The organism is Streptodolium elevatio (assembly GCF_040649515.1).
Lineage (GTDB): Bacteria > Actinomycetota > Actinomycetes > Streptomycetales > Streptomycetaceae > Yinghuangia > Yinghuangia elevatio.
Genome location: NZ_JBEZFP010000001.1, coordinates 1 through 112704 on the forward strand (window position 1 = coordinate 1; position 112704 = coordinate 112704).

Here is a 112704-nt window from a genome sequence, read left to right on the forward strand (position 1 = left end):
GTAGACGGTGCGGATCCAGGGGGCGTACATGTCGATCGACCGCAGCGAATACCGCAACTCGTCACGGTTGCGGTAGCGGGCGGAGCCGTTCGCCTCGGCCGCGGGCGTGAGGCCGTTCGCGACGAACATCTTGTTGCGACGTTCGTTCCATGCGGGGTCGTTGCCGTCCACCCACGTGTACACCGCGTCGATCGGGAAATCGATCGAGCTCACCAGGGTCCGTGTGAACGGCTCGGCAGTGGATACGTCGCGGCCCGCCACCTCGAGGAGCGCGGGAGTCAGGGACTCCTTGGGCAGGATGCGGCCCAGTGTCGTCGCGGCAGGGTTCTCAAGATCCCGGCCGTCCTCCGAGTCGCTCCAGAAGGAGACGGTGGTCCCGTACACCCCGGCGAACCGCACGGTGCCGTTGTCGGTCATGACCGGCTGGAAGACCCGGATGCCTGATGGCGCCTTCAGCAGGTTCCACGCCCCCAGGGTCCCGGCCATGGCGGTCTTCATGACGCCGCCACCCGCGTTCAGCGCCGCGACATAGACCGCCTCGTCGGCATATCGCTCGGCAACCGCGTCCAGCACCTGCTGGCGGTACTCCTCCGCAACGCCGACCTGGTGCCGCAGGTTGCCGTCGTTGAAATAGATGTACGGGATCCCGGACTTCTCCAAGACGTCCAGAACCAAATGCAGGTTGCGGTCGATGACATCGGCGGCCGACAGGTGATCGGCGACCAAGCACACCTGCCCGCCATGGCGGCGCAGGTTCGGGTGGAGTGCCTCGATGCGGACCTGGTGCGCCTTGTAGCTGAAGCTGGCGATTCGGCGCGTGCCGTGGGAGGGCACGGCCGCGAGCACGGCGTTTCCTCCCGAGGTGCCTGCCAGGTGCCGCGCGAACCGGTCGGCTTTGGCGTCCGCGCTGCCGGGCAAGGCGGCCTGGGCGGCCACCTCGCCGAAAAGCGATTCCCAAGCCGCCCCTACACGGTCGGGAGAGAGCTCGTCCAACGTCTCCAACGCGGCGGTTCCGAACTGGTTCCGGAGTGCCTCGTCGCCCATCAGGCGGGCGAGCGCGGCGGCGAGCCCGTCAACGTCGTCGAGCGCGACGAGGAAACCGTCGACCCCGTCGCGGATCAGCTCGGCCGGGCCGTTGGGACAGTCGTACGCAACACACGGGAGACCTGCGGCTTTTGCTTCCGTCAACACAAGCGGGAACGCCTCGACCCTGGAGGTCAGCAGGCAGATCGACGCCCTCGCCCACTCCTCGTCCATGCGCGGCGCGTTGCCGAGCAGGTGGACGTTGTCGTTGAGCTCCAACTCGTCGACCAGGTTGCGCAGTTCCGACAGTTTGGGGCCTTCCCCGTAGACGCGCAGAGTCCACTCGGGAAAGGTGTCCGTGAGCTGCCCAAAGGCGCGGATCGCGTGATGGATCTGCTTCTCCGGCACCATTCGTCCGGCCATCGCCACGACCGGGTTGACCCGGGTCGAGCCCGGGCGGAAGCCACCGGGAACCGCGTTGGGGATGGTCGCCAGGTGGGGTGCCAACTCCCCGAACGTCTCGGCAAACCAGGTTCTCGTGGGCTCGGTGAGCGCCACCAGGGCGTCGAGTGCCGGGGCATAGCGCAGCAGCGGTTCCCCGCTGATTCCCCGCAGTTCCGAGACCCGGTGTTCCTGATGCACCGTCTTGACGCGCGAAGGGACCAGTTGCACGGCCAATGCCATGAGCGCGGGCGTGGGCGTCACCACAATGTCGGCGTCGGTTTCCCTGAGCAGACGCTCGAGTTCGAGGTCGGACAGGCGGTTGAAAACCGCCTCCCACGCGGGTTCGACGTAGCGGCTGGGCAAGGCGGCAAGCGAAACACAGTCGTCCGCACCGAGGGAGCGGGCGGCGACAGGTCGGGGCGCCGCCGCGTTCGTGGCGTCGATCAGGTGGCGCAACCGCACGCCGTCGGGTATCGCGAAGAACTGACGGGCGCGCGTCCGGAAGACGCTGACAACCTCGACCTCGTGCCGTGCTGCCATCAGCGCGGCTTGGGTCAGCACGGCGCGCTCCGTGCCACCCATCGTGTCGGCGCTGGTCAGCAGGTACTGAATCTTCACGAGGGAGCTCCGGGGCGGGCGGCGGCGACGAGGGTGCAGCCGATGCGGAATTGGTGGCGGGAACTGTAGTGCGGTCGGACGCGGACCAGAGCCCCGCCCTTGGTGGCGACCAGAAGCTTCCTCATGCGGAAGATGCGCCTGGGCATGCGAACGATGTCGAGTTCCCGGGTCAGAAGCACGCGTTTGCCGTCGCGCAGCCGGGCATGCAATTGCCAGACCCGCTCGCCCGCCCCGGCACCGCTGATCAATGCGTCGAACGGCACCTCGATGGTGACGAGGTGCGATGTGCCGGGTTCGGGCGTGGCTGTGCGGGTGACGCCGTCATGCGTGAACTCCACGGCAGTCGGCCGTGCCCGCGTCAGGCCGACAGCCCGGAATGTCAGAAGTGCCCCGCCGTGCCGAAGCTCGAACCGCACCATCTCGGCCCGAGGCTCCGGGTCGGCGACCGCGATGCGGAGCAGACCGAGAGGACTCAGCCGGATCTGGTTGCGCCGACCGGTCAGACCACTCGCCAGGGGCGTCTGGGTGGGTCCGCCGGCGACCGTCGGGCCGAGCGGCCCCTCGAGGTCGAAGGCGCGCAGGCGCTGCCCTTTCGCGGTGACCAGGACCAGTGCCCGCCATCGGCCGGCGGACAGGTCGACGCCGTCCGCTTGCGGGCCGAGCAGCGTCGTCGCCGCCACCTGGACCTCGTCGGGACTGATCTGCTTCAGGCGCAGCGGTACCCGGTGGTGGCTGCTTCCACGCACCAGGAACAGGGAGGCGGCATCCGCCGCCATCTCTTCCCGGAGCGGAAGAACGGCCTGCAGGTTGAGCGAGTGGCCGTCGAGCACCGACGCGTGCAGTACACGGCCGCGACCCTCCCCCGCGACCGGGTGCACGACCTTGTGGACGACCGCCGATCGCGCTTTGGCCACCTGGGGCCGCACCCGCTTGTCCAACATCTGCTGGGTCTTGACCGGCAGTACATCCAAGGCGATACGAGCCGAGTCTCGTGTCACACGCAGCGCGTGCCGGGGTCTCACCGTGGCCGTCCTCAGGAGGTCGTGCCGCTTCCGAGTGCTCGGCACCCGAAAACGACGGCATGAGGCACCCCGCAATGCGGCGGCGCGCCTGGAGTGCCGCGAAGTTAAATCGCATGGCGCCGACACCGTTTCCCGGCATCAGGCCTGGCCGACCCGCCCAGGTTAACCGGTTCCTTGGCGGCAGCCGGTTCTACGGCCATCAGAGATGGTAAACAACACTGCCCGCGAATCGAAAGTCACGGTGATCGGGTGCGGTCTGCCGGGTAAACGGTCGCCGAGAACAGGAACCACAGGCATGCATGCAAATACGGAGTGTTATTGCACTCCGTTGTTTTGTTGCCATAAGGAGCGAAACGGCGACTCTGAAGACTTTGGTCGCTTTGCGCCCTTGCCTGAGGCCGCCCCCGCCGACCGGCCCTTCGTCCTGGTCGCCACAAGCCCGATTTGTTCGGTGTTGCAGAAACCCTGGCGGTCAGCCGGGGGCCGCCTGGCGTTAACCTGGTCTGATGAGTTGGCTGGTTACCGGTGGCGCCGGGTATATCGGCGCGCATGTCGTGCGCTCGCTGCAGTCCGCGGGGTTCGGCGTGGTTGTGCTGGACGATCTGTCGACCGGGTCGGCGGACCGGGTGCCCGGGGGCGTGCCGCTCGTCGTGGGCTCGGTGCTCGACCGCGCGCTGCTCGACACCGTGTTGGCGACCCACGGCGTCGACGGGGTCGTGCACGTGGCCGGCAAGAAGCGCGTCGACGAGTCGGTGGCCCGCCCGCTCTTCTACTACGAGGAGAACGTCGAGGGCCTGCGCACGCTGCTCGACGCGGTGGTCGCCGCGGGTGTACGCCGCTTCGTGTTCTCCTCGAGCGCGGCCGTCTACGGCATGCCGGACGTCGACTTGGTCGACGAGGACGTCACTTGCCGGCCGATCAACCCGTACGGCGAGAGCAAGCTCGTCGGCGAGTGGCTGATCCGGGCCGCCGCCACCGCACACGGCATCGCGTACGCCTCGCTGCGCTACTTCAACGTGGCCGGCGCGGGCGCCCCCGAGCTGGCCGACACCGGCGTCTTCAACCTGATCCCGATGGTCTTCGAGCGTCTGCGCGGCGGCGCGGCGCCGGTCATTTTCGGCGACGACTACCCGACGCCCGACGGTACGTGCGTCCGCGACTTCATCCACGTGCAGGACCTCGCCGAGGCGCACGCCGCCGCCGCCCGCCGCCTGCTCGCCGACCCGGAGGCGGCCCTGACGCTCAACGTCGGTCGCGGCGAAGGGACATCGGTCCGTGCGATGGTCGACCTGATCCGCGCTGAGACCGGCCACGAGGACGTGGTCGCCGTCGTCCGGCCGCGCCGCCCCGGCGACCCCGCGCGCGTGGTGGCCGCCGCCGACCGCATCCGGCGCGAGCTGGGCTTCGAGGCGAGGTACGGCCTGCACGACATGGTGGCCTCGGCGTGGCACGGTTGGGCACCCCAGCCTGTCACCTGACCCAGCCCCGCATGTGACCCGGCCCGGCGTGTGCCCCGGCCCGGCCCGGCGCGGCGCCCGGTCGCCGAGCCGTGTGCCGCCTCCGGGCCGGTCAGGCGGATGCTGCGATGGCTACCACCACGGCGATGACCGCGATCAGGGCGATCAGCACCAGTACCAGTGTGCGTGAGACCGGTGCCTCCTCGGGAACGTCCGGCGTGCCCACCGGAACCGGGGGCGGCATCGGCCGTGGCGGCGGCATGTTGAACGCGTCCTGACCCGTCACCGCGGCGCGGGCGCACCAGGGGCACGTGGTGAGGTGGAAGCCGTACGTGTGCCGCGGCCGTTCCCCGCAGGTCTCCACGCGCGACCGTTCGCGGTCCAGCGCGCGCAGCCAGTCCTCCGCCGACGGCCGCGATTCGGGCCGGTGCACGCCGGGTCCGAAGGCCTGCCGCGCGAGCGCCAGCAGCGAGGGCGGCAGGACGGTCGGCTCGACCATGTTGCGCGGCGTCGTCACCGCCTCGGGGTGGACGACGTACGAGCAACTCGCCGCGATGTTGTCCTTGATGGTGCTGTCGCTGCTGCTCCCGTGCGGTACGCCCCCGAAGGGGTGGTTGCCGACCGTCAGCAACTGGTAGATCAGCACGGCCAGCGCGAAGTTGTCGGTGTGCGGCGACGCCGGGCCGCCCGCCTGGCGTTCCGGCGCCGAGTAGTCGGCGGTCTGCATGAGTGCCGGGAAGTGCTCGCCGCTCGCCGGGTCGGTGAACGCGATCGAGTCGCAGTCCAGCAGCGTAACGAAGCCGTTGCCGTCGACGACGATGTTGTTGCTGGAGAAGTCGCCGATGACCAGGCCCTCGTGGTGCATGCGTGCGGTCATGAAGGCGAGGTTCCAGCAGACGCCGAGCAGGAACCGCCAGTCGGTCTGCGGCGGGAAGCAGCGCAGCCGCTGCGCGCGGGTGAACAGGCCGATGAGCGGTACGTGTTCGGGTTCGCCGAAGCGCCGCATCGCGTAGCCGAGGAATTCGCCGTCCACGCCGCGCACCACGGCGGTGGGCCAGGCCAGTTCGGGGGGCTGCGAGGTGTTGGTCGGGCGGCCGCCGAGCGGCGTCAGGTTGAGCATCCGCTCGACGCGGCGCTCCTGGTCCGGCCCTTGCGGTTCGCGGTAGAGCTTCACGACGGTGCCGGGGTTGTCGTCGAGGGGGTACACGGCAGCCTGGCCGCCGCCTTTCGGCGCGTCCCGGCTGCTGAGAACCACTTCGTCGTCGCCCACGCGCAGGCGCCGCTCGGTCATGTGCGCACCGCCCGCAGGAGTGTCTTGTCGTCGGCGTTGAGGGCGGTCAGCCGGTCCGAGCGCAGGAGCGCCGCGAGCGCCTCCTCGTCGGCACGGGGGTCGGGCCCGGGGTTGTCGAGGGAGCGGAAGACCGCCGTGGCGAACGACTTGTTCGGGTCGACGGCCCGCCCGCCGAACCACGAGATCGCGGCCTGCGCCAGGCCGTCCGTGGACAGCAGGACCCCGTCCGCGTCCGGGTCGAGCACGCACTCGGTGCGGATCCAGCGGGGTGCCTCACGTGACGTCAGGAACACCGTCTCGTTGCTGTATTCGCTTGCCGACTCGGGCTGCGGCAGCAGGTGGTAGAGCGGGGTGCCGCCGTCCGCGCCGGCGCGCAGGATGGCGAATCCGTCGCCCACGCTGGCGTACCCGATCCAGGTGGGCGCCAGGACGACGACGGTGAGCGTGGTGGCGAAGTCGTCCGGCCGCCCGCCGTTCTCGCCGGTCCGGCGCAGGAACTCGTCGCGCACTTCCAGGAAGGTGTCGCCCAGCAGCGCGTGCGCGGCCTCGCCGTCTGTCGCCGCGCCGCCGGAGCCGTTCGCGAACAACCGTGTGGCGCCTATGCGTTCGGCGAAGTACGCGGTGGCCAGGCGGACCGCGAGGGCGGAGCCGACCTCGGACTGCGGGCGGCTGCCGGCCCCGTCCGCCACCGCGAGCACCACCACGCGGGCGTGCTCGGGTCCGGTCGCGGCCTCGGCCCACGCGTCCTGGCACGGCACGCCCTCGCGGCGGTGCCGGTATCCCTCGACGCTGATGCCGTGCGTACGCCACGAACCGCGCGGCCCCGACCCCAAGCCCGACCCCGGCCCGGGCCCCGGCCCCATCAGGGCTCCCACGCGGAGCGCTGGGTGCGGAACTGGTGGAAGATCTTCTCGAACACCTCGTCGCCCGCGCCCTTTTGCTCGGCGTTCGCACTCGCCGACATCATCGCCAGCAGTTCGCGGAACGGGAACCCCTGCAACTGCGCGTGGAACGCCGGTGCGAGCGCCCGCAGCACGTCGAGGCCCTGCGGGGTGATCCCGCCGACGCCTATCGCGTACAGCCGGAAGTGCCGCTTCTCCTGCTCGGAGGCCAGCACGGGTACCAACCGCTGCCAGGTGTCGGTCAGTTGCCCCTGGGTGTCGGTCGGCAAGCCGTCGGTCATGAGGCAGATCTGCGGCCGGTAGTACTGGAGTCCGGCCTGCCGCAGTTCCTGCTTGCGCGCCGCGACGATCTGCATGGCCAGTTCGACGGCCTCGGTCAGCAGCGTGACGCCGGACGCGACCAGGCTCGGCGCCTGGAACTGGTGGGCGGGGACGAAGGGCGTGCCCGGCTGCCCGGGCGGGATCACATGCGGTCCGCGCCACGCGGCCACCCCGGTGCCGCCGAACGTGATGACCGCGACCTCGACGCTCGCGCTGAGGCTGACGTCGTCGTGCAGTTCCCTCGCCCACTGTCCGAGCGCCTCGTTCAGTGTCGCGATGGGCGTGCCGCCCATGGAACTCGACGTGTCCAGGCACAGCACGAGCGGCAGGCGCTGCGCGTTGTTCTCGAAGTCGATGTCGGCGTACGCGTCTTGCGGCGCCGCCTGCGGTACCTGTCGGAGCACGGTGGCGTCCTGCGGCACCGAGCGTCCCCAGCGGTTGCCGGGCAAAGTACGACCCCCTCAGTTCTTTCCACGTCGCGTCGGCCGGACGGCCAGCAGGGCCCCGGACTCGGCGGCGACGGTGTCGACGGATTCCCCGACGGCCGGCGGCTCTCCGGCGTCCGCCCAGGTGGCTCGGACGAGGCAGCGGTCGAGTTCGACGTACCCCTGCGGGTGGAGGCTCGTCCGCACGGTGGCGGCACGCGTCGGACCAACACCTCTGGCCCCGCCCCGCGACGGCCGCCGTCCGCCCGTCGCCGCGGCGGCGGGACGCGGCGGCGCCGAGGTCCGAGGCGGGGGCGGCGCGGTCGCCGTTGCCGTAACGGTCGCCGCACCCCCCGGGTACGCGTTCACCTCGCCGCCGTAGGCGCGTTGCGCCGCAAGCCGCCGTCGGAAGGGCACCGCCAGGGCGAGTACCACCGCCAGCACGAGGACGGGCAGGGCCAGCGTCCAGGACGGCACTCCTTCGTCACCGCCGTCGGTGCCGCGCGTGGGCAGCATCAGCAGCCCGCCGTTCTCCTGCGCGAGCCGTTCGGCGACCAGGCGTTCGCCCGACACTCCCTCGGCCGGGGCCTTCTCCAGCAGTTCGCACACCGCCTCGCAGCCGCCCGCCGACTTCAGCAACGCGACGGTGCCCGGGTCGAGACGGGCCACCGCGCTGTCGCGGGCGACCACCCGGCCGGCCGGATCGGCGGCCAGGGTGAACAGCAGGCTCCCCCCGACACCGCTGTCCCCGCTCGGCAGCACGACGGCGAACCGGCCTTCGGCGAACGCCTCGCGGGCGTCGCGGACGTCGCCGGCGTCCACACCGACCAGGCCCAGCGGGCGGGTCAGCGTGACCACGACCGCACCCGAGCGCGAGGACCGCGCGGTCTCGGCAAGGCAGCGCAGTGCGGGCTTGTCGAGCTGTGCCGGAGCCCCCGCCGAGCATCCGTCGGGAAGCAGAATCCCCGGCGCACCGGCGGCGTCCCCGGCCGCGGAGGCATGTGAAGCACGTTGACCATACGAGGCGTTCGGGGCGTTCGCGGCGTTCGGGGCGTCCCAGGCGCTCGCGCCCGCCACGCCGGAAAGTGGCAGGGCGAGAAGCAGCGCCGCACTCGCGACCGCGGCGGAACCCCGCCCCCGCGTCCAGGTCATGCGCGCCCCCACCCCATGAGGAATGCCGCATTCTATCGGCGGCCGGTTCACAGCCGGAACAGTTCTTGACAGCGCGTGAACATCACGCGCCCGTGCTCCACCCACCGCGTCGCCAGCGCGTCGAAGTCCGGTTGGGTGAGGCGGCAGGTCAGCGGCATTGTGCAGGTCCCGGCGATGCACGGGTGCGGTCCGCGTACGTCCCACACCGACAACATCGGCACCAACTGCTCGGTGTTCCAGGCGTTCGCCGCCGCGGCCGCGGTGGCCAACTGGTCGCGGCGCAGCGTACGCCCGTTGGTCATGAACGCGACCAGCAGGCTCGACGTCGTCATGAACCGCACCGTCAGCAGCCGTTCGGTCGACGGGATGTCGAACTCCAGGGTCACCGAGACCGTGTCGGCGGTCGTGCGCAGTTGGTGCCGGACCGCCCAACGGTCCAGCAGCACACGCCAGTCCGAACCGAGCATGTGGACCTGCGGTCGGCTGTGCTCAACGTCCGGCACGGGTCATCGCCTCGACGATCATTTCACCGGTCAGCCCGGCGTCCAGCAGGGTTTGCGCGTGCAGGGTGAGACATGAGGCGGTGGGGCCCGGCGTGCCCGCGTTGCCGGACGGCGGCGGCAGTTCGTGCACCCGCAACGTCTCGGCGACGGCGGGGAACGGCCATCCCCCGGCCTGCAGGGCGTGTTCGGCGCTCGACGCCGGGTCCGCGGGCTCGGCGGCCCCCGGCTCGGCGAGGAGTTCCGCGAGCAGGTCGTCCAGGTTCGGCCGGTCGCCGGGTTCCTTGGCCAGGCAGCGCCGGATCAGCTCGCGCAATCCGTCGGGAGCGCCGTCGAGTTCGGGTTCCCCGTGGACGAGCCGGTACAAGTGGCCTTCGCCTCCCGGGAAGGGCTGCTCGCCCGTGGCGGCGAACAGCAGGACGCCGCCGAGGGAGAACAGGTCGCTCGACGGTCCCACCATCATGCCGGTGATCTGTTCCGGTGACATGAACGCCGGGGTACCGAGCACGATCCCGCTGCGCGTGAGCCCGGCGGCCCCGAGCATGCGCGAGATCCCGAAGTCGATGACGCGGGGGCCGTCCGGGGCGAGCAGCACGTTCGAGGGCTTGAGGTCGCGGTGCACGACGCCCGCCGCGTGGATCGCCCGCAGCGCCTCCGCGAGCCCCGCCCCGAGCAGGCGCACCTGCGGCTCGGCGAGCGGGCCGTTCCGGGCGACCTCCTCGGCGAGGGACGGGCCCGGCACGTACACCGTGGCGAGCCACGGCGGGTCCCCGTGGGTGTCCGCGTCGACGACGGCCGCGGTGAAGAGGCTGCCGACCGCCCGCGCGGCGTCGACCTCCCGCTCGAAGCGGTCGCGGAACTCCGGCTCCATGGCCAGCTCCGGCCGCACGACCTTGACGGCCACCATGCGGCCGGTCGGCGAACGGCCCAGGTACACCCACCCCATGCCGCCCGAGCCCAGCCGCCCGACGATCTGGTACGGCCCCACCCGCTGCGGATCGCTCAACGGCGTCCTCACGCTGTCCTCCCCTGCGGCCCGCCGACGCCGTACCGCTTCCGGTGCACCGGTTGCCGGCGTCGGACGGCCGCAAGGGGATTGTCCCGGGAAACGGCTCCTCCCGGTATGCGAACCACGAGACCGTGACCTGGGTCGTGTCCGGGGGCCTTCGGCGTCAGCCCTTCCAGGGCGGGGTGAGCCCCCAGTCCCAGCGCGGCATCGGCGTCTGCGGCAGCGGCGGCGGGTTCGGGCCGGAGTAGATGATCGCCATGCGCGTCCCCCACTCCAGGTAGTACGCCAGGACGCCGCGGAACTCCGGGTCGTCCGGCAGCCCGACCTCGTCGGCGGTGTCGGCGAGCAGCGCGACCCAGCGACGCCGCTGGGTCTCGGTGATGCCCTTGCCGAGGTGCTTGGAAGCCATGTGCGGGTGGCCGCCCAGATCGGTGCTGTAGACCGCGGGGCCGCCGAACACCTCGCCGAGCCACGCCGCGACGTGCTGCGCGTGGTGGGCGTCCATGCCGGCGAACACGGGGGCCAGCACCTCGTCCTCGGCGACCCGCTCGTAGAAGCGGGTGAACAGGCGGTCGAAGGCCTCGGCGCCGCCTGCCCACTCGAACAGCGTGGGATTAGAGCCGCCGGTGCCGACGACGTCCGTCACCTCGTAGTGCCGCATCTCCTGGATGGCCGAGAAGTAGGGCTTGATCTCGGCGAAGAACGCCGGGAAGTGCTCGCCCTTGCGGAAGCCCTCGAGGTGGTCGGGGGCGGAGGTCCAGCGGATGCGCAGTACATAGGAGCCGGGCTCCTCGGTACAGCGCGCCAGTTCGTAGTCCACGCACTGCGGGGCGGCCCGCAGCGATGCGGCGGCCCGGGCGTACGCGGCCTCGAATGCGGCGGCGTCCGGCTCCGGGATGGTGTAGCGGATGTATTCGACGATCATGGTCGCGCCCCTGGGGTCGGGAACCGGATTTCCCGCCCCAACGACACGGCGCCGCCGGATGATTCCCGCCCGCGCGTAGCGGACAGCCGGCGTGCGGCGGCCACCGCGGCCCTACCTGGCGAGACGTCCGTCACAACCGGCGGGAATTCACCCTCCCGACGACTTTCGGACAACAAAGCAGGCGTACGAGGGCTCCGGTCGGCCCACCACACGCCGGCGTACGCCTCCCGCCCCGCCCGCGTCTGTGCAGCTCACGACGCCGCCAACACGTTGGGGCGAAAATCCGGTCGGCGGCCGGACCGACGCCGTGCGCGCCGGTGGTGTGATGACGGCGCATGTCCGAGGTGCCTGATAAATCGTCACTTCACGGACTGTTTCCGGCCTCTGACTGCACGTCATCGATCTGACTAGGATGTTGGCGCCCTGCTGTCCCCGCCCACTCCACGTGGCCGTTCCCGAGGATCCGATGACAGACAGCGTCCCGTCCGCGGTGTTCTGGAGCCTGGTCGCGGTGGCCCTGATCCTGGCGGGAGCGGTGGTCCGGCTCCTGTGGACCGCGGCCGCGCACAGACGCCGAATAGCGGAACTGGCGGGCGGCGTCGAGGCGCGCGACACCTCGTTGCGCACACTCGTCGAGGACCGTCTGCCGCTGCTGGAGAAGAACCACCGGCCGTTCGGCCCCGTGGTCCCCGACCCCCGGCTCGAAGGCACGTCGCACGCGCTGAGCGTGCACCTCATAGAGGAGATGTTCGGCGGCGCCGTGCGCCGTGCGCAGATCCGCGCCGACCAGTCCGCCAAGGCCGCCCTCAAGGGCGCCATGCGGGCGCTGCAGGGCCTCGCCAACGAACAGCAGCTCGCCATCTCGGACATGCAGGACGAGTACGACCACCCCGACATCCTCGGCAGCCTGCTGGAGATCGACCACACCAACGCGCAGTTCGGCCGCCGCGCCCAGGCCATCGCCGTCCTGTGCGGGTCGTGGCCCGGCCGCCAGCGCGAGGCGTCCTCGCTGATGGATGTCGCCCGCGGCGCCAAGTCGCGCATCCGCGACTACCGCCGGGTGCAGGTCCACGAGCAGATCGAGGTGGCGGTCGTCAGCCGCGCGGTCGAGCCCGTGGTGCTCGCGATCGCCGAACTCCTCGACAACGCGACCCGGCACTCGCAGCCGAACACCACCGTCGAGGTCAACATCCAGCCCGCGCACAACGGCGCGTGCGTCGTCGTCGACGACGCGGGCGTGGGCATGAACGACAAGGAAATCGAGGCCGCCGTCCGCTTCATCGGCGGTGACGAGTACATCGACATAACGCGGCTCGGCGACCCGCCGCAGTTCGGGTTCGCGGTCGTGGGCGTGCTGGCGCAGCGGTACGGCTTCAGCGTCTCGGTCGACACCCGCTCGCCCTACGGCGGCGTCCGCGCCGTGCTGTTCCTGCCCAGCGAACTGCTGACCCACCTCGAACCGGAAGACGTGCCGGGGCTGGTACGCGAACTCCGCCCGCCCGTACCGGCACAGGCCCTCCCCGCCGCCCCGCGGCCGACCGCCCCGGAACCCCGCGAGGCCCACGAGGCCCGCCCGGCACACGTGGCCGAGCCGGTCCACGCGGCCGACCCGGTCCACACCGGCCACCCGGTCCACCCGACCGACGCAGCCCGCCGGACCGACGCGGCCCGGTCGGCCGACGCAGCCGGCCCGACCGACGAAGTCCGCCCGGTCCGCGAAGACCGGCAGGCCCACGGGCACGCCGGTCAGCCCGAAGAGCCCATGCCCGTCGACGTCGTCGGCTCGACGGCGGCCGGACTGCCCAAGCGCAGGCGCCGCGACGCCGCCGCACCGGCGGCACGGGCCGCGCGTCCCACCGCCGCCACCGAGGCGGCCGCCGCCGCGGACGCCGTCGCGACGGACACCGCGCGGGGCCGCTCCGTGCACGAAACGGCCGCCCGCATGGGCGCGTTCGCCCGGGGCACCCGCTCCGGCCGGGCCGCGGTGCGCGACGGCGACGAGGGACACGGCGACGATCAGGACAAGGGGATCGCACACTCATGAACGACCACGGTCACAACGACCTGGGCTGGATGCTCGACGAGGCCCTGCGGGTCCCGGAGGCGCGGCACGCGATCCTGCTGTCCGCCGACGGGATGCTGCGCGCCCACTCGCGCGGCATCGACCGCGACGAGGCGGACCGCCAGGCCGCCGCGCTCTCCGGCCTCCAGTCGATCAGCCGCAGCACCTCCGCGTTCGCCGACCCCCGGGAGACCCGGTGGCGGCAGACCCTCGTCGAGTTCGACGGCGGCTATGTGTTCCTGGTCGCCGCCGGAACCGGCGCGTACCTCGCGGTCTCGGCGTCCGAGCATGTCGACATGGAGTCCGTGACGTACGCGATGCAGAAACTGGTCGACCGTCTCGGCAAGGAACTGACCAGTCCGCCCAGGCAAGGCCTCGGAGGCCGCCCATGAGGCGCCGCCGCCCGGGGCCGGCCGGGGACCCGCAGGCGCCGGGACCCGACGGCGGCGCCCCGGGCGGCCGCGGCAAAGGACTGGTCCGGCCGTACGTCGTGACGGACGGGCGCGCGCACCCGAGCCGCAACACGTTCGACCTGGTCACCCTGGTGATCGCGACGGCCGACCGGCCGCTGTCCGGACTCACCCCGGAGAAGCGCCGCCTGGTCGAACTGTGCCGTCCCGGCTCGCTCTCGGTCGCCGAGGTCGCCGGACACCTCGGCCTGCCGGTGAGCGTCACCAAGGTGCTCCTGGCCGACCTGGTCGACGCCGGCCACATCCTCACACGCGCCCCCATCCCCGCGGCCGAGCTTCCCGAGGCCCAGTTGCTTCAGGAGGTGCTTGATGGACTCCGTGCTCGCCTCTGAGCGCGACGCACAGTCCGGCCCCGGAAACGGTGCCGTCTACCTGCGCCCGACCGTCCGAACGTCGGTGAAGCTGCTCGTGGTCGGGCATTTCGCGGTCGGCAAGACGACGTTCGTCGGCACGCTCTCGGAAATCCGGCCGCTGCACACCGAAGAGCGCATGACGCAGGCCGGCGCGCTGGTCGACGACCTGAGCGGGGTGCCCGACAAGACCACCACGACGGTGGCCATGGACTTCGGCCGCCTGACCCTCAACGACCGGCTGGTGCTCTACCTGTTCGGGGCACCCGGGCAGCACCGCTTCACCCGGCTGTGGCAGGACATGGCGACGGGTGCCCTCGGGGCGCTGGTCCTCGCCGACACGCGCCGCCTGGAGCAGTCGTTCGAGGTGATGGGCCTGCTGGAGGACCACGGGCTGCCGTACGCCGTCGCCCTCAACCAGTTCCCCGACTCGCCCCGCTACGCCGACCACGAGATCCGCGAGGCGCTCGACCTGCTGCCCGAGACCCCGTTGGTCACCTGCGACGCCCGCGACCCGCGCTCGTCCACCGAGGCGTTGATCGCCCTTGTCCGCCACCTCCTCACCCTTTCCGGCCAGGAGCCCTTGTCTTGACCACGAACCCCGACAGCGGCACCGCGGAGACCGAATCCGCCGGCCCGCCGCCCGGTTGCCCTGCCCACGGTCTGACCGGAGTCCCGCTCTACGGCGCCGACTTCGCCGACGACCCGGCCTCCGTGTACGCCCGCCTGCGCCGCGACCACGGCCCCGTCGCACCCGTGCTGCTCGACGAGCAGGTGGAGGCGTCGCTGGTGACGTCGTACGACGCCGCGCTGCAACTGCTGCGCAGCCCCGAGACGTTCTCCAAGGACCCGCGCCGCTGGAAGGCCGTCCAGGACGGCCGCATCGCCCCGGACAACCCGGTGCTGCCGATGATGGGCCACCGCCCCAACGCGCTGTTCACGGACGGCGCCGAGCACGCCCGCTACCGGTCGGCGATCACCGACAGCCTCGGCCGCGTCGACCCGGTCGAGTTGCGCGAGTACGTCGAGCGCAGCTCGGACTCGCTGATCGACAGCTTCGGCCCGGAAGGCAAGGCGGACCTGCGCCGCGAGTACGCGCTCGTGGTGCCACTGCTGGTCTTCATGGAGATGTTCGGCTGCCCGCCCGGGACCGCGGAGAAGCTGGTCCGCGGCATGTCCGGCATCTTCGAGATGGTGGACGCGGAGAACGCCAACGCCCTGCTCTTCGAGGGCATGGTCGAACTCGTGGCGCTCAAGCGGGCCGAGCCGGGGCCGGACGTGACCTCGTGGCTCATGGCGCACCCCTCGGGGCTCACCGACGAGGAGCTGATCCACCAGCTGACGCTGCTGATGGGGGCGGGCACCGAACCGCAGCAGAACCTCATCTCGAACAGCCTGCGGCTGCTGCTCTCCGACGACCGCTTCGCGGGCAGCCTGTCCGGCGGCACCATGCCGGTCGACGACGCGCTCGACGAAGTCCTGTGGAGCGACCCGCCGATGGCGAACTACGGCGTGCACTTCCCGGTCCGCGACGTCGACCTGGCGGGCGTACGCCTGCGCGAGGGCGAGCCGGTAGTGGTGAGTTTCGCCGCGGCCAACACCGACCCGGCCCTGGCGTCGCACCGGCGCGGCGGCAACCGCGCGCACCTCGCGTGGAGTGCGGGACCGCACGCGTGCCCCGCCAAGGAGAGCGCCCGGCTGATCGCGGCGGTCGCCATCGAACGCCTGCTGGACCGGGTCCCCGACATCAGGCTGACCGTCCCCGCCGAACAACTGCGCTGGCGCCCCGGTCCGTTCCACCGGGCGCTCGCGGAACTCCCGGTGGTGTTCCCGCCGGTGCACCCGAAGGACGCGACGGCATCCGGCGCCGCGTACCCGGCGCCGGGCGCGACCCCCGCCTCCCCCCGACCGCTTCCTCCGCATCCCGCTTCATCCGAACCACAGCCTGGAGGCAAAGAGTGGCCGAGCAGTCCGGCGCCTACGTCATCGACCCCTTCGGCAGCGACATCCACGGCGAGAACGACGAGCTCCGCGCCCGCGGCCCGGCGACGCTGGTGGCACTCCCTGGCGGTGTGGAGGCGTGGTCGGTGAACAGCCAGGCCCTCATCAGGGACCTGCTGACCGACCCGCGCGTTTCCAAGGACACGCGGCAGCACTGGCCGGCGTGGATCAACGGCGAGATCCCGGCCGACTGGCCGCTGCAGATCTGGGTCTCGGTGCAGAACATGTTCACCGCGTACGGCGGCGACCACAAGCGGCTGCGCACGCTGGTGTCCAAGGCCTTCACGGCCCGGCGCACCGCGGCGATGCAGCCGCGCATCGAGGAGCTGACGCGCGGCCTGCTCGACCGGATCGCGGCCACCCCGGAGGGGGAGACGGCGGATCTGCGGCGGGACTTCGCGTACCCGCTGCCGATCAACGTGATCTGCGAGTTGTTCGGCGTGCCGGAGAGCTCGCAGCCCGAGCTGCACGCCGCGGTGGACACCATCTTCCGGACCACGGCGACGCCGGAGGAGATGCAGGCGTGCCAGGTCAGCATCTACGGCATCCTCACCGCACTCGTCGCGGAGAAGCGCGAGAACCCCGGCGACGACATGACGTCCGGGCTGATCGCGGCGCGTGACGACGACGGCAACGGCGAAGCGGCGGTGCTCAGCGAGGGCGAGCTGATCGACACGCTGCTGCTGGTGCTGTCGGCCGGGCACGAGACCACGGTCAACCTGCTCGACAACGCGATCCACGCGCTGCTGACGCGGCCGGACCAGCTCGCGCTGGTGCGGTCCGGCAAGGCCTCGTGGGACGACGTGATCGAGGAGACGCTGCGGGCCGAGGCGCCGGTGGCGAACCTGCCGCTGCGGTACGCCGTGGAGGACATCGAGATCGGCGGCGGCGTCACGATCCGCAAGGGCGAGGCGATCCTGGTGGCGTACGGCGCGGCGGGCCGCGACCCCGAGGTGCACGGCGACGACGCGGCCGAGTTCGACGTCACGCGCGCGGTCAAGGACCACCTGGCCTTCGGCTTCGGCGCGCACTTCTGCCTGGGCGCGCCGCTGGCCCGCATGGAGGCGCGGATCGCGCTGCCGGCGTTGTTCGAGCGCTTCCCGGACCTGGCCCTCGCGGTCAAGGAGGAGGAGCTGGAGCCGATGGAGTCGTTCATCTCCAACGGCCACAAGGCGCTGCCGGTACACCTGGGCAAGTAGGCTTACCGAGGCGGTTGGGAGCACGGCGAAGCGCCTCGGATTCCCGAGGCGCTTCGCGTTTTTGCCGCGACAGCCGTCCGTCGTGGCGGCGCGCCGGCCCAGCACGCCGCCACGACGTACCGCATGCCAAGGCGCCCGCCTGCCTGCGGGCACCCGGGCAATCACACGGCGCGCCGCCGTGGGGGGCGGGCACGCGCCGTTCCACCGCCGACCCGGCCCGCGCGTCCGACCGGCCCTGTTCCGTCTGCCAACGGCGGGGAGGAGGGACGCGGGGTGCCGGTCGGAGGCCTGCCCGGCGGCCGCACGGTCGGGCCGGGGGCATGGCCGCCGCCCATGGCTGGGGTCGGCGGAGCTGCGCTCGAGCGGGGCATGGGACTCCTCAAAGCGGGGGGCGCTCTGATGCCGCACGGCAGCCGGCCGACCGTCGACCCGCTGTCCAGGATGGGGCCGACGGCCGACCGGCGGCCGATCGGTGGTGACGCGTGCAGTCTCGGATCCGGACCCCGGCAACGCACACCCCCGGGTCGGGGGTTGCATCAGGGTTGCAATGGACCCCCATCCGCGTGCACGATCGCCAGATGTCGAATCCGGAAGCCGGGCCTACCTGCCCCGAGGTGCGCGATCGGACCTAGTCGGGGCACCGGTTCCCTTCCTAGTCTGCCGAGCATGCGATCACGTGTGCTCGGAGCCGTGCGGTACGCCGGCGTGCCCGCCGCCGGGGCGCTGGCGGCCGGCGTCCTCACGGCGTGGGCGGCCGCGCCCGCCCACGCGATCGACAACCGGGCGGTGGCTCCGTACGCCGCGAGCGGCGCACCGGCCAAGGGCTCGACGGCCGGGTGCGCCGACGCACCGCTGCTCGAACCGGGCCGGTACACCGACTCGCTCGCCACCGACCGCGATCTCTTCTACCGCGTCGGCAAACGCGGCGACCAGGTGCTGGAGGTCTCCGCCACGGCCGTACTGGCGCAGAAGGTGTTCGCCGGTTCCGAGCTCTCGGTCGGCGCCGGCTGGGGCGAAGGCGACAAACCCGAGTCGTGGCTCGCGAAGACCGACAACGCATCCGACGGTCTGAACGTCATCAGCGTGGGCGCGCGTTCGAACAGCAAGGCTGTGGGCGGTACTTCGGCCTGCATACGGATCGGCAACGGCATCAGGCCGATGGAGGGCTCGACCGGTCCGTTCAAGGTCGAGGTGGTCGTCGGCCTCGTCGCCCCGGACGCCGTCCCGGGCACAGGCGCGGGTGCCCCCGCCAACGCCGACGACGGGTTCTCCTTCGCCGGGGCCAAGCGCCTCCCGGACTCCGGCGCCACTCGCGGGACCGTCGCGATAGGCGAGTTCCCGTTCTGGCGGGTGGATCTGAGGGCGGGCCAGACGCTGACCGTACGCACGACCCTGGAGGTTCCCGCCGACCTCGCGGCCGGTCCCCAGGCAGGGTGGGCAGCGCACATCTACAACCCGCTGCGACGCGCCGCCAACTGCCCGGCGGAGGCGGGCGGCCCGCGCCGGGCCTCGCTCGCCGCGGGCGCCAACCGCGCCGAACTCCGGTGCGGTCCTTGGACGGTGGAGGCGGACAAGCCCGACTACGAGACGACCTACAACCTGCCGGGGACGTACTACATCGCCGTCGGCGTGACGGACCCGAAGGACACCGCACGCGGGCAGGTCGTGCCGTACGAACTCCGGGCCACCGTCGACGGCGTCGGCTCCGGCCCCGGCCCGCGCGCCAACACCGCCTTCGGTGCGTCGCTCGACGACGACGCGAACGGCACGGACTCGGCGGCCTCGGACGACGGGCGCGACGGCACCGACACGGTGCTGATGGCGACGGCCGCCGGATCGGCGCTCGTGTCGGTGGCGTCCCTCGGCATGCACGTGCGCGCCCGCCGTTCCCTGAACGCGCGGTCCCACAGTCCCGGGCACCCCCTGCCCTCCGGCGCCCCGGGGAAGCCGCGCAAGCCCAGGAAACCCAGGAAGTCCCGGTCCCGGCCGATGCGGCTGCCCGCGGACCTGCTGCCCGGGCAACCGCCCGCGCCCGCGGCCCCGCCCGAAACCGCGCCGCCGCCCGGTCCGCCCGCGACGCCCGGCCCGAAGAAGCGACCGGCTCCGCCTCCGCTCTCCATCCCGCCGAACCACAACGCGCTGGACTCGGTGTGGTCCATCAGCGTCGTGCTGGGCGAGGACCCTGACGACGGCTCCGAGGTGCCGGACACCTCCGGAAGCCACCCGGCGGTCTCCGCCGAACCGCCGCACTGGGACGGGACGTCGCCGGACCCGCGGAACCTGCCTTCGTGGCGCCCGGGACACGACGCCTGACCCCTCGCCGACGCCGAGGGAACCCCCTCTCAGGCCCCTCTGTCCCAAAGCCGCGTGCCCGTGCGCGTGCGCCGGATAGCACCATGGCCCGCCACGGGCCAAGCATGAACTTCACGACCGGTCGAGTGTGTTCGTACGGGCCGGAGGAGAAGGAGGCGGTCAGCTGATGCTCCGCATACGCCCTGTGGTGTTCGCCGGACGGGTCCGGGACGCGTTGAAGCCCGGGCGCGGGCGGACCACGACCGCCGTGGCGCTCGGCGCCGCGGGTTCGCTGATCGCGGGGATGGTCGTCGCGGGCATGGGTGCCGCGGGAGCGAATCCTGACCTGTCCGACATCGGCGCCTGGCTCGCCAGCGACAAGAAGGGCAACGTCGCCCACGTCAACGGCCTCACCGGCCAGGTCGACGGCCGTGTGAAGCTGCCGCGCAACGACGACACCCGGCTCCAGGTGAGCGAGGACGGCAACACGGTCCTGGTGCTCGACGAGAGCACCGGCACGGTGAGCCGCATCGACCCCTCCCAGCTGACCGTGCCGCAGACGTTCGACCACGAGACGCCCGGCCTCAAGCTCGCCTCGGGCGGCGGCAAGGCGTGGCTGGTGGACGCCGCCAACGGCCAGGTCCGGCCCATCGACCCGGTGTCCCTCGCCCCGCTCGGCGCGCCGCTGGACGTCGGCGGCAAGCCGCTCGGCGAGGCGCAGGCCGACCCGGCCGGCACCCTGTGGGTCCCGGTCCCCTCCACCGGACAGCTGGTGCCGGTCACCGGCGACAAGCTCGGTTCGCCGATCAAGGTCGCCGAGCCGAACGGCGCGCTGCTGCTGACCATGGCCTCCGGCCGGCCCGTCGTCACCGACGTCAAGGGCGGCCAGATGCTGATCGTCTCCGGCAACGGCGTCGAGCGCACCGTCAAGCTGCCCGAGGACATGGCGAAGGGAAATCCCGAGAAGCTGCTCGCGCCCGGCCTCAGCGAGGGGCCCGTGGTACCCGTCCTGGCCGCCGACACCGGAACGCTCACGCTGGTCGACATCGACAGCGGTTCGGTCACCGCGGTGCCGCTGACCGTGCCGGCGCACGACTTCGCGCCGCCGCAGGTTCTGGGGGCGAAGGTCTACATCCCGGACCGTTCGGCCGGCTCGCTGTTCGTCTACAACATCGTGCAGGCGAAGTTCGAGGACCAGCTCAAGGTCACCGGCGTCCCCGGCAAGCTCGAGGCGTACGTGCGGGACGGCCTGCTCTGGGTCAACGACCAGGACAGCGCGACCGCCGCCGTCGTCAACGTGCAGGGCCAGCTCCAGCTGATCGGCAAGTACGAGAACACCCCCGGGCCGGGACAGGGTTCGGCCACCGGCTCGACCCCGCCCACCCCGGCCAAGAGCGTGCCCGAAGGCGGCGCCACGTCCTCTCCGGAGGAATCGGCGGCATCGTCGTCCGCGCCGCCCTCCGGGAGCCCGGACGACGAGTCCACGGGCGGGGCGGAAGACCCCTCCGGCGACGGTTCGGGCCTACCGCCGGTGGTGCCGCCCGACGTGCCCCCGGTCGAGCCGCCCGTCGTGCCGCCGGGTCCCGGTGACGACGACGGGGGCGACGACCCGCCCCCGAGCAAGTCCACGCGGCCGGATCCGCCGAAGACCTCCGAGGCACCCAAGCCCTCCAATACGCACAGGCCGCCGGACCCGGATCCCGAGCCGTCCACGACACCTCCCGTGGATCCCCCCAAGCCGCCGGACCCCCCGACGGATCCCCCCAAGCCGCCGGACCCGCCGACGGATTCGCCGAAGCCGCCGGACCCGCCCGCTCCGCCGACCACGCAGGTGCCGACGACCCCGGCCACGAGCGACAAGCCGACCGAGACGCCCAGCAGCAAGCCGCCGACCACCTCGTCGAACCCGAAGCCGCCGACGACCGCCACGAAGCCGCCCACGACCACGACGAAGCCTCCGACGGGCACGACGAAGCCGCCGGCCATGAAGAAGCCCGGCACGCCGGTGGCCACGTCGGGCGCCGGCAAGATCACGCTGATGTTCCAGCCCGCGTCCGGCGCGACACCGTTGCGCTACACCGTCGGTGGGACCAGTGCCGGAATGGGTGTGACCCCCGCGTCCGTCGGTCCCAAGGGCCCGTTCATGTTCACCGTGACCGGCGGGTCGTGCGAGAAGGAGTACCGCTTCTACATCACCGCCGAGTACCCGGGCGGCATCATGAACTCCGGCTGGTCCACGGCCGTGCGCCCGTGCCTGCCGCCCGGCAAGCCGACCAACCTCACCGCGACGAAGTCCGGTGACAAGGCCAAGGTCACGTGGGGCGCGCCGACCAACACGGCGGGCGAGACCATCACGTACACCGGTTCGTGGTCGGTGAAGCCCAGCGCGAAGACCACCCCGAAGGCCGCCGTCCAGGGCGGCGGTTCGGACCAGCTCACGCCCGCGCTGTACGGCGGCCTCGTCGCCGACCCGCCCGCCGTCAACCACCCGACGGTGGCCGACGGCACGGACGTGGCCGCCGCAGCGGCGCCCACAAAGGGCAGTTGGACGACGACGGACCGATCTGTCACGTTGTCCGTCGGCGGCGTCAGCGGCTCGTACACGTTCAAGGTCACCGCCAAGAGCAAGGGTGGTTCCACGGCGTCGGCTCCGGCCACGCTGACCATCACCCTCAACTACGGCAAGGTCAGCAACGTCACGCTCGACGCGCCTCCGGAGCTCCCCGGATCCGCGCCCTACCCCCCGACTCCGTCTCCCTCCGGCCCGGGGGACGGTGACGGCGCGGTGGCTCTCGCCGCTGCCATCGCGCCCAGCCGCCGTCCGGACCACGACACGGCCATGTGATCGCCCGGGCGCGCGGACCGGGTCCCGCGCGGGCGGTGCTTCCTGCCTGACACCGCCCCTGCGGGACCCGGATCCCGGCCACCACTCATCCGACGACCGACCCCGGGCGGGCCCTCGACCAGGTCCACGGACCGGCCCCCCGAAGACCGTTCGCAATCTCGACTCCCACCTCAGGAGTGCCGTGAGCACCATCCCCCACCCGGCGGCCGGGTCCCCGACGGCGCCCCTCGGCCCGCCCTCGTCGTCCCCCGGCCCGTCGCCTGCCGTGCACTTCCACGCGCCGGACGCCCTGCGCCTGTTCCGCGAGTGCTTCCACGCGCTCGCCGACAACGTCGAGCGCGTCGTCATGGGCAAGCGCGATGTCGTCGAACTCGCGCTCACCTGCCTCTTCGCCGAGGGCCACCTGCTCGTCGAGGACGTGCCCGGCACCGGCAAGACGACCCTTGCCCGGGCGCTCGCGGCGTCGCTCGACGCGCAGTGGCAGCGCGTGCAGTTCACTCCGGACCTGCTGCCGTCCGACATCACCGGTGTGTCGATGTTCCGGCAGACCACCAACACCTTCGAGTTCCTGCCGGGGCCGGTGTTCGCCAACATCGTCATCGGCGACGAGATCAACCGGGCGTCGCCCAAGACGCAGTCGGCGCTGCTGGAGGTCATGGAGGAGGGCCGCGTCACCGTCGACGGTGTCGCGCACCCGGTCCCGCGGCCGTTCATGGTGGTCGCGACCCAGAACCCGGTGGACATGTCGGGCACGTACCCGCTTCCCGAGGCGCAGTTGGACCGCTTCCTGATGCGCGTCACCGTCGGCTACCCGGACCACCGCTCCGAAGTGGCGGTGGCTTCGGGAACGGCCGGCGCACCCGCCGTCGAGTCGCTGCCGGCCATCGCCGCGGCGCACCACATCGGCGAGTTCATCGAGGTCGCCCGGCAGCGGGTGATGGCGTCGGAGCCCGTCGTCGACTACGCGGTACGCATCGCGCAGGCCACCCGCACGTCCCCGCACACGCGGCTGGGTGCCGGCCCGCGCGGCAGCGTGTCGCTGATCCGCGCGGCCCGCGTGCGCGCCGCGTCGCAGGAGCGCGCGCACCTGCTCCCCGAGGACATCAAGGCGCTCGCCGCCCCGGTCCTGACCCACCGTCTGCTTCTGTCCCCGGACGCCGAGTTGGCGGGTTGGACGGCCGAGTCGGTGCTCGCCGACGTGCTCTCCGCCGTCCCCGCACCCGCACTCGGGGGCATGGCGAAGGCACGCGCATGACCTCGGTGCGGGAGTCCGCGCGGCCGCGGACTCCGGCGGACGACGAGAACGCGGAAGCCGGTGCCCGCCTGAGGTCGGTACGACCCGCCGCCGTCGGCCTGAGCAGCTCCCGTCTGACCCCCTCCGGCCGCGCGGTACTCGGCACCGGGGTCGCGGCGTGCGCCGTGGGCTGGGGCCTTGGCTACGCCGAGGCCCTGGCCCTGGGCGTCGCCGCCCTGGCCGCGGTCGCCTTCGCCCTCGTGTGGACGCATCCCACGCCGTCGGTGCGGGCGCGCCGGGAGATCGTGCCGATCCGCGTGGCCCGTGACGAAACCGCCCAGGGCGTCGTGGTGTTGCACAACACCGGTACGCGCACGCTGCGCGGGATGCGGGCCGAGGACCGCGTCGCCGGCGTCCCCGTCTTCCCCGTCGACCTGCCTCCGGTGCCGCCCGGCGCCGAGGTCCGGGCCCGCTACCGGCTGCCCACCGACCAGCGCGGCAGCGTCGAGGTGGGACCGATGCTGCTGGTCCGCGGCGACCCGCTCGGCCTGGCCCGCCGGGTCCGCGAATGCGGCTCCGCCGAGACGCTGCTCGTGCGGCCGCGTACCGTGCCTCTTCCGGTGCTGCCCGCGGGGCGGACGCACCACCTCGAAGGCCCCACCTCGGACACCGCCGAGGACGGCACGCTGACCTTCCACTCGCTGCGCGAGTACGTGCTCGGCGACGACATGCGGCGCGTGCACTGGCGTTCGTCGGCACGTACCGGCCGCCTGATGGTGCGGCGCATGATCGACGTCAGCCTGCCGACCACGACCGTGGTACTGGACACCGGCCAAGACGCCTACCGGGACGGCGCGTTCGAGACCGCGGTCGACGTCGCCGCGTCCGTCGCGGAGGCCGCGGCGCGGAGCCACTTCCCGGTGCGGCTGCTCACCGGCGGCGGCCTGCTGCCGCTGGGCGACGGCCACGACCCCGGCGCGGACCACGTGCTCGACCGGCTCTCGCTGGTGAGCGCGGAGAGCCGACACACACTTTCGGACGCCCTCGACGTCCTGGAACGCCTTCGCGAGGGCGACACTCTCGTCGTCGTGACCGGCGGCGAACTCCCGCTTCCCGGGGAGAGGTTGGGGCGCATGCGCGGGCGATTCGACCGCATGCTGGTGGTACGCGTCGGGGTCTCCGCCGCCGCGACGACGGCGCTCGGCGTGCCCCAGCTCACCGTCGACCTGCTGGACGACCTGGTCCCGGCCTGGCGCAGGGAGGCGATGCGATGAGCACCACGGCACCACCTCCCACCACCGCGCCCGCCGGCGGTGGCGGCCGCGGGACCGCGCCGGCCCCCTCCTCCGCCGACGCGCAGACTGCCGCGGGCAACCGGGCCGGGAAGCGCACCGGTTCGCCCGGCGGTGCCAAGAAGCGCTCTAAGTCCCGCAAGCCCACGGTGTCCTCGTCGTCCGCACGGGCCGCCCGGGCGCGCCGGCTCTGGTCGCTGGTGCCCGTCGCCGCACTCGCGGCGGTGTCCGGCCTGGCGTACCACCGCGTGTTCGGCATGCGCGAAGTGCTGCCCGTCGTCGGTCTGGCCGCGACCGTCCCGGTCCTGCTGGTGCTGCTGTGGTCGCGCCCGACGGACAAGCACAAGCCGCGTCCGCTGGTCGGCTCCCTCGCGGTCTCGGCGCTCGCGTGGAGCGTGGCGGTGTCCGCCACGCTCTACCGCGACGACGCCCTCGCGCACGCCCTGCCGACACCGGACCTGCTGCGCCGGGCCGGCTCGGACGTTCTGGACGCGCCGCGCGGCATCCTGACCACCGTGCTGCCGGCCCCCGGCGACGCCGCGCTGCTCGTGCTGGTGTCCGCCGGGGTCTGGATCGCCGCCTTCGTCGGCGCCGAACTCGCGCTGCGGGGCACCTCGTCCGCACTGCCCGCGGTTCCCGGCCTGCTGATGCTCGCCGTGCCCGTCGTGCTGTCGACAGGTGCGCCCGGCTCCAACACGGCGGTCCTCGCCGGCGCCGTCGGTGCGGCCGGCCTGCTGCTGGTGTGCCGTGCGCCGGGCCGGCGGTCGCCGGGCCGGATGCTCGCGGTGGGCGTGCCCTGGGTCGCGGTGCTCGCGGTGCTCGCCGGGGTCGTGGCGCCGCAGATGCCCGGTGTGGGTGCCCCGCCGGACCTGCGGGACAAAGTGAGCCCGCCGCCGCCGGTACGCCTGGCCTCGGTCAACCCGCTCGACCGCATCTCGGCCTGGCTCCTGACGCCGGATCAGCCGCTGTTCCGGGTCCTCGGGCCCGCCGAGCCGGACCGCTACTGGCGGCTCACGGTCCTGGACCGCTACGACGGTGTCACGTGGTACCCGGTCAACGGCCTGCGTCCGACCGGCGGCCGGGTGCCCGAGGCGTCCGACGAGGACGCCAAGGCCGCGCATTCCGTGCAACAGATCACGCTCGACAAGCTGGACGGCGTGTGGCTGCCCGCCGCGGACCGGCCCACCCGGGTCGACGTGCCGGGCGACGTGGACCTCGCGGTGGACCCGGACAGCGGGGCCCTGGCGACCGACGCGCAACTGACTCCCGGAATGCACTACAAGGTGGAGTCGAGCGTCCCGGAGTACGACCCGGACCGCATCCAGGAACTGCCCACCGTCTACGACACGGCGAACACCGCGCTGCCGGAGGTGGACGCCGCCGCCGAGCCCATCGAGTCGATCCAGGAGTTCCGCAGGCTCGCGATCGAGGCGACGGCAGGCGCCACCTTCCCGTACCAGCAGGCGCTGCGCCTGGCGAACTGGCTGCGCGAGAAGCACCGTTACGACGTCACGGCGGTGCCCGGCCATTCGTACCGCAACCTCCGGTTCTTCCTGGAGTCGAGCAAGGAGGGCACGTCCGAGCAGTTCGCGGCGGCCTTCGCGGTGCTGGCCCGCTCGATCGGGCTGCCGACCCGTGTGGTCGTGGGCTTCTCGCGGGGCACCGCCGAGCCGGACGGCTCGTGGCGGGTGGACAGCGGGGACGTCGTGGCCTGGCCCGAGGTCGAGTTCGCGGAGGTCGGCTGGGTGCCGTTCTTCCCGACACCGGGTGAGGCCGGCCGGACCGGAGCACCGAAGAACGATCCGGCGGACGCGACGCCGGGCGGCCAGGTGCCTCCCCCCGCGGTGAACCCGCCCGCACCGGCCGAGCCGTCGCGGACCGAGAAGGACGCGGACATCGCCGACCAGGTGCGCCCGGGCGCGTCGGGGCCGGTGCCGTCCACGGGCGGCTCGGGAACACCTTTGTGGTGGTGGGCCGTACCGCTGGCGGTGCTGCTCGCCGCAGCGGGCGGCCAACTCGGCCTCGCGGCGGTGGCCCCCGGGATCGTCCGGCGCCGCCGTCGGCACGGGCCGCCGGACATGCGGTTGTTCGGTGCCTGGCGGCAGATCGGGGACCGGCTTGCCGAGATCGGCATGCCGGCCGGCGGGGCGCTGACGGTACGCGAGGTCGCGGAGTACGGCGAGGCCAAGTTGCCCGCCGAAGTCGGCGAACGCCTGTGGCCGTTGGCCAAGCTGGTCAACGACACTGCCTACGCGGGCCGCGCACCCCTGGCCGAGGAGGCCGACGAGGCCTGGCGTACCTGCACCGAGGTCGAACAGGCGGTCAGCCGCTCGGCCGAACGCCCGCGTCTGCGCACGCGGATGCGGAACCGGCTCGCGCCGCGGCAACTCGTGGCGTCCTTGCGGCGGGAGACAAGGGGATGACTGTGGACACGGGGCGAGAATCAGGGCCCGGTGCGACCTGGCGGCCGCCGGCCGGCATCGGTGCCGGGGTGGCGCTGGGGGTCGGCGAGCAGGGCATCGAGCCGCCCGCGGACTTCGTGCGGCCTGCGCTCAGCCTGCCGGTGTGGTGGGACGACGACGCGGGCGTTTCCGCGCCTGCGATGTCGTTCGAGAAGCCCGCGGCGCCTCCGCCCGTACCGTCCGCCCCGCCCATGGCGCGCGCGGCGTCCGCGGCGCCGGCGGCGGCCCTCGTGGCGGCTCCTTCGGTGCTGCCGCCGGTGGCGCCGACGGATGCGGACCTCGGCCCTCCGGTGCCTTCGGCCGTGCGGCCGGCGGCCGTGCCGGTCCCGGCCGATCCGCTGCCGGGCCCCTTCGAGGAGCGCCACGGAACCGGCGGCATCGGCGGTTTGGACGGCGTCGACGGGGCCGACGGGGATCCCGACTTCGGCTGGAGCTTCGAGCCCGACCCCGAGTTCGGTTGGGAGGAGCCGACCAAGCCGTCGCCGCCGTGGTGGCGGCACCCGATCGCGCTGTTGAGCGCGGCCGTGGTCTTCGTCGGCGTCGCGGGAACGTACGTCATGCTCGGTAGCGAGGAGGAGGAGCCACCGCCACCGCCGCCCAGCGCGGCACCGCAGCCGGCCACCCCCATCTCTCCCGAGGAACTCGCCGCCCACCAGGCCCGGTCGGTGGCCGTCAAGACCGCCGAGGGCCGCCTTCAGGTGACCTGGAAGGTGCCCGACCTGCCCGAGGACGTGGTGGGTTACGCCGTCGTCGCCCAGACACCGACGGGCGAGTTGTTGGACCGCAAGCTCGTCGACCCCGACGAATTGGTGGCGGTGTTCACCGACCGCGCCGCGCTGCCGGGGACCTGCGCCGTGGTCACCACGCTGGTACGCGCGGCACCGAGCCTGATGCTCGCCAAGGGCAACGCGGTGTGCCTGCCGACCGCTTCGGGGTCGCCCGGCGCGGGCGCCGGGACCTCGTCGCCGGGCAGCACCGGCACGCCGCCGCCGGCGGCGCCGGACGCCGGTGCCGACGCGCAGGACGAACCGGCACCGGTGGCCCCCGACGAGGAGTGACCGGCTCGTCGCCACACGAAACGAAGGCGCCGCCCACCCGCAAGGGGCGGGCGGCGCCTTCGTCGTGGGCTCGTGGCCTGGACCGACGGCTCGCGCATCCGGGTATGTCGGACTTCGGAGCCGGGATCAGAGGCCGGGATCAGAAGGCCCGCATCACAGGCCAGGATCACAGGCCGGGATCAGAGGCCAGGGGCCGGACTCGGCTCGGGGAATCAGGGGTTCGGGCTCGGACTCGCCCCGGCCGCCGGTGACGCCGAAGCCGGTGCCGTCCCCGCCGGGCACACCACCAGGAACGGGCCCTCCGAGCTGTCGACGAGGTCCTCGACGGCGAAGATGCCCGTGCCGTTGCCGGTCACCGCGCTCGGCGCGAGCACCTTCTCGGGAAGCGCGTCCACCTTGCCGGTCGCCGTGTGGACGACGGCGAAATCCTTGGTCTCGTTGTCGTCGTCGAGCAGGCGCCCGTACGCGGTGCCCTTGTCGTCCACGGCCGTGAGGTAGACGCCGCGGGCATCGGCGTTCCCCGCGACGCAGACCGCTTTGCGACCGGACAGGTCGACGGCGAACGGACCGCTCACGAGGTAGCGGCCTTGGGGCGACACATGGGTCTCGGCGCTCAGGTCCAATTCGTCGGTCAGCATGCTCGTCGCCTCGGTGCCCGCCGCGCATTCGGCGGAGGCGAGCACCGCGCCGGTGGCGAGGTCGTGGGCGGCGTACAGCGGCGGGGAGTTCTCGTCGGTGCGCCACATCGCGACGACCACGGTCCGGGACAAGCCGACCACCGTGCCCTGCCCGCGGTTCGGGGGTGCGACCTGCGGGCTGCGCCACCGTCCCATGACGCCGAACGCGAATCCCCCGGAGCTCGAGGCCTGTTCGACGAACAGCGGTCCGACCGCCGTGGCGGCCCGGGGCGTGTCGCGCACCATGCAGGTCCAGCTGTCGGCGGGGCAGCCGGCGGCCGGGTGCTCCGCGCTGTACGGCACGTCGGCCGTGGCGCCGGTCATCGGGTCCCACGTCGTGGTGGGCGGCGGCTCCTCGGTCCGCGGCCTCGGCGGCGTGATGAGCACGCCGCCGTCGCCCACCGCGATGCCCACGTCGGCCGCGTCCTCCACGACGTGCTCCAGGTGCTGCGCCGGAGCCTTGTCGGGCCCGTCGCCGACCAGCCTGAACGAGTCGGCGACGACGAGTTGCCGGGCCCTGGAGACCCCGTCGGCGGGCAGCGTGCCCACCCGCACGACCACCGCGTACAGTCCCTGGCCGCCGTCGACGATGCGCACCGTCGGCAGGTCGTCGGTGTCGAGGACCTTGAGCGGCGTGGACGTCCAGGCCACCGTGCCGTCGGTGATCCGCCGGGCGATCACCACGGGGAGGTTGCCGTCCTCCAGGTCGGCGGCGTACAGGTCGACGGTCACGCCCGCGGCCGGCGACACCGCGAACACGCGGTCGGTCTGGTTGGCCGACCATCCGCGCGACGCGTCGAACCCCGCGGGTGCGACGAGTTCGGTCTCCTGTGCGGGCGCCGGGGTGCCGGTGGGGTTGTGGGGCCCGACGACGCCCGGTGCCGGCGAGGCGGAGGGCTCCCCGGTGTCGTCGACGTCGGGACCGGCCGAGGCCATGCACCCGGTGAGCAGGAGGAGAGCGGCGCCGGCCGACCCCAGCCTGACGGCGCGACGCGTCGACCGCCGGCGTCCCCACCGCTCGCGTACCGCGGGTCCTGCGGACATGTCGGCGCTTTCCTTCCTCTGGTGCCTGGTTCGAGTCGGCATGTCGGCGCGAGTCCCGGCAGATCAGCTGTACTCGATGTCGGAGACGAGCCACGGCTTGCCCGGCATCGCCCGCTTCATCGTGACGAACAGCACGTCCTCCTCGGGCACGCCCTTGTAGCCGTCGGCACCGACGGGCCGAGTGGTCACCGACCAAGCGTGGTAGGCCTCCACCTCGGTGTTCGGCGGCTTGCCCATGTCGTCCGCCAACTCCGCCTCCACGACCATCCGGACCTGGTGCTCCTTCCACCGCGGCCACTGCGGGTCCTCACGTACGCCGGGCATGACGCCGCGCATGTCCGCGAGGAACTCCGGGGTGAAGTACACGCCGGCGCGCAGGACCGCGTCGGCCGCCGAGGAGTCGGTCGTGGTGTCCGAGCTGAGCATGGTGATCACGGCGGCCTTGGACACCGCCAGCGGGTCGTTGCCGTCGACCTGTGCGGCGACCGGCACGGATGGGGTGGGCAGCGGTGCCGGGGTCTCACCGCCGTGGTCGTGGTCGTCGTGCATCTCGGTGTAGGTCGGGGTGGCCTCCGTGGACGGCCAGACACTCGGATGGGTGGCCGTGACGCCGGGGGCCGGAAGGCCGGGAGCCGGCGGAGCCGCCCCGGTGCCGTAGGGCCCCACCGGTTCGGGTGCGCCCGAGGACGTCGTGGTCGAGGCCGCGCGTTCCGTCCCTGGCAGTTGTCCGCTGCACGCGACTGCCAGCGCGGCCGTGCATGCCAACACCACTGCCACGGAACGGGTTCGACGTGGGAGGGACCGGTCACCCATAGCTCAGCCCGTTCTGCTTCAGCCATTCCGAGGGACTGATGTCGTCGCCGTAGTTCGGTCCGGTGCGTATCTCAAAGTGCAGGTGTGCGCCGTGGCTGTTGCCGCTGTCTCCGACATACCCGATGATCTGCCCGGCCTTGACCTTTTGGCCCTTCTTGACAATGAATCTCAGCATGTGCGCGTACTGCGAGTACAGTTTCGCCCCGTGCTTCAGGATCACCTGGTTCCCGTAGGAGCCGTTGGTGGTCGCGCTGTAGACCTCACCGTCGGCCACGGCCCTGATCTGGGCGCCGACCGTGGAGCCGTTCTTCATGACCAGGTCGATCCCCGTGTGCCACCCATTGGGGTTGGCGTAGCCCCCGGGTGCGTGATACCCGTTCGTGAGCTTGGCCCCCGTCAGCGGCGCCACCTTCGCGCCGCTTGCACCGTCGCCGCCACCGGGACCGGTGTACCGCACGTAGAACTTGGTCTTGCCCGCGTACCAGCTGATGGGCGCGATCCGCACGTTCAGGCCGGGCTTCGGGGCCTCGATGATCTGCTCGCTGTTGAGCACGATGCCGATGTGGTCGATGCCCTTCATGCTGCCGTCGGGTGAGATGCCGACCAGGTCGCCGGGCATGGCGTCCTTGGCGTCGATCCGGCGCGGGGTTTCGCTCATGATCTGCGCGTTCGCCACGCGCGGCAGCTTCACCCCCAGCTTGCCGAATACGTACTTCACCAGTCCCGAACAGTCGAACCCACCCGGTGAGTTTTTGGTCTTCGGGCTCTCCCCACCCCAGCGGTACGGCACGCCAAGGTGCTTCCTCGCCTCCGCCACGACCCGCGCACCGAAGTCGCCCGCGGGGCCTCCTTGGACGGCAACGCGCAACAGTTCCATGTTCTTCTTGATCGTCTTGACGTACTTCTGGGTCTCCGGGTACGGGGGTATGCCCCGGTAGTACTCCACCGCTCCGGGACCCGAGTTGTACGCGGCGAGAATCAGCGACTGGATGTCCGCACTGCCGTAGTCTTTGACGTACTGGACGATCTCGCAGTCGTAGACCGCCATCGACAAGATTCCGTCGAACGGGTTCCAGATGTCCGCCTTGTTGTCACCACTCCCGTCGGTGCCGTACGCGGCCCACGTGCTGTCGATGAACTGCGCGATGCCCTTCGCCCCTGCCGGGCTCGTCAAGTTCGTCGGCCACTCTTTGGCATCCAGATTTCCGCCGGCGACCTCCTGGTAGATCTGGGCGGCGATCATCTCCGGCGAGATCTCCGGGCACAGTTTGCCGGCGCGCATCACGATGTCGAGATACTGCTCCGGGATCAACGACGTGTTGAGTCCCACCGGCTCCATGTTCACGGTTTCGCCGTCGTCGCCCTTGAAGAGGATCGAACAGCCGGTCGTCATCACCAGGACCATGAGCAGCGCCATTGCGCGCAGGATGCGGACCACGGTCACCCCCGCGAAGCTTCGCGGCCGGCTCCGAGCTCGCTGGCGATCTCAGCGGCGAGCTGCGGAGCGTTCACCACCACCACCGGCGCGGCGGCCGGGGCCTGGCTCTTGGCCGCCGCGGACTTCATGCCTGCGGACGGCGAGTCGAATGCCTTGGTCACCGCCGCGGCCATCTTGTCCAAATGCTTCATCCCGAAGGAGGCCAACGCCGCGGCGTCTTTCCCGAGCAGTCCCGCCTGGGCGTTCACGGGACCCAGGAGGTCGCTCATGCCGCCCCCGCTGCCGACTCGTCAGAGCGCGCCTCCCCGCGACGGCGGACGCTGTAGACCGGGTCGTCCCACATCGCCGGCGGCGAGGCCTCGATCGGCAGCGGCTCCGGCGGACGGTCCGAGTGGCCCTCACGCGGGTCGCACAGGACGAAGGGCCCCCGGTCCGGGTCCATGAGTGCGCGCAGGTGCGGATCGGCGTGGTGCAGCCACCACGTGGACAGGCCCAACGCGGGGTCCTGCTTGAGGTGTTCGAAGGCCCGCCACATCACCGAGAACCTGGCTACCGCCTCGGGGTGCTTCCACCAAGCGGGGCACCACATCGCGACCGACCTGCCGAGGCGGCGGCGCACGATCTGGGCCACATACCTGGTGACGAACTCGTCCAGCGAGGCGAACACCATGTCGGCCTCGGCGTATTCGTCCTCGGCCACCGCGGCCGCTGTGTCGCTCATGTCGTCTTCCCAAGGGGGACCGGGGGCGGGGCGGCCGGCGCCGGGGCAGCCGGCACGGGTGCGGCCGGGGCCGGGTGGCCGGGCTCGTAGCGGGCGATGGACTTCCGGATCGTCGCCGCGTGCGGGCCCTCCCACCACGGGACGGTCTTGACGAGCACCGGCGGGGTTCCGCTGAACTGCACGAACGCGCGACCGCGCGGCATGGAGGCGAGGTCGGCCTCGTTGAGCACCGCCTCGGGCCGGGACGAGCGCGAAATGCCGCGTGGATCGCCCCACTTGTAGGTGATGCTGGTGGTGCCCGGCTCGAATACGCCGGATGCCTTGGACAGGTCGCCGAGGAACTTCATGTCGGCCACACCGCCCCCGTACACGCGTACGTTGGCCGCGCCCCACAGCTTGGACATGCCGTTCTCGCCCCACGCCGCGGCGCCCTGCGCCCAGGACTGGAGGATCGTCATCATGACGATCCCGCGCGATCCGAAGTGCGAGTACTTGTCGGGCAATGCCTTCCACGGGCACACGTTTGCGGCCTCGTCGAGGACGAAGAGCATGGGCAGCGGCAGCCGTCCGCCGGGCGAGCGGATCCCGGTGTTCTCCGCCTCCTCCGCGAGCGCCGCGGTGAGCGCCAGCACGAGAGGGGCCGCGGCCTTGTTCGTCTCCTCGGAGAGCAGGTAGATCGTGTCCGTGGTCTCCGCGAACGTCTTGTAGTCGAACGTGGGCCGGTCCGGGTTGGCGCCCGGCGTCACCCACTCGGTGATGTTCGGTGCCGTCAGGAAGGACATGATCTGCGTCGCGGTGCCGTAGACACCCGCGCGCTGCCGGTCCGGACTGGCCATGTTCGCCTCGACCGCGTCCGCCGAGATGTCGTGTCCGGCTTCCCGCAGGATGCGCGCCGGGGCGTCGTCGTTCGGCCTGGTCAGCCAGGTGTAGACCTGGGTGATCGGCTTGCCGTCCTCGGACGCGGCGAGCAGGAGGTGCGCGATGAGGTCCTCGGCGGCCGGTTCGAAGTACGCGTCGCTACGTGCGTGCGCGGGGCGGTTGATGGAAGAGAACCGACCGGTGATCTTCATGGCGCGGACGATGCTGTTGCCCACGTACGTCATCGGGTCCCAGTACCAGGTCGGCTTCTCCCCGGCCTGCGACTGCGGGTCGAATACCCAGACCTTGCCGCGCTGTTGCCGGGAGATCCGGGTCGCGTCCACGACGTCGCGCTTGTTGGAGGTGACCACCACGGGACCGGGCGCGGCGACGATGTTCGGGATGGCCCGGGTCGCGGTCTTGCCGGTACGCGGACCCCAGATGTCGACGTGCATGTCCTCCCACGACCCCCACAGGTCGCGGTCGTTGCGCACCGCCTTACCGAGGTACACCCCGGGCGGGGCGTCCTCGGGCACGTTGAGCCGCTGGGCGATCCCCGACACGCCCTCCGTGGTGAATCCGCGCAGGTCCCGGTCCTTGGCGAGGAACCTGATGGCACGGTCCACCAGGACCTCGTCGCGGGTGAGGATGCGATAGACGACGTAGGCGACCAGGCCGAACACCACGACCAGAATCAGCGCCAGCGCGATGTAGGCCCCGGTACCCGGCCACTTGTACGTGCCGCGCATCAGGCCCTCGACCATGTGCCAAGGGGACTCGGGCGGAGCCGGCTTGTCCTCGACGACCGAGGTGATCGCGGCGGCGCCCCAGGCGGCGAAGGCCACCACCACGAGGATCACGACGCAGGCGAGGCCGAGCAGCCACTCGTAGAACGGGTTGGGGCCGCGGCGGCGGCGCGTGGCACTCATGCGACGGCCGCCCAGATCGCCCAGGTGACGAAGGGGGCGCCGGCCAGGGCCACCAGGCTCCAGGTCATCGACCCGATGACCTCGCCGAGGGCGTCACCGTGGTTGTACCTCGAGATCCCCACGAACAGGTGCCGCAACAGGCCGAAAAGGCAGAACACCGCGACCAGGGCGACGGCGTAGCCGAGGACGGTCTTCATGGGGCCCACGACACCCGCGGGGGCCTTGTACGCGCCCGACCCGACGATCTGTTTGTCGGCGCACTTTTCGGAGACGGGTCCCTCGACGTACGGGCACTCCGCCTTGGGGGGCGGCGGCTTCTTGCCCGAGTAGCTGAACCACGGATGCTCCCTGTTGCACCGCTCGACGGTCTCCTTGGTCTCCTTCTCGTCGTCGAATTTGATGTGGCTGCAGGGGTTGGCGTTCGGCTCCGTGGGGTCGGGGCACCTCGGGAACAGGTCTGCCGCACCGTCCTTGAGGGTCAGGCACGGGTTGTCCATGTCGACGAGCCGGTGGCTGTTCCCGTTCACGAGACCGGGCGCGCCCTGTCCCCGCAGCCACTCGCCGATGCCGGTCCAGTCGTGCGGACCGAGGCAGTCGAGGTCGGGCTTCCAACGGCGGTCGTCCTCGTCACAGGGCTGGCCGAGGCCGTGCTTGGACCCCGGGGGCCCCGGCTTCTTGTAGTTGTCCGAGTCCTCGTCCCAGTTGACGTAGTAGTCGTTCTCCGAGTGGAGGAATTCGCCGACGTCGGGGCCAGGGCAGTAGTAGGTGAAGGCGAACCCGTTGATGTCCTCGGCGACGTACACGCATTTGGGGTTCTTGTTGTTGCCCTGCGGCAGCAATGCCGGCGCCGCCTGGACGGACTGGGCCGCCGGTGCCGCCTGGACGGTCTGTGCCGCCGCCGCGACCAGGAAGAGCGCGAAGAGCACCGCGACGAGCCGGCGGACCGCGGTCATGTCGCCCACCGGCGGTTGGTGTCGTTGACCTCCCGCTCCGCCGCGGTGAGGTCCACGTGCACGGGGATTCCGGGACGGCCACCCACCTTGACCATGAAGTTGCCGAGGCCGGGCGGCGGCGACTCGTCGCCCTCGCTGCCGTCCCACGCGGGCGGGGTGGACCAGTCGACGATCATCTGCTGTTCGGACGCGGTCATCCCGACCACCTGGGTGAGCAGGGGCATCTCGGCGTTCGGCAGACCGCCGCAGATGACCATGCCGGCGCGTTCGACGAAGCCTTTTGCCTTCATCCGGTCCTCTTCGGTGGGCAGCGCCAGGAGGTCGGACATCGTGTGGGTGATCATGGCGACGCCGACACCGCGCTGGCGGTTGAGTCGTGTCAGCGCGTCGACGCGGTCCACGAGGCCCCGTCCGGCGCGCAGTACGCGCCACAACTCGTCAAGGATCACGAAGTAGTGGCGCTGCGGCTCCAGTCCGGCGTCCGCCAGCGCCTGCGCGGCGGCGACTGCGCCGAACCCGTAGCTCCAACACGCCAGCAGCGCCGCGGCCTGCAACTGCGTCTCGGCGTCGTCGATGCTGCTCACGTCGAAGCAGACCGGCCGGTCACGCTTCATCGGCTCGGTCGTCGGCTTGGAGAACATGTCGCCGAGACGGCCGTCGCCCAGCAGGCTGACGAGCGAGGATTCGAGGTTCTCGGTGACGTCCCGGTAGCGGTTGATGTCTCCGCGGTCGAGCGCGACCGCGCGCAGCGGCTCCGGTGCCTCGCGGAGCATCGCCAACAGGTCGCCGAGTACCGGGACGCCGTCGTACTTGTCGTCGAGCAGCCGCAGCGCGGTGCTCAGCAATGTCTCCTCGCGGTCGGTGACCGGGCTGCCGCGCACGATCGTGATGAGCGACCCGACCGCATTGAGGCGGCGGCCGTGCATGTCGCCGATCAGCGCCCTGCGCGCCTCGCCGGTGAGCCGGTTGACGGCGTCGATGGACTCCCCCGGGTCCAGGACGTTGAGCGAGCCGCGTCCTCGGCCGAGGGTGATGACCTGGCCGTCCAGGGCGTGGATGAGGTCGACGTAGTCGGGCTTGAGGTCGCCGAACACCAGCGGGTGCACCCCGTAGCCGGCGAGCCCGAGGGCCTGGCGGCGCACGATGGTCGACTTGCCCAGGCCCGGCTTGCCGAGCACGAACTCGCTAGGGTTGAGCAGGAGTTTGGCGCGCTGGAACCAGCTGATGGGGTCGCAGCACAGGGTGGCGCCGCTGGTGAGCGTCCGGCCGAGCGGTACGCCGGTGACCGGCGTACCGGACCCCGCGCCGAACGGCCACATGCCGCAGACCTGCACGGTGGTGCCGCGCCATTCCGGCACTGCCTCGACGTAGGAGGCGGCGCCCGCCCCGCGGCCGAGCCAACCCCGGGGCCCCGGTCGGCCGCCGCCGCCGCGGGGTACGCGCTCACGCCGCTCGACCGGTTGCCTGCGCTGCCTGCTCACATCGCCTCCCGCAGTTGCTGGGGCACCTTGAGGTGATTGGGGAGGACAAGCCCCAGGGGCAGCGCGGCGGCGAACGCGGACGCCTGCGAGCCGTAGACGCGCCGCAGTTGGAGTCGCGCGGTGGCCGACAGGTTGTCGATGGCGGCGTTGGCGACTTCGAGGTCCTCGTAGTTGGAGACGGTCGCGGTGACCAGCATCCCGAAGCGCACGAGGCCGGCGCCGGTGGCCTCTTCGCGGGCCGACTGGTCGGCGGCGCTGACCGCGGCCGAGTCGCGGGCCTGGATCATCTTGCCCTGCTGGGCGCGGAACAGGGCGTCCTTGCGGTCGCGTTCGACCAGGCGCGCGGCGGTACCGGCGTCGTGCGGGCGGTAGAGCAGCGTGATGCGCTTGCGGGTGATGTCGGCGTGCGGGGCGACCAGGCGCGTGAGGACGTTGGCGTACACCTCGCCGCGCGGTGCCTCGGACATCGACCAGGTGATCGAGAAGGCGCCGTCGTGCCGGTAGTGGTCCCACGACTCCTGGGAGGCGATGGGCCCCGCCTCGTTCCAGGTGAGCTGGGATCCGCCGGTGGCGCGGGCCTGTTCGATGAGGCCGGCGACGCTCGGGTCGTACGCGACGCGGACCGCCTCGGCCAGTTCCTCGGCACCCATCGGCCGGGCGGGGCCGGCCCCGGTCATTTGCAGGCCGTTCGCCAAGCCCGGTACCCGGGTGCCGAGTTCGAGGGCCATGTCGGCCGCGGTCTTGCGACCGCCCGCGTGGACGCCCGCACCCGAGTAGGTCAGGGCCACGCGCGTCGCCAACTGGGCCGAGCCAACGGGGTACGTCTCGACCACTTCGCGGAGCACGTACTTGGAGAGCTCCGGCGCGTCTCCGGCGATGTTGCCCTCGACCTCGCGGCGCAGGCGCTCACCGGTGTCCGGGGCCGCCTCCACCGTGACGGACGCCGCCACCAGCCGCGGCTCGTGGGCGAGCTGCGACAGCCAGTGGCCCCAGTAGGCCACCCAGGTGTCGATCTGGTCGCTGTCGACCAGGGACGCACCGTCGGCGCTGCACGTCAGCACGACGGTGTGGTGGTTGGTGGCGGGCACGGAGAGGATCGCGAACGGGCGGCCGTAGGCGTCGTGCGCCTCGTGCAGGGTGGACGCCGCGGCCAGCCCGGGAAGCCGGCAGGTGCCGACCGGGATTCGGCCGAGCGGACCGGACCGGTACAGGTGCTGGCCCTTGGACTTGCCGCTGGACCAGGCGGTCCGTGCGGTCATCCACTGCAGTCCGTTGCGGCCGTGGCGGTCGGTCACCAGCATCGGCACCATGCCGATGCCGAGCACCACGGCCAAGCCCACGGCAAGCATCCACGACAGGTACATCACGAGGGCGATCACCAAGAGACCGCCGAACATCACCGCAGTTCCCGCCAGGCCGAGTCGGCCGAGTCCCGGCGAAGTCGGCTGACGCCAGTTCCCGTAAGTACGCGGAGCGCTCTGTGACATACGTGCCTTCTCATCCGTCCGTGAGGACCGTCATTCGTGGGGGTCGAGTGGTGGGACTACGGAGTGCGGAGATCAGTCGTCGGGGAGTTGCGACCCCGCCGGTCCCGAGGGGCCGGGCGCAGGGCCGGACGCGGGACCGGGCGCGGCGCTGGGCTCGGCTTGGGGTTTTGGTCGGGGGACGATCCTGCTGGAGCTCTCCGAACCGGGCGTCCCGTCGCCGTGGTAGGTGACGGAGCCGTCGCCGGAGGTGCTGAACGTGTACGGGGGCGGCTGCGGAACGGTGTCCTGGGACCCGCCCCCGGCACCGGAGGCACCGGAGGCACCCTGACGGTCTGGATAGTCGGGGCGAGGGTTCTGGTCGCTGCCGCCGTTGGTGTCGTTGCTCGTGTCACGGCTGCTGCCGTCGCTGTAGATCACCCGGCTGGCGTTGACCGGCTCGGTGTAGACGTTGCCGCCGCCGATCGAACTGCCGTCAGGGCCCAGGGCCTCCGCGCCCCCACCGTCGTTGAGTGCGGCGAGGTCCGACGCTGCCTGGGCCGCCGCGGCGGTCTGTTCAGGGGTTGGACCGGACTTGCTGCCGCTCGCGCCGCTGTCGGTGCTGTCACCGCTGCCGCTGCCGTTGCCTGATCCCGAGCTGTTGTTATTGGGCTTGTTCTGCTTTCCGCCACCGCTCAGGGGGGAGAGCGGGGTACCACCGCCGCCGCCACCGCCGCCACCGCCACCGCCACCACCGCCACCACCGCCACCACCGCCACCACGGCCGTTGTGGCCGACCGACCCCATGGCATTCGACGCGTTGGCGCGGGCGGGACGCGGGTTTCCGGACCCACGAGCCAGCCCCGTGGCCGGGGAGATGGCGGCCTGGGCGACGTTGAATGCGGTACCGACCGCACGGGCACCGATCGGCCCCACCAGGCTTGCGAGGCTCCGGGCCGACGAACCGCTGCCCGCCAATCCCTCGGCCATGGGAATGGCCAGGCCCATCATCGCAAACGGCAGGAATACCACCAGAATGAGCATGAATATGACGAAGAAGCCGTTCTGTGCCGCCGATTCGGCGGTGTCCTTGTTCGCGTTCAGCAGCTTCATCGGCACCACGAGTCCTATGCCCTGGAACGCGTCCAGGAGTCCGAGGACGACCATCGTGGTGACGCCTCGCCGGAGCATCTCCCGGCCGTAGGCCGAACCCGAGAACGCCGCGATGAACGGCATGGTGCCGACCAAGGCGATGACAACAACGAACTGGAAGAGGTTCTCGAAGTAGAGGACCAGGCTGAGGACGATGATGCAGATGAGGAACGTCGCGTAGATGAAGAAGTTCTCGTCGTCGAAGTTCTGGGCGTAGTCGCGGATCGCGGACTCCATGCTGCGCGCCGCGTCGGGCTGGGTTTCCCCCGGCATTCCCTGGTTGATGGTCCAGTCACGCAATGAGACGCCCATCCGGACCACCGCGTTGTTGAACGTTATGGTCAGGAACAACGTGCCGATGAAGATGATCCCGCCCCACATGCCTTTCGCGGGCGCACTCGCGTCGCCGGACCGCGCGGTCTGCCACAGATGGGTGAGGATGACGAGTGCCAAGACGAAGAGCGCGGGGATTGCCAGCGTCTTCTTCGTGAAGTCGACGGTCTCCTCGGTTCCGGGCACCTCCTTCCCCACGATCGGGTTCGGCGCCGTCATCCACCAGGTGAAGACCGTCTCCGCCGCCCGGTTGAGCTTGTAGGTCGTCCATTCGATGGGCTGCGTGAGGATGTTCGGTTCGTCACCCCGTGCGGTGTACCACTTGTCGCAGTACTCCTGAGCGGGGTCGATGTCCGATCCGAAGATCCCCGGGTGGAAGTTGAGGTCGTCGCACTGCTTGGCCATGGGTGCGACGAAGGCCGGCGCCACGGCGGGTGGGGTGCTGTGGCTCGGGGCGGCGGTGGCGCTGCCGGCAGCGACAGTGAGCCCCAGGACGGCGAGACACGCGGCAAGCAGCACGAGGACCAGCGCACGCGGCTGGACGAGGACCCGAGGGGCACGTGGACGCCAGTCCCCGAACTTCCGGTTGGTACGCGGCGCGACCGGCATGGTCACCATCCCTTCGATTCGGGGCCCCACGGGGTGAACCCGGCAAGGGACTTGAGCGGCTGGACGGCCGACGAACCGGCCCCGTTGGGCTGGATCCGCAGACGCCAGTCACCGTCGATCCATTCGACCGAGTAGATGGTGGCGACCGCCGTACCGCGGTCCACGGACCCACGGGCCACCCGGATCGCCGCGGCATCGGCGGAGAAACTGATCACCTGGTAGCCGGCCACCTGCATGAAGTCGCCAGGGTCCGCGTCCTCGACCTCTTCCGCGCCCTTGGCGGCCGCTCGCTCCGCCAGCCTCTGCATCGCGGCGTCGCGCTCGTGCCCGGGCGCCACCTGGAACTCCAGGACGGGGCGCCAGTCGTCGGCCAGCGAGTAGCGCGCGCTGATCTGCAAAGAGGCGACGATGGCGCCCGCGGGGGTGCGGGCGAAACACCGGGCCACGTCGCCCTCCGCGGCATGCGGCCCGGCTGTGGAGGAGAACGGGATGGCCAAGCCGTGGTACGTGGACCAGGACTGCTCGACCGGCGCGGTGCGGGGCTCGGTCCCGTCCGGCTCGGGCTGCTCGGGGCACGACTCGAGCGGCGGCAGAGGGGGCGGCGGTGCGGGCGCGGCGCCGGTCTGCTGCGGCTGCGCGACGGGCTCGTCGTCGCCGAGGGCGATGGTCATGAGTCCGGTCAGGAGCAGCACGACGAGAAGCGCGGCAGAGGCGATCCTGCGCTTCTGCGCGAAAAAGCCCTCGTCGCGTCCGCCGACGCGCATGCCGGCCCCGCCGGCCGATGCGCCTTCTCGCCCGCCTCGTCTGAACATGCCGTCGCCTCCCCGCCGTTCGTTGGTCGGATCAGGCGACCGCGAACACGATGAACGAAATTCCGCCGGTGGCCAGCGCCAGACACACGAGAATCACGATGATTCCCGCGAACGGCACGGCACTTCCGTCGCGATAGGCGCCGATGGCGTCCGCGAGCGCCCGGAACAACATGAACAGGGCGTAGACGACAAGCAACGCGACCACGAAACCGGCAACCGTGCCGAGTGCCGAGTTCATCTCTTTCGGCAGTTCGGTCTTCTTCGGCGTGATCGGGTCCTTGCCCGCCGGCGCGAGCATGACGTGGATTTGCTGCGCGGCACTCACAAGACGCCCTGTCATGACGACCTCTCCGAATTTCTGCGAGCTGGTTGGGATATCTGCGCCACGAGCTTGACAACCGCCTTGGGCGTGTTGCCCGGATCGGGCGGATGGCCGAGGCGCCAGGGTTCGACCCAGGGGACCGACCACAGCAGGGGTACGCCGCCCGCCACGAGCGTCGTCAGGTCACGAAGAGGCTTGGGCAGCCGGCCTGGGGCATCCGCGACGACCACGAGGCCGAGCACCGCGACATTCGGGACGACCCCCGCGGCCCACTGCCGCACGGCCGACTGTGCGGCGCGCAGGCCCCCGAAGTTCGACCGGCAGACCAGCACCACCCTTGCCGTGCCCTGGCCTTCGGGAACCGGCCAGGCCCGGTCGCCGTCCGCGCTCTGCGGTGCGCAGGCCTGCAGCGAGCCGACACCCGCGCCGCCGTGCACGCCGACCCACCACCACGGTGCGAGGTGCGCGTCGGGGCGGCGGCGCAGCGGCAGTCCGCCGCGCGTCGGCGGCGGCACCGCGCCGCTCGGCGGCGGCTGGGTCCGCAGCGGGCGCGGAGTGTGTTCGACGACCGGCTTCCGCTCGGTGACCGCCGAATCGTCCGCGGGAATCCATGGATTGCCCAAGGCCGGTGTCACCTCGCTTTCCCGATCACACCCGCAACGCCCGGTCCGAAGTCCGAGAACCGGAACGCGCCAAACGTATCCCCGGCCTATTTCGCGTGCTATCCACGGCGCGTGGGACCGGCAATCCCGATTGCGCGAGCGAACGGTTTTCCCAGGCACGGCGAAACCGCTGCCGGGTTCCACAGTGCACAGTCGATTCCGGCATTTCCCCCTGCAAAGCGCCCGGCGGGCCCGGTCCGGTCGATTTGCCCCGGGTGCGTTGCGGCCGATCGCTCCTATGCTCCAAAGGACTTCGTAGGACGCTCTCCTGCGGCGCGCCCGGACGGATTCCGACGCCGCGCCATCCCCCGAGGAGCCAACGCGTGACCGAAACCATGGAAGTACCCGGCTGGCCCGTCGTGACCATCGAGATGTCCGACGCGGACTCCGTCGTCGTCGACGGAGTGCGGATTCCGGTGCCGACCGGTACCGACCCGCGCGTCGTCGCGGTCGAACAGGTCACGAAGACGGCCCAGTTGCTGGGGCGGCCGGTGCGCTGCGAGGCCATCGAGGCGGACGGCACGATCTACCCGCTGATGGTGGCCCCGGACTCGACGGTCACCGAGGCGGGGCCGCGGATCTCTCCGAAGGCGCGCAAGTCGTTCGGCCGCAGGCGCGGTTCGTCGGCGGCGCCGCCCGCTCCCCCGGCGCCGGGGCGCCGGGTTCCGACCGGCGCCGCCCCGCTGCCCCAGCCGGAGCCTCGGCCCGAACCCCGGTCGGATCCTCGTTCGGACCCCCCGATGGCCCCACGGTCGGAGCCCGTGCCGGAGCAGCGGCCGCAGTGGCAGTACGAGGGTGAACCGGAGTCCGTCGCCCCGCCGTTCCACCCGGTGGCACCGCAGGTACAGGCTCCGGCTCAGGCTCCGGTTACGCCGCAGGTGCAGGCCCCGGTGCCACCGCCGGTGCGGGCCGAGCCGCCGGCCCCGATGCCGGTGTCCGAGTCAGCCGCGCCGCCGGCCGCGCCGTCGGCGGCTTCGGCCCCCGCTCCCGCTCCCGCTTCGCCGGCCCCGCCGGTGTCCCAGCCGGCTCCGGTCCCGCCGCTTGCTGCTGCGGTCCCGCCGCCTGCTCCGGTCGCGCCGCCGGCCGCGGTACCGCGGCCGGTTCCGGAGCCGGTGTCCGCCGTACCCGAACCGGTGTCCGCCATACCCGAACCGGCGCCCGCCGCACCGGAACCGCGCCCCGTGCCCGCGGTGCGGCGTGCGACCCCACCGCCCCCGCCCGGCGCGCCGCGTGCGCTGCCGGTCCCCACCCCCGAACAGTCGCAGGTGTTGCGCGGCATCCGGGCCGCTGTCGCGTCGGGGGACATCGACAGCGCCCTGCAGCGTGCACTTGCCTTGGAGGATGCCGTGCGCCAGACCGCCGAAGATCCCGAGCGCCTCATCGCCGCCCGCGAGGTCAGCGCCTACGTGACCATGCTGGCCGGGGAAACCGACCGCGCTGTGGGCCTGTTCGCACGGGCAGCGGTGGACCGGGTCGGCATGGACGGGCTTTCCGACCCGTGGGCGACGCGTCTCGCGAAGAACGCGCACTACTGCTGGCTTCAGGTCGACGACGTCGAACGCGCCTTCGAGGTCGGGCCATTGGTGCTGCGTGCGTACGCCGCGGTGGCCCCGGACGCGGAACCGGAGGCGTCCGCGGCCCGCCACCACCTCGATGCGCTGCGTGCACACGTTGCGGCGAGCTGACGCGGACGCCCGGCGGGGCGCGGTCGTCGCGGCCGACCCGGGTTCAGGACCCGGGCGCCGCGAAGTCCGCACGCCAGGCGCGGCAGGCGGCGACGTACTCGGTCAACTGCCGTTCGGCGAAAGCCTCGGCGGACCAGTTCTCGTCCAGGACGGCGGCTTGCGGTGCCACGTAGGTCCAGGCGTGGCCGCCCCCGACGAGCGGCAGTCGGACCAGGTCGTACAGGTCGTCCTCGTACGCGTCCAGAATGTGCCAGTCCCGCACCGATATTCCGCTCAGCAGTACGCCGTCCGCGCGCGAGTCGGCGGTCGCAAGCGCGGGGTACACCTGGCCCGGCAGGGCCGCCGCGCGCCAACCGTCGACTGCGGCGGGAGCCAGTGCGGGCACGCGGTCAAGCAGGGTCCGCAGCACCTCGGGGAACATCAGGCTCCCGTAGGCGAACAGGCGGTCCGGGTCCACCGACAGGCGGTCCGTCCGGCCAGAGCCTCCGGAGCCCCTCGGGTGTGAGGGGGTCCCGATAAGCGGCATGCAGCACCTCCGTGATCACCGTGCCGTCCGCTTCGGCGAGGCGGACGAACCAGTCGAAGCCGGCCGGGTAGGCCCACAGATAGGAACGCAGCCGGGGATCGGCCCCTCGGTCGGCGAGGAGGTCCGCGATATGGCGCTCGGTCCAGTACGGCACGCGGGCGCGGGCATGTGCCGCGCACGCCGCCACGGACGCGCCGGAGTTGATCGCGATGTGCAGTTCGGAGCGTACGAGTTGCAGGTAGTGGTCGAGCCGCACACGCGCGGCCAGCACGTCGTCCTCGGGCACGATGAACAGCGGGAGTGCCTGCGCGAGGCCTTCGAGCAGCACCTGTGTGGGGCCGTGGACCGACAGCAGGCGCACCCACGGCACGTCCTCCGCGGCACAGCGGTGCGCGAACGCGGCGCACTGCATGCCGTGGCCGAGCACCTCGTGCAGCGCGAACTGCCGTACGCCGACCCGGGTGAAACGGGCGTTGCGCGGATTGAGCCGCAACCGCACCCGGCTCCCGGCCCCGTCCAGCCAGTACGCCCAGTACTCGTCGACGTCGACGCTCTGGACGGTGAGTTCGTACGGGGCCTCGGTGCCGACCGCCTTGCGGACGCGCGGCTCCAGTTCGACGGCCGCGGCGCGGATCAGCTGCGACGCGGCGGCGGCGTCGAGCGGTCCCTCGAGCGCGCGCAGCGCGTCGTCGGTCCCGGTGTCCCAGCCGATGCCCAGGCGGTCCAGTTCAGCGCGCGCCAACTCGCCGCGTGCGGTGACGTATTCGGCGGGCCAGCCGGTGGCCGGGCAACCCTGCGTGGCGCGCACGTAGTCGTCCAAAGCAGGGCGTTCGCCCAGACGGTGGCCGAGGAAGGCGAGGTCGGCATGCAGACGGGCGGTGAGGTAGGGCTCGTCGGCCGCCTCGACCCGGGGAGCGAGGGCGGCGAGGCGCCGGTACACCTCCAGCCGGTCGGCGGCCGCCGGGACCGGCGGGAGGCCGGGCGGCGGTGGGGCGCAGTCGAACTCGACCACCCCGGGTCCGCCGCGCTCGACCTCGAGCCGGTGCCAGGAGCGGATGACCGACTCGAGCGCGTCACGCGCCTTCACGGACGACCTCCCAGTGCAGGGTGACGAATTGATTGGGCCGCAACTCCTCGCGCGCCAGGCTGATGTGCGCTTCGGAGCCCTCGTGGGAGAAACGCACGTGTTCGTCGATCACCTGCTTCGCCCCGTCGGGATGTTCCTCGATGGCGCTGCAGTCCACAAGACGTGCGACGCCGTTCTGGCGGACTCCGATGTGCAGTCGCAGCGTGTAGCGCGTGATGGCCTGGCGCCAGTAGTGCGCCTCGGTGAAACGGCCGCCGCGGCACCGGTAGGCGATCTTGGCGGTGCCCATCGGGGGCACCGGGGGCGAGACGCAGCAGGCGAACTTCGCCAGTGTCCCGGCGTCGTGGATGCGTTCGACGGTGACGTGCTGGCGGCTGCCGGGCAGCGTGATGATCTCCAGCGGGCCTTCGCCGTGCTCGAACCACAGTTCGCGGGAGAACCGGGTGAGCGGGCGCTCCGTGAGATTGAGCACATGGTGGTGGTAGGTGAGGTAGACCCAGCCCTCCTTGTCGACCTCGATGTCGATGCCCAGGTCGAGTTCGACGACGCTGTCGGCGAGGCGGGCGCGCAGGCCCGGGGCGACCGGGAGGCCGTCGGCTCCGGGTTCCGTCGCGGCGTCGGCGTCCGCCTCCCAGGGGCGCGGCGCGAGGCCGAGCATTTCGCCGGGTATGCGCAGTCCGTCGGCGACGCGCTCGACGACGTGTTGCTGGCGAACTCGGGCCCGCCCCTTGATGTATTCGCCGACGCGGCTGGGGGTCATCTCGCACAGCCGGGCGAGTCGGCTGAGGCTCATGCCCGCCCGGTCGCGGGCGAGCGCGAATATCGCGCCGACGTCGCGCTCGGCACACGCCTCGCGCATCTGCGGACTGGTCATGAGTGCGTCCGGCAGGGGGCTGTCCCGGCCCGTTCGCGGCATCTGTGCAAAACCCCCAAGCGCCGTCCTCCGCACCACGTCGGGTACGAAGTTACCGGGGAGTTTACCCGGCTCGGATAACCGTCTCGACCTTATAAGCCGCCGTCCGGCTTCGGATACTGCTCAACCGTACGAGGACTGCCCGCTGTTCCCCAGCTTGCGGGACCCTCAGCAACTCCATCACGCGTCTCACGGATTTCCCCTCAGGATCTGCGGTCCTTTCCTGTAGGCGCGCGGCAACGACAGGAGAGACGGTGATCACCGGCAGCACCGACGGCGCGAAGAAGCGCCGGCCACGGCGCTCGGACCGGCCGACGGGAGAAGACATGGGACACGCTCAGCGTCTCGACACTGTGCTGGCACAGGCGTCGACGGTGTTCCTCGGTTCCGCCGCGGAACCGGGCGGCGACGCCGTCTCACCCGTGGCACTCGCCGACTGGGCCGCCCACCGGTATGCCGAGGCGGTCCGCATCGTGAAGGACGCCGAACAGCGCCAGCGGCGCGCGGTATGGGGGCTGCTCTGCGGCGAACAGCCCCTGGCCGCGGCGACGATGGCCGAGGCACTCGACTGCCCCCTCCCCCCGATCACGCGCGTCATGGCCGTCGCGTGCGATCCGGACCGGAGGGACGCCGTGGCGGAACTGCTGCGGCGTACGGCGCCCGAGGGCACCTGGATCGTGCGCGACACAGGCGAAGGGTCGCCGCTCGCGGTCCTGCTTCCGGCCGGGGAGCGGGACTCCGACGACGACGTCGCACGACGTGTCACGCGCGAGTTGGTGCGGACGTACCCGCAGTGCCGGGTCGGGGCCTCACCGCCCGTCGACCTGGCATCCGTACCGACCGCCTTCGGGCAGGCCCGGTACGCGCTCACCGCCGCACGCATAGCGGTCGGCGGTTACGCCCGGTTCCACGCATGGCTCGCCCCGGAGCTCCTCTTGGCCGGTCAGGCCGACGCGTGGGCACGGGAGCAACTCGCGCCGCTCGCGGCACACCGGGCCCGCCGACGCGGCGACCCGGAGGCCGACGAGCTGCTCGAGACCCTGGGTGCCTGGCTGGTGGACCGGCGCGGCGCCGGAACGCGGCTCGGCATCCACCGCAACACCCTCAGCGGTCGGCTGCGCCTCATCGAGGCGCTGCTGGACCGGGACCTGCACCGGATCGGCGACCGTGCGCGGCTCTCGCTCGCGCTTCGGATCGCGGCACTGCCCCGGGACACCCCTCCCGGGACGGGCCCCGTCGGACCGGCGCCCACGGGGGTACGCCTCTCGCTCGACCACCCGGCTCTGGACGGCTGGGCGTTCGCCGGACTGCACCCGCTGGCCGGCGGGTTGTCCGGGCCCGACGCGGGCACGTTGCGCGTCTGGCTGGCGCACGACGCACGGCTGTCGGCGACGGCCGCCGCGTTGGGCCTCACCGTGCCGGGCGCCCGCAAGCGCCTGACCAGGATCGGGAATGTACTCGGCCTCGATCTGTTGCACGGGCCGCACGCCGAGGCGGACCTGTGGCTCGCGCTGCAGGTGGCCGACCGCTCTCGGGACACGCACATGCTCACCGACCGCCTCAAGGCGTCGTGAGCCGCACCACCCAGGCGCGACCGGCGCAGCCGGCGCGAACGGCACCGACCACGCACCACAGCACCGAAGTCACCACATAGACCCACCTTTTGGGCCCGCCCCCGACCTGCGCCCAAACCCCCAGGAACCAGTACGACGTGACCTCCAGGCAGGAGTCCCTCATGCCCGCCACGGCTTACCCCCGCCCCATGCTCGTCGCCGCCACCTCCGGGGCGTCCCCATCAGCGCCGGGCCGACGCGCCGGCATCGCCGGCGAGCGCCCCGCTCCGGTCGCCGACAACGCGCCGCGAGCCGGCGCCCGCGCCACCGCCGTCCCCCCGGGTGCGCGCCCCGGCGCCGTACCCCCGGGCGCCCTCGGCGCGCGCCGGCCGGCCGCGCCGGTACCCGCGCCGCGCGGTTCGGCTCCGGTCCCCGGCCGCCGCGTCCCGCAGCCCGCCGCGCCCGCCGCCGGCCTGCCGCCGCGCGGCCGGGTGCTCTACCAGGGCACCGAGCCGCGCCTCATGCACCACGCGGTCGGCTCGCACGTCATCCCGCACCGCCTGCGCGTTCCCGGCACCGGCGCGGTGCGGGCGAAGCTGCGCGTGCTGCACCGCGGCGAGATCGCCCTCTACCAGATCGGCTACGGCGCGCACGCCGAACTGCGCTTCGACGCCCAGGCCCCGGTCTACCTCGTGCACCTGCTGCACTGCGGCGGCGGCCAGTTGATCGTGGACGGCCGCGAAATGCCGCTCTCCCCGGTCGTCACCGGCCCGGGTCAGGAGGTCGTCGCACGCTGGGCGCCGGACACCACGGCGCTGGTCCTGCGGATACCGCGCCGTGTCGTGGACGCCGCGATCCGGCCGTACGCCGACGACCCGGCGGAGAACACGCCGTTGCGCTTCGACCCGCTGCTGGACAGCGCGAACGACGAGGTGCGGCAGTGGCTTTCGCTGGCGCACAGCTTCGGGTCGATGGTCGACTCCGGTCTGCTGACCCGCTCCCCCGACGCCGCCGCGCACTTCGAGCAGATGCTCGTGCACGGGCTGCTGGCCTGCCAGCCGCACACGCTCAGCGGCGGTACGCTGCGCGGCGGTCCGGTCGGGGCCCCGGTGGCGCTGCGCCGCGCGCTGGCGTTCTGCGAGGAGCACGCGTCCGAGCCGATCTCGGTGGCGGACATCGCGGCGGCGTCGCACATGAGCGTGCGCACGCTCCAGGAGAAGTTCCGCACCCACCTCGGTGTCACACCGCTCGCGCACCTGCGGCACGTGCGCCTCGCCGGGGCGCACGCGGACCTGCTCGCGGTGGCCGAGGGCCGCAGCGACGACACGGTGACCGGCATCGCGCTGCGCTGGGGATTCAGCCACCTGGGCCGCTTCGGCTCGTTGTACCGCGCTGCGTACGGACGCCTCCCGTCGCAGACGACCCGCTCGGGGGACGCGGACGTCTACGCCTTCCAGCCGCGCGCGGCGGGATGAGCCGTGGTCGAGCCGTGCGTCGGCCCGTCCGGCGCGTGGCTCGACCGGTAGGGCACCTGGCGGCCTTCTGCTGACGCAATCGGGTGGTCCGCTTCGTTGACACGGCATGTCAGCGACGGCGGGCCGCCCGTCTGCGTCAGCCTCGTCGCCATGCGCCCGACCAGCCGCAAGACCGGCCGCCGCGTCCGCCGTCGTCGTTCCGCGTCCGCTGTCGCGGCGTGCGCGGCGCTGCTGCTCCTGCTGCCGCAGGCGGCGGCCGAGGCGCGCGCAGAACGGGGTACGCCGGGTTCCGCGGGCCTGGGCGATCCGCTCTTCCCGCTGAGCGGCAACGGCGGCTACACGGTTCTGCACACCACCCTGGACCTGCGGTGGCAGGCACCGCGGACCGCGTTCCCGGCAGTCGCGACGATCGACATGTCCGCCGACCAGGCGCTGTCGCGCTTCAACCTCGACTTCGCCGGCAACACCCTCGGCCGTGTGCTCGTCGACGGCCGACCGGTCACCGCGGTGCGCGACGGCGACGAGCTGGTGGTCACACCGTCCGGCACGCTGCGCCGCGGCCGGGTGTTCCGGGTCCGCGTCGAGTACACCGCGGACCCGACGCTCATGCGGCACCGCGACGACGCGATCGAGGACTACGGCTGGATCCCCACCCCCGACGGGACCGTGGTCTACCCGCAGCCCAACGGCACGCAACTGCTGTTTCCCGCCAACGACCACCCCAGTGTGCGCAGTCCGATGACGGTCAGGATCAGTGCGCCGGACGACGTGCGGGCGGTCGCCGCGGGCACGTTGGCCGAGCGGGTGCCGGACGGGCCGGGCCGCACAAGGTGGACGTACCACTCCCCGACCCCGGTCGCGGGCCAGCTCGTGCAGTTCGCGGTGGGCCGCTATGACGTCCTGGAGTCGGACGGGCCCGGCGGGGTCAGGTTGCGCGACGCGGTGCCGCCCGGCCTCGTCGCCGCGACAGCGGCGAACCGGGCGCTGACGGCCGGGCACCTGGACTGGCTGACCGCGCGGCTGGGCGCGTACCCGTTCGACACCTACGGCCTGCTGGTGGCGGACACCGACCTCGCGGTGGCGCTGGAGACGCAGACGCTGTCGCTGGTGCCGGGCGCCGAACTGACCGGCGACCGGGTGGCGGCCGAGCGGACCATGGTGCACGAACTGGCGCACCACTGGTTCGGAAACGACGTGGGCATCGCCACGTGGTCTGACCTTTGGCTGAGTGAGGGCCACGCGCGGTTCTACGAGCGGCTGTACTCCGAGGAGCACGGCGGCGACCGGTTCGAGGACCGGATGCGCGACGCGTACCGCCAACACGACGTCTGGCGCCGGGACTTCGGCGCCCCCGCCGCGCCGACGGAGCCCGCGCTGTTCAAGCGCATGCGCTACGACGGCTCGGCGCTGGTGCTGTACGCGCTGCGCGAGGAAGTCGGCGAGGCTGTGTTCGCCGACATCGAGCGCAGGTTCTTGTCGTGCTTCCGGGGCCGCGGCGCGAGCACCCGGGACTACGTCGGCGTCGCCTCGACCGCCGCGGGCCGCGATCTGGCCCCGTTCCTGGACGCGTGGCTGTACGGGACGACCACACCTCCGATGCCCGGCCACCCGGACTGGACCACCGATCCGCTACCCCCGGCCGGCACGGCGGCCGCGCGCGTCGCGGGAGACCCGGCGGGAGCCTGACGGCTTGTAGACGGACAGGAACGTGGCGACCACGAGCGCGGTGATCTGCACACCCACGGCGCCGAGTTGCAGCCACTGGAAGGTGGCGATGCCGGACGCGTCGGCACCCGGCGCGCTCTTGTCCTCCAGCGTGCGGACCCACTGCGAGACGGCGCCCGCGCCGATCCCGATGACCAGGAACAGCAGCACGATCTTCACCTGGATCCACAGGTGCTTCCACAGCCCCCACGGGGTCCGCAGGCACAGGACCACCCCGGACACGAGGGCGAGGACGGCGAGTGGGATCCCGGCGGCGTAGACGAGGCTGCGCATCGTCTCGTACGTCATGTGCCGCACCGCGTCGTCGCCGGTGTTCCGGGCCATCAGCCCCAGCATGACCATGACCAGTTCGACGCCGACCAGCCCGACCGCGGTGACGACGTGCGCGGAGTTGACCGCGCGCCGCACGCCCCGCGAGAAGTGCCGCGGATTGCGCCGGGGGGCGGCCTTCGCCGCGGTCCCGGCGGCCGAGGGTGTCACGACGGTGCTCACGATGCCTCCTGGGGACGTCTCCTGCCGACGTCCTCAAGGCTTCCGCGCCGGGGCCGCCGAAACGTCCGGCACCGGAAGGCACTCGTCCTGCTCTCACCGCAGGCGGGGGCGGTCGTCGCGGTACGGGTGCCTACTCCCCCGGGAGTAGGCACGCCCGCGCCGCCTGCGGACCGCCGGGCCGCGGGCCCGGCCCGCGGTTCACCGCGCCGCGGCCGGACGCCACCCGGGGTCGCGGCCGGACAAGGCCAGCGCGCGGTCGAACGCGGAGGCCCCGGCGGGCAGCTCCACGGGGTCGGCGAAGCCCTTGTACTCGCGGTAGGTCTCGGCGTGCTCCTCGACCACGGCAAGGACGATCTCCGCGGTCTCCGGGGCGCACACGATCTCCTGGCCGGACGCCTTGGCGACGTCCCAGCCGTGCACCACGAGTTCCTTGACGATCATCTTGGCGATCTCCGGTGCGGGCATCGCGAAGCCGTCGCCGAGCGAGATCTCGCCCTCCCAGACGGACGGGTCGGCCCACGCGGCGACCGCGCGGTCCAGCTGCGCCGCGTATGCCTCGGCCCAGTCGGGCTCGGCGGTGAAGTCGCGTTCGAGCCACTGCGCCGGAAGGGGCTCGCGTCGCGCACGCTTCTCCAGGCCGTACGCCGTGTAGAGGATCCAGTGGTTCAGCAGGGCACGGGTGTCCATCTCCGTGCAGGGGGTGGGGCCGTCGAGTCGGCCGGGGATGACGCCGCGGGCGATCCGGGCCGCCTCTGCGGCACTTGCGGAAAGGTGTTTGTGCAGGTCCATGGCCTCAGCGTAGGAAATGCGCGGGAGCCGGATCTAGAAGAAACGCGACAGCTACCCTGTCCGCATGACCGAGGGGACGAAGCCGGAGGATATGGGGCGCGGAGTCCTGTACCCCGAACTCATGGCGACCAAGATCCGGCTGGACCGGCACGAGCCGAGCGCGGCCGTCGCCCGCTTCGTCGAGTACTACTGGGTGGTCGCGTGGGACCTGCGCGGCAAGTCCTCACACGAGTCCAAGACGCTCTCCCACCCCAACGTGCACCTGGTGTTCGAGGAGCCGCACCCGTCGGTCTACGGCATCGTGCGCGGGCCGTTCGTGCGCCGCATCAGCGGGCGCGGCCACGTGCTCGGCGCGCGGTTCCGCCCGGGCGCCTTCCGCGCGCTGCTCGACCGGCCCGTAGCCGATCTCGTGGACCGCGTCGTCCCCGCGACCGGGTTGTTCGACGGCGGTGTCCTCGACACCCAGCGGGCGGTGCTGTCCACCGACGACGACGCCGAAATGGTGGCCGCCGCCGAGGACTTCCTGCTCGCCCGGCTCCCCGAGCCGGATCCGGTCGCGGACACCGTGGCCGACATGGTCGCGCGCATCACCGCCGAACCGTCGCTGGTCCGGGTGGACGAGGTGGCCGACCTCCTCGGCGTGCCGGTACGCCGGCTCCAGCGCCTCTTCGCGGAGTACGTCGGCGCCTCCCCCAAGTGGGTGCTGCGCCGGGCCCGGTTGCACGAGGCCGCCGAACGCGCCAAGCAGGGCACCCGTATCGACTGGGCGGCCCTGGCCCTGGACCTCGGCTACTCCGACCAGTCCCACCTGACCCGCGACTTCACCGCGGCCGTCGGCGAGCCCCCGGCCGCGTACGCGAAGTCCTGACGAGGCTCCGGGCCGGCGGTTCAGCCCCGGTGGCCGCGGGCGTGCGGCGGGCGCGAGTCGGCGGTGCCCGGGACGGGGCCGGAGCCGACGGCGGGATCGGGTTCGGCGTCGGGCAGCACGGTCTTGGCGCCCCACGTGTGCAGCCAGTCGGTGAGCGCCGCCTCGAACTCCGGGTCCATGTGGGCGCGAGCGGCCAGGGCCTGGGAGAGCGACTCGGCCCTCACGGGGTCGCGCGGCGACTGCGCCAGGGCGGTCAGGGCCGCGTCCCCGGCGGTTCCGGAGCGGCGGGAAGCCTGGCGTACCAGCGCCCGCAGGGCGACCCACGCGTCGGGGACGTCGCCGCCCCCGGCGCCCGTGGCAACGGCGCCGAGCAAGACCGCCGGTATCGGTTCCACCTCGTACCCCCTGCACTCGTGGGTCGCACCCCTGGTCGACAGGTCCCACGCTACGGTGCGCCCGCCCCCGGCGGGGGAGTGTTCCGGCCACTTGCCGACCTTGCCGACCTTGCCGACAGGGAGGGAGGTCGGGCCGGGGCGGCCCCGGGCGGTCCGGTGCGGCGCCGCCGCCGGGCCGGTCAGGCCGAGCCGGCCGCGTCCTGGTCCGCCGCCGGGACCCCGGTCTCGGCCTCCGGCGCGGCCCACAACGACCGGATATGACCCAGGTGTTCGCGCATCGCGGACTCGACGCGCTCGGTGTCGCCCGCGATGATCAGCTCGAGGATGCCCTCGTGCTCCCGCGCCGACGCGACCAGCGCCCCGCGGGCGGCGAGGTCGTCGAGGCCGTGGAGGCGGGAGCGCTTGCGCAGGTCGCCCACGACGTCGACGAGGCGCCGGTTGCCCGCCAGGCTCAGCAGACCGAGGTGGAACTGCCGGTCGGCCTCCAGGTAGCCGATGAGGTCGTGGGCCTCGGCGGCCCGGACGATCTCGGCGGCGACGGGGCGCAGCGCCTCCAGCGCTTCCCGGTCGGCCGTACCGGCCAGCCGGACCGCCACCGGGACCTCGATCAGCGCCCGGATCTCGGTGTACTCGTCCAGGTCGCGCGCGGACAGCGCGGTGACCCGGAACCCCTTGTTGCGCACGACCTCGATCAGGCCCTCTTTGGCCAGATCGAGCATGGCCTCGCGCACCGGCGTCGCCGAGACGCGGAACTGCGCCGCGAGCGTCGGTGCCGAGTAGATGGTGTCGGGGCGCAGCTCACCCGCGACGAGCGCGGCACGCAGCGCATGGGTCACCTGATCGCGGAGGCTGCGGTGCTCCTGGACCGTGGGCAGGTTCAGCGACCCGCTTCCGGCGGTGGGGGCGAATCCGCCGATGCGGTCGACACTCACGGGCTGTTCCTCCATCCGGGCAGGCTACTGCCACGCGCCTCCGCCCCGTCGGAACGCACGTCGGGCCCGGCCCCCGCCCGGTGGTCGCCGCCGAACCCGGTCGGCACTCGACGTGTCGAGCCAGGCCCAGGTCGTCAACCTGCTCCTGCGGCGGGACCTGGGCACCGCGTTCGTCTTCATCGCCCACGACCTGGCGGTGGTACGGCACTTCTGCGAACGTGTCGCGGTCATGTACCCGGGCCGGATCGTGGAGGTCGCGGACCCGGCGCCACCGCCGCCCAGCAGGTGGCCTGCCACTTCCCGACCCCGTTCGGCGAGGCGGTAGCGTGACGGCTACCGCCTGATTGTCCGGGAATATGCCGCGCCCCGCAGCCGCCGTGCCCCCGCCGCAGACCCGGCGGAGCGCCGCCACCACCGACTGGAGGAACCTGTGACCCAGGACCCGTCCCGGCCCGCCGACTCCGCACCGGCCGACCGCTTCCACACCGGCAGCCACGACCTGCCGGTCTCGGACGCGCTCGCGGCGTTCATGAGCGGCGGTTGGGCGCCCAGTCCGCTGCCCGACCTCACCCTGGCCGAGATCGCGCCGTGGACCGCCAAGCGGCGGGCCCGGCTGTCCGCGCGGTTCCCGGGCGAGCGGCTGGTGGTCCCGTCCGGCGTGCTCAAAGTGCGCAGCAACGACGACGACCACCGCTTCCGCCCGCACACCGCGTACGCGTACCTCACCGGTGAGCAGGAACCCGGCGGCGTGCTGGTGATGGAGCCCGTCGGCGGCACCCACGAGGCCCGGCTCTACCTGCGTCCGCGCTCGCCGCGCGACTCCGGGGAGTTCTTCCGGGACCGTCGGTACGGCGAGTTCTGGGTCGGCCGCCGTCCCACCCTCGACGAGGCGTCCGCGCTGCTCGGCATCGAGACCGTGCACCTGGACCGGCTCCCCGACCTGTTCCGCGGCCCCAACGTGGCCACGCGCGTGCTGTCCGGCGAGGACCCCGCGGTGGACGCGCTCGTGCCGGTGCGCGGGGACACCGAGCAGAACCTCGAACTGGCTTCGTACCTCTCGGAGATGCGTCTCATCAAGGACGAATGGGAGGTCACGCAGCTCCAGTTGGCCGTCGACCACACCGCGTCCGGATTCGAGGACGTCGTGCGCGCACTGCCGCAGGCGCTGCGCCACCCGCGCGGCGAGCGTTGGATCGAGGGGGTCTTCCGGCTGCGCGCCCGCGCCGAGGGCAACGGCACCGGCTACGAGACGATCGCCGCGTCCGGCGCCCACGCGTGCGTGCTGCACTGGATCCGCAACGACGGTGCCCTGGACCGCGACAAGCTCCTGCTGCTGGACGCGGGCGTGGAGACCGACTCGCTCTACACCGCCGACATCACCCGCACGCTGCCGCTGTCCGGGCGGTTCAGCAGCTCGCAACGGGACGTCTACCAGCTGGTGTTGGACGCCCAGCAGGCCGGCATCGACGCGCTGCGGCCGGGGGCCAGCTTCCGGGACTTCCACCAGGCGGCGATGCGGGTGATCGCGACCGGGCTGCACGAGTGGGGCGTCCTGCCGGTGGGCGTCGAGGAGTCGCTGCGCCCGGAGAGCGGGCTGCACCGCCGCTACACGCTGTGCAGCAGCGGCCACATGCTCGGCATGGACGTGCACGACTGCGCCAAGGCGCGCGCCGAGACGTACCTCGACGGCAAGTTGGAGGTGGGGCACGTGCTGACCGTCGAGCCCGGCCTGTACCTCCAGCCCGACGACGAGACACTGCCGCCCGAGCTGCGCGGCATCGGCATCCGGATCGAGGACGACCTGGTGGTCACCGAGGACGGCGCCCGCCTGATGTCCGCCGCGCTGCCGCGCGACCCGGACGCGATCGAGGAATGGATGGGCGGCCTGATGGGCTGAACCCGCTGTCGTCACGCGTGCGCCGGCGGACCCGTGCGTCCGCCGGTGCACGCTGCTTTGTGCCGGTCGCCGCCAATGCACACAGTTGTGGGCATCGATACGGGGTTGTACGTCATCCGCATAGCGCGGCCAAATCCGCGCGGGCGAGACGATGGAATATGCAATCTGGCTCCTCAGCTATGTTCCGTCTCAACCCCGCGGGCTTGAATTGAGTCAGGCAAGAACGCGGACCACCGCGCGGAACACCACACGGACCACAAGCTGAGGAGCCTGAAATGACGGACACCATCCTGGTTCTGGGCGGCAACGGCAAGACCGGCCGCCGCGTCGCCGAGCGCCTCGCGGCCCGCGGCACCGACATCCGGATCGGCTCGCGCAGCGCCGCGATCCCGTTCGACTGGAACGACCCGTCGACATGGAAGGCGGCGGTCGCCGACGTCTCGGCCGTCTACATCACGTACGTGCCGGACCTCGCCGTCCCGGGCGCCCCGGACGCGGTGGCCGCCTTCACCGAGACCGCGGTCGGCGCCGGGGTCCGCCGCCTGGTGCTGCTGTCCGGGCGCGGCGAGGTAGAGGCGCAGAACGCCGAGGAGCGCCTGCGGGTGGTGGCCGAGGGGGCCGGCGCCGAGTGGACGGTCGTGCGGGCCTCGTGGTTCGCCCAGAACTTCAACGAGAACTTCCTGATCGAGCCGATCCTCGCCGGTGAGGTCGCGCTGCCGGTCGGCGACGTGAAGGAGCCCTTCATCGACGTCGAGGACATCGCGGACGTCGCGGTGGCCGCGCTCACCGAGGACGGCCACAGCGGCGAGGTCTACGAGGTCACCGGGCCGCGGCTGATCAGCTTCGCCGAGGCGGTGGCGGAGATCGGGACGGCGACCGGGCGCGAGATCGCGTACGTGACGGTCCCGATGGAGGCCTACGCGACGGTGCTCACCGAGGAGGCCGGCCTTGACGGGGAGACGGTCGGGTTCCTGACCTACCTGTTCACCGAGGTCCTGGACGGCCGCAACGCACACCTGTCGGACGGCGTGCAGCGTGCGCTCGGCCGCGAGCCGCGCGACTTCTCCGACTTCGCCCGGGACGCCGCGGCCACCGGCGTCTGGACCGCCTGACCGCCGAACGATAAGCGACAAGCGACAACCGACGACGACCGACGACCGCGACCGACGACCGCGACCGACGACCGCGACCGATTGCCCGGAGGGCAGCACTATGGACGGAACCCTGTTCGCACTGACGCTGGCCACCGCGCTCGGCAGCATCGCCATGGGCGGCGTGTTCTACGGATTCTCGGTACTGGTGATGCCTGGCCTGGCCCAGGTCCCGGCCAAGGACGCCACGGGCGTGATGCAGGGCATCAACCGCTCGGCGATCACCTTCCGCTTCCTGTCCGTGTTCATGGGCACCACCGTGGCGTCGCTGGGACTCGGGATCTGGGCGCTGGTCGACTGGCACGGCGACTACTCCGGCTTCCTGGTCGCGGGGGCGGCGACGTACCTGGTCGCGGGCTTCATGCTCACCGTCGGTTACCACGTGCCGCGCAACGAGGCACTGGACAAGGTGACCGCCGGCACCCCCGAGGCGGACCGCATGTGGGCGGCGTACCTGGTCGACTGGACGCGCATGAACCACGTGCGCGGCCTGGCCGGCATCGTCGCGGGCGGCCTGCTGATCGCCGGGATCGCGGCCGGCTGACCGAATCGACCCGGGTTAACCTGATCCGGCACGTCGTTCACGAGGGCCCGGACGCCAGTGGCGTCCGGGCCCTCACGGCGCCCTGCGACCGTCCGCCGGAAATTCCTCCGACTTTCTCCGCGCCGCCGGGCAACCCGTATCGCCCCGGCCGTACTCGTGCTGCATGAAGGAGGTGCCGATTGAGCCCGGACGAGGCGGCACAGTTCCACGAGTTCGTCCAGGCACGCTGGGCGCGGCTCGTGCGCACGGCGTACCTGCTGACCGGCGACCACGGCGAGGCCGAGGACCTGGCGCAGAACACCCTGGTGAGGGTGTACGGCGCCTGGCACCGCGTGCAGTCCGCCGACAGCCCCGACGCGTACCTGCGCCGCATGCTCGTCAACGCGAACGCCGCGAGGTTCCGCAAGAAACGCATCACCCAGCTCCTGGGGGCGGAGGCCCCGGAGCGGGGCGAGGCGGACTCCGCGGACCGCATCGGGCAGCGTGACGCGCTCATGCGGGCGCTGGCACAACTGCCGCCGAAGCAGCGCGCCGCCGTGGTCCTGCGCTACTGGGACGACCTGCCGGAGACGGAGGTGGCCGAGATCCTCGGCTGCTCGGTCGGCACGGTCAAGAGCCAGGCGTCGAAGGGCCTCGCGAAGCTGCGCGCGGACCCCGGACTCGACGGGCCGCAATGGCACTCCAGCCCGCACGAGAACTCGGAGGAGCTGGTCCATGACCGGTCGTGACGAAGGACAGTGGATGCGCGAGCGGTTCGAGCTCGGCATCGGGGAACTGCCGGACATCCCGGTACCGCACGAGGCGATCGTGCGCCGCGGACGGGCCCGGCGGCGTACCCGCAACGCCGTGGCGGGCTCGGTCGCCTCGGTGCTGGTGGTCGCCGGGCTCGTGGCCGGCTTCACGCTGCCGGGCGGCGGCGGGAAGCAGACCACCGCCACCGATCCGATCCCACCGTCGACCCCGGCGAGTACGGCACCACCGCAGACGACCCCCGCGCCGCCGAACCCGCTGGGGCTGGGCCGCGTGGCCCTGGCGTCCGGCCCGATGGACGGGCACACCTGGGAACTGACCCGGGTGCGGACGCAGGGCGAGTACGAGGAGGACACCTACGTCCTGCCCGGGGAGCCGACGCGCGCACCGAAGAAGCAGCAGGGCTACTGCGAGACGTTCGAAATCGCGGTCGACGGCCGGACGGTCGGCGATACCGGGCGCCAATGCGGCGACGCCCCGGACTGGGCCGGTGCCGACCGTGTGCCGGGCCAGATCAACTTCCTGACCGTGGAGGTCGACGACAAGCCGGACCACACGGACCTCGGCTTCGGCACGTTGGGCGCCGTCACGTGGGGTTTCGTGTCCCCGGACGTCGACAACGTCCGCGTGACCTTCAAGGACACCGGCGAGACCAAGACGCTGGCGCCGCAGTCGGCCGCCGGCGTGTCCGAGCGGTTCTACTTGCTCACCGTGGAACACAAGACCGGTTACGGGCGGAACGCGGACCTGGTGGCGTACGACGCCGCGGGCAACATCGTCGCCCAGGAACTCAACCGCCAGGTCAGCGCGGACTAGAAGCGCCTTTGTCGGGTGCTCCGGCGGGCCGTCCTCGACGCCCCCGCCGTGGACGGGCCCGCCCACCCGTCGCCGCTCGTCGGACCGACGCCCCTGGCCCCACGAGGAACTGCCGCCCCGGGCCGTCCGTTCGGCGGATATGGGGACCAACACGCGAACAGGACGCAAGGGAACGGGACCCGGCGCGATCACCCCGGACGGCTGCGCGGTCGAGCTCTACACGCGCCTGCCCGCCGGGGCCGAGCCGGACATCATTGCCGCGGCGGTGCCGGCGGGTGCGCGCATCCTCGAACTGGGCTGCGGCGTCGGCCGGATGACGCATCCGCTGGTGGCCCACGGCTTCACCGTGACGGCCGTCGACGAGTCCCGGGAGATGCTCGACCACGTCCGCGGGGCTCGGACCGTCCACAGTTCCATTGAACTCCTGGACCTGGGCCAGCAGTTCGACGCGGTCGTCCTCGCGTCGTTCCTGGTGAACACCGGGGATGCCGACGAGCGGCAGGCCCTGCTGCGCACCTGCGCACGACACCTCGCGCCGGGCGGCCGCGTGCTGCTCCAGCGCGAGGGGCAAGGGTGGCACACGAACCTGCCGAGCGAGCGCGTCGACCCGGCCGGCTTCACCGTGCGCATGGTGTCGTCCGACCCGGTCGGCGACGGGGTGAACTCGATATACGCGGAGTACGAATTCCCCGACGCCACCTGGACCCAGACATTCCTTTCCCGACCGCTGACGGACGATCAGCTGGACGCGGCACTCGCGCAGGAGGGCCTTGCGGTGGACGCGTACCTCACCGACGACCGCACGTGGGTCTGCGCGCGCCGAGCCGCTTAGCCTGCCGCGCTGCGCTCGGCCGCGCCGCGCGGCCGTGGTCCCGGGGCCACCGCCGCGCGGCGCGTACGGGAACCGGCTCGGGGGGAACCGCTCGGGGGAACCGGCTCGGCCTCCGCTCCGTCACATCGGCGCGGGTCGCGGTTTCGGGTTCCTGTCGAAGGAGTGGGCGTGTTGCGCTGGGCCACAGGGCTTTCCATGCGATCGGGCATGTTGGCGGTGGGACTCGCCTTCGCGGTGGGATGCGGGTCGTCCTCGTCGTCCGGCGACGGGCGGCAGTGCACGATGATCGGGTCGCGCGTCGGCGTCGGGCTGGAGATAGCGGCGCAATACGCGGAGCGGACCGCCGCCGCGCACATGCGCGCCTGTGCCGGGGACGTGTGCCGCGAGGGCGACCTGCAGTTGTCTCCGTCCAGTTCCGCCGTCCCGCTCCCGTGCACCGGCGAGGTGTGCGGGGCGCAGGCGACACCCACCGGCGCGAAGAACGGATTCCTCGGCGTCCCGGAGCTGACCGGCGCACCGCTACGGGTGTCGCTGACGCTGAGCGACGCGGCGGGGGCCGAGGTGCTGGTCCGGGAGATCGAGGTGACGCCATCCCAGACGTATCCGAACGGACCCGACTGCGGTCCCGGCGGATTCCAGGCGTCTCTTGCGGTGGGAGCGGACGGGGTGCTCGCGGCGCGCTGAGGCCGTCCGCGCACAATTCGCTTGACTTCAACCGAACTTCAAGTTGCATCGTGAGGGTGAGCGCGGTGCGTACGGCGACCGCGCCCGAACCGACGGGATGTGGCCCATGCACGCTGTGTTGCTCACCGAATTCGGCACGCCCGACGTGCTGCGGCTCACGGAGGTGCCCACCCCGGAGCCCGGCCCGGGCAGCATCCGGGTTCTGGTACGCGCCGCGGGCGTGCAGCCGGCCGACACGATGCTGCGCCGCGGGTTCGGGCCGCCGTCGATGGCGGTCGACCTCCCTCTCGTGCCGGGCAACGAGTTCGCGGGCGTGGTCGACGCGGTCGGCGACGGGGTCACCGAATTCTCCGCCGGGGACGAGGTATTGGGCTGGTCGATGCTGGGGTCGTACGCGGAGGCCGTGGTCGTGCCCGTCGACCAGGTGGTCCGCAAGCCCGCGTCGATGCCCTGGGAGGTCGCGGGCGTGATGTCGGCTTCCGGCCAGACCGCGCACCGTGCGCTGCGCGAACTGCGGGTGGGCCCCGGCGACACCGTGCTGGTGCACGCCGCCGCGGGCGGGGTCGGTACGGCGGCGGTCCAACTGGCCGTCGCCTGGGGCGCCGTGGCCGTGGGCACCGCGAGCGAGGCCAACCACGACTACGTGCGGGCGCTGGGCGCGACCCCGGTGGTGTACGGGGACGGTCTCGCCGCCCGGGTGCGAGCCGCGGCCCCGCAAGGCGTGGACGCGGTGCTGGACGCCGCCGGGCGCGGGGCGCTGGACGCGTCCGTCGAACTGGTCGCCGACCGTTCGCGCATCGGCACGATCATCGACTTCGAGGGCGCGGAGCGCCTCGGTGCCGTGGGCCTGCGCGGCGGCCCCGGGGCCCGCACGACCGCTCGGCTGGGCGAGTTGGTCGACTTGTACGAGAAGGGTGCGCTCGCGGTCCACGTACGGCAGCGGCTGCCGCTCGCCGAGGCGGCGGAGGCGCATCGGATCGTCGAAGCGGGGCACGGTCGCGGGAAGGTCGTGCTCGTCCCCTGAGTCCGGCCGTCGGCGCCGTCCCGACCGCGGCAGCGGCAGCGGACTTCGACGACTTCGCTTGTCGCTTGTCGCTTGTCGCCACTGTCATTGCCATCACAGTCGTCGACGGCGTCACTGAGACCGTCGGCCGTGTGCCGTGCCCGTTTTCCGTCTTCCCACGGGCACGGCGCACGGCCGACTTGCGTTCTCGTGCGCCCACTTCGTCCCACGGTGGCTCGCACGCCCGACAGCAGGTACGTCAGCGGAGGCGCGGCCCGAGCGTCACAGGAACGGCGAGAACGGTTCACCCCCGAGACGCAGGTCGCCGACCGCCTCCAGCATGCGGTCCTGGACGGCGATGTGCTGCGACGCCGTGACGATGTCCCGCAACTGGCGGTCCAGTGGCGTGCGGTCGGTGTAGACGGCGCTCGCCCCGGCCAGGTCGTACAGCGTCTGGACGGCCTCGCGGCAGGCACGGAAGGCGTACCGGCGGGCGAGCGCGCCCGGTCCGCGGTCGGGCGTGCCGCCCGCGGCGAGCGTCGCCCAACTGTCCTCCAGCGTGGTGCGCACGTACGCCCGGGCCGCGCCGACCAGGGTCTCGGCGTGCGCGAAGCCGGCCTGCACGCGCGGGTTGCGGCCCACCTTCTGACGAGTCATCGAGTCGGTCTTGTCGAGCAGCAGATCGCGGGTGGCGTCGAGCGCCGCCCGTCCGATGCCGAGCGCGACCCCCGCCATCTTGGCGACGAGGTGGTCCGCCGTCGCGTACAACGGGTCGGTGCGGAGCGGCGGATCGGTGAACACGAAGGTGTTCCCGCGGGCCACGAAGGCGTCGTGCACCTCGAAGTCGTGTGACCCGGTGCCGCGGAGGCCGGTGGTGTTCCAGGTCTCCACGACCCGCACCGCCGACGTGTCGAGCAGTGCGACACGCCACGAGGGCGTGTCGTCCTCGGCGAGGATGCCGCACAGGACGTGGTCGGCGGCCTGGATGCCGCTCGCCATCGCCCAGCGGCCCGACACGCGGTATCCGCCGGCGACCCGGCGGCCCCGGCCGAGCGGTGGCAGCACGGCGGCGAGCAGCCGGTCGGGCGAGGGGAAGACCGCCCGTACCTGCTCGTCGTCCCAGTGCATCGCGCACAGCCCGGCGTCGATACCGATCGCGGCGCACCAGGCGACCGAGGCGTCGGCGTACGCCAACTCCTCGATCGCGCTCACGATCTGATACGGCGTCATTCCGGGGCCGCCGAGGTGGGTGGGGAACAGCGCGCCGAGGAGCCCGGTGGCGCGCAGGCCGGCGACGACATCGTCGGGTACCCGGCCGGCGGTTTCGATCTCGGATGCGCGCGGTGCCAGCGTCGCGGCGAACTCATGTACCGCTAGCAGAACTTGGTCCGCCGCCCGGGGCGATTCCCGGACCGCGACGGGCGACTCGGCGGCGGCCGCTTCCGCCCTGTTCCGCCGCGCCACCGCGGGCGTCGGTTCCGCCTCGCGGGCCGCTTCCGCCGGTGATCTGGGAGTCGTCGCCACGGTGCCGGGGTCGTCGAGGCCGACCGCACGCCACACCAGCGCCGCGACGTCCTTGTGGTCGCCCGCGACGAGCACGGTGGCGAAGCCGAGTTCGGCGGCGGCCGCGATGTTGGCGGGCGAGTCGTCGACGAAGAGCGTCTCCGCGGCCGAGGTCCCGAGGCCTTCGAGGACGGCGTGGTACATCCGCGGATCGGGCTTGCGGGCGCCGAGTTCGTAGGAGCGCACGATGACCGGGAACAGCTCCGCCCACGGGTGGAGGTCCCACCACAGCGGTTCCAGTTCGCGTACCGCGTTGGTGCACAGGGCGAGCGGCACACCTGCCGCGGCCAGGTCGCGGGCGAGGCCGAGGTACGCGTCGTCGAGCGTGAACGGCGGCGGCAACGGCATGCCCGGTGGCAGAGGTGCCCCGGGCGGCGGCAACGGCGGCATGCCGGCGGGTCCGCCCCCGGGGAAGCCGCCTGGGAATCCGGCCGGTCCACCCGGTCCGCCCGGTCCACCGGCGCCCGGCGGGGGCATCGGCGGCATGGGCATGCCGGGCGGCATCGGAGGCAGCGGCATCCCGCCCGGCACCTCACCGGACATCGCCGCCCGGAACAGGTCGGTGAGGGTGATCTCGCCGCGTTCCAGACGGTGCCACGGGTGGTCGCCGTCGGCGCCGGACGGACCGAAGAAATCCTTGGGCGGCGCCATCGGTCCGCCGGGCGGGTGCGCGAGCACTCCACCGACATCGAAGACGACGGCCTTCACCGCACCGGGCGTCGGGTCCTCTGCCATCAGGCGACCTCGGGGTAGTCGCGCAGCCGCCGCGAGTCGAGCATGCGGTGGTAGCGGATGAAAATGGACGTGGCGATGCCCTCGATGGCGGCGCGCGCCGCGTCGACGGTCTCCGGCGCCGCCGCCCAGGTGTCGAACCGCACGGCGTCGGCCTGCGGGTCGGGTTCCATGGCCGGCTCGTGCGGGCTGCGCTTGAGCGTCAGGTAGGGCAGCGGAAGACCGGTCTTCTCCTCGACGCGCCGGGCGAGCGAGCCGACCGCGTCCGCGTACGTCGCGGTCATCTTCTTCAGGGCGACGACCGTCCAGTAGCGCAGCAGGGGGTCGGTGGTGACGTCGATGTGGTGGGTGACGACGGCGCGCAGGTCGCGGTGCGTCTCGGTGGCGCGGTCGAGGTAGATGAACTCGAGCGTGCGGCTCACCGGCCAGTTGAGCCGGTCGTCGAGGCCGAGCGAGTGCCAGTCGACGTACAGCATCTTCGAGCGCGAACCGAAGCGCGCGGCAAGGCGGTTGACGGCGCGTTCGGCGGGAGTGGCCGGGAACGCGTACGGGACCATGTGCCGGTACACGGTCGGGGTGCCCGTGGTGTCGGTGGCCATGAACAGCAGCGCGAGCCGCAGGCGGGCCGCGCCCTCGTCGAGGTCGTCGACGCGGAAGAAGTCGAGGACGCCGGAGTCCGCGACCTTGTCGGTCTCGTGGCGCAGCGCGGCGACCAGCGGTTGCTGCGTGGGATGCGGGTCGGTGGGCCAGAAGTTGAACGTGTAGCCCTCCGGCCACAGGGCGTCGCCCTGGTAGTCGCCTTCGCGTTCGATGGCCTCGACGTCTGTGGGCGGACTGGCCTGCGTACGGCGGCGGAACGCGAATCCGCCCTGCGACAGGGTCTCCTGGGCGAGTTGCAGCATGTGGCTGTTCTGCTCGTCGATGAGCTCGAAGGCACGTACCGCGAGGCGGATCGCGTCGTCGCGCTGCTCCTGGGTGAGCTCCATGTCGGCGAACACGGCCTCGTGCTCGTCCTCGACGGCGTGGCCGGTCTCGCGTTCGAGGTGGTACTGCCCCCAGTAGATGAGTTCGCGGCCGGTCCTGGCCGTGTAGCGGTCGGCGAGTTGCGAGGTGTGCCGGAACAGGGCGTTGCCGCAGGCTTCGATCGCCTCGACGACGGCGTAGCGTACGGCCGGGTCCTGCGCCTCGATGTAGAGCTTGGTGATCGCGGTGGTGCGGCGGCGCAGTTGCTCGTTGACCTCGCTGCTGAACAGCCAGTGGAAGACCTCCGACGGCTTCCACTCCAGCAGGTCGTCCCAGCCCAGGGTCTTGAAGTCCGCCATGAACAGCCGGGAGTGGGTCATGTCCTCGTCGGCGTGGCCGGTCAGTGCGGCACGCGGGGCGTCGAGCGCGGGCGGCGGCGCACCGCTGCCGCCTGCCGGGCTGCCCCCGGGGCTGCCCGCCGGGCCGGCCCCGGTCGTTGTGCCGGTCGCGCCCGTCCCGCCGATCGTCGTCGAGTCGTAGGCGATGTGGTAGATGTTCAGTTCGCGGAAATACATGATGAAGTTCGTGAAGTACAGCGAGAACCAGAGTTTCTTTTCCGGCTCCGTGTCGTCTTCCTCGACCAGCCACTGGTGCAGTGGATGGTCCTCGATCCGGTTACGCCAGTCATCGATGATCTTCCTTACCTGCTCCATGGCGGGCTTTCTAACAGCGCCCGCCACGCACCAAGAAGAGAAAGTTTGACTCGCACACACAATCTCGACAAACGGCGTCCGAACTTCCGTTTGTTTACGGCGATTTAAACGGCGGACTGGCCTCCGTCGACTGCGAGAACCTGCCCGGTGATGTATGAGGCGGCGGGCGAGGCGAGGAACACCGCGACGGCGGCGACCTCCTCGGGCTGCCCCCAGCGGCGCATCGGCACGATGGCGGCGGTCTGCTCGCGGGCGGCCGGGTGCTCCCAGAAGGGGCGGTTGAGGTCGGTGCAGACCGGGCCCGGACAGATCGCGTTGACGCGTACGCCGACCGCCGCCCACTCGGCGGCCAGGCTCCGGGTGAGCGCGACGATGCCGCCCTTGGCGGTTCCGTACGCGGCCAGGAACGGCACGCCGAGCATGCCCGCAACCGAGGTCATGTTGATCACCGAGGCGCCGTTCCGGGACAGCAACTCCGTTGCCAGGGAACGGCATACGTTCACCGCGGAGTCGACGTTCAGGCGCCAGGTGGCCTCCCAGGCGGCCGGGTCGAGGCCGACCGCCGGACCTGCGGCCGGAACGCCGCCCGCGTTGTTCACGACGGTGTCGACGTGCCCGAGCCCGTCGACCGCGGCCCGGACCGCGGCGGCCACCGCCTCGGCGTCGGTGACGTCGCACGGCAGCACGAGCGCGCGTCGGCCGAGCGCTTTGACCTCGTCGGCGACGACGTCGAGGGCGTCGGCCGAGCGGGCCACGAGCGCGACGTCGGCCCCGGCGGCGGCCAGCGCGAGCGCGGTCGCCTTGCCGATGCCGCGCGACGCACCGGTGACAAACGCCGAACGCCCGTCAAGATCGAACATTCCCATGGCTGTTCCCCCTGCTCCAGGTTTTCGGCCATGATTCCGTGCGGTACGGCACCGGGATGCGGAATCCACCGATACGGATCCGCGGTCCACCATATTTCGGCCATCCGGAGGGGCGATGAAATTCGGACTCACGATGTTCGCGACCGACCTGACAATTAACGTCACCGAGATCGCGGTCGCGGCCGAGGAACGCGGCTTCGCCTCGCTTTTCGTTTCCGAGCACACGCATCTGCCGACGAGCAGGCGCAGCAATCTGCCGATGTTCGACGAACTTCCGGTCGAATACGGACACACGCTTGACCCGCTGATCGCCCTCACCGCGGCCGCGGGCGCGACACGCGGCCTGCGGCTGGGCACCGGCGTGTGCCTGCTCGCGCAGCGCGAACCGATCGTGACCGCGAAGGCCGTGGCGTCGCTCGACCTGCTGTCGGGCGGGCGGTTCGAGTTCGGGGTGGGGTTCGGATGGAACGAGGAAGAGGCGGAGGACCACGGCGTGGTCTGGTCGCACCGACGCGGCGCGGTCCGCGAACGGGTCCTCGCCATGCGGGAGTTGTGGCGAGAGGAGGTGGCTTCGTACGACGGCCGGCACGTCCGGTTCTCGCCCAGCTGGTGTTGGCCGAAACCCCTCCAGGCAGGCGGACCACCGGTGCTGCTCGGCGGCTTCGGCGGGCCGGTCCTTGCGGAGCACGTGGCCGAATACGGGGACGGGTGGCTGCCGGTTGGCAGTTTGAGCGTCGAATACGGTCTGCCGCAGATACGCGCGGCGTGCGAGCGCATCGGGCGGGATCCGGCGGACCTGCGCATCATCCCGTGCGGCGGCTTCCCGCCCACCCCGGCCGAACTCGAGCGCTACCGCGAACTGGGCGTGATCGAGCAAGTCGTCCTGACAGTCCCCCACGCCCCGAGAGACGAGGTCCTGGCCACCCTCGACCACTACGCAAAGACGTTCCTCCCCGACTAGGGAGTGTCTTCAAATTCGCGTCGGATAGCCCGCGGGCCGTGGTGCGTGCGCTCGCAAGGCGCGGGCCGCAGCTCGGCCTGGGTTTGGCCGGGCAAGGTCCGCAACGCGGCGAGCGTGCGTGCCACGGTTCGCGGGCCCGGCGAGAATTTGAAGACACGACCTCGGGTTCACACGGCAGGTGTCGGGCGTGGACCCGCCCGTGCCGCGCCGACCGCGGCAGGGACGGGTCACGGTTCGATGAGGCCTGCGCGAATCGCGTAGCGGGTGAGTTCGAGGCGGTCCTTGAGGCCGAGTTTCTGGAGCATGTTGGCGCGGTGCCTTTCGACGGTCTTGGCACTGATGACGAGCAGGTCGGCGATCTCCTTGGACGTGTGGCCCTCGGCGACGAGCTTGAGGACCTCCTCCTCGCGGTCGGTGATGGCTCGCGGAGGCAACGGGTCGCCGAGCCGCACGCGTTCGAGGTAGTCGCGGACGAGGGTGGTGACCGCACCGGGGTAGATGAAGGGTTCGTCGCGTATCGCGGCGTGGCAGGCGTCGACGAGATCGCGGTCGGCGACCGACTTGAGGACGTAGCCGCTCGCGCCGACTCTGAGCGCCTCGAAGAAGTACTGCTCGTTGTCGTACATCGTCAGGAAGAGGATCCGCAGGTCGGGCCGGAGCCGGGAGAGTTCGCGGGCGGCCTGCAGCCCGGTGGTGCGGGGCATGGCGATGTCGAGGACGGCCAGGTCGATGTCGCCGGCGCGGGCGCGGGCGACCGCCTCGGCGCCGTTGTCGGCCTCGGCGACGACGTGCAGGTCGGGTTCGCTGTCGAGGATGAGCCGGACTCCGCGGCGTACCAGCGCATGGTCGTCCGCGAGCAGGATGCGGGTGGGATCCGGGCGGGCGGGATCCGGGCGGGCGGGATCCGGGCCTGCGGAGGTCATGCCGGTGCGGGTCATGTGGTGCTCCTGGTGTGGACGGGTACCCGCAGGTGCACTTCTGTGCCGCCCGCGGCCCCGGGGCCCACCGCGAGTTCGGCCCCGATCAGCAGCGCGCGTTCGCGCATGCCGCTGATGCCGGTGCCCGCGGCGGCGGAGCCGATGCCCCGGCCGTTGTCGACGACCACGAGTTCGACGGCACCGGCGCCGACGGGCCGCAGGCTGATGACCGCGCGGTCCGCTTCGGCGTGCCGGGCGACGTTGGTGAGGGCTTCCTGCGCGACGCGGTAGACGACGAGCTCGGTCTGCGGATCCAGTGGCGGCAGGTGCGGGGCCAGTTCGCGCCGGACGGTCAGGCCGGGCGTACCGATCTCGGTGGTCAGCGCACGCAGGGCGCTGGCCAGGCCGAGTTCCTCCAGGACGCCGGGGCGCAGGCGGCGGGCGATGCGGCGGATCTCGTCGAGGCCGGTCCGGGTGGTCTCCTGGGCGAGCCGCAGGTCGTCGCGCAGCGGCGGCTCGGCCCGGTCCGCGGTGTGCTTGAGCTGCAGCAGTACGGCGGTGAGGGTCTGCCCGACCTCGTCGTGGAGTTCCTGGGCGACCCGGCGGCGCTCGCCTTCCTGGGCGGAGAGGGCGTTCGCCCTGCTGGCCGCGCGTTCGGTTTCGAGCCGGTCGACCATGGTGTTGAAGGTGCCGATCAGGTGCGCGACTTCACCCGGTCCCGTCACCCGCATGCGGGCTCCGGGGTGCATCGGGTCGACGCCGGTCATCGCGGCGGCCAGCCGCTCCAGCGGGGCCAGGGACATCCGCAGGACGACCGCGTTGGCGCCCAGCATCACCGCGGCGCCGGCGCCGATCACGACGGCCTCGCCGAGGTTCACGGGCGTCGACACCGTCACCGGGCCGAGCAGCAGGAGCGCGGCGAGGGCCAGGACCGTGGCGTTGGGAAGGAAGATCCGCCAGAACAACGACACGACGTTCCCTCGCGCTCCCTGGTGCGGCCGCCGTACGCCGACCGCACTCCGGCCGACTGAGCCGTCCGGACGGCTCAGTCGGTTCCCACCCGCCACAGTCTTGCGAGGTGCCGCGTCGTGCGTCCATCCGGAGTGACACCCATCTGTGTACGTTTCCGCGCACGGCCCGCGCGTGCGCCCTGGGGAGGCGACGAACCCGGGTGGGCTGGTCTCACGGTTTGCCCGCGAGGAACACCAGGAGGCCGGGCGGCGGCCCGCCCCGGTGCACCGGCTCGTTCGGGTGGGGCCGCGCGGGGGCCGGGGTCAGGGCTGGACCGCGAAGACGTGGACCGCCCTGTCGACGATCGTGTAGGCGTGCCGGGTGCCGACCGGGGTGGGCACCGACTCCTCGGCGGTGAGGGCCAGCTCCGGTTCCTTGGCGACCACGTTGCCGGTGCGGGCGTCGAGGGCGACGGGGTTGCCGGAATTGGCCCACAGGATGCCGCCGACGATGCTCACCGGTACGAGGGGGTCGTCGCCTCGGGTCTGCTGCCACAACGTCTGCCCCGAGGCCGTCTCCCAGGCCGTGGACCGGGACTTGTCGCGGTCGGTGGCGAGGACGGCGATCTTGCCTTCCGGGTCCGCGACCGCGAAGAGGGCGCCGGCGGGGCTGGTCGGGCCGGTGCCGGCGGGCTTGCCGGTGACGGGGTCGTACAGCCCGACGACGCGGCCGTCTTCGGAGCCGGCCGCGGCCCAGGAGATGACGATCTTCCCGGCCAGGCTGCCGAGCACCTCCGGGCCGTCCGCGGACGTGTTGCCCGCCGGCTCGGCCCCCGCGGGCCGCACGAGCGTGTCACTGGCCCAGCGGCGTGCGCCGGTGGCGGGGTCGAGGGCGACGAGCGTGCGGCCGTTCGTCTGCGAAGTGTCGCCTGCGCGCTCGTACTTGAACATCGTTCCGGCGGCCATGGCCTTCGATTCGGCACCACCGCCGCCTACGACATAGACCTCGCCTCGTGCGATGGCATAGGAACAGGCGTCGGTGACCGAGCAGTTCATGCGCTGTCCCGCGCCGGTGTCGCCGACGCGCCGGACGCTCAGCGCCTCCTTGCTCCCGCCCTCGGGCGCCAGGATCCAGCCGTCCTGGAGGATCGAGTCGTGCATGCTCAGGCGCTCTTCGCCGCCGCCCAGGCGTTCGCCCCGCTCGTCGTACGCCTCGATCAGCCACGGCTTCTCGGCGGTCGGATCGTCGGCCTTGGTACGGGGCTGCTGCCCGCGCACGATGACGGCGGGCTTGCCGAGCCACGTCTCGCCGCTGACCTCGCCGTACACGTTCAGCGTCTTGCGCACCGTGCCGGTGGCCACGTCGCGCAGCTCCACCGTCTGCTGCCGGAGGCTGTCCGAGGAAGTGCCGTACGCAGGTGTGGCGGACGGCTCGGGGCCGACGACGTTCGCGATGGCGACCGTTCCCTCCCCGAGGGCGAACACCGTCGTGCTGGTGTCCGTCGTGCTCTTGCGCTCGACGGACCACAGGGGCTTGGCCGCCAGCCCGGGCAAATCCGGCCCCTCGTACGCGGGCCCGTCCGCCGCCGCACCGTCCGCCGCACCGGTCCGACCGCTCGCCCCCGGCTCGGGGGTGCCGGGGCCGGCTGACGAATCGCCCGAGGAACTGCACGCCGACAGCGTCAGGAGGGCAGTGACCGCGGCTATTCGGACAAGGTGGCGGCGCACGTGTTCTCCAGGCGTCGGTGATCTTGAGGGCGACTGACAATAGAGGGCACCTCGCCAATACCGCCATCCACTCCGCGCGGACCGCCAAACGCTCTCAGAACGTTGCGCGAGACCTCACCCCGTGGTGCCGCCTGCTCTCCCCGCGGTCCGCGCCCAGGTCGGCTTCCAGGCTTCTCCCTCGACGAGTTGGGGCCGGGTGGCGGTCAGGTGGGCGCGCAGCGCGGCCAGCCCGGGATGGCGGTTGGCGGTGTGCCACAGGAGGAAGTGCGGGTACACGGGGCTCGGGTCGCGGAGCGGGATGCGGCGGAGGTCGTATCCGGCCGGCCAGACGAGCGGGGTGCGATCGCTGAGGAGGGTGGCCACGACCGGGGAGTCCGCGACGGTGTCCAGCAGGCTCTCGACGCCGAAGTCCGGGCCGATGGCGTCGATGGACAGCTCGAAGGTGTCGGCGAGTTCGTCGTAATAGGCGGCCCATTCGGTGCCCGGCACCGCGCCGGGGATCCAGATGCGGTGGCCGACGAGCTGCGCGGGTGCGACGACGCGGGCGCCGGCGAACTCGTGCGCCGGGCCGGTGACGAGTTGCAGGGGCTCGTCGAGGACCGGCGTGGCTTCGACGTCGTCGGGAAGACGGCGTCCCGGGGCGGCGACGGCGCGGAAGGTCGCGTCGATGGCACCGGAGCGCAGGGCGTCGACGGCCTCGTCGACATGGAAGAGCGTCACGACGTCGAGTTCGACGGCGGGGTGGGTGCGGTGGAAGTCGCGCAGCAGGCCCGCGGCCGCCGTCCGGCGGCCGATCACGTCGACACGCAGCGGGCGGCTGCCCGGGCGTACCGATGCGGCGGCGCGTTCCTCGGCCAGCAGCAGGGCGCGGGCGTGCGGGAGGAAGGCCTGTCCGTCGACGGTGAGCCGGGCACCGCGCGGGGTGCGGGTGAACAGGCGTACCCCGAGGCCGTCTTCGAGCGCGGCGATGCGCTTGGAGACGGCCTGCTGGGTGATCGCGAGAGCAACGGCGGCTTCCTGGAACTGCCCCGCGTCTGCGGCGACGACAAAGGTGCGCACTGCTGAGAGATCCACGCCGCTCATCATAGAGACACAACCATTGGTTGTTTCACGGCGGGCTTTTGGTTGTTTGATTCCGGAATTCAGCCTGGTTTTGATGGTCCGGGTCAACGCTTGGTTGAGCTGTCGCCTCCCGGAGATGACGCCGTGCCCGATTCGTTCGTCCACCTGCACAACCACACCGAGTACTCGATGCTGGACGGTGCCCAGCGCCTGGCGCCGATGTTCGCCGAAGTGGCCCGGCAGGGCATGCCCGCGATCGCCATGAGCGACCACGGCAACATGTTCGGCGCGTACGAGTTCGCCCGCGTCGCACGGGACTTCCCGGACGTCAAGCCGGTCATCGGGATCGAGGCGTACGTCGCCCCGTCGTCGCGCTTCTCCCGCACCAGGGAGTTCTGGGGCCCGGGTGGCCGGCGCGCGACGGGCGACGACGGCGAGGGGTCGAAGGACGTCTCGGGCGGCGGACGCTTCACCCACATGACCATGTGGGCGTACGACGCGCGCGGCCTGCGCAACCTGTTCCGGCTCGCCACGCGCGCCAGCTACGAAGGCCAGTTCCCGGCCGGCAAGCCGCGCATGGACCGCGAGCTGATCGCCGAGCGGCAGGACGGCGTCATCGCCACGACCGGCTGCCCGTCCGGCGAGGTCCAGACCCGGCTGCGGCTGGGCCAGTACGCCGAGGCGAGGGCGGCCGCGGCGGCGTACCAGGACATCTTCGGCCGGGAGAACTACTTCCTCGAACTCATGGACCACGGCCTGGACATCGAGCGCGACGTCCGCGACGGCCTGCTGCGCCTGGCCCGTGACCTGGGCATCCCGCTCCTGGCCACCAACGACGCGCACTACGTCACCGAGGACCAGGCCGACGCCCACGACAACCTGCTGTGCATCGGGGTGGGCAAGAACAAGGACGATCCGAAGCGCTTCCGCTTCGCCGGGTCGGGCTACTACCTCAAGACCGCCGCCCAGATGCGCGAGCTGTTCGCCGACCTGCCGCAGGCGTGCGACAACACGCTGCTGGTCGCCGAGCGCGTCGGGGCGTACGACGAAGTCTTCGACCACGTCGACGAGATGCCGCTGTTCCCGGACGTGCCCGAGGGCGTGACGCAGGAGTCGTGGCTCCGCTCCGAGACCGTCAAGGGCCTGGTGATGCGGTACGGCGACCCGCTCCCCCGGCACGTCCTGGACCGCTTCGAGACCGAGATGGCGGTCATCGGCCCGATGGGCTTCAGCGCGTACTTCCTCGTCGTCGCGGACATCTGCCGGTACGCCCGCGAGAACGGCATCCCCCTCGGACCCGGCCGCGGCTCGGCCACCGGCTCCATCGTCGCCTACGCCACGCGCATCACCGAACTGTGCCCGCTGGAACACGGCCTGCTGTTCGAGCGCTTCCTCAATCCCGAGCGCATCAACCCGCCGGACGTCGACCTCGACTTCGACGACCGCAAGCGCGACCGGATGGTCCGCTACGTCACCGAGAAGTACGGCGACGAGTACACCGCCCTCGTGAACACCTTCGGCAGGATCAAGGCGAAGAACGCGATCAAGGACTCGGCGCGCGTGCTGGGCTACCCGTACGCGCACGGCGAGCGGATCACCAAGGCACTCCCGCCCGACCAGAACGGCAAGTCCGCTCCGCTGGCCGCCATCTTCGACGCCGGCCATCCGCGCCACGCCGAAGCCGGCGAGATCCGGCGGCTGTACGAGGCCGACCCGGACGTGCGCAGGGTTGTGGACACGGCCCGCGGCGTGGAGGGCCTCACCCGCGGCACCGGCGTGCACGCGGCCGCGGTCATCCTGTCCAAGACCCGGCTCACCGACCGCATCCCGCTGCACATGCGGGCCTCGGACGGTGCGCGCATCACCGGCTTCGACTACCCCTCGTGCGAGGCGATGGGGCTGGTCAAGATGGACTTCCTGGGGCTGCGCAACCTCGGCGTCATCGACCAGGCCATCGGGAACATCCGGGAGAACCGGGGCGTGCGCCTGGCGACGGTGGCACCGCCGGTGCCGGACCCGGCCACCCTGGTGATCCCGTTGGACGACGCCCGGACGTACCGGCTGCTGGCGGACGGCAACACGCTCGGCGTCTTCCAGCTCGACAGCGGCGGCATGCGCGCCCTGCTCAAGCTGATGGAACCCACCCGGTTCGAGGACATCGCCGCCGCGAACGCCCTGTACCGCCCCGGCCCGATGGCCGCGAACGCGCACACCAACTACGCGCTGCGCCAGAACGGCAAGCAGGAACCGGCGCCCATCCACCCGGAGTTGAAGGATGCGCTCGAACCGATCCTCGGCTCCACCCACCACTTGCTCGTGTACCAGGAGCAGATCATGGCGATCGCACGGCAGTTGGCCGGCTACACGCTCGGCGGTGCCGACATGCTGCGTCGCGCGATGGGCAAGAAGAAGCCGGAGGTGCTGGCCGCGGAGTGGGAGAAGTTCAGCGGCGGCATGCGCGCCAACGGCTACTCCGACGCGGCGGTGCGGGCCGTGTGGGACGTCATGCTGCCGTTCTCCGGGTACGCGTTCAACAAGTCCCACACGGCCGGCTACGGCCTGGTCTCGTACTGGACGGCGTACCTCAAGGCCAACTACCCGGCCGAGTACATGGCCGCGCTGCTCACCTCGGTCGGTGACGACAAGGACAAGATGGGCGTCTACCTGGCCGACGCGCGGCGCCTGGGCGTCAAGGTCCTGTCGCCGGACGTCAACGCGTCCGACGTCGAGTTCACCGCGGTCGGCGACGACGTGCGGTTCGGTCTCACGGCGATCCGCAACGTCGGCGTGCCGGTGGCCGAAGCGGTCATCCGGGGCCGGCGGAAGCGCGGGGCGTACGCCTCCTTCGCCGACTTCCTCGGCAAGGTCGAAGCCGTCGTGTGCAACAAGCGCGCCGTCGACTCACTCGTCAAAGCCGGGGCGTTCGACTCACTCGGGCACACCCGCAAGGCGCTCCACGCCGTGCACGAGGCCGCCGTCGACGCCGTCATCGGCGTCAAACGCCAGGAGGAACACGGGCAGTTCGACCTGTTCGGCGACGGCGGATCCGCGGATCCCGGGGGAAGCGGCGGCGAGCCCCGGGCCGCCGACCGCCCCGCCGCCGTCGGACTCGGTTTCACACTCGGCGACGACGAATGGCCGCGCAGGCAACTCCTCGCCACCGAACGGGAGATGCTCGGCCTGTACGTGTCCGGCCATCCGCTCGACGGGGCCGAGCACATCCTCGCCCGCAACCGCGACACGACCGTCGCGGACCTGCTCGGCTCCGGCCGGTCCGAGGGCTTCGTGCAGCTCGCCGGTCTGGTCACGGCGGTCGACCGCCGCGTCAACAAGGCCGGGAACCCCTGGGCGATCCTCACGCTGGCCGACCACGACGCGTCCGTGGAAGTGCTCTTCTTCCCGAAGACCTACGCGCTCCACGCGCCGGAGTTCGTCGAGGACAACGCGGTCGCCGTCCGTGGCCGGATCAACGAACGGGACGGCACCGTCTCGGTCTTCGGCGAGAGCCTCACACCGCTGGACATCTCCGCCGCGGCACACGGCGGCCGTCCGCCGGTCGTGCTCGCGCTGCACGAACGCCGCATCACGCCCGACCTGGTGGCCCGCCTCAAGTCCGTCCTGCTCGGCCACCCCGGCGACACCGAGGTACGCCTGCGCATGACAAACCGCGACGGCGGCACCACGCTGATGCGCCTGGGCCCGGCGGTCGCCGACACGACGGCGTTCGCCTCGGAGATCAAGGCGCTGCTGGGCGCGGACGCCTGGAGTGTCTGACATTCCGACCGCGCGGACCGCGTGGACCCTGCGAACCGCGCCAACCATGCCAACTGCGTGGACCACGCGCACTGCGCAGACCACGCGAACCATGCAGACCATGCGGATCACGCCGCCCGGGAGGCGCTTCATCCCGCGGTGCCCTCGGTCCCCGCGGCGGCCAGGCCCCGCTGGTGGGAGGCGAGCAGCACCTTCTGGAACTCGCGGGCCGCGCGGGAAGGGGCGACGTCGGCGCGGTGCGCCAGCGCGATGGTGCGCTGCATGCGGCTTTGCGGGGCGAAGGGCGTGACCCTCAGGTCCCGTGCGCGCGAGGCCACCATGCTCGGGACGACGGCGACGCCCAGGCCCGCACGTACGAACCCGAGCACCGCGTCCATCTCGCCGCCCTCGACGGCGAAGGACGGCTCGAAGCCGTCCGCGCGGCATGCCGCGACCGTGAGTTCGCGCAGGTCGTAGCCGTGCCGGAACATCACCAGCGGTTCGTCGCGCAGATCGGCGACGGCGACCGTACGCCCGTCGCCGGGTGCCGGCCCGGCGGCCGACGAGACCACGACCAGGTCCTCGCGCAGCAGCTCCACTGTCGTCAGCACCGGCGAGGGACGCGGCAGCGGAAGGACCACCAAGGCCAAGTCCAGTGCGCCGCGGGCCAGTTCCCGAACGAGGCCGTGCGATCCGCTCTCCTCGATGAGCAGTCGGATGCCCGGGTGCATGTCGTGGAAGGTCCGCAGGATGTCCGGCAGCAGACCGGTGCACAGGCTCGGCGTGGCGCCGAGCCGCACGCGCCCGCGGCGCAGCTGGGCCAGCTCCTGCACCTCCAGGCGGGCGGTGTCGGCGTCCGCGAGGATCCGCTGCGCGAGCGGCAGCAGCGCCTCGCCGGCCTCGGTGAGCGCGATGTTGCCGCGGGCCCGGCTGAACAATTCCGTGCCCAGCTCGGTCTCCAGCGCCCGGATCTGCTGCGAGAGCGAGGGCTGCGACACGTGCACCCGCTCCGCGGCCCGGGTGAAATGCCGCGTCTCGGCCACCGCGACGAAGTACGCCAACTGCTGGAACTGCATGCGGACAGTCTAGCTCCACGATAGGAAGCAGCTATCAAGACGAGCAGGATCATGTCTTGGACCTCTGGTGGATACCGGCCTACCGTCGGCTTCATGGCTCTCGCAACCAGGGACCGACGGCCCCCCACCGCCCGCACGCTGTGGGACTCCTCTGTCGGCAAGAAGACGGTCATGGCCGTGACCGGGCTGATCATGCTCGGGTACCTGGTCGCGCACATGGCGGGCAACCTCAAGATCTTCTTCGGCCCCGACGAGTTCAACGGCTACGGCCACTGGCTGCGGCACATGGGCGAGCCGGTCCTGCACAGCCACTGGGGCCTGTGGATCGTGCGGATCGGGCTGCTCGCGTCGGTGATCCTGCACGCCGTGTGCGCGTACCAGCTCAGCCGCCGCGACCTCAAGGCGCGCCCGGTGCGGTACGCCCACCCGTGCCCCCGCGCGAGCTACGCCACCCGGACCATGCGCTGGGGCGGCGTCATCGTGGCGCTGTTCATCGTCTGGCACATCCTCGACCTGACGACGCTGACCGTGAACGAGAACGCGCAGGCGGGCCATCCGTACGAGAACGTCGTCGCGACCTTCTCCACCTGGTACGGCAACACCGTCTACATCGTCGCCATGCTCGCCGTCGGCCTGCACATCCGGCACGGATTCTGGAGCGCCGCCCAGACGCTCGGCGTCGGCAGCGCCAAGCGCGACCGCGTGCTGAAGGCGACCGCCAACCTCCTCGCGGCGACGCTGACCATCGGCTTCATCTCCGTACCCGTCGCCGTCATGACCGGACTGGTGGACTGACATGAGCACCCACGACGCCCACGACTCCCGCGACCACCACGACGACGCCGGCTACGCCGACTACGCGATCGGGGCACCGATCGCGGACGACAAGGCCCCCGACGGCCCCGTCGCCGACCGCTGGAACCGCCGCCGCTTCGAGGCGAAGCTCGTCAACCCGGCCAACCGGCGCAAGCACACCGTCATCGTCGTCGGCACCGGCCTCGCCGGTGCGTCCGCCGGCGCCACACTCGCCGAACAGGGCTACCGCGTCCTGCAGTTCTGCTTCCAGGACTCGCCGCGGCGGGCGCACTCGATCGCCGCGCAGGGCGGCATCAACGCCGCGAAGAACTACCGCAACGACGGCGACTCCGTGCACCGGCTGTTCTACGACACCGTCAAGGGCGGCGACTTCCGCGCGCGCGAGTCGAACGTCCACCGCCTCGCCGAGATCTCCGTCGAGATCATCGACCAGTGCGTCGCCCAGGGCGTGCCGTTCGCACGCGAGTACGGCGGCCTCCTCGACACCCGCTCCTTCGGCGGCGTCCAGGTCTCCCGGACCTTCTACGCCCGCGGCCAGACCGGGCAGCAACTCCTGCTCGGCGCCTACCAGGCACTCTCCCGGCAGATCGCGGCCGGCACCGTCGAGATGCACCCGCGTACCGAGATGCTCGACCTGGTCGTCATCGACGGCCGGGCGCGCGGCATCGTCGCGCGGGACCTGGTGACCGGCGAGATCGCGACGTACCTGGCGGACGCCGTCGTGCTGGCGTCCGGCGGCTACGGCAACGTCTTCTACCTCTCGACCAACGCGGTGAACTCGAACGCGACGGCGGTGTGGCGGGCGCACCGGCGCGGCGCGTACTTCGCGAACCCCTGCTTCACGCAGATCCACCCCACCTGCATCCCGCGTACCGGCGAGCACCAGTCGAAGCTGACGCTGATGAGCGAGTCGCTGCGCAACGACGGCCGCATCTGGGTGCCCGCCCAACCCGGCGACCGGCGACCGCCCGCGGAGATCCCCGAGGCCGAACGCGACTACTACCTCGAGCGCATGTACCCGTCCTTCGGCAACCTCGTGCCCCGCGACATCGCCTCGCGTGCCGCGAAGAACGTCTGCGACGAAGGACGCGGGGTCGGGCCGGGCGGGCAGGGCGTGTACCTCGATTTCGCCGACGCGATCGCGCGCCTGGGCCGCGACAAGGTCGCGGAGCAGTACGGGAACCTCTTCGAGATGTACGAGCGGATCACCGCCGAGGACCCGTACGAAGTCCCCATGCGCATCTACCCCGCCGTGCACTACACGATGGGCGGCCTGTGGGTCGACTACGACCTCCAGACCACCGTGCCCGGCCTGTTCGCGATCGGCGAGGCCAACTTCTCCGACCACGGCGCCAACCGGCTCGGCGCCTCCGCGCTGATGCAGGGGCTCGCGGACGGCTACTTCGTGCTGCCCGCCTCCGTGAACGACTACCTCGCGCGCACCCCGCACACCGCCCGGCCCGCGGCCGCCGGGCAGGCCGACGCGAACCACCCGGCCGCCGTCGCCGCCCGGCGCGAGACCGAGGACCGGCTGGCCCGGCTCCTCGCCGTCGACGGCGACCGCACGCCCGACTCCTTCCACCGGGAGATCGGCGAACTGATGTGGGAGCACGCCGGCATGGCACGCACCGAGGCCGGGCTGCGCAAGGCGCTCGACCGCATCCCGCAGATCCGCGAGGACTTCTGGCGGCGCGTCAAGGTCCCGGGCACCGGCGCGGAGTTCAACCAGTCGCTGGAGAAGGCGAACCGCGTCGTCGACTACCTCGAACTCGCCGAGCTGATGTGCCTGGACGCCCTGCACCGCAGCGAGTCCTGCGGCGGGCACTTCCGCGAGGAGTCGCAGACCCCCGACGGTGAGGCGGCGCGCAAGGACGACGAGTTCGCGTACGCCGCAGCCTGGGAGTTCACCGGCGCCGGCCGGGCGCCGACCCTGCACAAGGAAGACCTGGTCTTCGAGTACGTCCACCCCACCCAGCGGAGCTACGCATGAAGCTCACCCTGCGCGTCTGGCGGCAGAAGAACGCCGACGCCCCCGGCGCGATGAAGACCTACGAGGTCGACGGCGTCTCCCCGGACATGTCGTTCCTCGAAATGCTCGACACCCTCAATGAGGACCTGATCCTGCGCGGCGACGAGCCGGTGGCCTTCGACCACGACTGCCGCGAAGGCATCTGCGGCGCGTGCAGCCTGGTCATCAACGGCGACGCGCACGGCCCCGAACGCACCACCTCCTGCCAGTTGCACATGCGGTCCTTCCGCGACGGCGACACCATCGACGTCGAACCCTGGCGGGCCGCGGCCTTCCCGGTGGTCCGGGACCTGGTGGTGGACCGCTCGGCGTTCGACCGGATCATCCAGGCCGGCGGCTTCGTCACCGCCCCCACCGGATCGGCGCCCGAGGCCCACGCGACCCCGGTCCCGAAGGCCGACGCCGACCACGCCTTCGAGCACGCGGAGTGCATCGGCTGCGGCGCGTGCGTGGCGGCCTGCCCGAACGGCTCGGCGTCGCTGTTCACTTCGGCGAAGGTCAACCACCTCAACGTCCTGCCGCAGGGCGCGCCCGAACGCGAGACCCGGGTGCTCGACATGGTCGCCCAGATGGACACCGAGGGCTTCGGCGGCTGCACGCTCACCGGAGAGTGCGCGACCGCGTGCCCCAAGGGCATTCCGCTGCCGTCCATCACCGCGATGAACAAGGAGTGGCTGCGCGCGACCCGCAAGGTCAAGCGGTAGACCGCCGTCCCCGCGTAGTCGGTGGTGGCTCGTCCGCCGGCGCGTCGCTTGCGCCCGCGGGGTGCCGGGGTCAGCCGCGCCGCGTGTAGTACGCGGCCGCGGCCATGTAGGACACACCGCCCGCGGCGGCGAGCCAGGTGAACGGGCCGCCGACGTCGCCGCGCGCGAGTTCGACGAGGCAGCCGGCCAGGGTCGCAATGATCATCACGGCTCCCGAGGCCGAAGTCGCCTTGAGGTTGATCAGCCTGCGGCGCTCGTCGTCCTCGCGCCCGCCGAGTTGCGCGGCGATGTCGCTGCGCCGGCCGAGGAAAGTGACGGCCAGGGCGTAGCCGATCACGATGACCGGCATCGCGACGGCCAGGAACACCTTGCCGTTCACCGCCGCGATCACCGCCATGGCGGTGCCGATGAGGCAGGCCGTCGCCAGGACGGACCACCGGCTGTGGGCAGGACTACGTGTCGTCGTCGACATGGAAGATCTCCTCCACCGTTGTCCCGAAGTACCGGGCGATACGGATCGCCAGCGGCAGCGACGGGTCGTAGCGGCCTTGCTCGATCGCGTTCACGGTCTGCCGGGAGACCCCCAACACGGCACCGAGCGCCTGTTGGGAGAGCTCCTGGGCGGTCCGCAGCCGCCGGACGTCATTCCGCACACATGGAAAGTACGCTTTACATCATCGGCATGTCAAGGACGCTTTACATCGGCACGACGGCCGCTAAGGGGAGCCGAATCGCCGGGATGGCGACGTCGTCCTCGGCGTGGTCGCAGCACGGCGATCGGGCCTTCGCCCTCGACGAGTGCGTAGCTGCGCAGCCCGGTGCGGAGCCGGCCCGGTGCTCGCGTTCGTACAGCCGGTTGTTCCCGGCGATCTGGCCCGAGGTGGCGGCGCTGTCGTTGCGCCCCCGTTGCCTCGCAATGGCCCTTTACTTCGTGCGCGGCAGGCCCCAGGATCCAGATGTTCCCAATGGGAACTTCCCGAGATCCACCCGGCTCACCTCGGGTTCGAACGCTCCGGAGGCCTCCGTGACGACCGTTTATCCCCGCACCGGCGCCGCCGACCTGCCTCTGCCGGGGTACGACGCCGCCGCCGCGCGGGCCGCCCTCGCCGGGGCCGATCCTCGCGCGATGCTGATGTCGCTGGTGCACGTCACCCACGACGCCGGGGCGCTGGGCGAGTTCGCGGCCGTGTGCGACCCCCGCGCCGACACCGGGGACCTGGTCGAAGCGCTGACGGCACGGCTCGCGGACGTACTGACCGGGGGCGCCGCCACGGTGGACAAGCCGCTGCCCGACGAGCTGTTCCACGCGATGGTGTCGACGTTCGCGCGTGAGGACGTGGGCCCGGAGTTCCTGCCGGTGCTGCGCGACCAGTGCGGCTTCGACGCGCTGGAGGCGCCGGCGCGCGCCGCGCCGCCGGCGCCGACCGGGCGGCACGTCGTGGTGATCGGCGCCGGGCTGACCGGGATCGCGGCGGCCGTACGGCTGGCCGAGGCCGGGCACACGTACCGCGTGTACGAGCGCAACGCCGACGTGGGCGGGGTCTGGCTGGTCAACCGCTATCCGGGCGTCGGCGTCGACACCCCCAGCCACTTCTACTCGTACTCGTTCGCCGTCAACCCCGGCTGGCCCGCCTTCTACTCGTCCGGGCCGATCGTGCTCGACTACCTGCGCAAATGCGCGGACGCGTACGGGGTGCGCGAGCACATCGAGTTCGACACCCAGGTGGTCTCCTGCGCCTGGGACGAGGACGCGCGCAAGTGGACCGTGACGACCCGCCACGCGGACGGCACCGCCGCCGTCGAGACGGCCGACGCGGTGATCGGCGCCATCGGGTTCTTCCAGGACCCGATGTACCCGGACATCCCCGGCCTCGGCGACTTCGCCGGAACCGTGGTGCACACGGCGGCCTGGGATCCCGAGCTGGACCTCACCGGCCGCCGCGTCGCGCTGGTCGGGACCGGCGCCAGCGCCATGCAGACCGCCCCGACGATCGTCGACGACGTGGCCGAACTGACCGTGTTCCAGCGGCAGCCGTCGTGGATCCAGCCGCGCCGCGCCGCCGACCTGGCGGTGCCCGAGGGGACGCTCTGGGCGATGCGCCATGTGCCGGCCTACGCGGAGTGGTTCCGCGCGATGACGTACTGGATGGCTTCGGACGGCAACTTCGCCCACGTCGCCGTCGATCCGGCGTGGACCTCGCCCGAGGTGTCCGTGTCGGCGGCGAACGAGCGGCTGCGGCAGGTGATGATCGCCTACGCCCGCGAGGAACTGGGCGACCGTCCCGACCTGTTGGCGAAGGTCGTGCCGGCGTACCCGCCCTTCGGCAAGCGCATTCTGCGGGACGTCGACTGGTACCGCATGCTGCGGCGCGACCATGTGGAGCTGTGCACGGACCCGATCGAGCGGATCGTGCCGGAGGGCGTCAGGACCGCGGACGGCAACACCGTCGAGGCCGATGTCCTGGTGCTGGCCACGGGGTTCCACCTGCTGCCGATGCTGCGCTCGGTCGCGGTCACCGGCCGCGACGGCGTCGCCCTCGCCGAGGTGTGGGGGGACGAGGACCCGCGTGCGCACCTCGGCGTCACCGTGCCCGGCTTCCCGAACTTCTTCGTGCTCTCCGGCCCCAACTCCAGCCCGGGCCACGGCGCCGGCAACAACTTCATCTCCGAGGTGCAGCTCCACCACGTGCTCGCCTGCCTCGACCTGGTGCGCGAGCGCGGCGCCCGGGCGATCGAACCGACGGCCGAGGCGCACGAGGCGTACAGCCGCGCCGTCGACGCCGCGATGGACAACCTGGTGTGGAGCCACCCGACGGTACGCGGCTACTACCGCAACAGCAGTGGCCGCGTCGTGGTCACGTGCCCGTGGCGGCTGGTCGACTACTGGCACATGCTGCGTACGCCCGACCCCGAGGCCCACCGGCTCCTGACCTGACCGCCGCGCGGGCGGTCAGGCGGCGACGACGACCGACGTACGCGGCAGGTCTGCGGCGGCGACCACCACCGCCTCGCGCAGCGCCGACCCGTGCGGCGCCAGGCTGTAGGGCGCCGACCCGTGCGGCGCCGGCTCGGCCTGCTTGCGGCTCGCGAACACCAGGACGCGCAGCACGACGAACCGCCCGATGCCGGTGAGCCCGCAGGCGGACAGGTACACGGCCTGCTCGACCAGCACACCGGGGTCGGCGAACAGCGCGTGGAGGACCGCCATCGCGGCGGTGGTGACCAGGAGGCCGACCGCGACGGTCCCGGCCGACTTCAGGTGCACACCCCAGCCGCGCTCGGCGCTGCGGAAGGTGACGCGGGCGTGGAGTTCGGTGGTGACGATCGTCGACACGACGGTCACGATCGCGTTGGCGGCGAAGAACGGCATGAGGCCGGTCAGCAGGACCAGAAGGCCACTTGCCGCGAGGGTGACGCCCCCGCCGCAGACGACGAAGCGAATGAAGGCGGCGACGGGGCCGCGGGTGGGGGCGGCGGCCTTGGCGGCGGCGGGTGCGTTCGTCATGGGAAGACGTTCTCGGACCGCGCTGACGGGCCGCGTACGGTGCGCTGACACCCCGCTGTCAGCACCCGGGCCACGCTGACAGCGTGCTGACAGGCGCTGTCCGTGGTGCTGCGGGTGACTCTGTCGGCCAGGGTTGGTGAGGGTTGTCGGTGGGTCGGTGGGTCGGTGGGTCGGTGGGGTCGGCGGGCGTTCCCCCGGAACCTGCCGACAGGCCCGCGAAATCCGTTCGCGGCGGGGCGGCCTGGCCCGGGACACTTTGTCCTCAGAATGAGAACAACACCGTCGAGCGACCGGAGTTCGCGATGGACCGCCCCACCACCACGCTGTGGCGCCCGACCGGCCCCGACGAACTCGCGCTCGTGGCCGCGTCCGACTGGCGTGCCTGGCCGCCCCGCCTGCCCGAGCAGCCGATCTTCTACCCGGTGCCTAACTAGAGTGACTAAGCGGACCACCTAGGGAGCCCTCCTAGTGTCCGCAACGCCGCAGGTCAGCGCACCGACGCAATCGCTGGTCCCTACCTTTGGTATGGAGAACTACGCACTTCGGGGCGTCGCAGCCATCCGCCTGTCCGTCCTCACCGACGAGACCACCAGCCCCGCCCGACAGCTCGAAGCCTGCCAACGCGCCGCCGCAGTACTCGGCATCGACATAGCCAACCGGGTCGTCAGCGACCTTGACGTCAGCGCATCGAAGATCGGTCCCTTCGAGCGTCCTGAGCTCGGTCAATGGCTTCGGAAGGCAGACCAGTTCGAAGCCCTGATCTTCTGGCGTTTCGACCGGGCCATCCGCAGCATGAGCGACATGCGGGACCTGGCCGCATGGGCCAAAACGAACCGCATCATGTTGGTTTTCGCCGAGGGCATCGGCGGGACCGGCATGTTGACCTTCGATTTCCGCAACCCGCTCGACCCCGTCGCCGAACTGATGATGACGCTCTTTGCGTTCGCGGCTCAGGTCGAAGCCACGTCGACCGCCGAGCGCGTCGCCAGCGCACAAGCCGCGATGAGAGCCATGCCGCTGCGATGGGCCGGCGGGCGCATCCCGTTCGGCTACATGGCCGTGCCCTTGGAAGGTGGCACCGGGAAGACGCTCGTACCGGACCCTGATGTCTTCTGGCTTCTCACTCGAATCATCAAAGAGGTGATGTCGGGCGACTCAACATCGGCCATCGCTACCCGGCTGACCGTGGCGGACGTGCTCACGTGGCGCGACTACCTCTCTCACAAGGCGGGACGCCCACCGGCGGCAAGACCGGAACATCCGTCAGGGGCGACAAAGGCCGTGTCGTTGAGCGCTACTCGTGGACGGGCGCCACGATCACCGGGATTCTCCGGTCGCCCGCTTTGCTGGGTTGGAAGACCCACAAGGGACAGGTCGTGCGCGATGCACTGGGTGCACCCGTCATGTTCACAGACACCCCGCTGTTGACCCGCGAAGAGTTCGACGCGATTAACGCCCTACTAGACGAACGCGCGATCCCGGAACGGCGCACCATCCGCCGTGACTCAACGGCGCAGTTGCGGCGCGTGATCGAGTGCGAGGGCTGTGGTCACCGGATGTACCTCACTCGCGCGAACGGACGCCGCACGACAAACCTGTATTACTGCAACCCGAGTGCGCGCGGCGGCTTCTGCCCGAGCGTGGCCAGCGTGCGCGCCGAGTGGGCCGAGGAGTACGTAGAGCGCGAATTCCTGCGACTGGTCGGGCACATCCCCTACCACCGCGTCACGGTCATTCCCGGGTACGACCCGGCGGCGGAGATCGCCGCAACGCTCGCCGAGTACGAGGAACACCAGAACCAGAGGGGGCGGCAGAAGTCGCAGACAGCGCGGGACGCGTGGCAGCGACAGGCTGACGCGCTGGACAACCGGCTCGCCGAGCTTGAATCCACCCTCTCGCGACCCGAGCGACGCGACGTCATCCCGACCGGACGCACCTACGCGGATGACTGGTATGCCGCGGACTCCGATGGGAAGCGGGAGATGCTGATCGAAGCTGGCGCACGGCTCATCGTTCGCAAGGGGCCCAGCAAGCCCACAGAGCTTGACGAGTCGTTGGTTACCTTCATCTTGAACGGCGAGCTGCACCCGATCCTTGACGAAGCAGGTGCCCTCACCCATGCCGAGACGAACGCAGCCGCACCAACAGTGCCCGGTACGCGCCTGCGCCTGGACACGGCAGGCAACCGCACCACCTCTGTAGGGGTATCAGTCGCGGCGTGACCAGCCCGTAGACCCCGGCGAGCCCCGGCATCCGCACGACGGCTGCCGGGGCTTTGCCATGCGAGCACAGCGGCGCGATGACGCAATGACGTTCAGAACGTCATTTCTGGGATGTCTTTAGAGATCTCTTAAAGCAAGCCAGAAACAGGGTTCTGAACGTCATTGCGTCATCGCGCCGGGTCAGGCCATCCCTGGTCGCTACCTCCAGTACGGGGAACGGACACCGTCCGTCAGGCCATCCCTGGTCCCGACCGTATGTAGACCCGGACGTCGTGAATGCGCCGGGCCATGACTGCCGCGACCGACCCAATCGGAGAATACGCATGCTCGAACCACAGCACTTCACAGGCCACGGCGATCAGCGCCGTATCAAGCAGGAACGCCGCGCGGCGGCATGGCGCTACAACCCGGAGATGGAACGCCTTGCCGCGCTCCGGGACAAGGACCCGGCCGCGTACGAGCGGCTGAGCCCGACCGTTCACATGTCGCTCGGCTACTACGACCAGGACAAGGCCGTTGCCCAGCAGTTCGGGCGCGACGTGTCCGCCACCGGCAACCAGGAGGGCTGACCATGACCGACGACATCACCCGCGCCGCCGACAAACTCGCCAAGCTGCGCGCCCAAGCCGACAAGCTCGCTGCGCCCCTCGCGGACGCCGAAGCCGCGCTACTCGCCGCCGAGGTAGCCGAAGCCGCACGCCGAGCGGAGCACACCGCCGAGTACAGCCGCAACGTTGTGCGGACGTACCGGCAGCGCGCTGACGACACTGTCGAATCCGGCGACAAGGCGTTGGGGCGATTCCGCGAACTCCTGGCCGCTGAACCGTGGTTCGCCGCATTCGTGGAGTACCGTGCCGCCCGCTACAAGAAGGGCGTCATCCACACGGCAGCGCAGTCCGCACAGCGGGTACTCGGCGAAGAGGTGACCGTGTCCGACGTGCGTTGGTACGAACCCCCGCTTCTGGACATGGTCGTCCGTCTCGCGGAAGACCAGGCGTCCGCCATCGCCGCCGACTACGCCGAACACCTCGACGCCGAACGCAACGCCTACGTAGAGGGGACCGTCTGACCATGGCCGTTGACGCGCTCGACCCCGGGCCGAACGGCGACTACCCGCACTTCCCCCGTGACGCGTCCGGCCGCCCCGTATGGAGTGACGCCCCTGCCGGGCAGCCGGTCGTGAACGGCGGGGCGCCGATGCCGCGCGGCCGGCGAATGCAGCGGACCGAGAGCGGCGACGTGGTCGAGATCGACGTGACCCCGACCGGCCCCGATGCTGCGCCGATCGACCCGCCGGTCATCCCGCCCCGGAACGCTGGTGATTGAGCCCGGCAACCGGCATGTCAGCCCGTTCTGTTCGGTCTGCGGAGTCGGCGCGGACGTCTCGGCGTACTGGCCACTGACACGGCGCGAGCTGGTCGCCCGGAGCGTATCCCGACCCGATGCCCCGGGCTACCGGCGGTCGTTCTGCACACCGTGTTACACGGTCGCTGCCGAAGCCCGCAGCACCAGACGTACGTAGCAGCCCGCACCGGGCGAGCCTGACCCGCTCGCACCGTGGCGGCAGGGACTCAGTGTGTGGCGCGCACCCTGCCCGAGTACGCCGAGCTGGTCGCCCGGCCGAAACCGGCGGTAGAGGCGGTTCGAGTCCGTCAGTCCCGCGATCTATGACGTTGTCTCCGGTGGGTCGACTAGCCCTTGGTAGGTGAAGACCCGGAGCGGCTTCCCGTCAACGTCTTCGACGGCTCCCGACGCCACATAGCAACACACCCGGTTGTCTCTGGGGTCACCCGCGGATGGTCTCGGGATGGTCAATTCCGCGAAGTCGAGCTGAATCGGGTGGATGTACCCGTCCCGTGGTCCATCACGGAGGATCGCACCGACCTTCGGTCCCTCTCTGACGAAGTCGAAGACCCGCACTGACTCGCCGTCCATCTCCCGCACCTCGTTCGTGGGCGCGTAGTGACAGAACGTGTCACTGTCATCGTTCGCCCCGGGCTCTTTCGGATACGAGAACGCCATGTGCTGAGTCATGTTGAGGCGCATCCCGTCTTTGGGACCACCGCGGCAGAGCACATTGCCGCTGCTCATCGCGACACCTCCTTGCCCCCGTGATCTCAGTATCCGTCCGGTGGGCGGCATGTGCCGCTGGAAGCCCGCGAGAGGTGATGCCCCCTGCCGCGTAGACCCCGCCCCCCGGTGCCCGATCCCGGGCTGTCCCGAGACGACGACGGGCGGGCAGTGCGCGAAGCACCGCAAGGAAGCCGAGCAACGACGCGCACCGACGTCCGATGACCGGTACGCGTCCGCCCGGTGGAAGCGTCGCCGGCGGGCGTTCCTGTACGCGAACCCGTGGTGCGTGCTGTGCGCCCACCCGGCCACGGTCGCGGACCACTTCCCTTCGAGCCGACGGCAGTTGATCGCCGCTGGTGTGGCGGACCCCGACGCGCCCGAGCGGCTGCGGGCGTTGTGCTCGCCGTGCCACAACCGCGAGACCGCGAAGCGTCAGCCCGGCGGATGGGCAGCGGAACGCCGCTCGGCGCGCGAGTCCGGCCAGAGCTGACCAGCTTGACCAGGCGGTGACCCCCTCCCGCCCCAGAGATCAGGCGGCAGGGAGGGGAATTTTCCGCATGGCTCATTGCGCCGTTCTTGCGGACGTCACGTGCATGCCATGTCAGCGAGCTCAGCGCACCACCGCCCCGCCCGGAACCACGTCGTTCCGAGCGGGGCTTTTCGTCGTCTTTGGCTGGATCAGTCGAGAGAGGCCAGCGCCGTCGCGATCAGCGATCGTGCCGCAGCCCCGCGCATCGCGCTCCTGGACTGCCGTTCAAACGCCCGGGCGTACAGCTCAACCTGGCTCGGCTGGGTGAGAGTGGAAGCGGCATCCAAGGTGTCCGCGTGCACCCTGGCGTCATCGAAGATGGTGAAGGTCGGCATCGGCCACACGTTGCGCTGCGCTGAGAACGGGATGATGCCCACGGCGACGTTTTGAAGGTCCATCACTGCCAGCAGGTGGCCCAGTTGCGCGGCCATGGTCTCTACGCTGCACAGCCGGTAGCGCAACACCGACTCTTCTAGGACGAACGAGAATCGACGCGCGCCGTTGCTCAGCACTGTGTTACGCCTCATTCGGGCTGCCACGGCGTCGCGCACATCATCCGGGGTTCCCCGGAAGTTCGCGATAGTCGACAACAGTGCCGTGGCGTAGCCGGGCGTCTGGAGGAAACCGGGGATCACATCGGATACGTAGACTCTGAACACGCCAGTTTGCTGATAGACATCCCCCGCGGACTCTTGCAGACGGCGCAGGCCCGTGCGCTGGAGTTGCCTCCACTGGACATGAGCATCCGCGGATTGTCGGTTTGCTGCTATCAAGTCGGGGACCTGATCGTCAGCCCCACAGGCTCGGCACCACGCCTTGATGTCCGCGTCGGACGGCGGGGTTTTCGCGTTCTCGATCCGCGATGACTTCGACTCCGACCATCGGCATCGGATGGCCAGCTCTCTCCCGGTGATCCCTGCATCCTTCCGGATCTCGCGCAGACGTCCGGCAAGATCTTCGCGAGCCTTTTGGACGCGTGAAGACGGATGCAGGGGCATCGACCGAGCCCGTCAGATCTCGTACAAGCGGTGCGGAATTGCGCGCTCCCAGACCGATTCAAACGCAGCGGCACACAGCTTCACCGTTTCCGGATCTGCCGTGATCTCATCTTCGACCACTGCGCCATCACCCGAGAAGTGATGCACCCGAAGCAGCGCCCCATCAAACAGCCAAAAGTCATTGCCCGGGAGAGCAATACTCGTAGCCTGCCGACGCGGCAGCCATCGGACGTCCTCACCCGCCGTGATGTTGGCGTGAGTCACGTAGTGCTCCCAGCGGACATACTCCGACACGGGCTCGGAGACCACGCGCGCCCTGCGAATGACCACACCCCGAGCCACGGCGTCGGCGATCGTCTGGTCATACGGGTGCCACCACGATGCCCGGTTCTGCCAATCGATCCGATCGCCGCGCTTCCATGCTTCGAACCGATCCGTAGGGGCGTATGAGTCGCGCAACTCCAGATGGACAGCGCTGCGTTCACACCGGCCAAGCAACTCAGCGAAGCTGGGCACGCTCGACGGCATCACACGCCTCCCTGATCTTCGGGATCATCCGAGCCGGAAGCCTAATGATCGCCTCGTCATCAGGCACGGGACCATTCGCGGGGCTGGTCGCCTCGCACTCCGCCTGAGTCTCGGGGCTGGGCTTCCACCCTTGGAACAAGATCTCTTGAGCTTCCGTGTCTGCCCACACGGTGGGGCAGTGGTCCCGGTCAGTGTTGGGGTCGATTCCTACGAACTCTACGGCCATGGCCGGCACCCCCATCTAGGCGCTTGCTCAGACTTGCATGAGCCTTGCTGAACAGCACAGATGACGTCAACAGTGCTATCAGCCATCCCAATTGGCGTGCAAACACATGCAAGTTCGTAGAGCAGTGACTCGACCCCTCCCTACGGTCATTCCAATGACCAGGTCCCGATCCGGGAGGGGCGCATCGTGATCGACCCGGCATCCACACGACTTCCGATCGGGACGCGTGCGCGCCGAGTGCTGGTGATTCGCGCTGTCCGCGCTCCGCATCGGCGGCGAGATGCGTGCAGCTCGCATGCGCTTCGGGATGCGTCATGACTGCTCGTTTCGTAGCCGGCCCCGATGGCGTCTCCGACGAAGCCCCGCGCGCCCTGCCGCGCCCCGTGCAACCGGAGCCAGCCGCGACAGGCCCAATCCGCGTAGGTCAATGGGTTGTCCCTCTGCCCGGGAAGGGCCCTGACGTCCCGGCCGGGCTCGTTGACGAGATCTACGCCTATGCCGAGCTGCGCGGCGAGTCCGTGCTGAAGATCCGCGTAGGCGGCAACGGAGTTCCGTACGTCGCGTTCGCATCCGAGGTCCGCCGAGTCCCGGCGCCGAGCTAACCCACAATCCCCCGTCCGGGCGTTGGGGCAGTGCGAACGGACGGGGTTCCACTCGCAGCACTTCTAGTGAAAGGTGGCCCGATCCATGACCAATCTCATGGTGGACGCCCGACCAGCAGTGCACGTATCCGCCGCTCTCCGTGCGCGGCTGTCTGCACGCATCCAGTCCGAACGCCCGGAGATCGGCGCCGAACTCGCCGACCGCATTGTGTCCGGTACCGCAGTGTTCCTGGCGGTCAGCGCCGCCAACCCCGTGCAACGCATGACGCCGTCCGCGCTGATCGACGTTGGTTGGCACGCATGGGTGCTTCACACCCGCGACTACGCCGAGTTCTGCGCCACGCTCGGGCGTTTCGTTCACCACGTACCCACCGACGAAGCGCGCCCGGCGACAGAAGGTCGTGCGGAGGTCACCCGCACGGCAGACCTGATCAAGTCGGCCGGGTATCCGGTCGATGCGGAATTGTGGGCGGTCGCCGGCGCGGACTGCTCGCAATGTCACGCGGGGTGCAGCGACAGCCCGTGATCCTGCCTCGGCGCCCCGGCTGACACACCCTGCCGACCGGGGCGCCGAGCGCTTTCACCTATCGAAGGAGTGCGAAGCATGCCCCGCCGTGAGCCGTGGGAGGCCCTGCCGGAAGGCGTGCGCCGGGCCGTCGAGCGCCACACTGGACGCGTCCGATCCGCGACCGCCCCGGAGCACGGTCGATTGTCCGAGTTCTCCGCGCGGCTTGAGACCGAGCATGGCCCGGTGTTCTGCAAGGGCGTCCGAACCGATCGGCCGTATGCGTCAGGACACCGCAACGAAGTCGAGCTAGCAGGCTTCCTGCCCGCGGCAGTTGCCCCGCTGATGTTGTGGACGATCGAGCGGGACGGGTGGCTATTACTCGGCTCCGAACTAGCCGCAGGACAGCCGGCGAGCCTCGCCCCCGGATCGCCCGATCTCGCAGCCGTCCGCGGCCTGGTCGTCACCATGGCGCAGGAACTCACCCCCTGTCCGGCCGTCGCACGCGACCTAACCGAGCGGTGGGCGAACGCGCCGAGTTGGTCGGTCCTCTACGTCAACCCGCCCGGCGACCTTGACCCATGGGCGTACGAGAACATCGGCACGTTGGCCACGCTCGAACGTCGTCTTTCGCTGGCTGGCAACACGTTGGCGCACGTCGACTTGAACCCCGGGAACGTGTTGGTGAACGGTGCACACGCGCTCGCGGTCGATTGGGCGTGGGCATCCCGCGGTCCCGTGTGGCTCGATCCGGCGTACCTGGTGACAAGGCTCATCGCACACGGTCACACGCCCAAGGAGGCGGAAGCGTGGGCGAGCACCATCCCCGCGTTTGCCGGCGCGTCCGATGACGACCTGACGCGCTTCGCCGCGCGGCTGTCGGGCATGTGGGAGTTCGTGACACGTACGCCGAAGGCGGGTCCGATGGCGCGGCAGCTTGCCAGCGTGGCACTGAATTGGGCGCGCTACCGGATTGAGGGAGCTGGCTAGGCGCCGACGTCGGCGTCAGGCGGACTCGTTCGCGCCCGCTTTGTCTGTGCTGCTCGCACGATCAAGAACGTAACTGCCGCGCCCAACGACCGTTTCGACGTATCCGGCGTCGCGCAGCCAGCGCACCGCATTGCGCACGGTGTTCCGGGCGACCCCGTACGCCTCGCACAGCTCCTTTTCCGAGGGAATCGGAGCGCCGACGGCAAACACGCCCGCAGTGATGTCCGCGACCAGGTAAGCCGCGATCTGGCGATACGGCGGTGACGGTGAACGGTGGTCAATCTCGCGCGCCATGCCAGAACTCTAGACGTCGAGCCATCCCGCTTGTCCCTATACGTACCTATACAGGACTGAGCAGACATAGACAGACCTATACAGGTTGGCTTACCGTCGAAAACGAAAGGCCCCGGCGACCGCTGGAACGGCCCCGGGGTGTGGCCATCAGCTTTAGGGAGCTGACGACGTGAGCAATCGTATTGCCCGACTCTTCGTATGGATGCTCGACCTCATAGCCCCGCAGAAGTCGACGCGAAAGCATGCGCGACCCGGTGGGCAGACCCATCCGCAGCCGCCCCGCCCCTCAGGTGCCCCGCGTCCTCCGAAGCACCACGCGCCGACGCCCGCCGGACAACACGAACCCACCGTGCCCCCGGCGGACCTCACCCCACTGAACGGCTTTGCCGTCGCCATGGTGCGCCCCTATCTCGTCAGGGCGTGGGAGCGCCGCGAGCTGGCAGAGCAGCAGAAGCGACGCGACGAACTCGAACAGGCAGTGTCCTCGGGTCCGGTTGTCGACTACAGGGTGAGCGGTCGCGCAGCGGGGGTGTTCGCATGAGGCGCCCACCGCTCCGGACATGTCACCTCTGCCGCCGTCAGACCCGCGCTGTGCGCAGGGTTCGGGGCATCGACACCCGCGCCCTGTCCGGCGCCATCTGGGCGCTGTACGTGTGCCGTGATGGCTGCCCCGCCGGCGAGCCCGCCGAGGTCGAGCCCACGTCCCGCCAGACCATCGCCAGCTAACCCCGTCCACCCACGCTTAGTCACTCTTGTTCGTCGTGCTCGACGAGGCGTACGCCATCCGCATCGCGCGCGACTGGAACGTGCCGGCGAGCGGCTCCGGCTACGTCACGCGGTTCGAGGTCGACTCGGAGTTCCTGGGCAGGTACCCGGTCCGGCAGGTCGGCGGCCGGACGATCCTCGAGCTGTGGGTGCCCGCCGAGGAGTTGGCGGAGTTCAACACGCACATCGTCGGCGTCATCGAGGTGGTGCACGAGTTCCACGGCGGCGACGCCGGCAACGGGGAACGCCAGGCCGCGGGCCCCGGGACGGGCGCCGGGGTCAGCGCAGACTGACGAGCGCCTGCACCGGCCAGTGGTCGGACGGGTGCAGGCCGTCCTCGGTGAAGGTGTTGACGCCGGCCCGTGCGATGTCCCAGTGCCGGTCCGCGAGGATCCAGTCGATGCGGCGGCCCGGCACGGGGTCGGTGTAGCCGTTCCACGTGCGCACGTCCTCGCTCAGCCGCTCCTTGGCCGTCGTCCACGCGTCGCGGAAGAGGCCGTCGTCGGTGAGCACCCGGTAGGGCCGTGCCTCGGGGGCGGCGGCGTTGAAGTCGCCGGTCACGAGCACGGGCCGCCGGGCGCGGTGCAGTTTGCGCGTGGTGAGTCTGCGTACGAAGTGCGCGCTGCGCAGCCGGGCGAGCGCAGAGAAGTGGTCGAAGTGCGTGTTGACCACTGCGAACTCGCGGTCCGAGGTGCGGTCGCGGAAGGCCGCCCAGGTGAGCATGCGCGGATGCTGGACGTTGCCCCACGTCCGGGAACCGATCAGCTTCGGGACGGTGGAGAGCCAGAGGTGGTCGTACTCGATCACATCCAGGCGCGTGAAGTCGTAGAAGATCGCGGTGTACTCGGACTTGCTGCCGCCCGAACGGCCGAGACCGATCCAGTCGTACGTCGGCCGCAGCGTCTCCGCGAGATCCCTGATGTGGTGCCACTTGCCCTCTTGGGTGCCGAGCACCGTCGGCTGCTCGTCGCGCAGCAACTGCTCGACGACCGGCCGCCGGTCCGCCCACCGGTGCGGCGGCAGGTCCTCGGGGCCTCGGAGGTTGAGCGACATGATGTGCACGCTGCCCGGCACGGCGGGACCGATGAACGGCATGTCGGGAGTCCTCTCGGCGGTCGCCCACTGATCCTCACACCGATCGGCGCCGCACGCCTGCCGGACGCGCCGCGGTCGCATAGGGTCCGGGAATGCCGATCATCCGAGGAAAATACGAGCTCGACGACGCCCCCACCCGGATCGACAGGGACGCCGTATGGGCGTTTCTGTCCACCTCCGCCTATTGGGGCAAGTGGCGCGAACGCCCACATCTTGAACGCCAGTTGGACGTGTCGTGGCGCGTCGTGGGCGCGTACCGGACCGAGGACGGAGCCATGGTCGGGTTCGCGCGCGCGGTCTCCGACGGCGTGTCGTTCGCGTACCTCGCGGACGTCTACGTGCTGCCGGAGGCGCGCGGGCACGGGCTCGGACAGGAACTGGTGCGCGTGATGGTCGAGGAGGGCGACGGCCGCGACTTCCGCTGGATGCTGCACACCGACGACGCACACGGACTCTACGCGCGGTTCGGCTTCGCCCCGCCGGACCACATGTACCTGGAGCGGCCCGGAAGCCAGGCCGCCCGCGGCCGTTCCGTCAGCTGATCACCGGTGCGCGCACGTGCTCAGCGGAAGACGTCGGTGACGGCGTTGACCCCCGCGTTGACCACGGACTCCACAAGCTGCGACAGCGAGCCCGCCGCCGCGGTGCCGGACAGCATCACGCCGGCCACGAAGGCGAGGATGAGCCCGCCCATCTTGTAACCCTTGTGGGTGACCAGGTAGAAGAGGATGAAGATGATGATGATCGGTACGCCGATCGTCACCCCTTGACCCACCGGCGTGGTGTCCTCGGGTGCGGCGACGACGGCGGCGAGTGGCGTGAACATGGTTCCCCTCCGGTCCAGCGCTGTGGATCCCTGTGTGCGGTGACCTACCCCGGCAGATGGGGCGGCGTACTTGGTGGGACGGTGAAATCTGCGATCGCGATATCCCTTGGCTCACCCGGGAGTCCAGACCGCGCCGAGGACGCCCGCCAGGACCCAGGACCACCGCAGGACGCGGAACGTCGGCCACTTGGCGGTCGCCAGGGTGATCCAGAACCCGATCATCAGCCACAGGAAGAACGCCGCCCTGCCGCTCGCCTCGACGGCGCATTCCTGCACCAGTTGGCCACCGTAGTAGGCGACCGCGAAGCCCGGGATCAGCATGAAGTAATCGACAGCTGTATATCCGGCCGGATTCCAGCCGCCACCGCGCACGGCGGGGATGTCCGGCCTGGTGCCGCCGGCGTTCGGGCCGTCTTCCGCACCGTCCCCGCGGGCCGCGCCGCCCGGCAGGAACTGCCGGGGAAGCCGCCTGCGTTCGCCGGATTTCGCGCCCTGCTTGCCGTCGGTGCCGTCCTGGCGCGCGCCGTTCGACCCCTGGCCGGGCCGACGCGATGTGGTGCGCGCACCGCCGCCGCGCGACGGCGGGGTCCGGCGCTCCGGCGCCGGCCTGCCGCCTCCGGAACCGCCGGACCCTCCCGAACCACCGGTCTGCGGAGCGCCCTTGGGCTTCCAACCGGTACGCGGCGGGGTGGGGGCCGGCGGGGGTTTGGGACGGCCGCGGCCGAGTCGGCCCAGGCGCGTGGACCGGGGCTTCGGGGACCCGGACCCCGGGGAACTCATGACCCTCCGCCCTTCACACCGTGCGGGCAGGGCCGGCAGATCCGGCGGTGCCGTACGGCGGCGAGCACCCACGGCAGCGCGATGGCGATGCCGACCCACTCGCCCTTGGACGCGTTGCCGCGCAGGTGCAGGATCACGGCGGCCACACACGCGGCGCCGAGAATCAGGGCGGTGAGCAACTCCGAGTGGATGATGCTCTTCGCGGCCCAGTTGACCGTGCTCACACGGTTTTTGACGGTGCTCTCGCGGATCGTCTTCCGCCACGGCGAGTCGGCCATTCAGCCACCGCCTCCCGCCCGGTGTCGCGACGCGTCCCTCACCTGAGACATCTTCCGCCCCCGGGTGGTCGTCGCGGTAGGTAGTACGGCACTCGCTCCCATCCCCCCGTGGAATGGGACGCATATTGCACACAAACCGGTATGTTCCAGTTGACCTTGCTCAGTGTGGCCAGCCCGCCAGGCAGCGTCAAGGGGTGCACACACCGGCGCATTCCGTGACCTGCCTGTGCGCCGCAGCGCACCACCCGGACAGCCTAAGGCACCTGACGGGTCGTCAGATGCATGAGTCGACCAAACGACATGCGACACACCTTCTTCCGGACACGCGAACGGGGCCGCGGGCGAGTTGCCCGCGGCCCCGTTGCTTGCGGCTGCCGTGTCGGCGGCTCCCCCGGAGCCGGGCCCGACCAATCAGGTCAGACCCTCTCCGCCGGGATGTTTCCCATCCTGCCCGACCTGAAATCGTCGAACGCCTGGGCGAGTTCGGCGTGGGTGTTCATCACGAACGGGCCGTACCAGGCGATTTCCTCCCGGATCGGCAGGCCGCCGAGGATCACGACCTCCAGGTTGGGCGTATTGCCGTCCTGCTTCGCGTCGGCGCGCAGCTCGATGCTGTCGCCGTCCCCGAACACGGCCGTCTGGCCGCGCCGCAGCGGCCGCTGCTCGGCACCGGCGGTGCCGTTGCCCGCAAGGCTGTAGACGAGGGCGTTGTAGTCCGGCTGCCAGGGCAGTTCGAGCTTGGCGCCCGGGGTGACGGAGGCGTGGATGAGGGTGATGGGCGTGTGCGTGATGCCGGGGCCGTCGAAGCCCGCCACCGAACCCGCGATGAGGCGTACCAGCGCGCCGCCGTCCTCGGTCGTCAGCAGCTTCACCTGGCCGGCCCGGATGTCCTGATAACGCGGGTCGCTCATCTTCTTGCCGGACGGCAGGTTGACCCACAGCTGGATGCCGTGGAACAGGCCGCCGCTCACCACCAGTTCCTCCGGCGGAGCCTCGATGTGCAGCAGGCCCGAGCCGGCGGTCATCCACTGGGTGTCGCCGTCGGTGATCAGACCGCCGCCACCCGCGGAGTCCTGGTGCTGGAACGTTCCGTCGATCAGATAGGTCACGGTCTCGAAGCCCCGGTGCGGGTGCCACGGGGTGCCCTTCGGCTCGCCCGGCGCGTACTCCACCTCGCCCATCTGGTCCATCATGATGAACGGGTCGAGGCGCGCGTGGTCGACGCCCGCGAAGGCGCGGCGGACCGGGAAACCCTCCCCTTCGAGGCCGCTCGGCGCGCTCGCCACCTGGACGACCTTGCGCGGACGGCTGTCGGCGGCGGGCTTGCGCAGGCGCGGCAGGGTCAGCGGGTTCTCCACCGTCACGGCGGGCATGGCGACCTCCTCGGTCTCGGTCTCCGTCCGGGCCGGAACCGGCATCGGACGGCGCTGCGGCCCGGTCTGTCCGGGTCTGCCACGCACAACGTTAGTTGAAGACTCAACATTCCGCTAGTTGATCCTTCAACTTTCTGCCTCCGCGTCGCGGCACGCCGCAGGGCGCAGGGGGCAGGGGGCAGGGCGCACGACAGTCGCCGAAGTCCCGCCGTCGCCGTAGTCGGGGAAGAGTGCGCCCGGCGACGCCGGCGGACGCCCGGGAACATGCGCATTTCCCGCCGCTGTCGCGGGGTAGGGCGTGGCCGGCCGTCGCCTCGGGGGCGCGCGGCCCTTCGGCTCTCGCGGCTCTCGCCAGAGGTCAGACGGCGACGGCGTCGTCGACGGCGCGCTGGGCGGCGTAGCGGGCCAGCGTGGCGTCCACGGACTCGGGGGCGAGGATCCGGTCGAGGGCCATGAAGCCGCAGCCGGCGAGGCCGGCCTGTTCACCGAGCCGGCTCGCGACGATCTTGAGCTCGCGGGTCGCGACCGCGGTGGAGCGGCGGTAGACGACCTCGCGTACGCCCGCCAGCAGCGGGTCGCCCGCGTCGGCGAGGTCGCCGCCGAGCACGACCACCGCGGGATTGAGCACGTTGACGACGCTGGCCAGGACCTCGCCGAGCAGGCGGCCCGACTCGCGGACCAGGCGTACCGCCTCGGGGTGGCCGGCACCCGCGAGGGCGACGACGTCGCGCACCCCGGACACCGAGGCGCCGTGTGCGGCCAGGGTCTCGACGAGGTGCCGCCCGCTCGCCAGCACTTCGAGGCAGTCGACGTTGCCGCACCAGCAGCGCACGCCGTTGCCGCCGGCGACGGGGATGTGGCCGATCTCGCCTGCCGCGCCGAGCGCGCCGCGGTAGACCCGGCCGTCCGAGACGATGCCGGCGCCGATGCCGGTGGACACCTTGACGAAGACGAGGTCCCCCGCGTCGCCGCGGGTCCGGTACTCGCCGAGGGCCATGACGTTCACGTCGTTGTCCACGTACACGGGGACGGGCCAGCGGCGCTGCAGCGCCGGGGCGATGGCGACCCCGTCCCAGCCGGGCAGGCTCGGCGGACCGACCGCGCGGCCGGTGGCCAATTCGACGGTGCCGGGGACGGCGACGCCGATGGCCCGGACCGTGTCCGGGTCGTAGCCCTCTTCCTCCAGCAGGGCGTCGAACCACGCGGGCAGCCGCGACAAGACCGCCTCGGGGCCGCTGCCCGCGGCCATCGCGGTCTCGCGGACGGCCAGGACCGTGCCGGTCAGGTCGCACACCGCGAGCTGACCACGGCTGCTGCCCAGCGACGCGGCGAGCACGAGGCCGCCCGCGGCGTTGAGTTCGAGGCGCATCGGCGGCCGACCGCCGGTGGACACGCGGTCCGCCCGCTCGGCGAGCAGTCCCGCGGCCACCAGGTCGTCGACGCGCGCGGCGACGGCGGAACGGGACAGACCGGTCAGCCGGGCGACATCGGCCCGCGTCTCGGCCTCACCGTCCCGCACAAGCTGCAGGACTTCCCCCGCACTGCTGTGCGGCAGGGGGTTCGCGCGTCGGGCCATACAGACAGTGAACCAGGACCCTTTTACCCCGGTCAAAGACCGAAGTTCACCTCTTCTACGCCCGGGCGTCATTCTTTTGCTTGCCAAGCGGCAAAAGTACCCCTAGTTTGATCCTCGAAAGTTTCCTGAGGGGCAGCGAGATCGTGAACGAGCAGACGACCCACCCGACGGTGGCCGCGGTGACGGAGCGCATAGCCCGTCGCAGTGCCGCCGCGCGGTCGGCGTACCTGGAGAGGGTGGCCGCCGCCGCTTCCCGGCGCCCCGCCCGCACCCAGCTCGGCTGCGCCAACTTCGCGCACGGCTTCGCGGCGTGCTCCGCCGAGGAGAAGCTCACGCTGCGCGGCACCGGCCCGCAGGGTCCGGTACGCCCCAATGTGGCGATCGTCTCGGCGTACAACGACATGCTCTCCGCGCACCAGCCGCTGCGCGACTACCCCGAGCAGCTCAAGCTCGCGGTCGCCGCGGCCGGCGGCGTCGCGCAGTTCGCCGGCGGCGTGCCCGCGATGTGCGACGGCATCACGCAGGGCCGCGCGGGCATGGAGCTGTCCCTCTTCTCCCGCGACGTCGTGGCCATGGCGGCCGCGGTCGCGCTCGCCCACGACATGTTCGACGGCGCGCTGATGCTCGGCGTCTGCGACAAGATCGTGCCCGGCCTGCTGATCGGCGCCCTGTCCTTCGGGCACCTGCCGACCGTGTTCGTGCCGGCCGGTCCGATGTCGTCGGGCCTGCCCAACAAGGAGAAGGCGCGCGTACGCCAGCGCTTCGCCGAGGGCAAGGCCACCCGCGAGGAGCTGCTCGACGCCGAGGCCCAGGCGTACCACGGCATCGGCACCTGCACCTTCTACGGCACCGCGAACACCAACCAGCTCCTCATGGAGGTGCTGGGCCTGCACCTGCCGGGCGCCAGCTTCGTGCACCCCGACCAGCCGCTGCGGGCCGCGCTCACCGACGCCGCGGGCGCGCGCGTCACCGCGACCACCGCGCTCGGCGACCCCGAGACGCTGGTGCGCGACCACACCCCGATCGCCGAGATCGTCGACGAGAAGGCCCTCGTCAACGCCGTCGTCGCCCTTCTGGCGACCGGCGGTTCGACGAACCTGACGCTGCACCTGGTCGCGATCGCGGCGGCCGCGGGCATCCAGCTCACGTGGGACGACTTCGCCGAACTGTCGACCGTGGTGCCGCTGCTGGCCCGCATGTACCCGAACGGTCCGGCGGACATCAATCACTTCCACGCCGCGGGCGGCACCGCGTTCCTGATCGGCACGCTGCTCGACGGCGGCCTGCTGCACCCTGACGTCAAGACCGTCGCGGGTCCGGGCCTCGACCGCTACCGGCAGGAGCCGTTCCTCGAGGACGGCCGCCTCGCCTGGCGCGACGGCCCGGAGAAGAGCCTCGACACCGAGGTGCTGCGGGCGTACGACGACCCGTTCGCCCCCGACGGCGGCCTCCGCATGCTCGACGGCAACCTCGGCCGTGCGGTGTTGAAGGTCTCCGCGGTCGCCCCCGAGCACCACACCGTCACCGCCCCCGCGCGCGTGTTCGACGGACAGGCCGAGTTCACCGCGGCGTTCGAGGCCGGCGAACTCGACCGCGACCTGGTCGCGGTGCTCCGCTACCAGGGCCCGCGCGCCAACGGCATGCCCGAACTGCACAAGCTCATCCCGGCCCTGGGCGTCCTCCAGGACCGCGGCCACGCCGTCGCGCTGGTCACCGACGGACGGCTGTCCGGCGCGTCCGGCAAGATCCCGGCGGCGATCCACTGCACGCCCGAGGCCGCCGCGGGCGGTCCGCTGTCCCGGGTCCGCGACGGCGACGTCGTGACCGTGGACGCGGTCACCGGCGAACTGGCGCTGGCCGTCCCGGCGGACGAGTTCGCGGCACGCGAGGCGACCGGCGGCGCGCCTTCCGACGCCGAATGGGTGGGCACCGGACGCGAGCTGTTCGCCGCGCTGCGCGCCGGCGTCGGCGCCGCCGAACTGGGCGCCGGCACCCTCGGCAGCCCGCTCGACCACGTCGCTGCCGCGCCGGCCGCGCCGAGCGACGGAGGTGTGCGATGACGTACGCCGTACCCCGCCCCTCCGCCGAACGCCCCTGGCTCGTCGCCGACATCGGCGGCACCAACGCCCGCTTCGGCCTCATCACCCGCCCCGGCGGGCGCGCCGAGCGCATCCTCGTACTCCGCGCCGCCGAGCACCCCGACCTGGAGTCGGCCGTCGCGCAGTACCTCTCCGCCGTGGGCGTCACCGACCGCCCGAGCGCGATGTGCGCCGCCGTCGCGGGACCCGTGACCGGCGACCGCTTCCGCTTCACCAACGGCACCTGGTCGCTCTCCGTCGCCGAGACGCGCGCCCGCCTCGGCGTCGAGGAACTGCACCTCATCAACGACTTCGAGGCGCTCGCGCTGTCGCTGCCGCACCTGCGCGAGGACGACGTACTGGTGATCGGCGACCGCCGGCCCGACACCTCGCTGCCGATGGCGGTGCTCGGTCCCGGCACCGGTCTCGGCGTCGCGGGCCTGGTCCCGATCCCCGGCGGCGGCTGGGTGCCGCTGCCCGGCGAGGGCGGCCACATGCTGCTCCGCCCGGGACACGGCGAGGACGCCGAGGCGATCGACGTACTGCGCGGCGAGCGCGGCGGCCTGGGCATGGTGACCGCCGAACACGTGCTGTCCGGCCCCGGCCTCACCCGCCTGTACCGGTACGTCGCCCGCTCCCAGGGCGAGCCCGCCGAGGCGCTCTCCCCCGCCGACATCTCCAGCCGCGCCATCGCGGGCACCGACCACCTGTGCACCTCCACCGTCGAGGCCTTCTGCCGCCTGCTCGGCACCTTCGCGGGCGGCGTCGCACTCACCCTCGGCGCGCGCGGCGGCGTCTTCCTCGCGGGCGGCGTCCTGCCGCGCATCGCCGAACTGCTCGTCAAGAGCGAGTTCCGCGAGGGCTTCGAGACCAACCCGACGATGGCCGCGTACCTGCACCGCATCTCCACGGTGCTGGTGACCGCGCCCTACCCGGCACTCCTCGGCGCCCGCGCCTGGCTCGAGGCCCACAGCGACATCCGAGAGGCGGTGACCGTATGACCTCCCCTGCCTCCTCGGCTGCCACCGCCGCCACGACCGGCCCGCTCGACCTGGCACCCGTCGTACCCGTCGTCATCATCGACGACATCGAATCGGCCGTGCCCCTGGCGCGCGCCCTCGTCGCCGGCGGCCTGCCCGCCGTCGAGGTCACCCTGCGCACCCCCGCCGCGCTCGGCGCCATCGAGCGCATCGCCGCCGAGGTCGAGGGCGCCCGGGTGGGCGCCGGCACCGTCCTCACCCCCGACCAGGCCAAGGCCGCCGCCGACGCGGGCGCGACCTTCCTCGTCACCCCCGGCTGCACCGAGACCCTGTACGCCGCACTGCGCGACACCGGCCTCGACTTCCTCCCGGGCACCTCGACGGTCTCCGAAGTCCTGCGCCTGCGCGAACTGGGCGTACGCGACATGAAGTTCTTCCCGGCGGAAGCCTCGGGCGGCGCCCCGTACCTGAAGTCACTGGCCTCGCCGGTGCCCGACGTACGGTTCTGCCCGACCGGCGGGATCACCCCTGCGAGCGCCCCGTCCTACCTCGCACTGCCCAACGTGGCGTGCGTGGGCGGCTCGTGGATGCTCCCGTCCGACGCCGTCGCCGCCCGCGACTGGCACACAGTGGAAGCGCTGGCCCGGGAAGCCTCCCGCCTGCGCGACAAGACGGCGGGGAGCACCCCCGCCTGACAAAAATCGTCCCCTGGCGCGCTCTGCCCTGAGGTGCGCCAGGGGTACGGACCGCGGAACGAGTCGTATGAGGGTTCGACTCCCCCTGGTAGGCCGTATGAGGGTTCGGCCTACCGACACCGCGATCGGCCCGCTCTTCGGCGAGGAGAGCGGGCCTCTCCGTTTTTTGGGGTCTGTGGTTTGGGGCCCTGGGGGTTCAGGGGGTGGTGGCTCGGGTTTCGGTGGGGGTGCGGCCGTAGGCGGCTCGGTAGGCGCGGCTTAGGTCGCCGGGCTGGCGGAAGCCCCAGCGGGCGGCGATCTCGGCGATGGTGCGGTGCTTCCAGGCGGCGTCGGTGAGGTCCGCGTGGACGCGCTCCAGGCGGCGGCGCTTGATGGATGCGGCCACGGTCTCCGGCTCGGTGCGGAAGAGGTCGTGGAGGGTGCGCACGGAGATGTGGTGCCGGGCGGCGATGGTGGCGGGGGTCAGGCCCGGGTCGCCGAGGTGCAGGTCGATGAAGGCGTGGATGCGGACCCGCAGGGCGGTGGTGCGGGTCTCGGGTGACAGCGTGTCCGGCGCGTCGAGGTGCACGGCGAGGGCGGTGACGGCCAGGTCGGCGGCGATCGCGGCGAGCTTGGCCGACTCGGGGGCACTCGCCGTACGCGCCGCCTGGGGCAGCTGGGCCAGGTACCCGGCGAGCAGCGCGGAGGCGCCGGACCGGGTGCTCAGGGTCTTGCCCAGGAGGCGGTCGGCGCGGCCGTTGCGCAGCGGGAGTTCGGCGCGCGGCAGGCGTACCAGGGTCAGTTCGGTGGGGTGTCCGAGGTCGACGAACTCGCAGGTCAGCGGATGCGAGGTGGAGAAGAGGGCCATGCTGCCGGCACCCACGTCCGCGGTTCCGCGCTCCTGCTCGATGCGGATCGGGTCGTCGGCCGACAGCACCAGGTAGTAGTTCTCCGGGTCGTCGCGGCGGATCTGGAGCGGGGTGCGCACCGCCGTGAGCGGCGAGTTGGTGACGGCCACCACCTGGACCTCGGGCGATCCGACGGCTTCCAGCGAGCCGTGGAAGTGGGAGGCGTGCGGGCTCCGGATGTTCGTCGCCATCAGCTCGCGTTGGCAGACCTCGGCCCACCAGCTCCACCGCTCCGCCGCGGGGACGGAATCGGTGCTGACCAACCTGACCGGTCCGTCGGGAGGCGGCTCCGGGTCGGGGGTGGCGTCGAGGTTGGGCACCGCACGATGCTGGTCGGTTTTCGGACGCGCGGAAAGTAGCCATCCGGCCAAGTTCGGAGCGTCCGCCGGTGCCACGGGGGCGCAACCGGCGCAACCGGCGTGAACGGCGCGGTGCGCAAGGCGGGTACGCAAGCTCGGCGCGTGTGCGGCGGAGACCTTCGGCGGTGCCCTCCGCCGCACACCTATACCGCAGGCGGGCGCTCGAAGCACCGCCGCGGTCATCGAGGCTGCCGGGCAGCCCACTCCGTGGTCACCATCCTCGCGAAGCGGGATCGAACCAGTACGCCAAGGTGGCCATGAGAATTGCCGTCCTCGACCAGGCCCCGACACCGCGGTCCTTGGCGTGATGCTCACTCTGCCTGGACGCACGCGCCGGGTCATGCGCACAGAGCGCGGGGATCATGTGCAACAAGCGCGGAGCGGGCGTACGCCCCGGCGCGCGGGCCCGAAGCCGCGGGCGCTCAGGAGCCTTCCGGCGGGGCGAGGGGGACGAGGGCGCCGGTGAGAATCGCCGTGAGGTGGGCCTCATACTCGGCGCGGGTGAGCTCGCCGGTACGGACGATGGCGTCGGGGCGCGGCGAGACGTCACCGCGGGCGGCGCGCTGGGCGCACAGCAGGCCGACCATCTGGACGGCCAGGAAGGCGCGTTCGCGGTAGGCGTCGGGCGTCGGCGGGTGCAGCGCGGCGATGGCGGCGTCGACGACGGCGAGGACGTCGTCGCCGCCGAGGTAGGGGGCCACCGCGGAGGTGGGGTCGGCGATGAGGCGTACCGAGATCTGCAGGTAGGCGCGATCCGCCGGGGACCCGTACAGCAGTTCGGTGATGGGCAGCACCAGGGCCCGGGCGTAGCCGACCGGGTCGCCGGGAGTCCGGCCGGCCTCGGCGAGCAGGTCGGCGCGGCGGGCGGCGATGACCGGGACGTGCCGGTCGAGGATGGCGCGCAGCAGGCCGTCGCGTCCGCCGAAGTGGTAGTGCACGGCACCGGTGTTGCGCTGCCCCGCGGCCTTGGTGATCTCGCCGAGCGGTACGTCGAGCCCCTTCTCGACGAAGAGGAGCTCGGCGGCGTCGACGAGCGATCGGCGCGTCGGCCCGGAATCGCGTGGCATGTCCGGAGGATAGCGACGCCGTGCCGAGCGATCGTCACCGTGATGCGCCCCCGCCCGGCGGACGCGCCTCGACCTCGTGGATGTGCGCCTCGACCTCGATGCGCCTCGACCGTAGACGTGCCTTGACCGCGGATGTGTCGACCTCGGATGTTTCTTGACCTCGGATGTGCCCTGACCTCGGATGTGCCTTGACCTCGTCGGCGGACCGTATTAAACACAATCTTTAAAACGAGGAGGTCCCTGGCATGCCCACCTACGAGATCGTGATCAAGAACGGCATCGTCGTCGACGGCTCCGGCACCCCGCGCTTCCGCGGCGACGTCGCGGTCAGCGGCGGCCGGATCGCCCGCATCGGCCGCATCCCCGCCGAGGAAGGCGCACGCGTCATCGACGCGACCGGCCTGATCGTCGCGCCCGGCTTCATCGACCTGCACACGCACTACGACGCGCAGGTCTTCTGGGACCCGTACGTGACCACCTCCGGCTGGCACGGCGTCACCTCCGTCGTCACCGGCAACTGCGGCTTCGGCTTCGCCCCCGTGCGCCCCGAGGAGCGCGAGCGCGCGATGTTGTCGATGACCGCCGTCGAGGACATCCCCACCGAGACCCTGCGCCTCGGACTGCCTTGGGACTGGGTCTCGTTCCCGGAGTACTTGGACAGCCTGGAGCGCACCCCCAAGGCCGTGAACGTCCTGCCGTACGTCCCGCTCAACCCCCTCCTCGTCTGGGTCCTCGGCCTGGAGCGCGCCAAGGCCGGCGACAAGCCGACCCCCGAAGAGAACGCCGAGATCGCGCGCATCCTCACCGAGGCCATGGAGGCCGGCGCGGGCGGCTGGTCCGCGCAGTGCCTGGGCCGTCCCGGGCACCCCGAGGACCGCCTCCTGCAGGGCGACTTCGACGGGACACCGATGCCGACCGACGTGATGTGGCCGGAGACGCGCGTGGCGGTCGCCGAGGCACTGGCCCGCCTGGGCCGCGGCTTCATGCAGCTCTCCGGCACCTCGATCACCGAGGAGGAGTTCGAGAGCCTGGTCGAGATCAGCGGACGCCCGCTCATCTGGAACGCGGTCATCGCCAACACCCGCAGCGGCGGACTGTACCGGCGCAAGATCGAGTGGCTCAAGAAGTGCCAGGAGAGGGGCCTGCCGATCTACGGCCAGGCGATGACGACCGACGTACCGGTCCCCTTCAGCTGGCTGTACGGCGGCCTCAGCGTCCGCCCGCCGGTCTCCACCGTGTTCGAGGCCGAGACGGTCGAGGAGAAGATCGCCCTCCTGAACGACCCGCGGATCCGGGCCGAGCTCAGGGAGTTCGACCCGTTCGTGTACCACGCGTACCCGGACATGCGGCTCCACAAGACGTTCACCGAGGAGTACAAGCAATACGAGGGCCTGCGCTTCAAGGAGATCGGCGAGCGCATCGGCCGCGACCCCATCGACATCCTGTGCGACGTCACCGTCGCCGACGGCCTGCGCACCGAGGTGCACACCGGGCAGTTCAACGCGTCGCTCGAAGGGCTGAAGGAACTCGTCGACTACGAGTACCTCATCCCCGGCCTGTCCGACGGCGGCGCGCACCTGAAGACGCTGAGTGCGGGCATGTACGGCACCGAGTACATCGTCGAGTACGTCCGCAAGCACGGCTGGACCAGCCTGGAGCGCGCCCACTGGCGGCTCTCCGCGCTGCCGGCGCACTGCGCGGGCTTCACCGACCGCGGCATCCTGCGCGAAGGCGCCGCGGCGGACATCATCGTGTACGACTACGACCGCCTCGCGTACGGCGACCCGGAGTTCCGCCACGACCTGCCCGCCGGGCAGTTGCGTACGGTCATCTCCGCGACCGGTTACCGCTACATCCTGGTCAACGGCCAGGTGACGGTCGAGGACGACAAAGAGGTCGGCGTGCACTCCGGCGAGTTGCTCCGGCACGGCACCAGCGGGGACACCAGCGCCTGACTGACGCCGCGTCAGCACCGCTGACCGACCTCCCCGCCACACCGGGTCCGCGCCACGACGCCACGTCGTCGGCGCGGGCCCGTCGCGCGCATCACCCACTCATCTACGCCGCAGCCACGGTCGGTTGCCCACCGGCCACAACGCGTCGGCTTTCGGCCGATTCCCCGCTAGGGCCCCAGGTCGGGAACAGATTCGCGCCCGCGCGTGCTGTGTCGTTCAGGGAGCCGGTACGCCGGACGGGAGGTGTCCGTGGTCCACGACGTGATGAGCGTGATGCCCGCGCCGCTGGTCCTCGTGCTGGTCGGCCTCGCGGTCACCGCCGAGTCGGCCCTCCTGTTCGGACTCGTCCTCCCGGGTTCGACCCTCCTCCTGACCCTCGGCCTGGTGACCCGCCTCGGCGAGGTCCCGCTCTCGGCCGCGATACCGGTCGCGATCGCCGCCGCGGTGCTCGGCGGCCAGCTCGCCTACCTGCGCGGACGCCACCACACCGGCAAACCCCGGTCCGCCGGCCCCCTGCACGCGACGATCGAGCGGGCGGAGAGCATGGTGGCGCGCCACGGCGTGTGGTCGATAGCGATCGCCCAGTGGATAGCGGGGCTGCGTACGTTCACTCCGCGCCTCGCCGGCCGCGCCCGCGTCCCGTACCGCGTCTTCGGCCTCACCCAGATCGTCGTGGCGGCCACGTGGGCCGCCTCGTTCGTGTCGCTCGGACACTTCGCCGGGCTCGCGATGCAGCAGCGCATCGGCACGGCCGCGACCATCGCGGGAATCGTGGTCGTCGTCGGCGGACTGGTCGTGTACGCCGTACGCCGCCGCACCACCCGCGCCGCGCCGTCCCCGGCCGCTGCCGCCACGCAGCCATCCGGACCGGCCCCCACTCCATCCCCGGCCCCGGTCGGGATCTCCGCGTCGGCTGCCGCAGCGACCTCCGTCTCGGGCGCCCTCTCGGAGCCCGTCTCGGCCTCCGCGTTGGCCTCCGCCCCCAGCTACGCCCCGCCCCCGCGCGCGCCCGTCCCCTCCCGCGCCCCTGGACGCCTCGAACCCCTGCCTGGAACCTGGCCGGTCGGCCCCTGGATGTGCTTCCCCTGGTGAAATCCGCGCGGTTCGCCCGCCGGTTGGGCAACTCCGCGACGGGTAGCGCCCCTTGGCACGGGGTAAAGCTCCTGGACCGTCGAGGGGAGGCACCTTGTCGAAGAAGACGAGGAAACGGAAGACCCGCCGGAAAAACCGGGCGAACCACGGCAAGCGGCCGGCCTGACACAGGAGCCGACACGGGCACCGCACACGGGCACCACACACAGCACTGAACAGAGGCGCTGACACAGGCACTCAACACGGGCGCTGAGCACGACGCTGAGCACGGCGCCGAGCTAGGGCCCGCACACAGGCACGCGGCGCCGGAGACCGGGCGCCGAAGCCGAGCGCACGCGAACACCAGGTGCCCACACGAGAGTCCCGCACCGCGGACCGCGCGGTGCGGGACGTTTTTCTCGTGGCCGCCGTCCCCCGTCCGTCCCCGCTCAGCAGGGATCGGCGATCTTGTCGACGGTCACGTGCGTGTTGACGGCGGTGTCCGGGACGAACCCGGTCAGGCCGTCAATGGTGACGCGGTCCCAGATGCGGCTGGTGCCGCCCCAACCGACGGACTCGGGCCCGTCGGTGTGGCAGAGGACCTCGACCGTACGCCCGACCGGCAGATCCGCCAGCTTGGGCGAACCGGCGTTCGGCTCGGCGAAGAGCGCGATGCCTTCCGGCTGCGCTATGGACACCTCGCGCGGGGTCGCCGGACGGTCGTCCGGGTTGCCGCGAATCGCTCCGAGGACGACCAGGATCACCACGGCCACGACAATGCCGGGGCCGGTCCAGCCGGGCTGCGGTGTGTGGACGGTGACGGTCGAACCGTTGGGTACTCGTACGTTGCTGGTCTCGAACATGACGGGATCACATCCCCCGATACCGAAGTACAGCCCGCCACGCGCCGCGTGGACGACGGCGGTGGGCCGCTGGCCCTTACCACCGCCAACACCCTTCGATAGCCTGGGAATCTGGCGCGAGTCCCGAGGGCTGCGAAGGCTGCTGTCGGCGATTCGACGGGGAGAGGCGGTGCGCCGACCGTGAATCGGCCTACCGTCTCTCCCCACATACGCGAGCGCCACAGGGGGGAGGTGTCGTTCTGGCACTGACGCGCCCCCGGCGCCCCACCCCTTCCTGCCGGACAAGGTGACCTCGCCCGGCGCGGAGGGGCAATCCCCTGTCGACTTTGTGTCGTTCGTCGACGATTCTGGGGATCCTCCTTATTGCGGCGGCAGTTGCCGCCAACCGTTGCGGACCCTCGTGCCAACGACGCCACGACTCCCGCTGCGGCTGACTTCTCGTGTCCAGTGTTGAGGGAGAAGAAGGCGTGGCAGAGATCATCAGCATCAAATCGGCGTGGCGCCGCAGCAGTTACAGCGGCAACAGCGGGAACTGCATCGAGGCTCGGTCGGACACGTCGGTCTGGGTACGCGACTCCCGACGTCCCCTCGTTGCCCCGCTCGGCTTCCCGGCCGGCGCGTGGTCGGACTTCGTGGCGCGGATACACACAGACTGACCGACCGGACCACGCGAACAGACGCGACCCGAGCGACCCAGACGACCCTGATGACCCAAATGACCCAGGCGACCGAACGAGCCGAACCGCGGGCATGCGCACCCCCGTTGCACCGAAACGCTGCGTGCCGCACATGCCCACACCCCCTCTGTATGCCACTGTGACCGCTACCGCTCTACCACTTAGCGATCCGCCCTAGAGACGAATGCCATATGGCACTTTGACCACGGTTCTATTGCACAACAGCAGCAGCGTTGTGACAAGGGGGAGTTGCCTCAAGTAAGGCGTTCCAGCGCGTCATCGATCAATTTGATGGGATCCACGGCCCCCGCGGCCTCCTCCAACTGCCAGAAGGACTCCAGGTACTCCTGCGGTTTGCGCTCGGTCGGCTCGGAGATGATCATGCTGCCCTCGGCGCCCTCGATGTACAGCACGAGCGAGGCGTCGTCCGGGAATTCGAACACCACATAGCCTCGGCGGTGGCGCGGGTAAAGCCCTTCGCTGAACGGCATGATCTGCAGCGTCAGGTCGGGCCGCTGCGCCATGGTCCGCAGGTGGAGCAACTGGGCGCGCATCACGGCCCGTCCGCCCACCACACGGCGGATGACCGACTCGTCGATGATGAAGTGTGTCTCCGGCGGCGTCTCGCGCTCGAACAACTTCTGTCGTTCCATGCGCAGTTCGATGGCCTTGGGGTTCACCGGGCTGCGCCCGCTCGTGTTGAGCATCGCCTGTTCGGCGTACTCGGGTGTCTGCAGAAGGCCCGGAACAATGGTGATCTCGAAGTTGCGGATCACCGAGGCAACGGTCTCGTAGCCGATGTACGCCGCGTAGTCCCGGTTGATCACATCGGCGAAGCGGTCCCACCACGCGGTGCGGCGCACGTCCTTGGACAGGGCCAACAGCTGTTCCTGGAGCGCGGGTTCGACCCCGTAGTGGTTGAGCAGCACCCGCAGGTCATTGGTGGAGATCCGGTTTCTGCCGCCCTCGATGCGGATCAGCTTGCTGAGCGACCAGTCCATCTCGTCGGCCACCTGCTGTTGCGTGAACCTGCGTTGCTCCCGAAGCCGCCGCAGTTCGGCCCTCAGTCGGCCAAGCGAAACCAGCGGGTCCGGACTCTGGGGCATAGCTGATCCCTGCCTCGGTAGGCACTCAAAGGTGCTGAAGATATGTCAAACACACTTACGGCAATCTGCCTAGTGGCAGTTGGCCAGTCAGCAACGAGCCTAGTACCGCTCGGGCGTTGAATCAGCCGAACACGCCAGCGGGTTCGCCATCCACCCGGACTTCACACGCACGTCATTCCCGCATTGACGTCGCCCGCATCGAGCCGCCGGAGGTGCCTCGGAGACACCCC

Annotated in this window: 106 protein-coding genes and 2 pseudogenes; 53 read left to right on the forward strand and 55 right to left on the reverse strand. The window is 71.3% G+C overall.

Features of this window, described 5'->3' with window-relative positions; genetic code table 11:
- A partial coding sequence (locus AB0C36_RS00005) for a Stealth CR1 domain-containing protein (RefSeq protein WP_358347294.1) occupies window positions 1–2049 on the reverse strand: 2049 nt, incomplete at its 3' end.
- Window positions 2050–2081: 32 nt separating this feature from the next.
- Window positions 2082–3056, reverse strand: a complete 975-nt coding sequence (locus AB0C36_RS00010; RefSeq protein ID WP_358346793.1) for a hypothetical protein — start codon at window positions 3054–3056, stop codon at window positions 2082–2084.
- 557 nt (window positions 3057–3613) lie between these two features.
- On the opposite strand from AB0C36_RS00010, the gene galE reads away from it, so the two are divergent.
- Window positions 3614–4585, forward strand: a complete 972-nt coding sequence (gene galE, locus AB0C36_RS00015; protein WP_358346795.1) for a UDP-glucose 4-epimerase GalE — start codon at window positions 3614–3616, stop codon at window positions 4583–4585.
- 91 nt (window positions 4586–4676) lie between these two features.
- Here galE and AB0C36_RS00020 read toward each other — a convergent pair whose 3' ends face one another.
- From AB0C36_RS00020 to AB0C36_RS00050, 7 genes are all read right to left on the reverse strand, one after another.
- Window positions 4677–5855: a protein kinase domain-containing protein gene (locus AB0C36_RS00020; RefSeq protein ID WP_358346798.1), complete on the reverse strand. Its 1179-nt coding sequence runs from the start codon at window positions 5853–5855 to the stop codon at window positions 4677–4679.
- The gene (locus AB0C36_RS00025) at window positions 5852–6718 is read right to left on the reverse strand and encodes a PP2C family serine/threonine-protein phosphatase (RefSeq protein ID WP_358346801.1); all 867 of its coding nucleotides are present in this window, start codon (window positions 6716–6718) and stop codon (window positions 5852–5854) included. Before AB0C36_RS00025 ends, AB0C36_RS00020 begins: the two co-directional genes overlap by 4 nt.
- The gene (locus AB0C36_RS00030; protein WP_358346803.1) at window positions 6718–7482 is read right to left on the reverse strand and encodes a vWA domain-containing protein; all 765 of its coding nucleotides are present in this window, start codon (window positions 7480–7482) and stop codon (window positions 6718–6720) included. Before AB0C36_RS00030 ends, AB0C36_RS00025 begins: the two co-directional genes overlap by 1 nt.
- 57 nt (window positions 7483–7539) lie before the next feature.
- Window positions 7540–8655, reverse strand: a complete 1116-nt coding sequence (locus AB0C36_RS00035) for a hypothetical protein (protein ID WP_358346806.1) — start codon at window positions 8653–8655, stop codon at window positions 7540–7542.
- Window positions 8656–8702: 47 nt separating this feature from the next.
- Window positions 8703–9158, reverse strand: coding sequence for a hypothetical protein (locus tag AB0C36_RS00040; protein WP_358346809.1), 456 nt, complete (start codon window positions 9156–9158; stop codon window positions 8703–8705).
- Window positions 9145–10173 carry a serine/threonine-protein kinase gene (locus AB0C36_RS00045; RefSeq protein ID WP_358346812.1) on the reverse strand — a complete coding sequence of 343 codons (1029 nt, stop codon included), beginning with the start codon at window positions 10171–10173 and terminating at the stop codon, window positions 9145–9147. The genes AB0C36_RS00040 and AB0C36_RS00045 overlap by 14 nt, the downstream gene beginning before the upstream one ends.
- 154 nt (window positions 10174–10327) lie before the next feature.
- Window positions 10328–11089, reverse strand: coding sequence for a group II truncated hemoglobin (locus tag AB0C36_RS00050; RefSeq protein WP_358346815.1), 762 nt, complete (start codon window positions 11087–11089; stop codon window positions 10328–10330).
- Between the two features lie 466 nt (window positions 11090–11555).
- Here AB0C36_RS00050 and AB0C36_RS00055 point away from each other — a divergent pair, with 466 nt between their 5' ends.
- The 12 genes from AB0C36_RS00055 to AB0C36_RS00110 all read left to right on the forward strand — a co-directional run bounded on the left by AB0C36_RS00055 (window position 11556) and on the right by AB0C36_RS00110 (window position 28354).
- On the forward strand, window positions 11556–13133 hold the full coding sequence (locus tag AB0C36_RS00055) for an ATP-binding protein (RefSeq protein ID WP_358346818.1): 1578 nt from the start codon (window positions 11556–11558) through the stop codon (window positions 13131–13133).
- A complete protein-coding gene (locus tag AB0C36_RS00060) occupies window positions 13130–13543 on the forward strand; it encodes a roadblock/LC7 domain-containing protein (protein ID WP_358346821.1) in 414 nt (137 codons plus the stop codon). The genes AB0C36_RS00055 and AB0C36_RS00060 overlap by 4 nt, the downstream gene beginning before the upstream one ends.
- Window positions 13540–13953: a DUF742 domain-containing protein gene (locus tag AB0C36_RS00065; protein WP_358346823.1), complete on the forward strand. Its 414-nt coding sequence runs from the start codon at window positions 13540–13542 to the stop codon at window positions 13951–13953. The genes AB0C36_RS00060 and AB0C36_RS00065 overlap by 4 nt, the downstream gene beginning before the upstream one ends.
- Window positions 13931–14563: a GTP-binding protein gene (locus AB0C36_RS00070; RefSeq protein ID WP_358346825.1), complete on the forward strand. Its 633-nt coding sequence runs from the start codon at window positions 13931–13933 to the stop codon at window positions 14561–14563. The genes AB0C36_RS00065 and AB0C36_RS00070 overlap by 23 nt, the downstream gene beginning before the upstream one ends.
- On the forward strand, window positions 14560–16062 hold the full coding sequence (locus AB0C36_RS00075) for a cytochrome P450 (RefSeq protein ID WP_435838948.1): 1503 nt from the start codon (window positions 14560–14562) through the stop codon (window positions 16060–16062). Before AB0C36_RS00070 ends, AB0C36_RS00075 begins: the two co-directional genes overlap by 4 nt.
- Entirely contained in the window at window positions 15978–17171 is a 1194-nt protein-coding gene (locus tag AB0C36_RS00080; protein WP_358347300.1) for a cytochrome P450 family protein, read from the forward strand. The genes AB0C36_RS00075 and AB0C36_RS00080 overlap by 85 nt, the downstream gene beginning before the upstream one ends.
- A 666-nt stretch (window positions 17172–17837) precedes the next feature.
- Window positions 17838–19484, forward strand: a complete 1647-nt coding sequence (locus tag AB0C36_RS00085; RefSeq protein ID WP_358346827.1) for a hypothetical protein — start codon at window positions 17838–17840, stop codon at window positions 19482–19484.
- 166 nt (window positions 19485–19650) lie between these two features.
- Window positions 19651–22308, forward strand: a complete 2658-nt coding sequence (locus tag AB0C36_RS00090) for a hypothetical protein (protein WP_358346830.1) — start codon at window positions 19651–19653, stop codon at window positions 22306–22308.
- Between the two features lie 181 nt (window positions 22309–22489).
- Window positions 22490–23563: an AAA family ATPase gene (locus AB0C36_RS00095; RefSeq protein ID WP_358346833.1), complete on the forward strand. Its 1074-nt coding sequence runs from the start codon at window positions 22490–22492 to the stop codon at window positions 23561–23563.
- Entirely contained in the window at window positions 23560–24816 is a 1257-nt protein-coding gene (locus AB0C36_RS00100; RefSeq protein WP_358346834.1) for a DUF58 domain-containing protein, read from the forward strand. Before AB0C36_RS00095 ends, AB0C36_RS00100 begins: the two co-directional genes overlap by 4 nt.
- Window positions 24813–27257, forward strand: a complete 2445-nt coding sequence (locus AB0C36_RS00105; protein ID WP_358346837.1) for a transglutaminase TgpA family protein — start codon at window positions 24813–24815, stop codon at window positions 27255–27257. Before AB0C36_RS00100 ends, AB0C36_RS00105 begins: the two co-directional genes overlap by 4 nt.
- A complete protein-coding gene (locus AB0C36_RS00110; RefSeq protein WP_358346840.1) occupies window positions 27254–28354 on the forward strand; it encodes a hypothetical protein in 1101 nt (366 codons plus the stop codon). Before AB0C36_RS00105 ends, AB0C36_RS00110 begins: the two co-directional genes overlap by 4 nt.
- 212 nt (window positions 28355–28566) lie before the next feature.
- Here AB0C36_RS00110 and AB0C36_RS00115 read toward each other — a convergent pair whose 3' ends face one another.
- The 13 genes from AB0C36_RS00115 to AB0C36_RS00175 form a co-directional block, all read right to left on the reverse strand.
- Complete coding sequence (locus AB0C36_RS00115) at window positions 28567–30075, reverse strand: hypothetical protein (RefSeq protein WP_358346842.1); 1509 nt, start codon at window positions 30073–30075, stop codon at window positions 28567–28569.
- A gap of 63 nt (window positions 30076–30138) precedes the next feature.
- Window positions 30139–30843: a hypothetical protein gene (locus tag AB0C36_RS00120; protein ID WP_358346845.1), complete on the reverse strand. Its 705-nt coding sequence runs from the start codon at window positions 30841–30843 to the stop codon at window positions 30139–30141.
- A gap of 37 nt (window positions 30844–30880) precedes the next feature.
- Window positions 30881–32332: a peptidoglycan DD-metalloendopeptidase family protein gene (locus tag AB0C36_RS00125; RefSeq protein ID WP_358346848.1), complete on the reverse strand. Its 1452-nt coding sequence runs from the start codon at window positions 32330–32332 to the stop codon at window positions 30881–30883.
- Window positions 32329–32595 (reverse strand): hypothetical protein, encoded by a 267-nt coding sequence (locus AB0C36_RS00130; RefSeq protein ID WP_358346850.1) that lies wholly within the window; start codon window positions 32593–32595, stop codon window positions 32329–32331. Before AB0C36_RS00130 ends, AB0C36_RS00125 begins: the two co-directional genes overlap by 4 nt.
- Window positions 32592–33047: a DUF4913 domain-containing protein gene (locus tag AB0C36_RS00135; protein WP_358346853.1), complete on the reverse strand. Its 456-nt coding sequence runs from the start codon at window positions 33045–33047 to the stop codon at window positions 32592–32594. Before AB0C36_RS00135 ends, AB0C36_RS00130 begins: the two co-directional genes overlap by 4 nt.
- Entirely contained in the window at window positions 33044–34834 is a 1791-nt protein-coding gene (locus tag AB0C36_RS00140) for a type IV secretory system conjugative DNA transfer family protein (RefSeq protein WP_358346855.1), read from the reverse strand. Before AB0C36_RS00140 ends, AB0C36_RS00135 begins: the two co-directional genes overlap by 4 nt.
- Complete coding sequence (locus AB0C36_RS00145) at window positions 34831–35787, reverse strand: hypothetical protein (RefSeq protein ID WP_358346858.1); 957 nt, start codon at window positions 35785–35787, stop codon at window positions 34831–34833. The genes AB0C36_RS00140 and AB0C36_RS00145 overlap by 4 nt, the downstream gene beginning before the upstream one ends.
- On the reverse strand, window positions 35784–37268 hold the full coding sequence (locus tag AB0C36_RS00150; protein WP_358346860.1) for a putative type IV secretion/conjugal transfer ATPase: 1485 nt from the start codon (window positions 37266–37268) through the stop codon (window positions 35784–35786). The genes AB0C36_RS00145 and AB0C36_RS00150 overlap by 4 nt, the downstream gene beginning before the upstream one ends.
- Entirely contained in the window at window positions 37265–38755 is a 1491-nt protein-coding gene (locus AB0C36_RS00155; RefSeq protein ID WP_358346862.1) for an SCO6880 family protein, read from the reverse strand. The genes AB0C36_RS00150 and AB0C36_RS00155 overlap by 4 nt, the downstream gene beginning before the upstream one ends.
- Window positions 38756–38827: 72 nt before the next feature.
- Entirely contained in the window at window positions 38828–40834 is a 2007-nt protein-coding gene (locus tag AB0C36_RS00160) for a hypothetical protein (protein ID WP_358346864.1), read from the reverse strand.
- Window positions 40828–41637 carry a DUF8175 domain-containg protein gene (locus AB0C36_RS00165; RefSeq protein WP_358346867.1) on the reverse strand — a complete coding sequence of 270 codons (810 nt, stop codon included), beginning with the start codon at window positions 41635–41637 and terminating at the stop codon, window positions 40828–40830. Before AB0C36_RS00165 ends, AB0C36_RS00160 begins: the two co-directional genes overlap by 7 nt.
- 31 nt (window positions 41638–41668) lie before the next feature.
- Window positions 41669–41962: a hypothetical protein gene (locus AB0C36_RS00170; RefSeq protein WP_358346870.1), complete on the reverse strand. Its 294-nt coding sequence runs from the start codon at window positions 41960–41962 to the stop codon at window positions 41669–41671.
- An 11-nt stretch (window positions 41963–41973) separates the two neighbouring features.
- Entirely contained in the window at window positions 41974–42582 is a 609-nt protein-coding gene (locus AB0C36_RS00175) for a DUF6668 family protein (protein WP_358346872.1), read from the reverse strand.
- Between the two features lie 362 nt (window positions 42583–42944).
- Between AB0C36_RS00175 and AB0C36_RS00180 the strand changes: the two genes are divergently transcribed.
- Window positions 42945–44306, forward strand: coding sequence for a hypothetical protein (locus tag AB0C36_RS00180; protein WP_358346874.1), 1362 nt, complete (start codon window positions 42945–42947; stop codon window positions 44304–44306).
- 43 nt (window positions 44307–44349) lie between these two features.
- Here AB0C36_RS00180 and AB0C36_RS00185 read toward each other — a convergent pair whose 3' ends face one another.
- The 3 genes from AB0C36_RS00185 to AB0C36_RS00195 are packed head-to-tail and all read right to left on the reverse strand — an operon-like array spanning window position 44350 to window position 46793.
- Window positions 44350–44727, reverse strand: a complete 378-nt coding sequence (locus tag AB0C36_RS00185) for a gamma-glutamylcyclotransferase family protein (RefSeq protein WP_358346877.1) — start codon at window positions 44725–44727, stop codon at window positions 44350–44352.
- On the reverse strand, window positions 44696–45919 hold the full coding sequence (locus tag AB0C36_RS00190) for a hypothetical protein (protein ID WP_358346879.1): 1224 nt from the start codon (window positions 45917–45919) through the stop codon (window positions 44696–44698). The genes AB0C36_RS00185 and AB0C36_RS00190 overlap by 32 nt, the downstream gene beginning before the upstream one ends.
- Window positions 45906–46793: a helix-turn-helix domain-containing protein gene (locus AB0C36_RS00195; RefSeq protein WP_358346882.1), complete on the reverse strand. Its 888-nt coding sequence runs from the start codon at window positions 46791–46793 to the stop codon at window positions 45906–45908. Before AB0C36_RS00195 ends, AB0C36_RS00190 begins: the two co-directional genes overlap by 14 nt.
- Window positions 46794–47158: 365 nt before the next feature.
- Here AB0C36_RS00195 and AB0C36_RS00200 point away from each other — a divergent pair, with 365 nt between their 5' ends.
- The 3 genes from AB0C36_RS00200 to AB0C36_RS00210 all read left to right on the forward strand — a co-directional run bounded on the left by AB0C36_RS00200 (window position 47159) and on the right by AB0C36_RS00210 (window position 51546).
- Window positions 47159–48406, forward strand: coding sequence for a helix-turn-helix domain-containing protein (locus AB0C36_RS00200; RefSeq protein ID WP_358346884.1), 1248 nt, complete (start codon window positions 47159–47161; stop codon window positions 48404–48406).
- A 161-nt stretch (window positions 48407–48567) separates the two neighbouring features.
- The gene (locus tag AB0C36_RS00205; RefSeq protein ID WP_358346886.1) at window positions 48568–49860 is read left to right on the forward strand and encodes an AraC family transcriptional regulator; all 1293 of its coding nucleotides are present in this window, start codon (window positions 48568–48570) and stop codon (window positions 49858–49860) included.
- A 150-nt stretch (window positions 49861–50010) separates the two neighbouring features.
- Window positions 50011–51546: a M1 family metallopeptidase gene (locus AB0C36_RS00210; protein WP_358346889.1), complete on the forward strand. Its 1536-nt coding sequence runs from the start codon at window positions 50011–50013 to the stop codon at window positions 51544–51546.
- On the opposite strand, the gene AB0C36_RS00215 is transcribed toward AB0C36_RS00210, so the two are convergent.
- Together AB0C36_RS00215 and AB0C36_RS00220 are read right to left on the reverse strand one after the other, a co-directional pair.
- Window positions 51490–52077, reverse strand: coding sequence for a hypothetical protein (locus AB0C36_RS00215; protein WP_358346892.1), 588 nt, complete (start codon window positions 52075–52077; stop codon window positions 51490–51492). The genes AB0C36_RS00210 and AB0C36_RS00215 overlap by 57 nt on opposite strands.
- A gap of 198 nt (window positions 52078–52275) precedes the next feature.
- The gene (locus AB0C36_RS00220) at window positions 52276–52866 is read right to left on the reverse strand and encodes a TIGR03086 family metal-binding protein (protein ID WP_358346894.1); all 591 of its coding nucleotides are present in this window, start codon (window positions 52864–52866) and stop codon (window positions 52276–52278) included.
- A 64-nt stretch (window positions 52867–52930) separates the two neighbouring features.
- Between AB0C36_RS00220 and AB0C36_RS00225 the strand changes: the two genes are divergently transcribed.
- Window positions 52931–53734, forward strand: a complete 804-nt coding sequence (locus AB0C36_RS00225; RefSeq protein ID WP_358346897.1) for a DUF6597 domain-containing transcriptional factor — start codon at window positions 52931–52933, stop codon at window positions 53732–53734.
- 20 nt (window positions 53735–53754) lie between these two features.
- Here AB0C36_RS00225 and AB0C36_RS00230 read toward each other — a convergent pair whose 3' ends face one another.
- Complete coding sequence (locus tag AB0C36_RS00230) at window positions 53755–54129, reverse strand: hypothetical protein (RefSeq protein WP_358346900.1); 375 nt, start codon at window positions 54127–54129, stop codon at window positions 53755–53757.
- Window positions 54130–54308: 179 nt separating this feature from the next.
- A complete protein-coding gene (locus AB0C36_RS00235; protein WP_358346902.1) occupies window positions 54309–55076 on the reverse strand; it encodes a GntR family transcriptional regulator in 768 nt (255 codons plus the stop codon).
- A 56-nt stretch (window positions 55077–55132) separates the two neighbouring features.
- Here AB0C36_RS00235 and AB0C36_RS00240 point away from each other — a divergent pair.
- The 9 genes and pseudogenes from AB0C36_RS00240 to AB0C36_RS00280 form a co-directional block, all read left to right on the forward strand.
- A pseudogene (locus AB0C36_RS00240) lies at window positions 55133–55323 on the forward strand (dipeptide/oligopeptide/nickel ABC transporter ATP-binding protein); the annotation flags it as partial.
- A gap of 168 nt (window positions 55324–55491) precedes the next feature.
- Window positions 55492–56958, forward strand: coding sequence for an aminopeptidase P family protein (locus AB0C36_RS00245; protein WP_358346904.1), 1467 nt, complete (start codon window positions 55492–55494; stop codon window positions 56956–56958).
- Window positions 56959–57233: 275 nt separating this feature from the next.
- On the forward strand, window positions 57234–58070 hold the full coding sequence (locus AB0C36_RS00250) for an NAD(P)H-binding protein (protein ID WP_358346907.1): 837 nt from the start codon (window positions 57234–57236) through the stop codon (window positions 58068–58070).
- 100 nt (window positions 58071–58170) lie between these two features.
- Window positions 58171–58653: an anthrone oxygenase family protein gene (locus AB0C36_RS00255; protein WP_358346909.1), complete on the forward strand. Its 483-nt coding sequence runs from the start codon at window positions 58171–58173 to the stop codon at window positions 58651–58653.
- Between the two features lie 179 nt (window positions 58654–58832).
- Complete coding sequence (locus tag AB0C36_RS00260) at window positions 58833–59381, forward strand: SigE family RNA polymerase sigma factor (protein WP_358346911.1); 549 nt, start codon at window positions 58833–58835, stop codon at window positions 59379–59381.
- A complete protein-coding gene (locus tag AB0C36_RS00265; RefSeq protein ID WP_358346914.1) occupies window positions 59368–60219 on the forward strand; it encodes a hypothetical protein in 852 nt (283 codons plus the stop codon). Before AB0C36_RS00260 ends, AB0C36_RS00265 begins: the two co-directional genes overlap by 14 nt.
- Window positions 60220–60358: 139 nt before the next feature.
- Window positions 60359–61051: a class I SAM-dependent methyltransferase gene (locus AB0C36_RS00270; RefSeq protein WP_358346915.1), complete on the forward strand. Its 693-nt coding sequence runs from the start codon at window positions 60359–60361 to the stop codon at window positions 61049–61051.
- A 195-nt stretch (window positions 61052–61246) separates the two neighbouring features.
- On the forward strand, window positions 61247–61735 hold the full coding sequence (locus AB0C36_RS00275; RefSeq protein WP_358346918.1) for a hypothetical protein: 489 nt from the start codon (window positions 61247–61249) through the stop codon (window positions 61733–61735).
- 106 nt (window positions 61736–61841) lie between these two features.
- Window positions 61842–62759, forward strand: coding sequence for an NADP-dependent oxidoreductase (locus AB0C36_RS00280; RefSeq protein ID WP_358346921.1), 918 nt, complete (start codon window positions 61842–61844; stop codon window positions 62757–62759).
- Window positions 62760–63020: 261 nt separating this feature from the next.
- On the opposite strand, the gene AB0C36_RS00285 is transcribed toward AB0C36_RS00280, so the two are convergent.
- From AB0C36_RS00285 to AB0C36_RS00295, 3 genes are all read right to left on the reverse strand, one after another.
- Complete coding sequence (locus AB0C36_RS00285; protein WP_358346923.1) at window positions 63021–65036, reverse strand: HAD-IA family hydrolase; 2016 nt, start codon at window positions 65034–65036, stop codon at window positions 63021–63023.
- Window positions 65036–66709: a hypothetical protein gene (locus AB0C36_RS00290; RefSeq protein ID WP_358346926.1), complete on the reverse strand. Its 1674-nt coding sequence runs from the start codon at window positions 66707–66709 to the stop codon at window positions 65036–65038. The genes AB0C36_RS00285 and AB0C36_RS00290 overlap by 1 nt, the downstream gene beginning before the upstream one ends.
- 104 nt (window positions 66710–66813) lie before the next feature.
- Window positions 66814–67575 carry an SDR family NAD(P)-dependent oxidoreductase gene (locus tag AB0C36_RS00295; protein ID WP_358346928.1) on the reverse strand — a complete coding sequence of 254 codons (762 nt, stop codon included), beginning with the start codon at window positions 67573–67575 and terminating at the stop codon, window positions 66814–66816.
- A 115-nt stretch (window positions 67576–67690) separates the two neighbouring features.
- Here AB0C36_RS00295 and AB0C36_RS00300 point away from each other — a divergent pair, with 115 nt between their 5' ends.
- On the forward strand, window positions 67691–68536 hold the full coding sequence (locus tag AB0C36_RS00300; protein ID WP_358346930.1) for an LLM class F420-dependent oxidoreductase: 846 nt from the start codon (window positions 67691–67693) through the stop codon (window positions 68534–68536).
- A 227-nt stretch (window positions 68537–68763) separates the two neighbouring features.
- On the opposite strand, the gene AB0C36_RS00305 is transcribed toward AB0C36_RS00300, so the two are convergent.
- The 4 genes from AB0C36_RS00305 to AB0C36_RS00320 all read right to left on the reverse strand — a co-directional run bounded on the left by AB0C36_RS00305 (window position 68764) and on the right by AB0C36_RS00320 (window position 73205).
- Window positions 68764–69459 carry a response regulator gene (locus AB0C36_RS00305; protein WP_358347302.1) on the reverse strand — a complete coding sequence of 232 codons (696 nt, stop codon included), beginning with the start codon at window positions 69457–69459 and terminating at the stop codon, window positions 68764–68766.
- Between the two features lie 11 nt (window positions 69460–69470).
- Entirely contained in the window at window positions 69471–70424 is a 954-nt protein-coding gene (locus AB0C36_RS00310) for a HAMP domain-containing sensor histidine kinase (RefSeq protein ID WP_358346933.1), read from the reverse strand.
- 303 nt (window positions 70425–70727) lie between these two features.
- Window positions 70728–72131 (reverse strand): PQQ-binding-like beta-propeller repeat protein, encoded by a 1404-nt coding sequence (locus AB0C36_RS00315; RefSeq protein ID WP_358346936.1) that lies wholly within the window; start codon window positions 72129–72131, stop codon window positions 70728–70730.
- Window positions 72132–72245: 114 nt separating this feature from the next.
- Window positions 72246–73205: a LysR family transcriptional regulator gene (locus AB0C36_RS00320; protein ID WP_358346938.1), complete on the reverse strand. Its 960-nt coding sequence runs from the start codon at window positions 73203–73205 to the stop codon at window positions 72246–72248.
- Window positions 73206–73337: 132 nt separating this feature from the next.
- On the opposite strand from AB0C36_RS00320, the gene dnaE reads away from it, so the two are divergent.
- Window positions 73338–76967, forward strand: coding sequence for a DNA polymerase III subunit alpha (gene dnaE, locus AB0C36_RS00325; protein ID WP_358346941.1), 3630 nt, complete (start codon window positions 73338–73340; stop codon window positions 76965–76967).
- A 128-nt stretch (window positions 76968–77095) separates the two neighbouring features.
- On the opposite strand, the gene AB0C36_RS00330 is transcribed toward dnaE, so the two are convergent.
- Window positions 77096–78022 carry a LysR family transcriptional regulator gene (locus AB0C36_RS00330; protein ID WP_358346943.1) on the reverse strand — a complete coding sequence of 309 codons (927 nt, stop codon included), beginning with the start codon at window positions 78020–78022 and terminating at the stop codon, window positions 77096–77098.
- 93 nt (window positions 78023–78115) lie between these two features.
- Here AB0C36_RS00330 and AB0C36_RS00335 point away from each other — a divergent pair, with 93 nt between their 5' ends.
- Genes AB0C36_RS00335 through AB0C36_RS00345 form a run of 3 tightly spaced genes read left to right on the forward strand, consistent with a single transcriptional unit; the run spans window position 78116 to window position 81571 of the window.
- Window positions 78116–78817, forward strand: coding sequence for a succinate dehydrogenase cytochrome b subunit (locus AB0C36_RS00335; protein WP_358346946.1), 702 nt, complete (start codon window positions 78116–78118; stop codon window positions 78815–78817).
- A gap of 1 nt (window position 78818) precedes the next feature.
- Entirely contained in the window at window positions 78819–80828 is a 2010-nt protein-coding gene (locus AB0C36_RS00340) for a fumarate reductase/succinate dehydrogenase flavoprotein subunit (protein ID WP_358346948.1), read from the forward strand.
- Window positions 80825–81571, forward strand: a complete 747-nt coding sequence (locus AB0C36_RS00345) for a succinate dehydrogenase/fumarate reductase iron-sulfur subunit (protein WP_358346951.1) — start codon at window positions 80825–80827, stop codon at window positions 81569–81571. Before AB0C36_RS00340 ends, AB0C36_RS00345 begins: the two co-directional genes overlap by 4 nt.
- A gap of 70 nt (window positions 81572–81641) precedes the next feature.
- Here AB0C36_RS00345 and AB0C36_RS00350 read toward each other — a convergent pair whose 3' ends face one another.
- The gene (locus AB0C36_RS00350) at window positions 81642–82043 is read right to left on the reverse strand and encodes a DUF2178 domain-containing protein (protein WP_358346953.1); all 402 of its coding nucleotides are present in this window, start codon (window positions 82041–82043) and stop codon (window positions 81642–81644) included.
- Window positions 82024–82224 carry a helix-turn-helix transcriptional regulator gene (locus AB0C36_RS00355; protein ID WP_358346955.1) on the reverse strand — a complete coding sequence of 67 codons (201 nt, stop codon included), beginning with the start codon at window positions 82222–82224 and terminating at the stop codon, window positions 82024–82026. The genes AB0C36_RS00350 and AB0C36_RS00355 overlap by 20 nt, the downstream gene beginning before the upstream one ends.
- 371 nt (window positions 82225–82595) lie before the next feature.
- Between AB0C36_RS00355 and AB0C36_RS00360 the strand changes: the two genes are divergently transcribed.
- Window positions 82596–84506, forward strand: coding sequence for a flavin-containing monooxygenase (locus AB0C36_RS00360; protein WP_358346957.1), 1911 nt, complete (start codon window positions 82596–82598; stop codon window positions 84504–84506).
- Window positions 84507–84521: 15 nt separating this feature from the next.
- Here AB0C36_RS00360 and AB0C36_RS00365 read toward each other — a convergent pair whose 3' ends face one another.
- The gene (locus AB0C36_RS00365; protein WP_358346960.1) at window positions 84522–85076 is read right to left on the reverse strand and encodes a GtrA family protein; all 555 of its coding nucleotides are present in this window, start codon (window positions 85074–85076) and stop codon (window positions 84522–84524) included.
- A 302-nt stretch (window positions 85077–85378) separates the two neighbouring features.
- Here AB0C36_RS00365 and AB0C36_RS00370 point away from each other — a divergent pair, with 302 nt between their 5' ends.
- From AB0C36_RS00370 to AB0C36_RS00395, 6 genes are all read left to right on the forward strand, one after another.
- On the forward strand, window positions 85379–85510 hold the full coding sequence (locus AB0C36_RS00370) for a hypothetical protein (RefSeq protein WP_358347319.1): 132 nt from the start codon (window positions 85379–85381) through the stop codon (window positions 85508–85510).
- 34 nt (window positions 85511–85544) lie between these two features.
- Window positions 85545–86504, forward strand: coding sequence for a recombinase family protein (locus AB0C36_RS43355; protein WP_494410235.1), 960 nt, complete (start codon window positions 85545–85547; stop codon window positions 86502–86504).
- Complete coding sequence (locus AB0C36_RS00380; protein WP_494410238.1) at window positions 86393–87298, forward strand: recombinase zinc beta ribbon domain-containing protein; 906 nt, start codon at window positions 86393–86395, stop codon at window positions 87296–87298. The genes AB0C36_RS43355 and AB0C36_RS00380 overlap by 112 nt, the downstream gene beginning before the upstream one ends.
- Window positions 87299–87621: 323 nt before the next feature.
- Window positions 87622–87867: a hypothetical protein gene (locus AB0C36_RS00385; RefSeq protein ID WP_358346966.1), complete on the forward strand. Its 246-nt coding sequence runs from the start codon at window positions 87622–87624 to the stop codon at window positions 87865–87867.
- A gap of 2 nt (window positions 87868–87869) precedes the next feature.
- Complete coding sequence (locus AB0C36_RS00390; RefSeq protein ID WP_358346969.1) at window positions 87870–88367, forward strand: hypothetical protein; 498 nt, start codon at window positions 87870–87872, stop codon at window positions 88365–88367.
- 2 nt (window positions 88368–88369) lie between these two features.
- Window positions 88370–88624, forward strand: coding sequence for a hypothetical protein (locus tag AB0C36_RS00395; protein ID WP_358346972.1), 255 nt, complete (start codon window positions 88370–88372; stop codon window positions 88622–88624).
- 339 nt (window positions 88625–88963) lie between these two features.
- Here AB0C36_RS00395 and AB0C36_RS00400 read toward each other — a convergent pair whose 3' ends face one another.
- Window positions 88964–89389 (reverse strand): hypothetical protein, encoded by a 426-nt coding sequence (locus tag AB0C36_RS00400; protein WP_358346974.1) that lies wholly within the window; start codon window positions 89387–89389, stop codon window positions 88964–88966.
- Between the two features lie 268 nt (window positions 89390–89657).
- On the opposite strand from AB0C36_RS00400, the gene AB0C36_RS00405 reads away from it, so the two are divergent.
- Entirely contained in the window at window positions 89658–89861 is a 204-nt protein-coding gene (locus AB0C36_RS00405) for a hypothetical protein (protein ID WP_358346977.1), read from the forward strand.
- A gap of 188 nt (window positions 89862–90049) precedes the next feature.
- On the opposite strand, the gene AB0C36_RS00410 is transcribed toward AB0C36_RS00405, so the two are convergent.
- The 3 genes from AB0C36_RS00410 to AB0C36_RS00420 are packed head-to-tail and all read right to left on the reverse strand — an operon-like array spanning window position 90050 to window position 91652.
- Complete coding sequence (locus AB0C36_RS00410) at window positions 90050–90898, reverse strand: helix-turn-helix domain-containing protein (RefSeq protein WP_358346979.1); 849 nt, start codon at window positions 90896–90898, stop codon at window positions 90050–90052.
- 12 nt (window positions 90899–90910) lie between these two features.
- Window positions 90911–91426: a DUF6879 family protein gene (locus tag AB0C36_RS00415; protein ID WP_358346982.1), complete on the reverse strand. Its 516-nt coding sequence runs from the start codon at window positions 91424–91426 to the stop codon at window positions 90911–90913.
- Entirely contained in the window at window positions 91398–91652 is a 255-nt protein-coding gene (locus AB0C36_RS00420; RefSeq protein ID WP_358346984.1) for a hypothetical protein, read from the reverse strand. Before AB0C36_RS00420 ends, AB0C36_RS00415 begins: the two co-directional genes overlap by 29 nt.
- A 687-nt stretch (window positions 91653–92339) precedes the next feature.
- On the opposite strand from AB0C36_RS00420, the gene AB0C36_RS00425 reads away from it, so the two are divergent.
- Together AB0C36_RS00425 and AB0C36_RS00430 are read left to right on the forward strand one after the other, a co-directional pair.
- Window positions 92340–92780 carry a glycine-rich domain-containing protein gene (locus AB0C36_RS00425; RefSeq protein WP_358346987.1) on the forward strand — a complete coding sequence of 147 codons (441 nt, stop codon included), beginning with the start codon at window positions 92340–92342 and terminating at the stop codon, window positions 92778–92780.
- Window positions 92781–92858: 78 nt separating this feature from the next.
- Window positions 92859–93749 (forward strand): phosphotransferase family protein, encoded by an 891-nt coding sequence (locus AB0C36_RS00430; RefSeq protein WP_358346989.1) that lies wholly within the window; start codon window positions 92859–92861, stop codon window positions 93747–93749.
- A 15-nt stretch (window positions 93750–93764) separates the two neighbouring features.
- Here the strand turns inward: AB0C36_RS00430 and AB0C36_RS00435 are convergent, their stop codons facing one another.
- Window positions 93765–94043 (reverse strand): GntR family transcriptional regulator, encoded by a 279-nt coding sequence (locus tag AB0C36_RS00435; RefSeq protein ID WP_358346992.1) that lies wholly within the window; start codon window positions 94041–94043, stop codon window positions 93765–93767.
- Window positions 94044–94212: 169 nt separating this feature from the next.
- On the opposite strand from AB0C36_RS00435, the gene AB0C36_RS00440 reads away from it, so the two are divergent.
- The 3 genes and pseudogenes from AB0C36_RS00440 to AB0C36_RS00450 all read left to right on the forward strand — a co-directional run.
- Window positions 94213–94584 (forward strand): hypothetical protein, encoded by a 372-nt coding sequence (locus AB0C36_RS00440; protein ID WP_358346995.1) that lies wholly within the window; start codon window positions 94213–94215, stop codon window positions 94582–94584.
- Window positions 94585–94634: 50 nt separating this feature from the next.
- Window positions 94635–94769, forward strand: a complete 135-nt coding sequence (locus AB0C36_RS00445) for a hypothetical protein (protein WP_358346998.1) — start codon at window positions 94635–94637, stop codon at window positions 94767–94769.
- 35 nt (window positions 94770–94804) lie between these two features.
- Window positions 94805–95026, forward strand: a pseudogene (locus AB0C36_RS00450) (hypothetical protein); the annotation flags it as partial.
- A 61-nt stretch (window positions 95027–95087) separates the two neighbouring features.
- On the opposite strand, the gene AB0C36_RS00455 reads toward AB0C36_RS00450, so the two are convergent.
- Complete coding sequence (locus tag AB0C36_RS00455; protein ID WP_358347001.1) at window positions 95088–95903, reverse strand: endonuclease/exonuclease/phosphatase family protein; 816 nt, start codon at window positions 95901–95903, stop codon at window positions 95088–95090.
- A 92-nt stretch (window positions 95904–95995) separates the two neighbouring features.
- Here AB0C36_RS00455 and AB0C36_RS00460 point away from each other — a divergent pair, with 92 nt between their 5' ends.
- Complete coding sequence (locus AB0C36_RS00460) at window positions 95996–96445, forward strand: GNAT family N-acetyltransferase (RefSeq protein WP_358347003.1); 450 nt, start codon at window positions 95996–95998, stop codon at window positions 96443–96445.
- Window positions 96446–96465: 20 nt separating this feature from the next.
- Here AB0C36_RS00460 and AB0C36_RS00465 read toward each other — a convergent pair whose 3' ends face one another.
- From AB0C36_RS00465 to AB0C36_RS00485, 5 genes are all read right to left on the reverse strand, one after another.
- Window positions 96466–96729: a hypothetical protein gene (locus AB0C36_RS00465; protein ID WP_358347006.1), complete on the reverse strand. Its 264-nt coding sequence runs from the start codon at window positions 96727–96729 to the stop codon at window positions 96466–96468.
- A gap of 111 nt (window positions 96730–96840) precedes the next feature.
- The gene (locus AB0C36_RS00470; protein ID WP_358347009.1) at window positions 96841–97509 is read right to left on the reverse strand and encodes a hypothetical protein; all 669 of its coding nucleotides are present in this window, start codon (window positions 97507–97509) and stop codon (window positions 96841–96843) included.
- On the reverse strand, window positions 97506–97787 hold the full coding sequence (locus AB0C36_RS00475; protein ID WP_358347012.1) for a hypothetical protein: 282 nt from the start codon (window positions 97785–97787) through the stop codon (window positions 97506–97508). Before AB0C36_RS00475 ends, AB0C36_RS00470 begins: the two co-directional genes overlap by 4 nt.
- Before the next feature lie 416 nt (window positions 97788–98203).
- Entirely contained in the window at window positions 98204–99160 is a 957-nt protein-coding gene (locus AB0C36_RS00480) for a pirin family protein (protein ID WP_358347014.1), read from the reverse strand.
- Window positions 99161–99518: 358 nt separating this feature from the next.
- Complete coding sequence (locus AB0C36_RS00485; protein WP_358347016.1) at window positions 99519–100736, reverse strand: ROK family transcriptional regulator; 1218 nt, start codon at window positions 100734–100736, stop codon at window positions 99519–99521.
- 143 nt (window positions 100737–100879) lie between these two features.
- Between AB0C36_RS00485 and edd the strand changes: the two genes are divergently transcribed.
- The 3 genes from edd to eda are packed head-to-tail and all read left to right on the forward strand — an operon-like array spanning window position 100880 to window position 104489.
- Window positions 100880–102796: a phosphogluconate dehydratase gene (edd, locus tag AB0C36_RS00490; RefSeq protein WP_358347019.1), complete on the forward strand. Its 1917-nt coding sequence runs from the start codon at window positions 100880–100882 to the stop codon at window positions 102794–102796.
- Entirely contained in the window at window positions 102793–103815 is a 1023-nt protein-coding gene (gene glk, locus AB0C36_RS00495; protein ID WP_358347022.1) for a glucokinase, read from the forward strand. Before edd ends, glk begins: the two co-directional genes overlap by 4 nt.
- Window positions 103812–104489: a bifunctional 4-hydroxy-2-oxoglutarate aldolase/2-dehydro-3-deoxy-phosphogluconate aldolase gene (gene eda / locus AB0C36_RS00500; RefSeq protein WP_358347024.1), complete on the forward strand. Its 678-nt coding sequence runs from the start codon at window positions 103812–103814 to the stop codon at window positions 104487–104489. The genes glk and eda overlap by 4 nt, the downstream gene beginning before the upstream one ends.
- Before the next feature lie 196 nt (window positions 104490–104685).
- Here eda and AB0C36_RS00505 read toward each other — a convergent pair whose 3' ends face one another.
- Window positions 104686–105696: an AraC-like ligand-binding domain-containing protein gene (locus AB0C36_RS00505; protein WP_358347025.1), complete on the reverse strand. Its 1011-nt coding sequence runs from the start codon at window positions 105694–105696 to the stop codon at window positions 104686–104688.
- A gap of 461 nt (window positions 105697–106157) precedes the next feature.
- Window positions 106158–106802 (reverse strand): TetR/AcrR family transcriptional regulator, encoded by a 645-nt coding sequence (locus AB0C36_RS00510; RefSeq protein WP_358347028.1) that lies wholly within the window; start codon window positions 106800–106802, stop codon window positions 106158–106160.
- 245 nt (window positions 106803–107047) lie between these two features.
- On the opposite strand from AB0C36_RS00510, the gene AB0C36_RS00515 reads away from it, so the two are divergent.
- The 3 genes from AB0C36_RS00515 (at window position 107048) to AB0C36_RS43170 (ending at window position 110015) form a co-directional block, all read left to right on the forward strand.
- Window positions 107048–108757 carry an N-acyl-D-amino-acid deacylase family protein gene (locus tag AB0C36_RS00515; protein ID WP_358347030.1) on the forward strand — a complete coding sequence of 570 codons (1710 nt, stop codon included), beginning with the start codon at window positions 107048–107050 and terminating at the stop codon, window positions 108755–108757.
- A 249-nt stretch (window positions 108758–109006) separates the two neighbouring features.
- On the forward strand, window positions 109007–109849 hold the full coding sequence (locus tag AB0C36_RS00520) for a DedA family protein (protein WP_358347033.1): 843 nt from the start codon (window positions 109007–109009) through the stop codon (window positions 109847–109849).
- A gap of 94 nt (window positions 109850–109943) precedes the next feature.
- Window positions 109944–110015, forward strand: coding sequence for a 50S ribosomal protein bL37 (locus tag AB0C36_RS43170; protein ID WP_372498534.1), 72 nt, complete (start codon window positions 109944–109946; stop codon window positions 110013–110015).
- A 262-nt stretch (window positions 110016–110277) separates the two neighbouring features.
- On the opposite strand, the gene AB0C36_RS00525 is transcribed toward AB0C36_RS43170, so the two are convergent.
- A complete protein-coding gene (locus AB0C36_RS00525; RefSeq protein WP_358347036.1) occupies window positions 110278–110691 on the reverse strand; it encodes a hypothetical protein in 414 nt (137 codons plus the stop codon).
- A gap of 467 nt (window positions 110692–111158) precedes the next feature.
- Between AB0C36_RS00525 and AB0C36_RS00530 the strand changes: the two genes are divergently transcribed.
- Entirely contained in the window at window positions 111159–111347 is a 189-nt protein-coding gene (locus AB0C36_RS00530) for a DUF397 domain-containing protein (protein WP_358347038.1), read from the forward strand.
- Between the two features lie 275 nt (window positions 111348–111622).
- Here the strand turns inward: AB0C36_RS00530 and AB0C36_RS00535 are convergent, their stop codons facing one another.
- Window positions 111623–112474 carry a helix-turn-helix domain-containing protein gene (locus AB0C36_RS00535; protein WP_358347040.1) on the reverse strand — a complete coding sequence of 284 codons (852 nt, stop codon included), beginning with the start codon at window positions 112472–112474 and terminating at the stop codon, window positions 111623–111625.
- Between the last annotated feature and the right edge of the window lie 230 nt (window positions 112475–112704).

Bases quoted from the DNA above. Each gene is read 5' to 3' on its own strand.
- AB0C36_RS00275 (WP_358346918.1), top strand. From the start codon at position 61,247: ATGCGATCGGGCATGTTGGCGGTGGGACTCGCCTTCGCGGTGGGATGC.
- AB0C36_RS00160 (WP_358346864.1), bottom strand. From the start codon at position 40,834: ATGGTGACCATGCCGGTCGCGCCGCGTACCAACCGGAAGTTCGGGGAC.
- AB0C36_RS00305 (WP_358347302.1), bottom strand. From the start codon at position 69,459: ATGACCTCCGCAGGCCCGGATCCCGCCCGCCCGGATCCCGCCCGCCCG.
- AB0C36_RS00525 (WP_358347036.1), bottom strand. From the start codon at position 110,691: ATGTTCGAGACCAGCAACGTACGAGTACCCAACGGTTCGACCGTCACC.
- AB0C36_RS00055 (WP_358346818.1), top strand. From the start codon at position 11,556: ATGACAGACAGCGTCCCGTCCGCGGTGTTCTGGAGCCTGGTCGCGGTG.
- AB0C36_RS00035 (WP_358346806.1), bottom strand. From the start codon at position 8,655: ATGACCTGGACGCGGGGGCGGGGTTCCGCCGCGGTCGCGAGTGCGGCG.
- AB0C36_RS00365 (WP_358346960.1), bottom strand. From the start codon at position 85,076: ATGACGAACGCACCCGCCGCCGCCAAGGCCGCCGCCCCCACCCGCGGC.
- AB0C36_RS00195 (WP_358346882.1), bottom strand. From the start codon at position 46,793: ATGACCAGTCCGCAGATGCGCGAGGCGTGTGCCGAGCGCGACGTCGGC.
- AB0C36_RS00130 (WP_358346850.1), bottom strand. From the start codon at position 32,595: ATGAGCGACCTCCTGGGTCCCGTGAACGCCCAGGCGGGACTGCTCGGG.
- AB0C36_RS00060 (WP_358346821.1), top strand. From the start codon at position 13,130: ATGAACGACCACGGTCACAACGACCTGGGCTGGATGCTCGACGAGGCC.
- AB0C36_RS00235 (WP_358346902.1), bottom strand. From the start codon at position 55,076: ATGGAGGAACAGCCCGTGAGTGTCGACCGCATCGGCGGATTCGCCCCC.
- AB0C36_RS00345 (WP_358346951.1), top strand. From the start codon at position 80,825: ATGAAGCTCACCCTGCGCGTCTGGCGGCAGAAGAACGCCGACGCCCCC.
- AB0C36_RS00020 (WP_358346798.1), bottom strand. From the start codon at position 5,855: ATGACCGAGCGGCGCCTGCGCGTGGGCGACGACGAAGTGGTTCTCAGC.
- AB0C36_RS00395 (WP_358346972.1), top strand. From the start codon at position 88,370: ATGGCCGTTGACGCGCTCGACCCCGGGCCGAACGGCGACTACCCGCAC.
- AB0C36_RS00070 (WP_358346825.1), top strand. From the start codon at position 13,931: ATGGACTCCGTGCTCGCCTCTGAGCGCGACGCACAGTCCGGCCCCGGA.
- AB0C36_RS00105 (WP_358346837.1), top strand. From the start codon at position 24,813: ATGAGCACCACGGCACCACCTCCCACCACCGCGCCCGCCGGCGGTGGC.
- AB0C36_RS00140 (WP_358346855.1), bottom strand. From the start codon at position 34,834: ATGAGTGCCACGCGCCGCCGCCGCGGCCCCAACCCGTTCTACGAGTGG.
- AB0C36_RS00280 (WP_358346921.1), top strand. From the start codon at position 61,842: ATGCACGCTGTGTTGCTCACCGAATTCGGCACGCCCGACGTGCTGCGG.
- AB0C36_RS00025 (WP_358346801.1), bottom strand. From the start codon at position 6,718: ATGGGGCCGGGGCCCGGGCCGGGGTCGGGCTTGGGGTCGGGGCCGCGC.
- AB0C36_RS00210 (WP_358346889.1), top strand. From the start codon at position 50,011: ATGCGCCCGACCAGCCGCAAGACCGGCCGCCGCGTCCGCCGTCGTCGT.
- AB0C36_RS00225 (WP_358346897.1), top strand. From the start codon at position 52,931: ATGACCGAGGGGACGAAGCCGGAGGATATGGGGCGCGGAGTCCTGTAC.
- AB0C36_RS00535 (WP_358347040.1), bottom strand. From the start codon at position 112,474: ATGCCCCAGAGTCCGGACCCGCTGGTTTCGCTTGGCCGACTGAGGGCC.
- AB0C36_RS00265 (WP_358346914.1), top strand. From the start codon at position 59,368: ATGACCGGTCGTGACGAAGGACAGTGGATGCGCGAGCGGTTCGAGCTC.
- AB0C36_RS00335 (WP_358346946.1), top strand. From the start codon at position 78,116: ATGGCTCTCGCAACCAGGGACCGACGGCCCCCCACCGCCCGCACGCTG.
- AB0C36_RS00255 (WP_358346909.1), top strand. From the start codon at position 58,171: ATGGACGGAACCCTGTTCGCACTGACGCTGGCCACCGCGCTCGGCAGC.
- AB0C36_RS00350 (WP_358346953.1), bottom strand. From the start codon at position 82,043: ATGTCGACGACGACACGTAGTCCTGCCCACAGCCGGTGGTCCGTCCTG.
- AB0C36_RS00200 (WP_358346884.1), top strand. From the start codon at position 47,159: ATGGGACACGCTCAGCGTCTCGACACTGTGCTGGCACAGGCGTCGACG.
- AB0C36_RS00290 (WP_358346926.1), bottom strand. From the start codon at position 66,709: ATGGAGCAGGTAAGGAAGATCATCGATGACTGGCGTAACCGGATCGAG.
- AB0C36_RS00435 (WP_358346992.1), bottom strand. From the start codon at position 94,043: ATGGCGCGCGAGATTGACCACCGTTCACCGTCACCGCCGTATCGCCAG.
- eda (WP_358347024.1), top strand. From the start codon at position 103,812: ATGACCTCCCCTGCCTCCTCGGCTGCCACCGCCGCCACGACCGGCCCG.
- AB0C36_RS00300 (WP_358346930.1), top strand. From the start codon at position 67,691: ATGAAATTCGGACTCACGATGTTCGCGACCGACCTGACAATTAACGTC.
- AB0C36_RS00420 (WP_358346984.1), bottom strand. From the start codon at position 91,652: ATGGCCGTAGAGTTCGTAGGAATCGACCCCAACACTGACCGGGACCAC.
- AB0C36_RS00430 (WP_358346989.1), top strand. From the start codon at position 92,859: ATGCCCCGCCGTGAGCCGTGGGAGGCCCTGCCGGAAGGCGTGCGCCGG.
- AB0C36_RS00470 (WP_358347009.1), bottom strand. From the start codon at position 97,509: ATGAGTTCCCCGGGGTCCGGGTCCCCGAAGCCCCGGTCCACGCGCCTG.
- AB0C36_RS00270 (WP_358346915.1), top strand. From the start codon at position 60,359: ATGGGGACCAACACGCGAACAGGACGCAAGGGAACGGGACCCGGCGCG.
- AB0C36_RS00480 (WP_358347014.1), bottom strand. From the start codon at position 99,160: ATGCCCGCCGTGACGGTGGAGAACCCGCTGACCCTGCCGCGCCTGCGC.
- AB0C36_RS00415 (WP_358346982.1), bottom strand. From the start codon at position 91,426: ATGCCGTCGAGCGTGCCCAGCTTCGCTGAGTTGCTTGGCCGGTGTGAA.
- AB0C36_RS00185 (WP_358346877.1), bottom strand. From the start codon at position 44,727: ATGTTCCCCGAGGTGCTGCGGACCCTGCTTGACCGCGTGCCCGCACTG.
- AB0C36_RS00100 (WP_358346834.1), top strand. From the start codon at position 23,560: ATGACCTCGGTGCGGGAGTCCGCGCGGCCGCGGACTCCGGCGGACGAC.
- glk (WP_358347022.1), top strand. From the start codon at position 102,793: ATGACGTACGCCGTACCCCGCCCCTCCGCCGAACGCCCCTGGCTCGTC.
- AB0C36_RS00155 (WP_358346862.1), bottom strand. From the start codon at position 38,755: ATGTCACAGAGCGCTCCGCGTACTTACGGGAACTGGCGTCAGCCGACT.
- AB0C36_RS00065 (WP_358346823.1), top strand. From the start codon at position 13,540: ATGAGGCGCCGCCGCCCGGGGCCGGCCGGGGACCCGCAGGCGCCGGGA.
- AB0C36_RS00340 (WP_358346948.1), top strand. From the start codon at position 78,819: ATGAGCACCCACGACGCCCACGACTCCCGCGACCACCACGACGACGCC.
- AB0C36_RS00285 (WP_358346923.1), bottom strand. From the start codon at position 65,036: ATGGCAGAGGACCCGACGCCCGGTGCGGTGAAGGCCGTCGTCTTCGAT.
- AB0C36_RS00295 (WP_358346928.1), bottom strand. From the start codon at position 67,575: ATGGGAATGTTCGATCTTGACGGGCGTTCGGCGTTTGTCACCGGTGCG.
- AB0C36_RS00135 (WP_358346853.1), bottom strand. From the start codon at position 33,047: ATGAGCGACACAGCGGCCGCGGTGGCCGAGGACGAATACGCCGAGGCC.
- AB0C36_RS00220 (WP_358346894.1), bottom strand. From the start codon at position 52,866: ATGGACCTGCACAAACACCTTTCCGCAAGTGCCGCAGAGGCGGCCCGG.
- AB0C36_RS00145 (WP_358346858.1), bottom strand. From the start codon at position 35,787: ATGACCGCGGTCCGCCGGCTCGTCGCGGTGCTCTTCGCGCTCTTCCTG.
- AB0C36_RS00515 (WP_358347030.1), top strand. From the start codon at position 107,048: ATGCCCACCTACGAGATCGTGATCAAGAACGGCATCGTCGTCGACGGC.
- AB0C36_RS00455 (WP_358347001.1), bottom strand. From the start codon at position 95,903: ATGCCGTTCATCGGTCCCGCCGTGCCGGGCAGCGTGCACATCATGTCG.
- galE (WP_358346795.1), top strand. From the start codon at position 3,614: ATGAGTTGGCTGGTTACCGGTGGCGCCGGGTATATCGGCGCGCATGTC.
- AB0C36_RS00465 (WP_358347006.1), bottom strand. From the start codon at position 96,729: ATGTTCACGCCACTCGCCGCCGTCGTCGCCGCACCCGAGGACACCACG.
- AB0C36_RS00475 (WP_358347012.1), bottom strand. From the start codon at position 97,787: ATGGCCGACTCGCCGTGGCGGAAGACGATCCGCGAGAGCACCGTCAAA.
- AB0C36_RS00390 (WP_358346969.1), top strand. From the start codon at position 87,870: ATGACCGACGACATCACCCGCGCCGCCGACAAACTCGCCAAGCTGCGC.
- AB0C36_RS00165 (WP_358346867.1), bottom strand. From the start codon at position 41,637: ATGTTCAGACGAGGCGGGCGAGAAGGCGCATCGGCCGGCGGGGCCGGC.
- AB0C36_RS00050 (WP_358346815.1), bottom strand. From the start codon at position 11,089: ATGATCGTCGAATACATCCGCTACACCATCCCGGAGCCGGACGCCGCC.
- AB0C36_RS00330 (WP_358346943.1), bottom strand. From the start codon at position 78,022: ATGCAGTTCCAGCAGTTGGCGTACTTCGTCGCGGTGGCCGAGACGCGG.
- AB0C36_RS00115 (WP_358346842.1), bottom strand. From the start codon at position 30,075: ATGTCCGCAGGACCCGCGGTACGCGAGCGGTGGGGACGCCGGCGGTCG.
- AB0C36_RS00085 (WP_358346827.1), top strand. From the start codon at position 17,838: ATGCGATCACGTGTGCTCGGAGCCGTGCGGTACGCCGGCGTGCCCGCC.
- AB0C36_RS00090 (WP_358346830.1), top strand. From the start codon at position 19,651: ATGCTCCGCATACGCCCTGTGGTGTTCGCCGGACGGGTCCGGGACGCG.
- AB0C36_RS00460 (WP_358347003.1), top strand. From the start codon at position 95,996: ATGCCGATCATCCGAGGAAAATACGAGCTCGACGACGCCCCCACCCGG.
- AB0C36_RS00485 (WP_358347016.1), bottom strand. From the start codon at position 100,736: ATGGCCCGACGCGCGAACCCCCTGCCGCACAGCAGTGCGGGGGAAGTC.
- AB0C36_RS00400 (WP_358346974.1), bottom strand. From the start codon at position 89,389: ATGAGCAGCGGCAATGTGCTCTGCCGCGGTGGTCCCAAAGACGGGATG.
- AB0C36_RS00250 (WP_358346907.1), top strand. From the start codon at position 57,234: ATGACGGACACCATCCTGGTTCTGGGCGGCAACGGCAAGACCGGCCGC.
- AB0C36_RS00425 (WP_358346987.1), top strand. From the start codon at position 92,340: ATGACCAATCTCATGGTGGACGCCCGACCAGCAGTGCACGTATCCGCC.
- AB0C36_RS00370 (WP_358347319.1), top strand. From the start codon at position 85,379: ATGGACCGCCCCACCACCACGCTGTGGCGCCCGACCGGCCCCGACGAA.
- AB0C36_RS00110 (WP_358346840.1), top strand. From the start codon at position 27,254: ATGACTGTGGACACGGGGCGAGAATCAGGGCCCGGTGCGACCTGGCGG.
- AB0C36_RS00385 (WP_358346966.1), top strand. From the start codon at position 87,622: ATGCTCGAACCACAGCACTTCACAGGCCACGGCGATCAGCGCCGTATC.
- AB0C36_RS00205 (WP_358346886.1), top strand. From the start codon at position 48,568: ATGCCCGCCACGGCTTACCCCCGCCCCATGCTCGTCGCCGCCACCTCC.
- AB0C36_RS00510 (WP_358347028.1), bottom strand. From the start codon at position 106,802: ATGCCACGCGATTCCGGGCCGACGCGCCGATCGCTCGTCGACGCCGCC.
- AB0C36_RS00410 (WP_358346979.1), bottom strand. From the start codon at position 90,898: ATGCCCCTGCATCCGTCTTCACGCGTCCAAAAGGCTCGCGAAGATCTT.